Raw genomic sequence first — 115,343 nt, 5'->3', positions numbered from 1 at the left:
GAACGTCTGGCGACGACCGCGACAACGGTGCGGTTGGTTGGGCGATCACCAATAGTCCCCGCACACATTGACCCATTGCAGACCGTAAGCCGTCCATACCCTGCGGTAGCAGCCGTAGTCATAGCCGGCATAGAGATAGGGCGCACCGATGAACGCGAAGCGATGGAAGCGGTGATGGCGTAAGAAGCCGCCATGATGGAAGAAGCGCGAACCGCGGAATCCGGCGCCGGCAAAGCGCGGGCCGATTGCCGGTGCACCGACGAAGCGGGGACCACCAACGCGCCCGCCTGCGAAATGCCCGCCGCCCATGGCGGCGAACGCCGCGCCACCACCACGCATTCCGCCGCCGAAACCACCGCCATGCATGCCGCCGCCAAAGCCGCCACCGTGCATGCCACCACCCATGGCACCCATGGCGCCGCCGTGGCCGCCACCGAAGCCACCGCCGCCGCCGCCATGTCCGCCGCCACCACCGCCGCCTCTGGCGAGGGCAGCGGGTGCAAGCGCAACGCTGACAGCGAGCGTCGCTGCCGTGAGACACGTGAGAAGCCTGTTCTTCATGAAACCCTCCCTGATTGGGACCGCGGCGAATTCGTATCGCCGCACGCGAGCATGATCAGAAGACGCAAGCCGATGCCCGACTTCAACTGACAAATGCGCCAGATTCTGACACCCGATTTAAGAATCGACGTGCCGGCATGCCGAGCGGCGGATGCCTGGATCCGCCGCCACGATCGCGTTGGCCGGGATCGACGGACATTTGGCTGGAATCAGCGGATAGCGCTCGTTGAATCGACGGCCGCGGTTCTTAATCCTGCAGCTGGCGGAGAACAACGACGGCGTCGAGGGATCGCAGACCCGCTTCACAATTTGTCGATCACCGAACTCCCCCCTCCCCGCCGGCCGTCATCCACCCCGCGATGCAATCGCCTTTCGCCTGGCCTCCCTGCGGGCGCCGGGACGGCGAAGTGCTGACCTTCAGCAGGAGCTTTCGATGAGCGACGAGACCAAAAGACCGTTTCTGACCCACGCCTCCGGCGCCCCCGTTGCCGATAATGTGAACATCCTGACGGCGGGGCCGCGCGGACCCGCATTGCTGCAGGATGTCTGGCTGATCGAGAAGCTGGCGCATTTTCACCGCGAGGTGATCCCGGAGCGGCGGATGCATGCCAAGGGCGCCGGCGCGCACGGCACCTTCACCGTCACCCACGACATCACGCGCTACACCAAGGCCAGCATGTTCTCGGAGATCGGCAAGCAGACGCCGATGTTCGCGCGGTTCTCGACGGTCGCCGGCGAGCGCGGCGCGGCGGACGCCGAGCGCGACATTCGCGGCTTCGCGCTGAAATTCTACACCGATGAAGGCAATTGGGACGTGGTCGGCAACAACACGCCGGTGTTCTTCTTCCGCGACCCCTTGCGCTTCATCGACCTCAACCACGCCATCAAGCGGCATCCGCGCACGGGGGTGCGCGACCCCGACATGAACTGGGATTTCTGGACGCTGCTGCCGGAAGCGCTGCACCAGGTCACCATCGTCATGAGCGAGCGCGGCATCCCGAAAAGCTTCCGTCACCAGCACGGATTCGGCAGCCACACCTACAGCATGATCAATGCCGACAATGAGCGCGTCTGGGTGAAATTCCATTTCCGCACCCGACAGGGCGTCCAGAACCTGACCGATGCCGAGGCCGAGGCGCTGGTCGGCAAGGACCGAGAGAGCCACCAGCGCGACCTGTTCCAGAGCATCGAGCGCGGCGACTTCCCGCGCTGGACGCTGTTCATCCAGGTGATGACGGATGCACAGGCCAAGGCATTCCCGTTCAATCCGTTCGATCTGACCAAGGTGTGGCCCAAGGCGGATTATCCGCTGATCGAGGTCGGGCATTTCGAGCTCAACCGCAATCCGGAGAACTTCTTCGCCGAAGTCGAGCAGGCGGCGTTCACGCCGGCGAATGTCGTGCCAGGCATCGGCTATTCGCCGGACAAGATGCTGCAGGCCCGCCTGTTCTCCTATGGCGACGCGCAGCGCTACCGGCTCGGCGTCAACCACCACCAGATTCCGGTCAACGCGCCGAAATGCCCGTTCCACAGCTATCATCGCGATGGCGCGATGCGCACCGACGGCAATCTGGGCGCCACGCTGACCTACTGGCCGAACAGCCATGGTGAGTGGACCGACCAGCCGCAGTTGAACGAGCCGCCATTCGAATTGTCAGGCGCGGCTGCGCATTGGGATCATCGCGTGGATGACGACCACTGGCAGCAGCCGGGCGACCTGTTCCGCAAGATGAATGCCGCGCAAAAGCAGGCCCTGTTCGACAACACCGCCCGTCAGGTCGGCAATGCATCGAAGCACATCCAGGAACGGCACGTCGCGAATTGCAGCAAGGCCGACCCGGCCTACCGCAAGGGCGTCGCGGATGCGCTGGCGAGGTTTGCTGCCGGAGAGCTGTAGCCGGGACGGCCCCCTTCGGCCCCGTCATCCTGAGGTGCCCGCGGAGCGGGCCTCGAAGGATGAATCGGCCAGAGATGGCCGTGCATCCTTCGAGGCTCGCAAGAGCTCGCACCTCAGGATGACGGGGACAGCTTAGGCAACTCAGCCAGAAGCGTCAGGTGGCCGATTTCGAACAAGGCGGCGAACTCGGCTCGCCGCCCTCCTCCGCGGCTCAGGTCGGCTTGCCGCGTCCGTTCTTCTCGGCCGCGCGGCGCAGTGCGTCGGCGAGCGCGCCGCCGCCGGACTGCTCCTGCGGCCGGCGCGGAGCCGACGACGTCATCTTGCCGGAGCCGCGGGAGAAATCGCGCGACGGCGCCGCATTGTCCTTCTTCGGCCCGATCTCGTCGTCCAGCCGCAGCGTCAGCGCGATGCGCTTGCGCGCGACCTCGACGTCCAGCACCTTGACCTTGACGATGTCGCCGGGCTTCACCACCTCGCGCGGGTCCTTGATGAAATTCCGCGACATCGCCGAGATGTGCACCAGCCCATCCTGGTGCACGCCGATATCGACGAAGGCGCCGAATGCGGCGACGTTGGTCACGGTGCCCTCGAGGATCATGCCCTTCTTGAGGTCCTTGACCTCCTCGACGCCTTCCTTGAACACCGCCGCCTTGAACGCCGGACGCGGATCGCGGCCGGGCTTTTCCAGCTCGCGCAGAATGTCGGTGACGGTCGGCAATCCGAACGTATCGTCGACGAAGGATTGCGGCTTGAGACCCCGCACCACGTCGGCATTGCCGATCAGCGCCTTGATGTCGCTCTTGGTCGCCTCGAGGATGCGGCGCACTACCGGATAGGCTTCCGGATGCACGCCGGATGAATCGAGCGGATCCTCGCCATTGCTGATACGCAGGAAGCCGGCGCACTGCTCGAACGCCTTCGGGCCGAGCCGCGGCACCTCCTTCAGCGCCTTGCGCGACTTGAACGGGCCGTTGGCATCGCGGTGCTGCACGATACTTTGCGCCAGTCCCTGGCCGATGCCCGACACCCGCGCGAGCAGCGGCACCGAGGCGGTATTGGCATCGACGCCGACCGCGTTCACGCAGTCTTCCACCACGGCATCGAGCGAGCGGGCGAGCTTGGCCTCGCCGAGATCGTGCTGGTATTGGCCGACGCCGATCGCCTTCGGATCGATCTTGACCAACTCGGCCAAGGGATCCTGCAGGCGCCGCGCGATCGAGACCGCGCCGCGAATGGTGACGTCGAGGTCGGGCAATTCGTTCGAGGCGAAGGCCGAGGCCGAGTAGACCGATGCGCCGGCTTCGGAGACCACGATCTTGGTCATCTTGCGCTCGGGCAGCCGCTTCACGAGCTCGGCGGCGAGCTTGTCGGTCTCGCGCGAGGCGGTGCCGTTGCCGATCGCAATCAGCTCGACGCCATGCTCGATCGCGAGCTTGCCGAGAATGGCGAGCGCCTCATCCCAGCGCCGCTGCGGCTCGTGCGGGAAGATCGCCGTATGCGCCACCACCTTGCCGGTCGCATCGATCACCGCGACCTTGACGCCGGTGCGATAACCGGGATCGAGCCCCATGGTGGCGCGCGCGCCGGCCGGCGCCGCGAGCAAGAGGTCGCGCAGATTCGAGGCGAACACGCGCACCGCCTCGGTCTCGGCCGCGGTCCACAGCCGCAGCCGCAAATCGATGTTGAGATGGATCTGGATCTTGGTGCGCCAGGCCCAGCGCACCGTCTCGGTCAGCCATTTGTCGCCCTTGCGGCCCCGGTTGGAGATCGCAAAGCGGTTCATGATCTTGAGCTCGTACAGGCCGGGCTGGCCTACGACCGGCTCCTGCGCCTCCGGCCTGATGGCGAGGTCGAGGATCTCTTCCTTCTCGCCGCGGAACAGCGCCAGGATGCGATGCGACGGCAACTTCGGCAGCGGCTCGGAGAAATCGAAATAGTCCTTGAACTTCTCGCCTTCGGTCTTCTTGCCGGTGCGGACGGTCGAGGCCATGATGCCGTTCGACCACATCTCCTCGCGCAGCGCGCCGATCAGGTCGGCATCTTCGGCGAAGCGCTCGACCAGGATCGCGCGCGCGCCGTCGAGCGCTGCGGCGACGTCGGCGACCTGCTTCTCGGCATTGACGAAGGGCGTCGCGGTCTCGTTCGGATCGCTCTCGGGCTGCGTCAGGAGCTGATCGGCGAGCGGCTCGAGCCCGGCCTCCTTGGCAATCTCGGCCTTGGTGCGGCGCTTCGGCTTGTACGGCAGATAGATGTCCTCGAGCCGGCCCTTGCTGTCGGCGGCCATGACCTGGGCCTCGAGCGCGGCGTCAAGCTTGCCCTGCTCGCGGATCGAATTGAGCACGGCGGTACGGCGCTCCTCGAGCTCGCGCAAATACGTCAGTCGCTCTTCCAGCGTCCGCAGCTGAGCGTCATCAAGCGCGCCGGTGAGCTCCTTGCGGTATCGCGCGATGAACGGCACCGTGGCGCCGCCGTCGAGCAGCGTCACCGCCGCCTCGACCTGTTCGTCGCGAACCCCCAGCTCCTGCGCAATCTGATGATGAATCTTTGCCACGCCTGTCTCTCTGAAATTCCGTTGCGCCGCCGGATCACCGATGGCGCGGAGGCCGCTTATGAACCATCCCGGATTGATTTATCAAGGCACGCTGTGGATCAAATTGGGCGCGGGCTGCAATCTATTTCCGGGATGTTGGCCGTCCGCGGCTTGACAAATAGATGCGCGCGGCATTGCCGCCGAAAATCGCAGCTCTTGCTTCACTTGACAAATCAGCAAGTAGGCTCTCCGCGGCTGCGAACCAGTGCGCATAGCCGCCGGCGAGGTTGACGACGGGCCAGTCGCTGCCCCACAGCATCCGCTGCGGCCCGAAACATGCCAGTGCATGATCCACGGCCTCGCCGAGATCGGCAACCTGCCAGTTCGGTGCCGCCTCGGTCGCAAGGCCCGAGAGTTTGCAGACGACGTTGGATCGTGTGGCGAGGCTTGCGATGTCGTCCTTCCAGGCCGCGATGTCGCCGGTCGCAAGGTGCGGCTTGCCGAAATGGTCGAGCACGAATTGCAGGTCCGGATGGCGATCGACCACCTGAATGAGCCGCGGCAAATGGCGCGGCAGCACCAGCGCGTCGAAGACCAGGTCATGCCGCGCCATGGCCTCGAGCGGCGCCGCCAGTTCGGGGCGCAGCAGCCAGTTCGTCATCGGCGATGTCCTGCACCATCGGCCGCAGACCGACCAGGAGCTCGCGCCCGGCAAACGCGTCGATCCGCGCCGCGGCATCGGCGGCGTCGAAGTCGACCCAGCCGACCACGCCGCGCACCTGCTCGGTCCCTTTGGCGATATCGAGTAGGAATACGGTCTCCGCTTCAGTCGGTGCGGCCTGCACCAGGATGGTGCCTTCAATCCCAGCCGCGGCGAGATGCGGCGCGAGATCGGCCAGGCCGAAGTCGCGGTAGATCGGCCCGCGCTCGGGCGTCAGCCAGCCGTAATCCGCGCGCGCCAGGGTCCAGACATGGTGATGGGCGTCGATCCGCATCATGCCGGCACCGGCGCATGCTGGTCGAGCAGCCCCTCATTCTTCAGGTCGCGCCACAGCGCGGCAGGCACGGGCGACGACAACGCGGCGACGTTGCGCTCGACCTCCTGCGGCGTCTGCGCGCCGAGCACGAGGCTTGCCACCGCCGAATGGCCGAGCGCGAAATGCAGCGCCGCGGTCGGCAGCGCTACGTTGTGGGCGCGGCAGACGCGATCGATCGCCGCCACCTTCCGCATCACGTCCGGCGGCGCATCCTTGTAATTGTACTTGGCGCCGGCAACCGCGCCGGTCGCCAGGATGCCGGAGTTGAAGACGCCACCGAGCATCATGCCGATGCCCTTTGCTTGCGCCAGCGGCAGGAATTCGGCGAGTGCGGGTTGCTCGAGCAGCGAGTAGCGGCCGGCAAGCAGCATAGTGTCGAACGTTCCGGCCTTGGCGAAGCGCACGCACATCTCGGCCTCGTTGACGCCGATCCCGATGCCCTTGACCACGCGCTCGGAACGCAACTTGTCGAGCGCGACATACGCGCCCTCCATCGCCTCGCGAAACCGCGCCTCGATCGCGTCAGCTCCGTGGGTCCAGACGTCGACGTCGTGGATCAGCAGCAGGTCGATGCGATCGGTGCCGAGCCGCAGCAGCGACTGCTCCACCGAGCGCATGGTGCCGTCATAGGAATAGTCGAGCACCGCGCGATGCGGCGCGCCGCCGGCGAAATTGGAGCCGTCGCCGCGGCCGTGGAACGGGTCCATCCAGCGCCCGACCTTGGTGCAGACGACGACGTCGTCGCGCGCCACGCGGCGCAGCGCGGTGCCGCTGCGGTGTTCGGCGAGGCCATGGCCGTAGAGCGGCGAGGAATCCAGCAGGTTGACGCCCAGCGCAAACGCCCGCTCCGCTGCTGCGATCGCAGCAGTGTCGTCGAGCCGCGCGAACAGGTCGCCGAGCGGTGCTGTGCCGAAGCCGAGAATGGAGACATCGAGCCCGGTGCGGCCGAGCCTGCGACGTGGCAGTGCCGGGGAGCCTGGATCGGAGGATCGTTGTTGGGTCATTATGGCCTCCCGCCTGCGTTTCTTGTTAGCCCCTCATCAGACTAGCGTCGTTGACCAGGATCGTGAAGAGACCTTGGCGGCCGACGCCGCGGTGAGGTCTCTCATCGCGCGCGCACCACATCGCTAAAATGCAATGCACAGCTTCACGTTGCCTATCAGCGGGAAATAGGCTATGGGAGCGCTCCGCAACTTCAACGCAGGAGGCGACGATGTTCAGGTCTGTGCGCTTCCCGGGTTCGCCGCGAGATATTTGACGTGCGTCCCGGGATCGGATCCCGGGTAAAATCGCAACACCCACCCGCAATCGAATTCTGCCGCGGGCCTTGGGCTCCGCGCTTGCGGAACTTTTGTCATGACCTCGACGCTTCAGGTGACCTCTCGTCGCGAGCCACACGCTCCGTGCTGCTCGAACATCAGCTGCGGAGGTATCATCCACACGTTCAGGGAAGGGTCCGCGCGCTGGCCATGCGGCACACGCGTCTTGCGGACCTTGCCGCGAGCTTTCCTGCGCTGTTGTTCGCGCTGGCGGTCCCGCGAGCCGGGATCGCTTCGGCGCGCGCACGCGCATGCGTCATCGACGGCCGCTCGCTCGCGGACGCCGCGGCCGCGGCGGGCATTCCGCTGTGGCTGCGCAGATTGCCGCCGGAAGCATTCACCGCTCCGATCACGGGACTGCCCGATGACGAGCTGTTTCGCCGGCAGATCGCGAACCACCTGCCGCCGTCACCGAAGCTCGCGCCGATCTGGCTGAAATCCGTCGCGGCGGTTGCCGAGCTCGCACATGGGCCGGCGGCGGTCTGGATCGCGCGCGAGCTGGTCCCAGCGCCGCCGCGCACCCGTGTTGCGCATCCGCCACCGCCGCTTCGTTGCTAATCGTCGGCAACAATCTGCTGGGCAAGGTTGTCGACCACCACAGGACTCTCGAAATAGGTCACCGTCGGATCGGCGCCATATTTCTCGCGGGCGCGGGCGCGCCACGCATCGGTGTACAGCGCTTCCGCCTCCACTCTCGAGTTCCAGAAATAGATACCGCCGGCCGTCATCCCGTCCTCGGACAGCAAATAGGTCTTTCGGAACAGCCCCTGAATGCCGCGATAGATCGGCGCGGTGCTCAGGAAGATGCTGCGGGCTTCCTCGCGCGTGATCGGCTTCGGCAGCTTGAACGTCGTGACAGCGGTAATCATCCGGATCTCCTCGGGTTCATTCTTGACATCATTGTCAATATTGACGATTATGTCAACAATGACCCGATGGAGTGGATCGAATGGTGGGCGTGCGTCAGTTCGACGAGGACGAGATGATCGCAACCGCGCTGAGACGTGTTCTGGCGCAAGGGCCTGCACGATGCGACCATGCAGGACCTCGCGGCCGCGACCGGCGTCCAGCGCGGCAGCCTCTACAACGCCTATGGCGACAAGGAAGCGATCTTCCTGCGCGCCTTCGATCAGTATGCCGCGCAATTCCTGGACGCGGCCGGCAGCGCGCTGGCGCAGGGCGATACCTCGGCGAGACTGAGGGACTTCTTTGACATGATCATCGTCAACATGACGAACGGCACGCCGCAGCGGGGCTGCCTGACGACGCGCACCGCGCTGGACGCTGCCATTTCGAGCGCGGATGTGCGTCAGCGCGTGCTGGACGTGCTCACCCGGCTCGAGCAACTGGTCGGCAAAGCCATCAGCGCGGCGCCGAACAGGCGCAGCACCGCCGATGCAAACCGGCTGGCGCGCGTCATCGTGACGTTCACGCGCGGGCTCGCCGTGATGGAGCGCGCCGGATACAGCCGCAAGCAGTTGAGGGAGTTGGCCACCACATTCATCGATGCCATGATTGGCGACGCCTGAGGCGGCGTCCTTGTCGCGGCGACGGCGTCATCGAATGGGAGAAACCAGCATGCAGGAACGGAACGGCGGCTGCCTCTGCGGCGCGGTGCGTTACACGCTCAAGAGCGAACCGCGGAGCATCGCGATATGTCATTGCACACATTGCCAGCGGCAAAGCGGCAGCCTGTTTTCATTCAACCTCGTGATCCGCGAAGCCGACTACCAGCAGTCGGGCGAGACGGTGGTGTTCGTCGACAAGGGCGACAGCGGCCATCCGGTCCATCGTCATTTCTGCGGGCACTGCGGGTCCCCGCTGCTGGCGAAGACCGCATTGATGCCCGGCAAGGTCGTGGTGAAAGCCGGTACGCTCGACAGCATGGAGGGATTGCAGCCGCAAGCCGAGATCTATACCGATCGCGCCGTCGCATGGCTCGCGCCGATCCCCGGCGCTGCGCGCTTTCCCCGGAACGTGTGACCGGATGCGCCGACCACGGGCGCAGCGGGAAACGATTCAGCCTGGCCAGGGTTGCCTCCGTTCCGATTGCATCGGAACGGAGGCTCTCGATTTCGCTTTGACGCGTTTTCCTCACGCGAACCGGTCTCCGCTTCGCGCGAAAACGCTCTGGTGATCATTGACCGGCCGGCAGTTCGGCGTAGTTGCCGTCCTTGTCACGGCGGTACACGACGTAGTCGATCAGGGTGATGTCACCCTTCGGCGTGTAGCTGATCTTGCCGAGCACGGTATCCCAGCTTCCGGCCTTGATGGCCGCCGCGACCTTCTTGGCGTCGGTGGTCTGGGCACGGGCCGCGGCCTGGCTCCAGATCTGGAACGCGGCATAGCTGTAGAGCGTGTAGCCGTCGGGATCGATGCCCTTGTCCTTGAACTTCTTCAAGGTCGCAGCCGCGGTCGCCTTCTTGCGCGGGTCGGGCGAGAAGGTGAACAGCGAGCCTTCGGCAAGCGGACCTGCGATCGCGGCGAACTGCTTGTCGACCAGGGCGTCGCCGCCCATCAGCACAGCATTGACGCCCTGCTCGCGCATCTGGCGCAGGATCAACGCAGCCTCGGCATAATAGCCGCCGACATAGATGAAATCGATCAACTCCTTCTTGAAGCGGGATACCAGAGCGGCAAAATCCTTGTCGCCCTTGGTATAGGCCTCATAGAGCTTTTCCTTCACGCCCGCGGCGTTGATGGCGTTCTTCGTTTCGTCGGCAAGGCCTTTGCCGTAGGTCGTCTTGTCGTGGATGATCGCGACGTTCTTGGTCTTGTAGTTCTTGATAATGTAGGCGGCCGCAACCGTGCCCTGCTGGTCATCCCGGCCGCAGACACGGAACGTGTTCCACAACCCGCGCTCGGTGAATTGCGGATTGGTCGAGCCCGGCGTGATCTGCAGCACATTGCCCTCTGCATAGGCGTCCGACGCAGGGATCGAGGTCGATGAGCAGAAATGCCCAACGACGAACGGAATCCTCGCGCCTGCCATCTTCTCGGCAACCGACACCGCCTGCTTCGGATCGCAGGCATCGTCGCCGACCTCCAGCTTCAGCTTCTTGCCAAGCACGCCACCCGCCGCATTGATATCGGCAATCGCGAGATCAGCACCGTTCTTGAACTGCTGGCCGAAGCTCGCCTCGGAGCCGGTCATCGGCCCGACCACGGCAACACTGATATCCTGTGCCATGGCGGCGCCGGACAAGGCCAGGCTCGCGCCGAGCGCAAGAAAATATCCTCGAAGTGCAAACTTCATCACATTCTCCTCGATGGTCTCAAGTCGCCTCAATGCATCGCAGTCGACGAATCCGCCGATTGCAACGATCACCGGGGGCTGCCTTTTAAGCGCGAGACGATCGGCAGGCTCGGACTGAGGCGACGGGGGATTGGACATATGCGACATCGGGCAACAATGTGAAACACGTTGTCGTGCATTGGCGTCTGAAATCGCCCGCGGCGGACGTGATTGGGCGGCGATGTTGTGTGCGCGACAGCACACAGGCTGGCGGAGAGCGCTGTTTGCGACGTCGCCCGAGATCGACCAGATGCCGGACGACGGCGCCGCGCAGCTCGGGCGTCGCGAGCTGGTAGCTGTCGTCAAGCTCCCTGATGTAGAGCGCCAGCAGACGCATCGCCTCGGTGTTCGCGGGCAACGACCGGTTCAGCATGTCCTCGGGATCGCGGACCAGCAGTGCCAGCGCCTTGCGCGGGAGCCTGAGACCGACGAAACGGCTCGGCGAGACCGGGACCACCATGTTGCCGACCTCCGCGCTCGACTCCAGCACGGCCTGCCCCGGGCCCAGCTCGATGTCGCGGCCGCGCTGCGACGCGCGGGCGTTGCCGCTCGTGATGATCGTCAGCACAAGGTCGTCATTGCCGTCGAGCAGCTCGCGCGGCCGTGCGATCTTGAGGTTGCTGCACGCCCAGGATCCGATCCCGAGCCCAGGCAGCTCGCGCACATTGGCTTCGGCATGGAACGCGCCGACGCTCAGTGGCTCCGGATCGAGCTTCACGATCATCCGCCCGATCTGCTCGCGAAAGATCGGCAAGCGGTCGCGCTCGCCGAAATCCGCGGTCGAGAACCGAAACCCGGCGATATCCGGCGACTGCATCGTCATCGGCCAATCCTCATGGCGGCGGAAGGTCGCCGGTGATATGGGGCCGATTTGTGGCAGCATGACACCGCTCGAGTGCACGGGACCGTGCTTACGCGTCGGCACTTCTGCTGCAGACAGGCGATGCTCGCCGGATCATCCTGACGCTATTGCCGGATCTGAAATCGCAACCGAGACCGAAATCGTGCTCGCTCGATATTGCCCGGTGTCGTCATCCCAAGCCGTTACGCGGATTATAATTGACTGACCGGACGGTCAATAGTAATCCAAGCGCACGTCACGCAACCTTCGGCCACCAGAAGCCGCAAACGGGAGGTCATCATGGTCAGCGATCTGGTGTTGACCGATATCCGCGCCGGATATCGCGTCGTGACGCTCAACGCCTTTCTCGAAAAGCGCGCGACGCGCTTTGTCGGACGAGCCAAAGCTTGAACGTTCGGATTGAACGTTCCGCCGTCAAGGCGAGACGCATCATTGATCACAAGTCAGAAGGTCCAATTGCGATGACACAGCCTCAATCCAGTGGTGCACGGACGGCGGACAACGTCATGAAACTCGACAGCTTCGTGCGCGGAAAATGGTCCGGCCCGGGCGAGCCGGCAGCCGAGATTCACAGTGCCGTCACCGGCGATGTGGTGGCGGTCACGACCAGGAGCGATCTCGACATGCGCGAGATCCTCGCCTATGGCCGCGCGATCGGCGGCAAACATCTCAGAAAGCTGACGTTCCATCAGCGCGCGGGCCTACTGAAGGCGCTGGCCGACTATCTGACCCAGCACAAGGACCGGCTCTACAAACTGTCATTCCATGCAGGCGCAACCCGCACCGACGCAATGATCGACGTCGACGGCGGCATCGGCACGTTGTTCGCCTATGCCGGCAAGGGCCGCCGCGAGCTCCCGAACAGCAAATTCCTGCTCGATGGCAACGTCGAAGGGCTCTCCAAGGCTGGCGCATTCGCCGGTCAGCATATCGTGACGCCGCTGCACGGCGTCGCAGTCCACATCAACGCATTCAACTTCCCGTGCTGGGGCATGCTGGAGAAGCTGGCGCCGGCGCTGCTGGCCGGCGTGCCCGTCGTGACCAAGCCCGCGACGGTCACCTCCTATGTCGCCCACGAGCTGGTTCGGATCATCACCGAATCCGGCGCGCTGCCCGAAGGCGTGCTGCAATTCATCGTCGGATCGACCGGCGACTTGTTCGACCATCTGACCTGCCAAGACGTCGTGTCCTTCACAGGCTCGGCCGACACATCGCAAAAACTGCAGCGGCATCCGGTCATCGCGCGCGAGGCGGTCAGGTTCATCGCCGAACGGGATTCGCTGAACGCCGCAATCCTCGCTCCGGACGCCGTGCCGGGAAGTCCGGAGTTCGACCTCTTCGTCAAGGAAGTGGCGAAGGAGATGACGGTCAAGGCCGGCCAGAAATGCACCGCGATCCGTCGCGCGCTGGTGCCGTCGGCACAGCTCGATGCCGTGATCACGGCGCTGCGCGACCGTCTGGCCAAGGTCACGATCGGCAATCCCGAAAACGACAAGGTCAGGATGGGGCCGCTTGTCGGGCTCGGCCAGCGCAGCGATGTGCTTGCCCATGTCGCGAAGCTTCGCGCCGAAGCCGAACTGGTGGCCGGCGATCCCGGCAACTTCGCGCTGCTCGATGCCGATGCGAAGCGCGGCGCCTTCGTTCCGCCGCTGCTGCTGCATTGCGCCAAGCCGCTCGCCGCATCCGCAGTCCACGCGATCGAGGCGTTCGGCCCTGTCAGCACCGCGATGGGTTACGACGGTCTGGAGCAAGCGATCGCGCTGACCAATCGCGGCGGCGGCAGCCTCGTCGCATCCATCTACACGCACGACATCCCGGCTGCGACCGAACTGGCATTTGGCATCGGCAGTTTTCACGGCCGCGTCGCGATCATCGACCGCGACTGCGCGAGCGAGCACACCGGACACGGTTCGCCGATGCCGCAGATGGTTCACGGCGGCCCCGGCCGGGCCGGCGGCGGCGAGGAACTGGGCGGCGTCCGCAGCCTCCAGCACTACATGCAGCGCACCGCATTGCAGGGATCGCCGGCGATGCTGAGCGGCATCACCAGCCGCTGGTTCAAGGGCAGCCCGATGCTCGAAGGCGACCTGCATCCGTTCCGCTATCACTATGACGATCTCGAGATCGGCCGCACGCTGGTCTCGAAGTCGCGGCAGATCACGCTCGACGACATCGAGCACTTCGCGCATTTCACGGGCGACACCTTCTACGCCCATATGGACGAGGAAGCGACCAAGGGGCATCCGTTCTTCCCGGGCCGCGTCGCGCATGGCTATCTGCTGCTGTCGTTTGCGGCCGGCCTGTTCGTCGATCCCGACTACGGGCCGGTGCTGGCGAATTACGGCCTCGAACTCGCTGCGCTTCGTCAAACCCGTCCAGCCCGGCGAACAGATCCAGGTGCGGCTGACCGCGAAGGAGAAGATGCCGCGCAACAAGCAATATGGCGAGGTACGCTGGGACGTCGAGATCACGACCGGCACCGGCGAAACCGCGGCGACCTACGAGCTGCTGACCATGAACGCGATGCGGGGTTAAGAGGCGCGTCAGAGCAACTCGGCCTGTCGGCCGCGGCCGGCCGATTTCGCCCTGCCGCGCGGCCGGGTGGCGCCGGCCGCGGCATCGTCGGCGCCGGCCAGCACGAGCTGCGCGACGAAACCGGCATATTCGGCGCGGGTCATCGGCCCGCCCTCGCGAAACCACATGTAATGCCAGTTCAGCATGCCGAAGACGCTCATCGTCAGCGGCTTGAGCAGGCGCTTGTGCTTCGCCGCCGGCACGGCGGCGGCGAGTGCGTCCGACATGATCCCGACCAGGATCCGCTCGCTTGCGAGCAGCGGCTGCTGCTTGTCCTTCGGCAACAGCTTGAGACTTGAGATCTGGACCTGATGTTCGGCGTCGGCATGCCGGTAGAGCTCGAGCAGGGTCGCAACGATCGTCCTGAAGCGCGCGACCGGATCGCCGGCCTGTGCGCTCGCCTTGCGGACCGCCGCCACCAGCTTCGCGAGGTGCGACGACAGGATATCGAACAGGATCGCTTCCTTGTCGGGATAATAGTGATAGAGCAGCGCCTTCGAAACCCCGCAGGCATCGGCGATGGTGTTCATCGACGTGCCGACATATCCCGATGCGGCAAACAGCTCGGCCGAGCGATGCAGCATCGAGAGGCGCTTGTCGTCATAGTCCTTGGCGCGCGATCGGGCCATGTCTTGTCCGTTTCACCAGGCGGCCGTTCGGCCATCGTCCAGAGATGTCAGTCAATAGTCGCAAGGTTCCGGGACCACAGCCCCGCCTCCGAACCGCTATTTATTGACCATCCGGTCGGACAATTCCATAAGCCCGGCGATCGGGCAACATTGCCCGGAATGAATTTTCCTGGCGCCGCGTCGCGAGAGCATCTCTCTGCTGCAAATCGCCTCGCCATGCGCGTCTGATTGCAAAGTTCGCGGCGCCGCCGAGTTTCGCGCGCGTCCCGAACAGGAGCGTGTTATCGTTCATCGAACGGCTCGGAATGCGAAGGAGGCTCTGGGTGCGGACATCCTCTTGGCTCCACGTCCTTCGTCGCGCGGCCCGTCGGCTGAAGAGATGGCAGCGGCGGCTGGCCCGCGCCGCCAACCCCGACGGCAAGGACATGTACGAACTCTTTCTGTTTGGTCCTCACGGCTGATCGCTCGTTGGCGCGACGCATGCCCAGTCGAGACCGCAGCAGATGTGATCCATCGCCACGCCGACGTCAGTCTGCCCACGCCGCACATGTCGTGCGGCAGGATCACGCACAGAGCGATAGCATGACAGCGCCCGCTCTACCGGTTCGCGCCGACGAGGAACGGCGGCTCGCATCCTTCGCGCGCGTCTAGAGCCCCGTTCCGATGGAATCGGAACGGGGCTCTAGATTCTAGTTTTTGACGCGCTTTCCTGCCGCGAACCGGCGTCCACTTCGCTCGGGAAAGCTCTAGCTGCCGAAGCCGGCCGGAATGAACGCCGGCAGCTTCTCCTCGATGAAGTGCTTGACCTCGGGTGAATTGAAGACCTGGATGAAGGCCTTCAGGCGCGGATCGTCCTTCTTGTCCGGCCGCGCGGTAAAGCGCAGCACGAGACCGTCATCGACCGTGCGGTCGATCACCAGCGCCGATTTTGGATCACCGCCGGCCGGTATCAGATAGGTGATGTTGACGAGCGCAAGCGTGACGTCATCGAGCGACCGGTAGGTCTGCGCCGGATCGAGCTCGACGATCTTCAGGTTCTTGGGATTTTCGATGATATCAAACCGATTGACCGAAAAACCCTTGCCCGGCGCCAGCTTGATCAGTCCGGCGCGTTCGAGCAGGATCAAGCCACGCGCGCCGTTGAGCGGCTCGTTCGGGATCGCAACGCTGTCGCCGGACTTGATCTCCTCGAGCGACTTGATCTTCTTCGAGAACAGCCCGACGGGCGCGATCACGCCGACCTTGTCGACCTGGACCAGGTCGAAGCCGCGCTGCTTGTTCTGGATCGCGAGATAGGTGGCGTGCTGGAACAAGTTGGCGTCGACGTCGCCGCTGTTCACCACCTCGTTCAACGCGACCCAGTCCGACAGCTCGACGATCTTGACGTCCTGCCCCTTATCCTTGGCGAGCTTGGCGGCAAAGCCAGCCAGCTGACCGACCGGGCCGGCGCTGGTCGCGATCTTGAGAGGTTCGTCCGCAACGGCGGCCGCAGTCATGGCAAGCAGCACGCCAGCCGCCTGCGCCAGGCGCAACAATGTCTTCATGGTCTCGGTTTCAACTCCGTCTTCAGGGATCGATCAGGCCGCCTTGCGGCCGCTGCTTCCCGCCTCAGCCTCGGCCAATGCCTGGGTGAGGTCGGCGAGGATGTCGTCGGGATGTTCGATGCCGACCGAAAGCCTGATGTAGCCGGGCGTCACGCCTGCCGCGAGCTGTTCCGCGGCGCTCAGCTGCTGATGGGTGGTCGACGCCGGGTGGATCGCCAGCGAGCGCGCATCGCCGATATTGGCGACGTGATAGAACAGTTTCAGCGCATCGATGAAACGACGGCCGGTCTCGACGCCCCCCTTCAGCTCGAAGCCGACCAGCCCGCCATAGCCGCCCTTCAGATAGAGATCGGCGCGGCGCCGGTCCTCCCCGCTCTGCAGTCCGGGGAAGATCACGTCCGAAACGGCGGGATGTCGTGCCAGGAAATTCGCGACCTTGATCGCGTTCTCGTTGTGCTGACGCAGCCGCAGGGGCAAGGTCTCGAGTCCCTGGATGAACTGAAATGCGTTCTGGGGAGCGACCGCGGCACCGAGATCGCGCAGCAGCTTCACGCGTGCGCGCAGGATGTAGGCGATCGGACCCAGCGGCTTGGCTGCCTCGGTCCAGATCGCGCCGTGATAGGCATCGTCCGGCTGCGTCAGCAGCGGGAAGCGCTCGGCGTGCGCCGCCCAGTCGAAATTGCCGCCATCGATGATCGCTCCGCCAATCGACGTGCCGTGGCCGCCGATATACTTTGTCGCGGAATAGACGACGATCGCTGCGCCGTGCTCGAACGGGCGCGCAATGAGCGGGACGGCGGTGTTGTCGAGAATCAGCGGCACGCCGAGCGAACGGCCGATATCCGCGACTTCCCTGATCGGGAAGACGTTGAGCTTGGGGTTCGGCAGCGTCTCGGCGAAATAGGCCCGGGTCTTCGCATCGGTCGCCCGGCGGAAGTTTTCCGGATCGGCCGGATCGACGAAGCGAACCTCGATGCCGAACTGCTTCAGCGTCTGCGACAGCAGCGTCCAGGTGCCGCCGTACAGATCGGTCGATGAGACGATATTGTCGCCGGCTTGCGCGATGTTGAAGATCGCGTAGGCCGTCGCCGACTGGCCTGACGCCACGGCCAGCGCGCCAACGCCGCCTTCCAGCGCGGCCAGGCGCTCCTCGAACGCGTCAGCCGTCGGATTCTTGATCCTGGTGTAGATCTGTCCGATCGCCTCCAGGGCGAACAGCCGCGATGCGTGATCGGTATTCTCGAATTGAAAGGACGTCGTTTGGTAGATCGGAACGGCGACGGCGCCGGTCGCCGGGTCGTACCGGTACGATCCGCCATGCAAGGCGAGCGTCTCGACATTCTTGGTTTCGATCGGCATCTCGAAATTCTCCTGAAATCCGTGGACTCAGCATCAAAAGGCAAAGAATGATGCGCAGCAGCGTCCGCGACTGTCGAGACATCGGAGAAAATAGCGATGAGCGTGCTGGCGGCGCGTCTGATGGCGTCGCTAATTTTTCAGCCGCGGCGCCTGTCGCGTAACATTTGTTTCACTGCTCCGCCGGTTTGAACGGCTCAGTGGAGCTGATGAGTCATCTGCCGATCGCGCCTGCAAATCAGTACGCAATGTCGTGCATACCGTCATTTCGAACAGCACGACGACGTCGAACAAACGAATCTCTGCTGCGCCGGATCGAAGACAAAGCACGATTTTGATCCTGTCTTTCCATATAGAAAATAAAGCCGCGCAGCTGACGTGATAAATCACCTCTCAGTCCTCAATTAGCGAAATTGCGCAATGACCAGACCAAAGGAACTTCGCTTCAACGCGTTCAACATGATGGCGCCGAGCCACAACTGGGCCGGTCTCTGGTCGCATCCGCGCGACACTTCACTCAACTACAACTCGCTCGAATATTGGGTCGACTACGCCAGAACCGCCGAACGCGGCCTGCTCGACGGCATCTTCCTCGCCGACGTCTTTGGTATCTATGACGTCTACGGCAGCAGTCCTGACACTGCGCTGCGTCACGCCGTTCAATTGCCGAACGCCGAGCCGACCCTGCTCGTCTCCGCCATGGCTTACGCAACGAAGCATCTCGGCTTCGGCATCACATCCAACCTCACCTACGAGCATCCCTACCAGTTCGCCCGCCGCTTCTCGACGCTCGATCATCTCACTCGCGGGCGGATCGGCTGGAACATCGTCACCGGCTATCTCGACAGCGGCGCCCGCGGAATGGGCCTTGAGGCCAACCGCGCGCATGATGAACGCTACGAGGCGGCCGAGGAGTTTCTCATTGCGAGCTATAAGCTATGGGAAGGCAGCTGGGAGGACGGCGCGGTTCGCCGTGACCGGACAGCGCGCGTGTTCACGGATCCGGCAAGGATCCACAATGTGCGGCACCAGGGACTTCATTACCAGGTCGACGGCATCCACCTCGCCGAACCCTCGCCACAACGCACACCGTTGCTGTATCAGGCGGGAACCTCGAAGCGCGGCCGCGCCTTCGCGGCGAAACACGCGGAGGCGATCTTCCTCAACGGCCAGACCAGGCCCATTCTGGCCCGTGCCGTACGCGAGATCAGGGAAGCGGCTAAGGCGTTCGGACGAGATCTCTATGATATCCGCCTGTTCGCCGGCGCGACCGTGATCGTTGCCCCGACGCGCGCGGAGGCCAACGATCTGCTCGAGGAGTACGCAGGGTATGTCGATCAAGCCGGCCAGCTGGCTCTGCTCTCGGGCTGGACCGGCATCGACTTCTCGAACTATCGTCCCGATCAGGCGGTACAATATGTCGAGAGCAACGCGATCCAGTCGATGGTCGAGAATTTCACGTTGCGGAGCGAGCGGCCGGTCAAGGTCGGTGATCTCGCGACGCTGAGCCGGATCGGCGCACGCTCGCCATTCGTGGTCGGCTCACCCCAGGACGTGGCCGATGAGCTGATCGCCTGGGCCGACGAAACCGACGTCGACGGCTTCAACCTGTTCCGCCTCGTCGCGCCGGAATCACTGACGTCATTCGTCGACCTCGTCGTGCCGGAATTGCAGTCACGCGGAGTCTACAAGACAGCCTATCGCGAAGGCACGCTCCGCGAGAAGCTGTTCCCCGGACGCGGACCCTATCTTGACGCCACGCATCCCGGCGCCGGCTTCCGCCGCGCCTCGACGGCAGCGCGCACCGAAGCCGCCGAATAGATCGGCCTGGAAACCTCCTGGCGATGGGCGATCAACGCCCGTCACCAGGTTGCGATGTAGGTGCCCTTGAAGCGTTTCTCGAGGAATGCCTTGACCTCCTCGGAATGGTAGGCATCGACCAACTGCTTGACCCAGGGCTTGTCCTTGTCCGCCTCGCGCACGGCAACGATGTTGACCCACGGGCCATCGGCCGCCTCGCGGGCAATTGCATCGGTGGCGGGATCGAGCCCGGCCTGAACCGCATAATTGTTGTTGATCGAGACCAGATCGACATCTTGCAGGGAACGCGGCAACTGCGCGGCATCAAGCTCGACGAAGCGCAGATGCTTCGGATTGTCAGTGATGTCGGCAATGGTCGACGCGACGTTGTTGGGGTCCTTGAGCTTGATCACGCCGTGCAGCGCAAGGATCATCAGGCCGCGCGCGCCATTGGAAGGATCGTTGGCGATCGCCACCCGCCCGCCATCCGGAAGATCGGCCAGCTTCTTGTATTTCAACGAGTAGACGCCCTGCGGCGACGCAATCGTGTTGGCGACCTTGACGATCTTCCAGCCGGTCTTCGATATCTGGTTCTTCAAATAAGGTTCGTGCTGGAACGAATTGGCCTCGAGATCCCCGAGCGCGAGCGCCTGGTTCGGGATCACATAGTCGGTGAATTCGACCACCTTGATATCGATCCCGCGGCCGGCCGCCACCTTCTTGACGACTTCAAGGATCTCCGCGTGGGGTCCGGCGGTGACGCCGACCCGGATGGTCCCGGCCCTGGCGGTGCCGATCAAAAATGCTACGGCGGCAACCGCCGTCATCAAGATGCGCATGGCTCTTCCTCAACAGTCAGGTCGGCGACTACCAGCTCGGCAACACCGCGCCCTTGAACTTGGTGAGCACAAATTCCTTGATCTCAGGCGTGTGGTAACTATCGACCAGGATCTTGACCCACGGCTTGTCCTTGTCGGCGGAGCGAACCGCAATCAGATTGACATATGGCCCTTTCGGATCCTCGCGCAGGATCGGATCCTTGACCGGATCAAGACCGGCCTGTGTCGCATAGTTGGTGTTGATGACCGCCGCATCGACATCGTCGAGCGCCCGGGGCGCCTGGGCTGCGTCGACCTCGACGAATTTCAGGTTTTTGGGATTGTCGGCGATGTCGATAACGGTCGGCTTGAAGCCGACGTCGCTCTTCAGCTTGATTGCGCCCTTGTCGCGCAGCAGAAGCAGCGCCCGGCCGCCATTGGTCGGATCATTGGGAATTGAGACCTTGGCTCCGTCAGGAACGTCGGCCCAGTTCTTGTGCTTGCGCGAATAGACGCCGATCGGAAAATTGACCGTCAGTCCCACCTGCTCGATCTTGTAGCCGCGATCGGCTTTCTGGTTGTCCAGATAAGGCTGGTTCTGAAACGAGTTGGCCTGGATGTCGCCGGCGTCGAGCGCCGCGTTCGGAACGACATAGTCGGAGAACTCGATAAGCTGAAGCTCGAGCCCGCTCTTCGCCGCGATCGGTTTCACGGCCTCAAGGATTTGTGCATGCGGCCCGGGCGTCACGCCGATCTTGATCGTTTCTGCCGCGGCGGCGGTCGACCAGATCGCAACAGCGCCTGCAAGAGCGAAAATGGATCGAAGCAACATCTTGGTCTCCATGGAACTGAACTCGCTATCAAGCTCATCGCTCGCGCCGGGGACGAAATCAATGAAATGAGAATCCAAATTTTTCCCGATGACGAGTCGCCGCTGCTGTGGCCGCGATGAAAAGAGAATGGAGCCGGCCGGGCATCTTGGCGCAGCGAGCGACTTATCTGCCGATGCCGGCGGCAACGCGTAGGCCAAAAATACTTTTCTCGCTGACTTCGCTTGCAGAGAAAATTGCACGCGTTCGGACGGCTTCTCCGCGATTGCCTCCGGCGCACCGATTGCACACAAATGGCAACAGATCGAACCGGCTAAGGACAACTTGCCATGCCCATCTTTGCCCGCCCCATCCCGCAAGCGCAGGCCGCATCATCGGCGACTGCGATGTCGCGCCGTCTTGCTGTCGCCGCCATCGGGCTGCTTGCGATGACCTCGCTCGTTCGGCCTGCGGCCGCCGAGGAAATCCGGATCGGCTACCAGAAATCGTCGACGCTGACCGCTATCCTGAAGACCAACGGCGCGCTGGAGAAGGCGTTGGCGCCGCTCGGCATCACCGTGTCGTGGCACGAGTTCACCAGCGGCCTGCCGCTGCTCGAGGCCATCAATGTCGGCAGCATCGATTTCGGAGCCGACGTCGCCGACACCGTGCCGATCTTCGCCCAGGCCGCCGGCGCCAAGCTCGCTTACGTCGCCGAGGAAGCCGCTTCTCCATCGGCGCAGGCGATCCTGGTGCCCAAGGATTCCGCAATCAAAGCGCCGGCCGATCTCAAGGGCAAGAAGGTCGCGGTCACCAAGGGCGCGGGCAGCCACTTCCTGCTGCTGGCGGTACTTGCCAAGGCCGGACTGTCCTTCAAGGACATCACGCCGGCCTATCTGACGCCGGCCGATGGCCGCGCGGCATTCGTCAGCGGCAATGTCGACGCCTGGGTCGCCTGGGATCCGTTCCTCAGCAGCGCGCAACGCCAGTCCAGCGCGCGCATCCTGGCCGACGGCAGCGGCGGGCTCGCCAACTACAAGCGTTACTATCTTGCCTCGGCCGCGTTCGCCGAAAAGCGGGCCGATGCACTGAATGTCATCTTTGCCAGGTTGGTGGAAACCGGCACCTGGATCAAAGCCAATCCGAACGAGGCCGCGGCGCTGCTCGCCGGCCTGTGGGGCATCGACGCCGCCACGGTGGAGGAGGCCAACAGCCATCGCTCCTACAAGGTCGGCGTGGTCACCGCGGCCGGCCTTTCCGAGCAGCAGAAGATCGCCGATACCTTCACGGCGGAAGGTCTGTTGCCACGCAAGGTCGATACCGGCGACGTCATGATCTGGGCACCGAAGGGATCGTGACGCCACCGCACCTTTAGCGATGACGCAGGCGGCGGTTGACGCGGCGCGCCAGATAGTCGCCGGCGGTCTGCACGGTCTGAACCAGCGCGATCAAAACGACGACGACCGCCAGCATCATTTCGGGCATGAAGCGCTGATAGCCATAGCGAATGCCGAGGTCGCCGAGGCCGCCGCCTCCGACGGCCCCGACCATTGCGGAGTAGCCGAGCAGGCTGACCACCGCGAGTGTCAAGGCCAGCACCAGGCCCGGCAACGCCTCCGGGATCAAGACCTTGAACACGATCTGCAACGGGCTTGCACCGAACGAGGACGCCGTCTCGATCAGACCGGCATCGACCTCGCGGATCGCCGCCTCGACCAGACGGGCAATGAACGGCGTGGCCGCGATGGTGAGCGGCACGATTGCCGCGCCCGATCCGATCGAGGTGCCGGCAATCAGCCGCGTGAAAGGAATGATCGCAACCACCAGGATGATGAACGGCGTCGAGCGGGCCGCATTGACGATGACGCCGAGCACGCCATTGGCTGGCGGCGCGGCGAACAGCTCCCCTTTCCGGCTGGTCGCCAGGAAGACGCCAAGCGGAAGGCCCAGCGCGGTCGCAACCAGCGCAGCCACCGAGACCATGAAAAGGCTCTCGCCCGTGGCCTGAACGATCAGGTTGATGAGTTCACGCGACATAGCCGAGACGCTCCACCAGAATGTCATGCTGAGAAAGATAGGCCAGGGCCTGCCTGGCCGTGGCTTCACCGCCGGGAATGCCAAGGATTAGCGAGCCCACGTGCTGGCCGCCGATCTCATCGATTCGGGCCGATAGCAGCGCCACGTCATGGGACAGTTCGCGCGAAAGCCGCGCCACCACGGTGTCGCCGGCTTCAGTACCGCGCACCTGCACGCGAAGGACCGTCTGCCCGCCGGCAACCGGCTGTGGCGAAAGGCGGCTCGCCAGCGAGACCGGAACACTGTCCCCGATCACCTCGGAAAGGAACGCCTGCGTGACCGGATGCTGGGGATGCGTGAAGATTTCCGCGACATGGCCGCGTTCGACGACCTGGCCGCCGTCGATCACCGCGACTTCCTTGGCGAGTTGGCGGACCACCGACATCTCGTGGGTGATCAACACGATCGTGACCCCGAGTTCACGATTGATGTTGGCCAGCAGGTCCAGAATCGCGCGCGTGGTCTGCGGATCGAGCGCCGACGTCGCCTCGTCGGACAGCAGCACATTCGGCCGAGTCGCCAGCGCGCGGGCGATGCCGATGCGCTGCTTCTGGCCGCCGGACAATTCCGAGGGATAACGATCGTATTTGTCGGCAATGCCGACGAGCTCGAGCAGCTCGGCTACACGGACGGCGATGTCGGCCCTGGACCAGCCGGCGATCTCGAGCGGCAAGGCGATATTGTCCGCCGCCGTCCGCGACGACAGCAAGTTGAAGTGCTGGAAGATCATGCCGATCGAGCGCTGCGCCAGGCGCAGCTCGCGACCGGCAAGCGCCGAGATCTCGCTGTTATCGACGACGACGCGGCCGCTCGACGGCTTCTCAAGCCCGTTGATGAGGCGGACGAGGCTCGATTTGCCGGCGCCGGAGCGGCCGATCACGCCGGTGATCGAGCCGCGCGGGATCGCGAAGTCGATCGCCTGCAAGGCATGCACGCTCGGCTTGCCGCGATAGGCCGGATAGACCTTCGAGACCGCCTCGAAGCGGATCATGGCTTCGCTCGCGTTGGAAGCGAGCGGAATCGACGGCAGCGGCGCAACATGCTGCGCCGTCGTCAGGGATTGATGTACATTCATTCAGTCGGTCCAATTGGGAAATGGCTTCGGTCGCCGGGCACAGCCCGGGCTCAATGACCAAAGAGCAGATAGCTGCGGTCGATGCCGCGGAGATCGCGCGTCTCGTCGGTCCAGCCGACCGCGCGGCGGTAGCTGCCCAACGCGGCAGTCTGCCGCAACGCGACCACGTCGGTCGGGCGAGGCTCCTCCACATAAGGCGACACGTAAAGCGCGTCCTCGGGACAATACAGTTCGCAGAGGAAACAGGTCTGGCAATCGCCCTGACGGGCGATCACCGGAATCCCCTCCGTCTTGTCGAAGACATTGGTGGGGCAGACATTCACGCAGATGTCGCAGGACGTGCAGCGCTCGGCGTCGATCACCTCGATCATTCCGCGGCCTCTGCATAGCTGGCCTCGGCATGCGGCCGCACCGTGGTCCAGACCTCGTCCAAACCGCCGCTCGTCACGTAATGGCGTTGGCGGTCGTCTTGATCGGGATAGTCGTCGCGGCGATGCATGCCGCGGCTTTCGTTCCGCGCCAGCGCGCTGCGGTACATCCAGCGCGACGTCGCCAGCATGGCCGCGCTCTCGCGGGCGCGCAGCAGATCGTCCTTGCTCGCCGCATCGGCCGATGATGCATTGACCCACGCCGCATCCAGCCGCTCGAGGGCGCCTTCGAGACGCGAGGCATGCCGGAAGTAGTTCAGCTCAAACGGATAGACCTCGTCCTGGACCGCCTTTGTCAGCGTGGCGGGCTCAAACGCGCGACCCGCCTTGCTTCGGAACGCGACGGTACCGGCGGACGCCAGTCGTCGTTGACGTGCCGGGCCCAGCTGCCTTGCATAGCCGGCAGCGCCCCATCCGGCCCAGGTCCCCGATGACATCGCCCAGGCGGCATTGTGGCTGCCGCCGCCGGTGAAGCCGCCGCAGATCAATTCGCGCGTCGCTGCATCACCGGCGGCATAGAGTCCCGGCACGCTGGTGGCGCAGCTATCGTCGACAATGCGAAGGCCGCCGGTGCCGCGCACGGTGCCTTCGAGCCGCAAGGTGACGGGGAAACGCTCCCTGAAGGGATCGATGCCGGTGCGATCGAACGGCAGGAAGAAATTCGGCTGCGATGCGCGCATGTGACGCTGCACGTCGTCGTCGGCCTTGTCGAGGCGGGCATAGACCGGTCCCTGAAGCAGCGCGCGCGCAATCGCCGATCGCCCGCCCTTGGATGCCGCACCGGGAACGACGCTGCCGTCCTCGTAGCTGAAGGTCGCCCAGCCATAAAACAGCGTCTTGGTCACGGAGCCGAACGCCGGCGAGATCGCATAGGGATTCGAGAATTCCATGCTGCTGAATTCGGCCCCGACCTCCGCGGCCATCAGATAACCGTCTCCGGTCAGCACATTCGATCCCAGCGTCTTGCTCAGGAACGCGCAGCCCCCGGTCGCGATGACGACGGCCTTGGCGCGCACGATCCAGCGATCGTGCTTCTGGCGGCGCACCCCGCTGGCTCCCGCAACCGAGCCGTCGTCATCCACCAGCAGTTCGAGCGCCGGACTGTGATCGAGAATGGTGACGCCGGCCTGCTTGGTGCGCTTGCGCATCAGGCGCATGTATTCCGGCCCCTGCAGCGAGTTGCGCTGCGACGTGCCGCTGTCGTCGACCGGGTAAGGGTAACCCCAGGCGGCCAGACGATTGCTGTCCTCGTAGGTCTGGTCGAGCACGCGCGCCATCCAGCGGCGATCCTGCAGATGCCCGCCCATCTTTTCGCGATTGGCCATCGCGGCCTCGCGCAGCGCCGGCTTGGGATCAACATACCAAACGCCGGTGCCGGCAGCCGCGGTGGCACCCGACGTGCCGCAAAATCCCTTGTCGGCGAGCACGACGCGCGCGCCGCGCTCCGCGGCGCTCACCGCGGCCCACGTGCCCGCCGGTCCGCCGCCGATCACCAGCACGTCAACGTCGAATTCGACCGAGCCGCCTGGCGCGGTTCGCTGTTCGGCGCGTCGCTCGTGGACTGTCATGGTTCAGTTTCTCCGGGCGGCACCGATTGCTTGCAACGCGCCGCAACAGCATCGTTACGCGCGCAGTCTGCTCTGGCAATTTCAGATATTTGCGCAGATTTGGACGAAGCTTCCCCTGCCGCGGCACGTGGCAGAATATTCGTGCGGCGGCGGAGAGGACGTTCCGTTCATCGCAGAAGATCGACACCGGATTTATCCGCAGATCGCGCAGCGGAGACGGATATTTCTTTTTGCATGCACGCGCCGGCCGTTCGTTTTCATGCGGCCAGACAGGCGATACTCCGTGAGTCGTCTCACCTCAATGCGTGGCAGCCATGTCCGATCGTCAGCTTCACCTCAATGTCAACCTGCTGCACTCCGGCGTCTATGCGTCGGCGTGGCGGCTGCCCGAAAGCGATCCTCGCGCCTGCTTCGACGTCGGCCATTATGTGCGCGTGGCTGAGATCGCCGAGCGCGGCAAGCTCGATGCGATCTTCCTTGCCGACACACCGGCGATCACCGACCGCATCGACTACCGCTCCTTCATGTCGATGGAACCGACGATCGTGCTGGCGTCGGTGGCCACGGCGACCAGCCATATCGGGCTGATCGCGACCGCCTCGACCACCTACAACGAGCCGTACAACATCGCGCGCCGCTTCGCGACCCTGGATCTCGCGAGCGGCGGCCGCGCCGGCTGGAATGCGGTGACCACGGCCGACGCGTCGGCCAGCCGCAATTTCGGCCTCAGCAACGTGCTGGAGCACAAGGCCCGCTACGAGCGCGCCAAAGAGTTCGCCGAGGTCGTCCATGCGCTGTGGGACAGTTGGGAGGACGACGCCTTTGTCGGTGACAAGTCCTCGGCGCGATTTGTCGATACGTCGAAGGTTCATCCGGTCGCGCATCGTGGCGCCCATTACGCTGTGGCCGGTCCGCTCAACGTGCCGCGTTCGCCGCAGGGCCGCCCGGTCACCGTGCAGGCCGGCGGCTCGCACGACGGCCGTGATCTCGCTGCCGCGCAGGCCGAAGCCGTGTTCACGCTGGCGCAGACGATCGAGGAAGGCGTCGCCTATGCGCGCGATCTGCGCGCCCGCGCCGCGACCTACGGCCGCGCCGGCGACTCCATCGTCATCCTGCCGGGCCTTGCCACAGTGATCGGCAGCACCGAAGCCGAGGCGAGACGGCGGCAGGATGAGCTGTGGGAGCTGGTTCCGATCGAGTACAGCCTGGCGCGTCTCGCGGGCACATTGCAGGTCGATCCTGCGATCCTAGAGCTCGACAAGCCGCTGCCCGATCCACTGCCGCTGCCGGCCAACGCCAACCACACCATGTTCCAGGGCACGGTGAACCTTGCGCGCCGCGGCAACCTCACCGTCCGGCAATTGTTGCGGGCACTCGGCGGCGGGGTCGGACACCGGATCATCGTCGGCACGCCCGAGCAGATCGCCAACGACATCGAAACCTGGTTCAAGGCCGGCGCGGCCGACGGATTCGATCTGATGCCGGACGTGCTGCCGACCGGGCTCGAGGTCTTCGTCGACAACGTGGTGCCGATCCTGCAACGCCGCGGTCTGTTCCGAACTGATTACGCCGGCACCACGTTGCGTGAGCATTTTGGCCTGCCTCGGCCGATCAGCCGCTTTGCGCGTCAGACGGAAGCCGCCGCAACCGCGTGACGCAGTTACCGCGAGCTCGCCAGCAGTGGTGGGGTGTCATTCGCAGCAGATGACGCTGCGCGGACGCGCGGGATGATCTCCTTCGCAAAGCGCTCCATCTCGGCCTCGAAAGGCTGGAACTGCAGCATGAACAACTCGATGCCTGCGGCATGGAACGCCCCGACTCGGGCGGCCACGTCATCATAGCTGCCGACCAGCCCGGCAGCGGTGCCGCCGTTGCTGCCGATCCGCTCCGACTTCTGCATGGTCTGCATCATCACGACCTTCGGGTCGGTGTTCTGTCGCTGGATCACCTTTATCGAGGCGTCCTTCCGCGACAGCTCAAGCAGCCGCTCATAGGCGGCCTGGGCCTCGGCCTGCGTCTGGCGCGCGATGACGAAGGCGGACAGCCCGAAGCGAAGCGGCACCGACGTCCGCGGCCGCGCCGCCACGTCGGCAATGAGGCCCGCGACATCCTCGAGCGGCTGACCATTGATGAACCAGACGTCGCCGTGGTCGGCGACCAAAGCGCGCGCCGGCTCGGATTCGCCGCCGACATAGATCAATGGTCGCGGTCGGTAGAGGCTCGTCGGCCGCAACAGATAATCGCGGACGTCGAAATGCTCGCCCTTGTAGGTCAACCGCTCGCCCTGCATCAGGCGCGAGACGATCGTGATCCACTCGCGGCCATAGGCGTAACGGGCATCGTGCTCGGCAAAGCCGATGCCGGCCTTGTCGAGTTCGGGCCGGTTCCAGGCATTGACCAGGTTGATCGCGAAGCGTCCGCGGCTGATGTTCTCGATCCCGAGCGCGAGCTTGGCGAGAACCACCGGATGATAGAGGTAGGGCTTGATGGCCGCGATGATCTCGATCCGGCTGGTCAATGCCGCAACGGCCGCCGCCGCGCTCCAGGCCTCGAGCTGATCGAAATCCTCCCGATGCGGATTGATGGTGTGCTGCGCGATCAGCGTGGAATCGTAGCCCAGTGCCTCGGCGGCAAGCACGAGGTCGCGATTGCGCTCCCACGATGCGTCATACGGCTCCTCCGGATCCTGATAGGCCGCGCGCGAACCATGGACCAGCGCCCAGATGCCAAAGCGAAGCGGTCGTGTCGACATGCCGTCTCTCCGATTTCCCTGACGTTACGTCGGCGTGTTTTCAAAGAAGCACGGCGACAGATCAAGCAGCGGCGCATCAAAAGATTTTCCTTGCCGCGCCGCGCGCGCCGATAAACCAGAAAACTCCGGACGCAGCGACAATTGGAATACGGCTCTATTTCTGTTCGAGAAAATTCGTGGGACAGTTTGCGCGACATGAACAACGCCTTCTTTCGTGCGGCGACGCGCCGTTCATCGAGAGAACGGCGAACCATGCCGCGCGCGATCAATGATGCTCGCGCGCAATGTTAGACGAGGACAGAACAGACTTGAGCAACCTCGAACAGGCTGCGTCATCGATCGCGTTTGATTCAACGCCGCGCAGCGTTCAAACGGCATCGCCGTCCCGGAAGCCACGAGTAGAGATCGGCCGGCGCGGCATGCTGCTGCTGTCGTGGCTCGCCCCGGTCGTGCTTCTGATCGTCTGGGAATTGCTGGCGCAGGCCGGCTGGCTCTCGCCGCAGGTGCTGCCGGCACCGAGCAAGGTCGTCCGGACGGCATTCAAGCTGGCGACGTCCGGAAGCCTGCTGAACGATCTCGGCGTCAGCCTGCTGCGCGCAACGGCCGGTTTTACGATCGGCGGCAGCGTCGGATTCGCGCTCGGCATCCTCGTGGGCTTCTCGCGGATCGCGGAGGCTGCCATCGACCGCAGCATCCAGATGATCCGCGCGATCCCGTTTCTCGCCGCGCTGCCGCTGGTGATCGTCTGGCTCGGCGTCGGCGAAGCCCAGAAGATCTTCCTGGTCGCGCTCGGCGTCGCCTTCCCGATCTACATCAACACCACGCTGGGCATCCGGCAGGTCGACCCGAAGCTGCTCGAGCTCGGCCGCGTCCAGGGCCTCGGGACACTCGAGCTGATCCGGCGCGTCATCCTGCCCGGCGCCCTGCCATCGATCCTGACCGGTGTGCGCTATGCGCTAGCGACCGCGTGGCTGGCGCTGGTGGTCGCGGAGACCATCGGCGCCCAGTCCGGCATCGGCTTTCTCGCCATGGATGCGCGCGAGTTCCTGCGCACCGACGTGATCGTGCTGACGATCGTGATCTATGCACTGATCGGCGTCGCCGCCGACGGCATCGCGCGCGCCCTGGAGCGACGGCTATTGGCCTGGCATCCGAACTATGGAGGCACGCGATGACGCTGCACGCCGTGCCCTCACCAGCCGCGATTGCGCCGGCCGTCGTAGTGACGGGACTGCATCGCGCCTATGGCAGCCGCATGGTGATCGAGAACCTCAACCTGCGCATCGAGCGCGGCGAGTTCGTCGTCCTGCTCGGCGAAAGCGGCTGCGGCAAGACCACGCTGCTGCGGGCGCTGGCCGGCCTCGATGCGATCGACGGCGGGCGCATCACGGCACCACGGCGGCCGGCCGTCGTTTTCCAGGAGCACCGGCTGCTGCCGTGGGACAGTCTGTGGCGCAACGTCTCGCTCGGCCTCAATGCGAGCGACGCCCGCCAGCGCGCCGCCACCGCGCTCACCGAGGTCGGACTCGGCGGCCGTCTCGATGACTGGCCGCGCAACCTCTCGGGCGGACAGGCGCAGCGCGTGGCGCTAGCGCGCGCGCTGGTGCAGGAGCCCGAGCTGCTCTTGCTCGATGAGCCGTTCGCAGCGCTCGATGCGCTGACTCGCATTCGCATGCACGATCTGGTGCGCGAGCTGGTCGCCGTCCATCGACCCGGCGTCCTCCTGGTCACTCACGACGTCGACGAGGCGATCGCGCTCGCCAACCGCATCCTGGTGATGCGCGAGGGCCGGATCGCATTCGAGCATCGCATGAAACGTAACGGCGCAGCGCGGATCGCCCGCACCGACCTGCTGGCGGAGCTCGGCGTCGGCACCTCTCACCCCATTCCTGCCTGAGGACCACTCATGTCTATCCCCCGGTTCACCAACCCCACCCGTCGCCGCTTCCTTGGCGGCGCCGCCTTCGGCATCGGCGCGCTTGCCGGCTTTGACTTGTCCGAGCCGGCGCATGCGGCGACCGGCCGCGTCACCGACACGGTGCGTCTGACCTGGGGTTTGAGCGGCCTCAATCTGATCGCCAAGGAGCGCGGCGAGTTCGAGAAGCTGCTGGCCAGGGACGGCATCAAGGTCGAGTGGCTCGGGCCGTTCCCCAATCATGCACCGACGCTGCAGGCTGTGACCGGCGGCAGCGCCGATTTCAGCTTCGGCGGCAGCACGACGCCGGCACTCGCCGCGATCATCGCCGGCTCGCCGCTGGTGTTCACCCAATTCGTGGTCTACGAGCCGCGCACCACGGCGATCATCGCGCGGGATGACTCTGGCATAAACAAGGTCGAGGATCTCGTCGGCAAGTCGGTGGCGGTGAACCGTTCGGGTCTCGGCGAATTCCTGCTGGTTGCGGCGCTCGAGAAGCACAAGGTCGACCGCTCCAGGGTGACTTTCGTCTATCTCAACCCTCCGGACGCGGCGCCGGCGCTGGCCTCCGGGAAGGTCGACGCCTGGTCGATGTGGAGCCCGGGGGTCGATATCGCGCGGCTCGAATACAAGGCGCACGACATCTTCCTGGAAGGTCGCGATCTCGAGTTCCAGATCGATTACACGTCCTACCTGACCACCCGAAAATTCGCGACCGACAATCCTGCGCTGGTCCGGGCCGTCAACGATGCCTTCCGCGCCGAAGGCAAGTGGATCTCCGCGAACAGCAAGGATGCCGAATACATCGCGCAGAAGGCCGGCAAATACAGCAACCAGGTCCGCGACCAGTTCATCGCGTTGAACCGGCAGTATCGCTACTTCGCCGCCAACGACGAAAACTTCCTCGCCGAGCTGCAGAGGGCCGCCGACTGGCTGGTCGCGCGCAAGGTGCTTCCGGAGCCGATCAAGGTCACCGACTATTTGGCCCAAGTCTGATCGACAACCGTCCTACTAATCAACGCACTTCGAGTGACACCAATGAACAAGCCCTTATCTGCTACCTCGCTGGAGCCTTCCGACCGCCTCCGCAGCCACGCGCCCGATATCGACGCGCTGTTTGGCCGCATCGCGGAAGGCGCCGCCGACCGCGAACGCGAGCGCGTCCTGCCGTTCGCGCAAGTCGATCTTATTCGCAAGGCCCGCCTCGGCGCGTTGCGGCTTCCGATCGAAGCCGGCGGCGCCGGCCTGTCGATTCGCGCATTGTTCGAGATCGTCATCGGTCTCGGCGAGGCCGACGCCAATGTCGCGCATATCCTGCGCAACCATTTCAGCGTCGTCGAACGCCTGGTGCGCCGACCGAAGGACGATCAGCACAGGCAGTGGCAGAAGGCAGTTGCCGACGGCGCGATCATCGGGCTCGCGGCGACCGAGCTCGACACGCCGAAGGTCGGCAATGTCACGCCGAACACGACGCTCACTGCCGACGGCGACGACTACTTGCTCAACGGCACGAAATACTACAGCACCGGCACGCTGTATTCGGACTACGTCCTCGTTCGCACCGCCGACGCATCCGCCACCAATGCTGCCGTGCTGATTCCGGTCAACCGCGAGGGCATTGAGCTCATCGACGACTGGGACGGCCTCGGGCAGCGGCTGACGGCGACCGGCACCACCCACTTCCGCAACGTGCGTGTCAAGCGCCAGGAGGTCGTGTTCGATGCACCGGATACCGGCTACGGCATTCCCTACTCCAACACATTTGCCCAGCTGTTCCTGACTGCGATCAATGCCGGCATCGCGCGCGCCGTGCTGCGCGACGCCAGCGCCCTGGTGCGGACCCGCAAGCGGACGTTCTATTACGCGCCGAGTGAGGTGCCAGTGGACGACCCGCTGCTGCAACAGACCGTCGGCCAGATCGCCAGCGGCGCATTCGCCGCCGAGACCGTGGTGCTTGCGGCCGCGGAGGCGCTCGATATCGCCACCGATGCTTTCGATGCAGGCCACGAAAACGCCGTCGATGCCGCGCACAAGGCCGCGCTGCTGTCGGCCAAGGCCAAGATCGTTGCGGACGAATTCGCGATCCGGAGCGGCAGCCTGCTGTTCGACGTCGGCGGTGCATCGGCCACCAAGAAGGCGACCAATTTCGACCGCCACTGGCGCAACGCGCGCACGCTGGCCTCGCATAATCCAAACACCTTCAAGGCGCGTTCGATCGGACAATACGAGATCAGCGGCACGCCGCTACCCGCCAAGGGCTTCTTCTAGAGCTCCGTTCCGATCCAATCGGAACGGAGCTCTGGATTCTTGTTTTGATGCGTTTCTTCACGCGAACCGGTATCCACTTCGCTCGAAAACGCTCTGGCGAGGTTCCGATCCGGCGAGGCAATGCAGGGGAGAATCCCGATGAGCAGGCCGGATATTCATCTTGTGGACGCCGACCACGAGATCGAGCGTCAATTTCGCCTTGTCATGCGCCGCCTCCCGGGCGGCGTTTGCATCATCACCGCAGGACAGGGTGAGAACATCACCGGCATGACGGTGACATCGCTGACGTCGCTCAGCGCGAGCCCACCCCGGCTGCTGGTCAGCATCAACCGGCAGGCATCGTCCTTCGCACCGATCGCCCGCCATCGGCTATTCGGCGTCAATATCCTCGGCTCCGACCAGCAGGCCCTGGCCGAGCGCTTCAGCAATGGCCGGCTGAAAGGCAGGGAGCGCTTCGAGGGCACCGACTGGACCCATGGAGCCTCGGGCGTGCCGTTGCTGCAGCGGTCGCTTGCGATGATCGAATGCCAGGTCGAGGAGATCATCGAGCGGCATTCCCATGGCATCATCGTGGGCCGGCTCTCCAGCATGGAGTTGTCGCATCGGCTGTCCGGCCTTACCTACTGGAACGGACGGTATGTCCAGATCGATCATGAAGCCGATCTCGATCTGTTGGCCGAAGTCAGCATTCCTCTGGCGCATGTTCGTTAGGACAGGGAACGGGTGCAGCATGAAACGCGAATTGCCGCCAGCATCGCCTCCGTCAACGGCCGGCGCGGTCAGCAGACCACCAGGCCGCTGGCAGCTCGACCGGATCGTGGCCGAGTTGCGCACGTCGCGGGAGGAGACCCACAGCATCCGGCAAGACGGCGAGGCTCGCCGTGCCCCCTCGCGCGACGCGCTGGAGGCGATCCTCGACGGCCTCACCGAGGCGCTGTTCCCGCGTCACTACGGCCAATCGGACCTCGACGGCGAGAACATTGACTATTTCGTCGGCAATACGCTGAGCACAGCATTGGATTCGCTCAGCGCGCAGATCCATCGCGGCGCGCTGTTCGTTGGCGACGAGTTGGAGCCGGGCTTTGCGCACGAAGAGGCGATCGAGCTCACACGCGCATTCGCCACCCAACTGCCGCCGGTCCGCGGGCTTCTGATCAACGATCTGCGGGCGGCATTTGTTGGAGACCCGGCGGCGCGGAATTTTCCCGAGATCCTAATTGGCTATCCCGGGATGACCGCCATCATCCACCATCGCCTTGCGCATCTGCTCTACCAGATCGGCGCGCGGCTGGTGGCTCGCCTGATGTCGGAGATCGCCCACACCCGAACGGGTATCGATATTCATCCCGGCGCCCGGATCGGCTCCGGCTTCTTCATCGACCACGGAACCGGCGTCGTGATCGGCGAAACCGCCATCATCGGCAACAACGTCCGGATCTATCAGGCAGTCACGCTTGGCGCGCGGCATTTCCCGACCGACGACGAGGGGCATGTGATCAAGGGCGACGCCCGCCATCCGATCGTCGAGGATGACGTCGTGATCTACGCCGGCGCAACCATACTCGGCCGGATCACGATTGGCCGCGGCTCGACCATCGGCGGCAACGTCTGGCTGACCAAGGACGTGCCGCCGAACAGCATTGTGACGCAGGCCACCGCACGAAACAGTCCGAGCGGCGCCTGAACCACGATCTCACGCCGAGACCTGTGCCTTCCATCGCATCAAGCGCCGTTCCAACGCCTCCAAGACGGCATTGAATGCCAACCCGATCACGGTGATCCCGATTATGCCGAAATACATCTGCGGGATCAGGAAGCTGTACTGGCTGTTGATGATGAGATAGCCGAGACCGGCCTTGGCGCCGACCATCTCGGATGCGACCAGCACCAGCATGGCTGACGCACTGGCGAGGCGAATGCCGACAAAGATCGTCGGCAGCGCCGCCGGAAGAATCACCTTGCGGAACAGCTGCTGCGGGGTCGCGCCCATCGTCCGCGCCGACTTGATCAAGAGCAGATCGACCTGCTTCACCGCGGCGATGGTGTTGAGCAAAAGCGGCCAGGCGCAGCTATAGACCACCATCGTGACCTTCGAGAGCTCGCCGATACCAAGCAGCAGGATGAACACCGGCAACAGCGCGAGCGGCGCGGTATTGCGGCAAATCTCGATGAACTGGTTCAGCAGATCGCTGAGCCTTGTGTACCAGCCGACGGCCAGCCCGAGTGGGACGAACAGCACGACCGACACCAGAAACCCGCTCAGGGCGCGGAGCAGGCTCGCGGAGGCGTCGTCATAGAGCTCGCCGGTTTGCGCGAGCTGCCAGCCTGCGGCGATGACATCAGAAAAGGGCGGCAGGAACACCGCGTCGATCAAGCCGAGCCGGGGCGCGGCCTCCCAGATCGCGAGAAGGGCGATCAGCAGCAGGGAGCGGCGCCCGAAAGCTGCCAGACCACGGGTCGCGGCGCGGACCGCGCTCACTAGCGGTGACCGCGCCGCCGCCGCTTGCCCGTCTCGCCGTCCATGCGCGAGCTCCAGCAATGTCAGCATCTCCAGGCTAGACATGAGCGACTTCCTTTACTTCACGCTCGACACGGCCTGCGCTGACCCTGCCCGCCGATTGCCCCAGCTGCGCTTTCTGCACTTCCTCGCGGAGCAGGCTCCAGATCTCATGGCGCACGCGGCCGAATTCCGGCAACGAGCGCACATCCTCGGCTTCGCTGCGCAAGGCCGCGGGGATGTCGACAATCCCCTTGATCCGCCCCGGACGGGACGTCATGACCGCCACGCGCTGACCGAGCACGACCGCCTCGTCGATGCCGTGGGTGATGAAGATGATGGTCTTGCCGGTGGCCCGCCAGATCCGCAGCAGCTCGCCCTGCAACGTTTCGCGCGTCTGGGCATCGAGCGCAGCGAACGGCTCGTCCATCAGCAGCACTTCCGGATCGTAGGCCAGGCTCCGCGCGATGGCGACACGCTGCTTCATGCCGCCGGAGAGCTCGTGCGGATAACGGTCGGCAAAACCGGACAGCCCGACCAGGTCGAGAAAGTGTCGCGCAATCTCTCCGCGCTGCTTCCGCTTGAGGCCGGCAATGTCGAGCCCGAACTCGACATTCTGCGCGGCGGTGCGCCATGGAAACAGCGCATACTGCTGGAAGACGACGCCGCGGTCGCGTCCGGGCCCGACGATCGGCCGGCCATCGAGCAGGATGCGGCCGCTGGTCGGCGTCGCAAGCCCGCCGAGCAGATCGAGCAGGGTCGACTTGCCGCAACCGCTTGGACCGACCAGGGCCAGCGAATTCGCCGGCGCGGACGTCGAACGTGATGTCCTCGAGCGCCGTGAAACGGCTCGCCGGCCCGCCCCCCTCGCCTCGCGTGACGAACTCCTTGCGGACATTCTCAAAGCTGATCTTGACCGACGTCATCGCGCCTCCGCCGTATTTCCGGGACGGAAATAGTTGAACTCGTTGGTGTAGGTATCCGAAGCCTTGATCTGGCCCGGCTTGAGCAGGCCGTCCTTGACCAGCCAGTCGATCCAGACCTGCAGCTCGGCATCCGAGATCACGCCGCCCTTGGACGCGACGCCGGTGCTCTTCCAGTACTTGATCGACGAGGCATCCTCATTGCGCTTGCGCTCCGCGATGATCCGGTCGAAGCGACCCCGCACTTCATCGGGCGGCGTCGTCTGCGCCCACTGGATCGCACGCGAGATCCCCTCAACCAGCTTGCGGGCGGTGTTCGGATTGTCCTTGATGAACTTCTCCCGCAGCACATAGGCACCGCCGGTGAACTGTCCGAACAGATCGGTATCGTTGAAGAGCGAACGGATCCCGCCACGCTCCAGCGCCTTGTCGCGTAACACGCCGCTGAGCGCGCTCACCTCGACCTGCCCTTGCCGCAGCGCCTGCTCGCCGGTGACGGGTGGGACCGCCACCAATGTCACCTGCCTGGCCTCGCCGGCACTAAGGCCGTTCCGCAGCAGATACTCACGCAGCACGAACTCCAGATGGGCGCCAAGCGTATTGACCGCGACCTTCTTGCCGATCAGGTCGCGGGCCGTCTTGATCGGACTGTCGTCCTTCACATAGTAGCCGTAATAGGTGTTCGCGTCGGAACCGTAGTAGCCGACCACCGCCTTGATCGGCGCCTTAGCCGCGATCAGCTTGACAATCGCGCCATAGAAAGCGCCGCCGACGTCGATGTCGCCCGTGACGACGGTCTGAATGTCCTGCGGTCCGCTGATGGTGTTGCCGACCCATTTGAGCTTGAGAGGCGCGAGGTAGCCGAGGTCCTCGGCGAGCTCGGTGAACGTCACCTGCCCGGCCCAGCCTTGATAGCGGATCTCGGTCTTCTCGAGCGGTGACTCGGCGAAGGCCGGAGCAATCAGACCCAACGTAAAGGCGCCGGCCAGCAGCAATCGCGCCGCCCGGCGCGCGGCGGCTCGCCCCGCGCGCAGAATTCGAATGATGGCATTCATCGTGTTGCTCCAATAGGCGACATGCTCAGGCTGCCTTCGCCGCCTGCGGCTTCGGCGATTTGATCCGCGTCACGCTGTGACGGCCGTCGACGCTGACCGGAACCTCACCATCGATGGTGGCGCGGCGCACCACGCGATGCTGATCGCCGTAGTCATTGACGGCGTAATGCTGGGTCGCACGATTGTCCCAGATCGCGACGTCCCCCGCCCGCCAGCTCCAGCGCACGGTGTTCTCCGGAGCCGTGATGTGAGACTGGAACAGATCGAACAGCTTCTGGCCGTCATATTTCGGCAGGCCGACAAAGCGCTGGACGAAATTGCCAAGCACCAGGGTGTGCTCGCCCGTTTCGGGATGGACGCGCACGACCGGATGCTCGGTCTCATAGATCGTCCCGGTGAATACCTCGTCGAAATGCTTCCTGTCGGCGTCGGTGGCGCGAGACTTCACCGCGTAATCATAGGCATTGCTGTGAACCGCCCAGAGCTCGTCGGCGAGCTTGCGCAACGGCGCAGGCAGATCGAGATAGGCGGCCGCCGTGTTCGACCAGACGGTGTCCCCGCCATAGGGCGGGATCACGACCCCGCGCAGCACCGAGATTTTCGGATAGGCATCGACGAACGTGACGTCGGTATGCCATTGGTCCGCGCGGCCGCCACCACGCCCCGAATCCAGCTCGAGGATCGACGACGTGCCCTTGCTCGGGCCGATGGTCGGGTGCGGCACCAGTTTGCCGAGCCTGACCGCGAAGCGCTCCTGCTCGGCGTCGTCGAGGTGCCCTTGGTCGCGGAAGAAGATCACCTTGTGCTCGAGCAGCACCTGGTTGATAGCGCGGATGACCGCGTCGGGAAGGTCACCCGACAGCTTCACATTCTTGATTTCGGCACCAAGCCGGGCGGCACGCTTGACGATGTCGGCGCGCGGAATGACGTTGTCGATGGTGGTCGTGTTGCTCATGATGTTGGTCTCGTCGCCGCGATCTCCTGGACAAGGCTCCGCCATGCGCCGGTCGCGGAAACGACGGCGGAGATGAATGATGTGATCGTGATCCTCGCTATTCCGCCGCGACGGGCTGCGGCGGCCGCCAGACAGCCGGCGCATAGAGCTCGGCGGTGAAATCCTCCGCGATCTCTCCGTTGATGCGCGCTTCGTGAGATGCGAGGTCGGCCAGGAACAGATCGCGACTGATCCTGGCCGTGATCCCCGGAATGTCGCGCTTGAAGCTTGGAACGTCGCCGATCGGCAGGCCGAAGCTAACAAATGCTGCCGGGTTAAAGACGTGAACGTCCTTCAGATACGGCGCGCGACCCGGAACTTTCTCCAGATACTCGTGTCCGGACCCGAGATAAGGATAGGCTGCCAAGCCAACGTCCTTTTCGCCGTCAGGCGGTACGAAGCGATCTCGCCACAGCAGGATTTCGTCGGCGAAGTCGCCGAGCTCTGACTGCGCGCCAAGATCGACGGAATAGCCAGTCCCCGCAATCGCGAAATCGAACGCGAACTCGCCCTGCGGAGTGATGGCGACCGGCCTTACCCCCTTCAATTGCGCCGAAGTCCACGGCGAGCCCAGATGCAGATGAAAATTGGGAAAGGCGACCGCGCGCGAGATCGCATCCGGCGGCGGGGTCGACCCAGCCTGCCTGAACCGGATCGCCTGATGCCAGCGCACCGCATCGGGCAGGCTGCCATAATTGTCATAGGCTCCCGGGTAGCCGCGGATCCGAATGACCGGCAACGCGGCCAAAGTCTCCCGGCGTGCAAACAGACGAACGTCACGCGCTCCGGCCTCAAGGGCCGCGGCCGCCGCATCGAACGCCGACGCAGCACTCCCGACCACCGCAACGGAGAGACCACGCAGCGTCCTGAAATCGATCTTCTCCGATGTGTGCGCACGGAATCGCTTCGGCAGGGCCCGCAGCGCGTCAGGGACATAAGCGCCCCCGCTACCCGCAAAACCGGTTGCGAGCACCAGCTTGCGCGTGGTCTCGATAGTCGTGACCCCGCTCCGCTCCAGATGTAACCGCAAATGATCGGCTGCGGGCTCGATGCGGAGCAGCCGCGTACCGTAACGAATGCCGGCACCAGTCACGCGGCGATACCAGTCGAGATAGGCCGCCCAGTCGAGCCGCGGAATCCGATCGAGCGCGTCGAAGGCCGCCGCGCCATGGCGCGTTTCATACCATGCCTGGAAACCGAGACCGGGCAGACCGAGCTCCGGACCTGGAAGCGTCTTCGGAGTGCGAAGCTTATGCATTCGCGCGCCCGTCAGCCACACGCCGGCCTTGCTGGCGTCGGCGGCGGCATCGATCACCGAGACCTTGCCGATGCCGGCGCGCCGAAACGCAAACGCGAAGGCCGCGCCGGACTGGCCACCGCCGACCACGACGACGTTGTGATCGATTCCGTCGCGATCAGGCACCCAGTTCTGCGGGTCGGCCCCGATCAGCCGGAGGACCTCGCGGGCGACGCTGTCGGGATCGGATTGCGGCATGAATGACCACCTCGCTTTGACGTTGCAAATCGTAAAAGCGATCGACATTCAGTCAATGAAACGAAACCAGCTTTGTTTTTGATAGCAGGCAATGTTCGCGTCGTGGACAACGCGGGCATTGAAATATTTACGATGATCGCCGCCTGACCGATCACCTCATGTGCATTGCGACGTGCGGGATCGGCGCGAGCGATCGGGAAAACTTCCCAAATCATACGTCGCCGGGATCGGCGCGATCGCAGTCATCTCCGGTGAACGACGAACTCGTCACGTTCATGCTCGCTTGCCGTGCAACAACGCAAATTCATTTCACCGCCGCCGACATAGAGTTTGACGCAACGCACGCGCCTGACGTCGATGCGCGGCGAGCAACGATGGATCTCTCGAAATGCCGCGAACTGCTGGCGACATCAGTCTTGAACACGACACTCCGGAGCTCGCCCGCTCCTATCATGAAGCGGGACTCGTTCAATTTCGCCACGGCAAGTTCCTGATCGGGCCGCTCGCCATCAAGTCCGGCGAGCACATACTCGACATCGGGACGGGAACCGGCCGGCTTGCGGAATTCGTGGCCGGACTGGTCGGTCCGGACGGCCGCGTGATCGGTATCGACCCACTTGCCGGCCGCATCGAAATTGCGCGCCTTCGGCAGGGGGATAACCTCCAGTTCGCCACCGGGCGCGCCGAAGAACTGTCGCGCTTCGACGACTCGCAGTTCGACGCGGTCTATCTCAATAGCGTCTTCCATTGGATTTCCGACAAGGATCGCGCGCTGCGGGAGATCCGGCGCGTGCTCAAGCCCGGCGGCCGCCTCGGATTGAATGTGCAGGATCCGTCCAAGCCGCACCAGTCGCGGCTGCTGCTTCGTCGCGCCATCATCGAGGCGGGTCTTGCCGGCGATCGCCAGGACTCCAACCCGGTGCTCGGATCGACCGACGAGGAGCTCAAATCGCTGTTCGCGGCACATGGCTTCGCCGGCTACCGCAGCGAGCTGCGCGCGCTGATCGATATCCACGACGATGCGGCATCGCTGCTGCAGTGGTCGGAAGCGAGCGCATTCGGAAATTTCCTCGAAGCGTTCACCCCTCACGAGCGCGAACTGGTGCGCCGCACCTTCGCGCGCCTTGTCGAAGAAAAGCGCACGCCCGAAGGTTTGAAGCTGGAGCGCTACCTGCGCTTCGCGTTCGCGCACAAGGCGCCGTCCCACCAATAATAATCAGCAAAACTCACGAGATCCGAGATGAGCAAACGACAGCTTTCCCTTAACCTCTTTATTTATCCCGGCGGCCATCACGAGGCGGCGTGGCGCTACAAGGGGTCTGCGGCGGATCGCATCCTTGACGTCAGCTATTACCAGGAGCTGGCGCAGCGTGCCGAGGCGCAGAAATTCGACGCGATCTTCTTCGCCGACGGCCCCGTGCTCGCCGACAATGTTCGCTACGCACAACGCTTCCGGTTCGAGCCGATCACCTGGCTGGCCGCGATCGCCGTCGCCACGAAACGGATCGGCCTGATCGCGACCGCGTCGACGACCTATACCGAGCCCTACAATCTGGCGCGCCTGTTCGCGTCACTCGATCACCTCAGCGGCGGCCGGGCCGGCTGGAACATCGTCACGACCAGCACGGCACAGGCGGCGCAGAACTTTGGCTTGCCCGAGCATCCACCTCACCACGAACGCTACGAGCGGGCGCGGGAATATATCGATGTCATCACGCGGCTGTGGGACAGCTGGGAAGACGACGCCGTGGTGAACGATCCCGCATCCGGCATTTTCGCCGACACGGGAAAGATCCATCCGATCGATCACGTCGGAAAGCACTTCCGGGTGCGCGGCCCGCTCAACATCTCGCGGACGCCGCAGGGACGGCCGGTCTATGTCCAGGCGGGTTCGTCTGATGACGGACGCGCCTTTGCCGCGCGCTATGCCGAAGCGATCTTCACCGCGCATCAGACGCTGGCGAGCGCCCAGGAGTTTTATGCGGACATCAAGCGGCAGGCACGCGCGTTCGACCGCAGCCCCGATCAGGTCAGGATCCTGCCGGGCATCAGTCCGTTCATCGCTAGCACGCAGGCCGAAGCCGACCTGTTGCAGGACGAGTTCAACGAGCTGATCCAGCCGGAATACTCGTTGACCCAACTTCGCCAGATGATCGGGCTCGACCTCTCCGGCTTCGACCTCGACGGTCCCTTTCCGCGCCACCTGATCGACACCGGCAGCGCCCGCGGGGTCGCCAGCCGTTTCAAGCTCGTGGTCGACATCGTCGATCGCGAGCAGCCGACCATCCGCCAGCTCGTGCAGCGTCTCGCCGGGGCGCGCGGCCACTGGGTGATCGCGGGCCCGCCGGAGAAGATCGCCGACAACATCCAGACCTGGTTCGAGAATGGCGCGGCCGACGGCTTCAACGTGATGCCGCCCTGGCTACCCGGCGGATTCGACATCTTCGCCGAGCAGGTCGTGCCGATCCTGCGCAAGCGCGGCCTGTTCCGCGACGAGTACAGCGGCACGACGCTGCGCGACCATTACGGACTGAGCCGGCCGCAAAGCGTGTTTTCCGGATCGATCAAGGCGATCGCCTGACGTGATCGAAACCGCCGACCCCGCGTCGGCCGGATCGCTCTTTGCCCACAGTCTAAGGATTTGAGAATTCAATGACCACTGCGCGCGTCCTGTTGCTTTCGACCCTGCTCATTGTCGGTGCTCTTACCGGCGCCGCCCTGCACGCGGAGACATCAGCCAAATCCGATCTGAAAGTCGGCTTCGTGCCGGGCCCCTACATCGACGAATTCAAGGTTGGCGTCGCGCCGGAACTCGAGAAGAAGGGCTACCGTGTCCGCTATGTCGAGTTTTCGACCGGGCTGGAAGCCAACAACGCGGTGTTCAAGGGCGAGATCGACGCCAACGTCATGCAGCACACGATCTTCCTGAACTCGTACAACGAGCGGCAGCAAACCGACCTCGTCGGCATCGTCCACGTCCCGACGCCCCCGATGGGGCTTTACTCGAAGAAGCACCCGGTCGGCTCGCCGATCAAGCCCGGTTCGACCGTGGCCGTGCCCAACGATCCCGTCAATCTGCAGCGTGCGCTCTGGATCCTGCGCGATCTCGGCCTCGTCGAGATTCGCGACTCCAAGCCGGTCGATGTCAGCGAACTGGACGTGATCAAGAACCCCGGCGGCATCAAGATCGTGCCGCTGGAAGCGGCACAGGCGGCGCGCGCGCTCGATGACGTTGATTTCGCCGCCATCCAGGGCAACTTCGCGATCTACAGCGGCTTGAAGCTGACCAATGCATTCGCCCTGGAGAAGATGACAACGCCCTATATCAATGTGGTCGCGGTGAAGCAGGCCAATGCGGGCTCGCCGTGGGCGCAGGACATCGTCGCCGGCTACAAATCACAGACGTTCAAGACCACGATCCTGTCCGACCGCTTCTATGACGGGTTTACCTTGCCGGATTACCTGAAGCGCTAGACCCAGCCACCATCGACGATGTGGCTCTGGTTGGTGCAGGCACCGCTGTCATCGGCGGCGAAGAACAGCACGACGCGGGCGATATCATCAGGCACGAGCTTGCGCTTGAGGCATTGGCGCTGCATCAGTTCGGCCACGCCTTCAGACGTCAACCACAGATCCTGCTGCCGCTGGGTCATGATCCATCCGGGCAGGATGGAATTGACCCGTATGTTGTGCGGCCCGAGATCGCGGGCTAGCGCCCGGGTGAGGCCCTGAACGGCTGATTTGGCCGTTGTGTAGCAGGGCATGTTGCCCTGGCCGATCACCCAGCTCACCGAGCCGATGTTGACGATCGAACCGCCCCCTGCCTGCTTCATGTCCGGCGCGACCGCCTGGGCGCTGAAGAACTGGTGCTTCAGGTTGACGGCGATCCGCTCGTCCCAGAATTCCGGTGTGACGTCCTCGATCGCGTGACGATCATCGCGGGCCGCATTGTTGACCAGGATGGTGACCGGCCCGAGCGCCTCGCGGATGCCGGCGACCGCGCGCCGCAGCGCGCCGATGTCGCGCAGATCGGCATGTTCGAAGTGCACGCGGGCTTGTGCCCTGAGATCGGACAGTAGCTGCTCCGACGACGTCAGATCGATATCGATGAATCCGACCCGCGCGCCCTGGCCGATGAACCGGCGGACGATCGCCTCGCCGATGCCGGAACCGCCGCCGGTGACCAGTACGGTCCGGTCCTTGAGACTTGGATAGATGGCGCCCTGCATTGGCATCCTCTCGATATTGGCGCCTGAAGGGCGTCGGTTGCGTTGCTGCGGCTCAGGCAAAAGGGCCACAGATTCCGAGGTTCACTCGGTTGTCTCCATGAGGCTGCGGTCCACGACCCGCAGCGTCCGCCGCACCATGCCGTCGACGATGGTCGCCGACTCGCTTGGACGCACATATATTGCCGTGGACTTGAGCAGCCACGGCAGCACCGCCTGGTCGAGCCTCTCCTCATAGGCACTGCGCATCATGTCGAATGCCTGCAGGCCGGGACCTGCGAGGATGACATGATGCGGGCGCAGCACCGATATCGTCGTGGCGACCGCTTCGGCAAGCGCGTGACCCGCCTGCTGGAACAAGTGCTCGAGACGGGAATCGCCGCTCCGCGCCCGATCGCGCAACAGAGCCATCTGCGCCTCGGACGGTTGCTGCGACGCCGCCGGCGGCAGGTCGAGAAAGGTGCGGGCATCGCGGTAAAGCGCATAGTCGGCAAGATGGGCCTCGATGCAGCCGCGCTGACCGCAGCGGCATTGCGGGCCGTTCAGCGCCAATTTGACATGACCGATCTCACTGCCCGCGCCGGCACCCCAGCGCGCTTCACCGTCGACAATGATGCCCATGCCGACGCCGTGGCCCACCATGATCGTGGCCGTGAGGCCCTGCGCCAGTGCCGGTTCGGCGGCAGCGAGGGACAGCGCGACCGCGACCGCGTCGTTCGCCATCACGACTTCGACAGCGAACGCCTGGTGGATCGGCTTGGCAAGATCGACGTCGGTGATCGACAGCGCCGGGCTCCACAGATGCCGGCCGGTATCGCCGTCGACGATGCCCTGCAGCGCTATTCCGATTCCGAGCAAGCGATGTCGCGGCGTGGCGGTCGCCTCAAGCATGGCGTCGATCTGTGCGATCACGAACTCGCATAGTGCGCTTGCATCGAGCGCGCGCGTCGCGAGTTCAAGTCGCGATTGCGCCAGGGCGGAGCCGCTGAAATCGGCGATCAGTGTCTCGACCAGATTCATGCGCAGCGAGACCGCGATGATGCGGCCAAATTCGGGATTCAGGGTCAGCAGGACTGCCGGCCGGCCGCGGCGACGGCCACCATCCGCGTCCTCTTCGTCGGCGTCGTCGGGCCACAGCGTCGCCGCATCTGTCTCGGCTTCGCACAGCAGGTCCTCCGCCATCAGCTTCGACGTGATGGCCGAAATGGCGGGGAAGCTCAGGCCCGTGCTGCGTGCGAGCTCGACCCGCGGCAACGGCCCCTGGCGTCGCAGTACCTCGACGAGACGGCCGGGGTTCGATCCGCGGGCCAGGCTCGAAGCACGTCTCAACGGCTCGGGCTGTTCGTTCATATTGCGCTTTTTAATTCGCTTGATGAAATTATTCAACGCAGGCTACTCGTTTGTGGGTCAAAAAGCGCGGATAGCGACTGAAAAACATCACTCCCATACTATTATTGGCCGAAGGCGTGATCATGAACATCCTTGACTGGACATTTTGTCGCGCTAATTTATTAGTTACGTGAATAAAATAAGGCGTGAAAAGCGCCGGGCGTGAAATCCCCTCACCGGGGGTGTCGACAGGGAGGTGCATATGAATGTCTCAACCAGAAAATTGATCGTGCCGCTCATGGCGGGCGCTGCCGCGCTCGCCATGGCGACGGGGGTAGCACAGGCACAGCAGAAAAAGACCATCGCGCTGGTGACCAATGTCGCGGCCGACTTCTGGACCATCGCGGGCCGTGGGCTTGAGAAGGCGCAGAAGGAGCACCCGGACTACAATATCGAATTGATCGTCACCAATGAAGGGACGGCGGCCGGCCAGCGGCGCGAACTGGACGATCTGCTGGTGCGCGGCGTCGCCGGTATCTCGATCTCGGTCGACGATGCACCGCATGCAACCGAAGAACTCAACAAGGTTGCGGCCAAGACCGTGCTGATCACCACGGACAGCGACGCGCCGCAGAGCAATCGCCTCGCCTATATCGGCACCGACAACGTCGCGGCGGGGCGACAGGCCGGCGAGGAGATCAAGAAGGCGCTGCCGAACGGCGGCAAGATCGCACTGTTCGTCGGAACGATGGACGCCGACAACGCCCGCGAGCGGGTGCAGGGCATCAAGGAAGCGATCGCCGGCACCAAGGTCGAACTGGTCGACGTGTTCACCGACCAGGTGGACTTCGCCAAGGCCAAGGCGAACATGGAGAACGTGCTCGTCAAATATCCCGACATCGCGCTGCTGTCCGGCCTATGGAGCTACGAGACGCCGCTGATCTATGACGCGGTGAAGGCCGCAGGCAAGGCCGGCAAGGTCAAGATCGCCGGCTTCGACGAGGACCAGCGGACGCTGCGCGGCATTTCCGACGGCACGATCGAAGCCACGGTCGTGCAGCAGCCCTACGAGTTCGGCTATCTCTCCGCCACCAACATCATCAAGACGCTGAACGGCGACAAGTCCTGGATTCCGAAGGACAGCAAGCTGATCGTGCCGACCAAGGTGATCAGCAAGACCAACGTCGCGGAGTTCGCCGCACATCTGAAGGAACTGCTCAAGAAGTAACGTCAGTCGGCTTCAACGCCCGGCCGCCACAGGCCGCCGGGCGTTGTGCAGGAGGACATGCGAATGGCGGAAACGCTGCTGGAACTCAGCGGAATCAGCAAGACCTATCCCGGCGTCAGGGCGCTCGACGACGTCAATTTGCGCGTCAATCGCGGCGAGGTGCTGGGCCTGATCGGCGAGAACGGCGCCGGCAAATCGACGCTGATGCGCGTGCTGGCCGGCGTGATCGCGCCGAGCACCGGCGTGATCCGCATCGGCGGCACCGAGCACGCCCGGATGACGGTGACCGAGGCGACGCGATGTGGCATCGCCTTCGTGCACCAGGAACTGAACCTGTTCGACAATCTCGACGTCGCGGCCAATGTCTTCATCGGACGCGAGAAGCTGGCCGGCGGCCCGCTGAAGCTGGTGGACAATGTGCAGATGCACGCCCGCGTGATGCCGCTGCTGGAACGGCTGGGCGCCGATTTCACGCCGGGCACGCTGGTCGAGAATTTGTCGATCGCGGAGCGTCAGATGGTGGAGATAGCCAAGGCGCTCTCGATCGACGCCCGCGTCATCATCATGGACGAACCGACCTCCAGCCTGACGATTTCGGAGACGGAGCGGCTGCTTGAGGTGATTGCCGACCTGAAGACGCACGGCATCTCGGTGATCTACATCTCTCACCGGCTCGGCGAGATCATGAGCTGCGCCGATCGCGTCGTGGTGCTGCGCGACGGGCGCACGGTGGGGGAATTGGCGCGCGACGAGCTCAGCCACGCCGGCATGATCCGGCTGATGATCGGCCGCGACCTGAAGGCGCTGTATACACCGCCGTCCTGCACGCCGCAGCCCGGCGGCTGCGATATCGCCGGCGTCGTGACCACTGCCTTTCCCGACCGGCAGATCAATCTGTCCGTGCGGCGCGGCGAGATCCTCGGCCTCGCCGGGCTCGTCGGCGCCGGCCGCACCTCGCTTGCCCGCGCGGTGTTCGGCGTCGATCCGCTGCTGGGCGGCGAGATCCGGATCGACAACGCGCCGGTCGGCGTCGCCTCGCCGCGGGACGCGATCAGGCAAGGGATCTACCTGGTGCCGGAGGATCGCAAGAAATCCGGTCTGGTGCTGGAACTGCCGATCCGGGAGAACGTGACGCTCGCGAGCCTGCTGGATCATGCGCGGATGTGGCTGGTCAACGGGGCGGCCGAGCGCAGAATCGCCAAAGACCAGGCCAGGCGGCTGTCCATCAAGGCGCCGAGCATCGACATCGAAGCCGTGACGCTCTCCGGCGGCAACCAGCAGAAAGTAGTGCTGGGCAAGTGGCTCTCCATGCAGCCGCGCGTGATGTTCTTCGACGAGCCGACCCGCGGCATCGATGTCGGCGCCAAGAGCGAGATCTATGCGCTGATGCGCAGCCTCGCCGACCAGGGCGTCGCGATCGTGATGATCTCCTCGGACATGGAGGAAGTGATCGGCGTCTCCGACCGGGTGGCGGTGATGCATGAAGGCAGTGTCAGCGGCGTGATCGAGCGCGACCAGTTCAGCGAATACAACGTGTTGAGGCTGGCGGTCGGCCAGGCGCTCGAAACCATGGAGGCCGCTGCGCCATGATGAAGAAGGAACTCGGCCTGTTCTTGCTGCTGGCGGTGATCTCCGCCATCACCGGCGCGATCAATCCGGCCTTCCTGTCGTTCGTGAATCTGCTGAACATGGCCAATCTGATCGGCCTGTTCGGCGTGTTCGCGCTCGGTGAAGGCCTCGTCATCATCACCGGCGGAATCGATCTTTCGCTCGGCTCGATGTTCGCGCTACTCGGCGTCATCTTCGTCGACCTGCTGACGACCTATCAGGTGCCCTGGCCGTTCGCGCTGGTGCTGGTCCTGATGGGCGGGCTTGCGCTGGGCGGCATCCAGGGCTTCCTGATTACACGGCTGAAAATGCAGCCCTTCATCGTGACGCTGTGCGGGCTGCTGATCTATCGCGGCGCCGCGCGCTATTACACCAGCGATTCGACGCGCGGCTTTGGCTACGGCGACGAGGCGAGCACCCTGAGCAATATCGCCTCCGGCAATATTGCGGGCATCCCGAACACCTTCATCTTCCTGATCATCCTTGCGCTGATCCTCGGCGTGCTGTTGCACCGCTCGGTCTACGGGCGCTGGCTTTATGCCGTGGGCAAGAACGAGGAAGCGGCGCGCTTCTCCGGCATCAACACCAACCTCGTGATCGCCACCGCCTATGTCATCAGCGGCGGGCTCGCCGGCGTCTCGACCGTGATGTTCGTGTTCTACACCAACTCGGTTTCTCCGAGTTCCTTCGGCAACTTCTACGAACTCTATGCGATCGCGGCGGCCGTCCTCGGCGGCTGCAGCCTGCGCGGCGGCGAGGGCTCCATTCTGGGCATCGTGCTCGGGACGGCGTTGCTGCAGGTGCTGCAGAACCTCGTGAACATCCTCGGCATTCCCAATTCGCTGAACTTCGCGGTGATGGGGACCGTGATCCTGATCGGTGTGCTGGCGGATCAGCAATTGCAGGCCCGTCGACGGCGCAAGGCCGCGCTCGCAGGCCTCGCCCGCACTGCACCAAGATCGAAGGAAAGCACAATTCTGCAAGGCGCAGCTTCGCATAGCGCAGCTGCGTTGCCGACGACGACGGGCGATCAGGCATGACAACTCGAAAAGGAAGAACCCGGACCGGGAATATGGTCGCGGCGGCTTGAGTAGAGGAACGAGGGGAAGGAGTTCGAGGCGCAAGATCGATCAAGCTCGCGGCGCTCGTATCCAATTTGGCGCAGCAAGCCTGGCCCAGTGAGCCGCAGGCAGACCCTCGCGACCGTCTCGGAGGGCTTTGCGTGCGCGAATTCCATCTCTGATTGATAGAGCGATGAATTGAAACTATCGCGTTCCCCGCTGAAGGGCTTTGGGCGGGAACGTGGCACAAAAATAGACAAAGCCGGGGACGCTGGGAGTGCAGAAAATGTCACTTAGGTCTGTAAACACCGCGCGGGCGTGCGGCGTGGGGATGGCGTTGGCGTTGTTATCTCTGTTCAGCGGCGGCGGCGCGCATGCGGCCGATCTCATGACGAAGGCTCCGCCGGTGCCTTACACCGAGACCGATGACTTCTGGACAAGACCATATCTGTTCGGCGATCTCGGCAGGACGCAACTAAAGGAGCGAGGGATCTCGCTGGCCCTGACGCTGGGCGACGAAGCCGTCGGCAATTTGTCGGGCGGCAACAGGAACACTGCGACCCAAGCCGGACAGCTTTTCTTTCAGGCCAAGTTCGACATGGCAAAACTTGCCGGCATCCATGGCGGCACGGTTGGCCTCACGCTGGTCGACCGCTTCGGCCGCAACCTGAATGACGAGGCGGGAATTCCGGCGCTCCAACTAACCAACGAAGTGTTCGGCCGCGGCAGCATTCTTCGCCTGACCGAACTCTACTACTCGCAGAAGCTGCTCGATGATCGCCTTGAACTCAAGGGCGGCCGTCTCCCGGTCGGCTCCGACTTCTTCTTTGGTCTCTGCGAGTTCATCAACCTGACCTTCTGCGGCGGCCAGCCCGGCAACATCCAGGGTGGCTACATCTACAATTGGCCGGTGAGCCAATGGGCCGGTGTGGTGCACTACAACTTCGCCAAGGAATGGCAGCTCTCGGTCGGCGTCTACGACGCCAACCCGAACTACCTGACGACGTCGGACTCCGCGACTTACTTCCTGCCGGGTGTCCCCGGCTCTAGCCCCGCCTCGGGCGTGCTGGTGCCGGTTGAGGTGGTCTGGGCGCCGAGCGGTCCGTTGAACGGGACCTGGAGATTTGGCGGCTGGTATGACAGCGCATCGACAATTGATGGCGGCCTGCCGGGGATCATTGCGATCTCTCCGGGCACCGGCGGCGTCTCGGACCAGAATCTCGGGAGATTCGCGCGGTCGTTATGGCGTCTATGAATCGATCCTGCAGCGGCTGACGGTTGAAGGTCCCAAGGCACAGGGCTGGTACACCTTCCTCAATACGACCGTCGCCGACCACCGCACGTCGTACCAGGATTACCAGATCGCATTCGGCTTCAGGCACACCGGAACGTTCGCCTCGCGCCCGGAGGACGAAGTCGGCTTTGCGGTCGGTACGACCCATGTGAATACGGCTGCGCTCACGCCCAACGCCGGAGGAAACGAAGTTCCGATCGAAGCCTGGTACGGGTGGCAGGCGACGGGCTGGATGAACCTGAAGTTCGACGCCCAGTATGTGATGCATCCTGGCGGGCGCGGGTACAATGCCGCCGGCGTGAAGACCGACAACGCCTGGATTCTCGGTCTGCGCACGCTGGTGCACTTCTGAGCGGAGGTGGCCAGCATGCTTGAGCAAAGCCAGCCATGGTAACCCCTCACGACGCCGGGCAAGCAGTCCTGGAGTTGAAGGGCATCGGCAAGGAGTTCGGCGCCATTCGCGCGTTGCATGGCGTCGACCTCCGCGTGTCGCCCGGCGAGGTGGTCGGCCTGATGGGCGACAACGGCGCCGGCAAGTCGACGCTCGTCAAGATCATTGCCGGCAACTTTCCGCCAAGTCGCGGCGAGATCCGCTTTGACGGCAAGGCGGTTCATTTCGCCCGTCCGATCGATGCCCGTGCGGTCGGCATAGAAGTGGTCTACCAGGACCTCGCACTCGCCGACAATCTCACTGCGGCGGCCAATGTCTTCCTCGGCCGCGAGCTCAAGCGCAAGCTTCGGTCCATTCGCCTTGCTCGACCACAAGGCGATGGCAGCGCGCGCGCTGCAGCTGTTCGGCGAGCTGCGCTCGGAGACCCGCCCGCACGATCTCGTCAAGCAGATGTCGGGCGGCCAGCGCCAGGCGGTCGCGATCGCGCGGACGCGGCTCTCCAACGCCAGGCTGGTGATGATGGACGAGCCGACCGCCGCGATTTCGGTTCGCCAGGTCGAGCAGGTCCTCGGCCTGATCCATCGCCTGAAGGAACAGGGCGTCGCGGTCATGCTGATCTCGCACCGCATGCCCGACGTGTTCGCTGTCTGCGACCGCGTCGTCGTCATGCGGCGCGGCGAGAAGCGCGCCGACAAGGCGATCGGCGACACCAGCCCCGAGGAAGTCACCTCCCTCATCACGGGAGCGAAGGAGGCTGCGTGATGGCCACGCCCCTGGAATCTCCCTCACCTTCACCAATGTCGGCAAGGCCAGATGGTGGCGCAGCGGCCTGTTCGCCTCGCAGACCGGCTACGTCCTGCTGGCGCTGGCGGCGCTGTTCGTGCTGATGAACTTCGCCAGCCCCTATTTCCTGACCGCAGGCAACATACAGAATGTGGCGAAGAACTTTTCCTTCATCGCCATCGCCACGCTCGGCATGACCTTCGTCATCATCACGGGCGGCATCGATCTCTCGGTCGGCTCCGTGATGTGCTTTTCAGCGATGACCACCTCAATGGTGATGACGCACGTCTCGACACCGGGCATGCCCGGCGCGGAGTGGTTCGTGCATTTAGCCCCTGACGGCAAGACCGTGATTGCCAATATGCCCGGCTTGATTCTGCTCGTCTCGGTTCTGGCGGGGCTCGGCGTCGCGCTGATTGTCGGCCTCGTCAATGGCTTCTGCATCGCGGTGCTTGGACTGTCGCCGTTCGTCACCACGCTCGGCATGCTCTCGATCGTGCGCGGCCTGGGCTACGTCGTCTCCAACGGCCGCGGCAGTTTTCCCGGCGGCCCCGACGCCGAATATTTCTACACGCTGACATCCGGCGTTGTGTTCGGCATGCCGGCGCCGTTCATCTATCTCGTGGTTCTCGCGCTGGCGATGGCGGTCGTGCTGCATCACACTGGTTTCGGCCGCCACGTCTTTGCCGTCGGCGGCAACGAGAAGGCGGCCGCGCTGACCGGCATTTCGGTCGTCCGGGTGAAGATCGAGATCTGCGTGATCTGTGCGCTCGCGGCGGGTCTGCAGGGCATCATCGTCTCGGGCTGGCTGGGATCGGCGCCGGCGAACATGGCGACATCCTATGAGCTCAACGTGATTGCAGCAGCTGTCATCGGTGGCGCCAATCTCGCGGGCGGCGCCGGCGGCCCGCTCGGGGCCATTGTCGGCTGCGTGCTGCTCGAGGTGATCCGCAACGGCCTCGTGCTCGCGCAGGTCAACTCGTACTGGCAGCAGACCCTGGTGGGCGTGATCATCATCGCCGCGGTGCTGGTCGATCGTCTCCGGTCGCGCATGGCCTGAAGAGTTCGTCCTGGAGGATCATGGATGTCCGCCTATCCGCCTCCCGGAGCCGCAGATTTGAACGGATAGGCACGATAAGAAATGTGGAGGGAAACAATGAGAAAGGCACTTCTGGCCGCTGCGGTCCTCGCCATGATGGCAACGCCTGGCCTGGCCCAGAGCTACAGATTCGTGATCGTGCCCAAGGCCATGAACAACCCGTTCTTCGATTTCGCGCGCGACGGCTGCCAGAAACGCGCCAAGGAGCTCGGCAACATCGAATGCATCTACAAGGGTCCTGTCGAGCACGAGCCGGCGACGCAAGCGCAGATCATCCAGGATTTCGTCACTCAAAAGGTGGATGGCCTGGCCATCTCGGTTGCCGACGTTGCCGCGATGACCAAGTCGATCGAGGCGGCAAGTGCAGCCGGCATTCCCGTCATCACCTTCGACTCGGACGCGCCGGGCTCGAAGCGGATTGCCTATATCGGCACCGACAACAAGGAGTTCGGCCTCGCGCTCGGCAAGCAATTGCTGAAGCTGCGGCCTGATGGCGGCAGATACGCGATGATCTCCGGCGGGCCGGGTGCGGAGAACCTGGCCGAGCGGGTCGACGGCGTGCGCGAGGCACTCAAGGGCTCGAAGTGGACCGAGGTCGGGGGCTCGCCCACCTTCTGCAACGACGATCCCGCGCTCGGCGTTCAGCAGATGACCGATCTGCGCACCGCTGCTCCCGACCTTGCAGCCATCATCCCGGTCGGTGGCTGGCCGATGTTCGCGCCCGAAGGCTTCAAGGCGTTCGCCAGCAAGAGCAAGAAGGACATGGACGCCGGCGAGTTCACGCTCGTCGTGGCCGACACCCTCAAGATGCAGCTTGAGCTTTTGAATGAGGGTTACGCCAATGCGCTGATCGGCCAGCGCCCGTTCGAAATGGGCGAGAAAGCGATGGACACGCTGCTTGCCATCAAGAAAGGCCAGAAGGCGCCGCCGATCATCCACACCGGTCTCGACGTTGTGACGAAGGACAACGTCGCGGCGATGCTGAAATAGGCGCGCAGGCAGCCCGAGCGGGGCGGCATGGATCCGGACCTGTGCTCGCGGCCGACCGACATCGGTATCCCGCCGGGCAGATCCCGGCGGCCATCATCAATGGCGGCGCCATCGCATCTGACGAGCGCTAGGGAACGATGTGGGTGCCGGTCTCGCCGGTCAGCGCGGCCATTGCGCAATTGAGGTGGCTGATGATCGCGCGCTTGCCACCACCTTCGAGAAAGCGGATGGCGGCATCGACCTTGGGCCCCATGCTTCCCGGCGGAAAATGGCCCTCGCGATGATAGGCCTTAATCTGCGCCAGGCTGACCTGATCCAGCTCCCTCTTGTCGGGCTTGCCAAAATTGATCGCGACGCGGGGCACCGCGGTCAGGATCAGCAGTTCTTCGATACCAAGCACGTTGGCGATATGGGCCGAGGTCAGATCCTTGTCGATCACTGCCGGCACGCCGGTGCGCACGCCCCGTTCGTCGCGGATCACGGGCATACCGCCGCCGCCGCCTGCGATGACGATGGTGCCGCGCTTGACCAGCGCGTCGACCAGCGAAATGTCGCAGACATGTTTGGGTTTCGGAGACGGCACGACATGGCGCCAGCCACGCCCGGAGTCCTCGCGCATTTTCCAGTTCAACTCGGCGCTGATGCGCTGGGCTTCCTGCTCGGTGAAAAACGGTCCGACGAACTTGGTCGGATTGGCGAAGGCGGGATCGTTGGCGTCGACCTCGACCTGGGTCAGCAGGCTGGCGACGTGCCGGCCGTTGCCATGCGCGCGCAAGACGTTCTCAATCGCCTGCATCAGAAGATAGCCGATGCCACCCTGGCTGTGCGCGACGCAGATGTCCATCGACATCGGCGGGATCCGGCTCATCGTCAGCATCTGGCGCATCATGATCTTGCCCACCACCGGCCCGTTGCCGTGGGTGATCACCAGTTCGTTGTCGAGTTCGGCGAGCGGCAGCAGCGCCTCGGCCGTATGCTGGGCGACGGCTTTCTGCTCGTCCGAGGTGCCGCTGATGTCTTCGGGGTGGACGGCATTGCCGCCGATCGCGATCACGAGACGGCGCGGGACCTCATTGAGTGTTCGCATAGCGCGGCATCCTGACGTCGTTGACGGAAAAAGCGAGAGCAAGGTCGCAGGCCTGGGCATTCGACGGCGCCACCACGATGCCGGCGTCCTCGAGCAGCCTGATCTGCGCCGAACGCAACTGGCGATCGAGCTCGGTCCCCGTCACCGACGCAACCAGGACCGGCACGTCATCCGCGCGGCCCGCCACGACAGCCGCAAGATGCGCTGCCGGATTGTCATGTGCGCCGTATCCGATCACGAGATCGAGCAGGATGACGGCGACCGCGGGATCGACCAGCGCCGCCCGCAAGGCATCGTCGCGCACCGAGGGATCGATCATCGGATGCGGCCGGCCCTGGGTATATTCGTCGGCCCCGAGGTCGACGATGCGGTCCCTCCCCTGCGCTTCCGGGTCGCTGAAATGCGGGACGCCGGGAATGGCGGCATTCGATGCCACCTTGCGACCGCCCGCGGCAAGGATCACCTGAGCCTCGGCACAGAGGGTGCCGCCAGCGAACAGCCCTTCGATCCGCTGCGCCGCCTTGCGTCGCGGCGGCAAACGCGCAGCCACGGCGGCAGCGTCGAACTTGCCGCCAATGCTCCGGCCGTTGCCGAGGGTTTTCTCGGCCGCTTCCCTCAACGTACCGGCAAAGCGTGCATTCGACGGCAGATCCGCCGAGGCGGCGCCGATGAAGCACACCGTGTAGGGCTTCGAGCTGTTTCCGATCCGGCCGAGCACAGCCCGGGCGACGTCCGGATGCGGCGGCTTGGAGATGAGCACGACGCGATCGGTCTCGGGATCGGCATCAAGGGCGTCGATCGCCATCAATGTCGTGATGCCGCCGATCTCCTTCTTCAAATCCCGTCCGCCGACGCCGATAGCGTGGGAAATGCCTTCGCCCGCCTCGGACAGCAGGCACGACACCTCCTGCGTCCCGGTCCCGGATGCGCCGATGATCCCGATCCTGCCGCGCTTCAGTCGGTTGGCGAAGGCGAGCGGCGCGCCGCCGATGACCGCCGTGCCGCAGTCCGGCCCCATCATCAAGAGGCCCGCTTCGCGCGCCTGCTGTTTCAGCGACAATTCATCCGCAATCGAGACATTGTCGCTGAACATCAGGACATGAAGTCCGCGGTTCAGCGCCTTGCGCGCTTCCGCCGCGGCGAACTCGCCGGGAACGGAGATCAGGGCGAGGTTGGCGGCGGGTGCGGCCTTGACGGCCGCGGCAATGCTGCGCGGCCGCCACGCTGCTTCGCCGGTGCTGCTCGTCTTTGGACGGTCGAGCGCCTTTTGCGCTTCGGCAAGCGCGGCACGTGCCGCCGCATCGCTTTCGGCTTTGATTGCTAGGATCAGATCATTGCCCTGCGCGATCACCTCGCCGTCGAGCAATCCGGCGTTGCGCAGGATCGCCTGGTTGGACGGCGTGCCCATCATCAGCGCGGCTTCGACGACGCCCGCCGCCGACGCGACCTCCCGCGACAACCGCATCAACGCCACCGAGTTCGAGATAGAAGCCCTTGCGAATTTCGTTCAGGACAAACGCGCTCATGACACCCCCAGATCTTCCGCAATGGCGAGGACGGCCTGCCGGAAGCAGGCCATCGGCGCCCGCACCACGCCGGCGCCGACCTGGCCGATGCCGGGCTCGCGATGCGCGATGCCGGTGTTGATGACCGGTGCAAGGCCGGTATCCACCACCAGGCGAACGTCGATACCGGTCGGCACGCCGGCAAAGTCGAGCGCGGGGATCGTCCATTCCGGATTCTGCCCGACGGTGATTTCACTCATTGCCCGCGTGAAATTGCCCGCCGACGACGGCGCCCCGGCGCCGATGAATCCGGCAACTGCCGGAGCTGCTGCCATCGCGAAGCCACCAAGCCCGACCGTCTCGACGATCGCGGAGTCGCCCATGTCAGGATTGGCATCCTTGCGCGAATAGCCCGGGAAATAGAGTCCTTCCGGCATTTCCACCGGCGCCGTGAACCAGCGATCGCCCAATCCGCTGACACGGACCCCGAAGTCGGTTCCGTTGCGGCACATCGCGGTCACCACCGTCGAACCGCGAATCCCGCTGGCGGGATCGGTCAGCGCTTTGCCCATCGCCATCGCGATGTTGAGAAAGAACTGATCGTTCTGCGCGATGAAGCCAATGCAGCTTGCGAGAACCTCGTTGTCCGTCGAGGTGCGCGCCAGCGCCGACCCGATCTCGCGCAGGAACACGCTGGAGCAGGCCAGGTTGCGCTGGTGCATTTCATCGCCCATCGAGAGTCCGCGCGCGATGATCGCCTTCAGGTCGATCCCGCCATGCGCGCGGATCGCCCTGGCCAGCACCGGCCCGAATACATCACGCAGCCAGCCGAGGCGGGCCAGCACGCTATCGTCATTGCCGCCGAAGCGCATAACCTTGCCAAGGCCCTCGTTGATGGCGCAGTAGGCGCGGTTGCCATATTTGATGTTCTCGACGACGAACACCGGCATGGAGACCGTGGTCATGCCGGTCATCGGACCGACCGCGCCGAAATGATGATTGGGGTGGAAGGCGACGCCGCCGCCGGCCGCGAGTTCGAAGGCGGCTTCAAGATCCGGAGCCCAGCCTTCGAATACGATGGCGCCTGCCACCGCGCCACGCATCGGACCGCACATTCGGTCCCAGGTGATCGGCGGCCCGGCATGAAGGATCATGCGTTCCTTCAACCCTTCCAGCACGTCGCGTGCCGGAACGATATCGATCAGCCTGGGCTCACCCTCGAGGATGCGGGCCAGCGCCTGCTTGTTGGCGTCTTCGATCAGCTTCATGGCCGCGCTCTCACGTACCGAGCTTGGCGAGCAGTGCCGCCGTTTTGGGATCGCCATCGGCAGGAGGCGTCCAGTCGACCTGTACGACCTCGACATCGCAGTCCCGCAAGTCCTTCACAAAGCCTGCCAGCCCGACGTTCACCACGCTCGGCTTGCTCATCAACAAACGCCCGCTCGGCGTCCCTTCCTGCTTGGTCACCACTTGCGGCCTCCCGAGATCCGATGCATCGATCTTAGTAAGAAAGTTTTTACTTTGTCAAACACGCAACCTGTCGTCCGAATTCCCGTTGTGTCGCATGATCGTTTAGGCCCCTGCGATTGATCGCGTCGGCGGGCCGTTGCCGGTGAGGCCGGCATGATGCAGCGCGCTGTCGTTGAGCAGCCGGCACTCGATCGCGCGCAACACCATCAGCGCACCTGCAAACGCATCCAGTCCGGAGCTTTGCCCGATCCGCGACAGCGCCGCGACCGCGGACTTGATACGATCGACCCGTCCGCCAATCGTCGCGTCGATGGCTTCATGGAGCGCCGCCGCCGCGAAGCCGAGCACGGCACTGTTCAGGTGGGCGGCACTGATCTGATTGGTGCGGCCGAGATGCGCGCGACAGGTCTTCCACAGCGCGTCGCGCGTGGCGAGACGGCCGAGGCCGGCGAGCGCGACCAGCGCGCCGCCGATCAGGTCGTCCCCGGATGGCGTGAGCCCGGAACCAAGTCCGATCAATTCGACGATCTCCGGGTAGTCACGCGGTACGCATCGCTCTCCGCGAAGCCCGGCCTCGATCAATCGTTTGAGCGCGGCGAGCCCCGGCGCCGCGGCAGCGAGCACCCGCGACGGCCTTGTGGGCGGCTCCGCGCCACCCGAGGTGGCCAGCCCCTGCTCGACCGGCAAGCGACGCCAGACCTGATCGACCATCGCAAGCCCTGCCCGCAAACTGTCGAGCGTCCATTCCGGCGAAGGCGGCGGCGCCCATACGGAGGCCGTCTCGAAGCCGGCAAACCGCATACCGTCCACGAGCAGCATCGTGTCGACGATCGCAACCTCTTGTCCGGGAACGAGCAGCCGCGGCTCAATCCCGGTGCACCGAAGATGCAGCGGGCCGGAGCCGAGGTCTTTGACACCGATGCAGATCCAGCAATCGTCGAGTACCGCATAAAGGCTGCGCTCGAACACCGCCGCAATGCGGCCGCGCCGTCCGCTGCGCAGCGCGCGACGCGCCAGCACGCCGACCTCGATCACGGCACCGCCGTCGAATCGTTCTGACACGGGCGCGCCTGGCAGGTCGCGAAACGTATTGCCTGGCCGCATCACACCGATCTCCCGCTGCGCAACCATGGTGTCAGGACGCGAGCACTGCGGTTCGCGGCATGCTACTCCCGTGGGCCTCTCCGCCGAGATAGGCGGCTTCAAGCGAGGGATCCTCCGCGATGATTTCGGCCGCACCGCTCTTCAGGATGGTGCCGGTCTCAAGCAGATAGGCCCTGTCGGCAAGCGCAAGGGCTTGCCCGGCCATCTGGTCGACCACGATCAGGGTCATCCCCTCGACGCGAAGCTGCTCGAACGAGGCGAACAACTCGTCGACGACAAGCGGCGCCAGTCCAAGCGACGGCTCGTCAAGCATGAAGACCTTGGGCGCGGTCAGGAGCCCACGCGCGACTGCGAGCATCTGCTGCTCGCCGCCCGACAAAAGGCCCGCGCGATGGTTGATGCGCTCCTTCAGGCGCGGAAAGCGGGCAAACATCGCGTCGATCTCCGCGTCGAGTTCGAGACCCTTGCGTGCGAAAGCGCCGAGCTGCAAGTTCTGCCGCACCGTCAGTTCCGGAAACACCTGACGTCCTTCAGGCACCAGCACGATGCCGGCCCTGGCGCGGATATGCGCCGGCATCTTGTCGACGCGGGCGCCGGACAGCCGGATCTCGCCGACCGACCGCGGTGGTTCGAGACCGGCAATCGAGCGCATCAGGGTGGTTTTGCCCGCTCCGTTGGCGCCGAGTACGGCGATGGCCTCGCCGGGCGCGACGGCAAGGTCGATCCCACCGAGCGCCCGCGACAGGCCATAGAAGGCATCGAGCGCGCGGACTTCGAGCGCCGTGCCTTGTTTCGCCAGGCGCGGCGCGCGGCGCCGCTCACCCGACGGCGCATCGCCGAGATAGGCCTTGCGGACCAGCGGATCGTTGCGGATCGCCGCCGCATCGCCGATCGCGATGCGCTTGCCCCCATCGAGAACGACGATGAGGTCGCTCAGCGACATGATCATCGGCATGTCGTGCTCGACGATGATGACCGCGATCCCGGTCTCCGCGATGCGACGGAGCAGAACCGTCAGCCGCTGCTTGTCGCCCTTCGAAAGACCCGCGGCCGGCTCGTCGAGCAACAGGACCTTCGGACGCAAGGCGAGCGCCCTCGCGATCTCGACCAGTCGCTTCTCGCCATGGGGCAGCGCGTCCGCGCGTCTGCTCAAATCGCCGTCGACACCCGCAAAGCGCAACAGCGACCGCGCAAGGCGCTCCTGCGCGTCATTGTGCAGCGCGGACACGATGTTACCGAGCTTGCCGGCCGTCGCCGCCAGCAGGACATTCTCGATGATCGAGAGCGAGCCGAAGAGCTGCGTCGTCTGGAACGTTCGCGCCACTCCGACACGCGCAAGCTGGTGCGACGGCAAGCCGGTGACGTCGCGGTCGCCAAGCTTCACGGTGCCGGATTTCGGGCGGTAGAAGCCGCAAAGCAGATTCAGCGCGCTGGTTTTCCCCGCACCATTGGGGCCGATGACGCTGGTTACCGTGCCGGGTTCCGCGGTAAACGAGACGTCCTGCACGGCGCGGACACCGCCGAACGAGATCGAGAGGTTTGCGACGTCAAGACGCGACGCGCTGCTGGTTCCGATGCTGAGGTCGGCGACCGGCTCGACGGCCCCCGCGCCCGTATCGGCCTTCGATCCCGCCGGCAGGAACCTTGCCGCGAATTGCTCGATCAGCCCCATGATGCCCGAGGGCGCGACCCGCAGCACGGCGAAGAGCAACACGCCAAAGGCAAGCAGACGATACTCCGCGAGATCGGACAGCATTTCCGGCAGCAGCACGACGAGCGCCGCCCCGATCACCGGCCCCAGCGCCGAGCCGGCGCCGCCGACCATGACGCCGAACAGCAGCAGGATCGATTGCAGAAAGGGGAACGAACTTGGACTGATATAGCCCTGGAGGGGCGCAAATAGCGCCCCCGCCAGTGCCATCGCTGCGGCCGAGATGATGAACGCCACGGTGCGGACCCGCACGAGATCAATGCCGATCGAGCGCGTCGCAACCTCGGTGTCGCGGGCGGCACGCATGGCGTAGCCCCAGCCGCTGCGCTTCAAGCGCTGGAACAGGATGAGGCCGGCGAACACCAGCACGATGCCCGCGATCGCCAAATGCCGCTCCGACAGCGGAAAGCCGAACACCTGCGGCGGCGCGGTCAGGATCAGGCCGTTGCCGCCGCCCGTGAGGTCGCGCCACTCGATCGTGCCGTGCTCGATGATGAAGCCGAAGGCGATTGTCACCATCGCGAGATATGGACCTCGCACACGCAAGGCCGGCATCGCGAGCAGACTACCGACGACGCTGACAAGAGCAATCGCTGCAGCCGTCGCCGCAAGATAGGGCCACCCTGCCTTCTCCATCAGGAGCACGGTCGTATAGGCCCCGATCGCCATGAAGCCGATGTGGCCGAGCGAGATCTGCCCGGCGAGACCGAGCAGCACGTTGAGGCCGATACAAGCGATCGCCGTCAGCGCGATGGTCGCGACCAGGAATACGCCGTAGCTGTCGGCAGCAGCGGCATAGAGGATGGCGGCCGCGAGTGCCGCGACGGCGGCGAGAACGGAGACGCGAGAGGTCATACCTTTTTCACTCCGGCTCGGCCGAGCAGCCCGTGGGGGAGGACGACAAGAATTGCGATCACCGAGGCGAATGTGATGATCTGGGTGTAGACCGACCCCAGATAGTTGGTCGCGAACACCTCGATCAGGCCGAGGCAGAGCCCGGCCAGCATCACGCCCCAGGCGCTGCCGAGACCGCCGATGATCGCCGCCGCGAAGGCCTTGATGCCGAACAGCGTGCCCATTTCCGAGGACACGTTGAACAGGGGCGCGATCAGCAGCGCCGCAACCCCGGCCAGCATCGCCGAGACCGCGTAGCTTGCCGCGATGGCGCCGCTGACGTTGATGCCCATCAGCCGCGCGGCGTTCGGGTTCTGGACCACCGCGAGCATGGCGACGCCGTGACGCGTCCTGCGACTGAGCAGATGAAGTGCCAGCGCCAGCAGCAATCCGACCACGGGAATCAGGAGTTGCAACGGATAGACCCCCGCGCCCTCGACGATCTGGATCGGCTTGGCCGCCAGGACGGACGGAAAGCTGCGCGGCTCCTTGCCGAAGACGAACATCATCACATTGTCGACGATGATGCCGACCGCAACGGTCGCCATCAGCCAGTTGTCGGAGCCACGCTGCACGAACGGCCGAACGGCAAAGCACTCAATCAGCAGGCCGTAGACCGCGCAGACGAGCAGAACGGCGGGAATGCCGGCCGCGGCCGGCCAGCCCCACAGCACGAGGAAGAAGTAGCCGGCAACGGCTCCCAGGGTCATCGAGCTGCCCTGGGAGAAATTGACCGTGCCGGAGACGGCGTAGGTGACGTGAAAGCCAAGCGCAAGCAGCCCGTACATGCTCCCGAGCGCCAGTCCTGTTATCACCGCGGGAAGAAATGACATCGATGACTACCCTGCTTGTTTGTCGGACGATCTCGCGCGGTCAGTTCCGTGCGAACGGCATGATGTGGTTGTCCTCGAACCGCGCCCAGATGTAGTCGCCCGCCGTCAGCGCATCGTGCTTGTCCTGCGCGAACGGCTTCTCATAGGTCTTGATCAAGCCGTCCACGCGGTCGATGGCGTAGAAGCCGTCACGGACGGCGGTCGGTTCGGTGCCACCGGCCTTTTCGATTGCTCGCGCAATGACCAGGATGGAATCGTAGGCGTTGGCGACGCCAACCGCCGGCGTCACGTCCGCAGGCCCCTTGATGTCCGAATACTTCGCCTGCAGGGCCGACATCACTCGCTTGCCGACCGGCGATAGGTTCCCGAAGAAGCTGTAGGTCTGGACGAAGATCACGTTCTCCGCGCTCGGCCCGGCGAGCTCGGTGAAGCGGCCGCCGGCCGGCCCCCAATGCGAGACGATCGGCGGCGCCCAGCCCATGCGGTCGAGCGATTTCACAACTTGGGAGGACGGTCCGACATTGCCGACCAGGTAGAGCGTATCGGCGCCGGCCTGCTTCAGCCGCGACAGCTGGGAAACGACATCGACGTCGTTGCCTTCGAACTTCTCGACGCCGGCAGGCTCGATTGCTGCGGCCTTCAATGCCGCCTTCAGCCCATGCTCGTTCGACTCGCCCCAGGGATTGTTGACCAGGATGAGCCCGGGCTTCTTCGCATTGTAGGTCTTGCGCGAGAACTGGACGATCGCCTTGTCGACCTCATCGTCCATGGCCGAGACGCGGAACACGTAGTTGGACGGGGCACCGTTCCGCGTGATGTTGGTCCCGGCGGCCCACGGCACGACGAACGGCACCTTGACGTTGTTGACGAACGGCACGATGGCGAGCTCGACCGGCGTGTCGAGGCCGCCGACCAGGACGGCGACCTTCTCGCGCTGAATCAGCTCGCGCGCGGCGATCAGCCCTTTGGCCGGATTGCTCTCGTCGTCGCGGCGGACGAGCTCGAGCGGACGTCCGAGCACGCCGCCCTTCGCATTGATTTCCTCGATGGCGATCGTCGCTCCGCGGGTCAGCGCCTCGCCGGCGCGCGCCGACTGCCCCGACAGGGCGGTCACCAGGCCGATCTTGATCGGTTCGGCCGCGCGAGCGCCGGACGTGAACGGCAACGCGGCCAGCAGGATCGTCGCTGCGGCGTGCCAAACCGGCCAACGACGCGCAGGTCCGGACGAAACTATGCTCCTGAAGTTCATCTTCGGTGTTCCTCCGCTGATGGCGGCCTCGGCATCGAAGCCGCCAGTTCCTCCGCTGCCGCTTATGCGCGGACTTGACGGAAGTAAAAACTTTCTTCAAAAATATTCCGATGTCAAGCGAGCGATCAACCGCGCGGGGAAAATTCCGATGGACCCAAGGATTGTCGAGGCCCGCGATGTGTTGATCTCGATCGCGGAAGATGGCGACCGCCTGTCGCGCGGGGAAGCCGTGCTGCGCTCGGATTCTGTCGGACCGGTCCTCGCCGCTCACGGACGCTATCGCTACAGCGCGATCGGGCAACGCCCGGATTTCAATTGGCCGCAAGGACGGCGGCTTGCCGTATATGTCGGTCTCAACCTCGAGCGTTTCGCGTTCGGCGACGGGCTCGGTGCCGAACTCTGCCCCGGCGGTCCGCATCCGGACGTCCTCAACTACGCCTGGCGCGACTATGGCAACCGCGTCGGCGTGTGGCGCCTGATCGAGCTGTTCGATGAGTTGGAACTGCCGCTGTCGGTGCTCGCAAACAGCAACATCTATCACTACTGCCCTGAAGTCATGGAGGCATTTCGCGCCCGCGGCGACGAAATTGTCGGTCACGGCCGTACCAATTCCGAGCGCCAGGGTGTGCTTGCGCCCGACCAGGAGCGGCAATTGATCGCGGAAGCGACCGATGTCATCGCGCGAGTCGAAGGGCGGCCGCCGCGCGGCTGGCTGGGGCCCTGGATTTCGCAATCACAGGTCACACCCGATCTGCTGGCCGAAGCAGGCTACGAGTACCTTCTCGACTGGTGCATGGACGATCAGCCAGTGTGGTTCTCGACGCGGAACGGCGGCCGCATCCTTTCAGTGCCCTATCCGCAGGAGTTGAACGATATCCCCTCGATCGTCGGTCGCAAGGACTTCGGCGAGCAGTTCGCCACCATGATCACCGACACGTTCGAGGAGATGCTGGCACAGTCGAAAAGGCAATCGCTCGTCATGGGAATTGCGCTGCACCCCTATCTGGCCGGCCAGCCGCACCGCCTGCGTCCGCTGCGGCGCGCCCTGCAGACAATCCTGGCGCGGCGTGACGAGATCTGGATCACCACTGCTGGAAGCATAGCCGCGTTCTCGCGCGCGCTGCCCGATGGCATCGTCCCAACATGATGGAAACAAATCGGGCCCCGATCGCCTCGCCGTTGCAACGAACCGGAGACGACCAGTGAGCACTGCCGACACGCTGTTTCGAAACGCCCGATTGGTCGATGGGCGCACCGTCGATATCGCCGTGCGCGACAGCCGCATCACCTCGATCGCGTCGCACTCGCCGGTCGCGGCCGGCGAAACCCTTGATCTGACCGGACGCCTGGTGTTGCCGGGGCTGGTCGATGGTCATATCCACCTCGACAAGGGCTTCGTCGGCGACGATTGGAAGTCCCACCGCCCCTGCACCGCTGGTTTCAGCGTGCGCGAGCGCGTCAAGTTCGAGAAGGAGGCGCTTGCCGGCGCGAGGCCGATTGCGGTGCGGGCGGCGGCGCTGATCGACCTCTGCGTCGCGCACGGCACGACCCGGATGCGCAGCCACGTCGATATCGACCTTCAGGTCGGGTTGCGCAATCTCGAGCAGGTCATGGCGGCGCGTGACGCGCACCGCGACAAGGTGTCGGTCCAGATCGTCGCGTTTCCGCAAAGCGGCATCGTGACGTCGCCGGGCGTGGCCGGACTGCTCGACGAGGCGGTTCGCGCCGGCGCGGACCTGGTCGGCGGTCTCGATCCGGCGGGTTACGATGCCGACATCGACGGGCATCTCGACGTCGTCTTCGGCATTGCCGACCGGCGCGGAGTCGGCATCGACATTCACCTGCATGACGGCGGCTTACTCGGTATCTTCGAGATCGAGAACATTGCACGCCGGACCAAGGCCCTCGGGCTCGGCGGCAAGGTCACGATCAGCCATGCCTATGCTCTCGGCGAGGTGCCGCGAGACGTGGTTCAGCGCACCGCGCAGCTACTCGCCGAGGCCGGGGTCGCGATTTTGACCAACGCGCCCGGAGCGCATGCGTTTCCGCCGGTGTTGCTGCTGCGCGATGCCGGCGTCAATGTATTCGCCGGCAATGACAACATCCGCGATTCCTGGTGGCCCTACGGCGACGGCGACCTCCTGGAGCGCGCCATGATCGTCGGCTACCGCTCCGGCTTCAGCACCGATGCCGACCTGGCGGCGGCCTTCAACATGGTGACCACCATCGCCGCGCAGGCACTCGGCCTCCCGGACTATGGGGTGGCCGAGGGCGCGGCGGCGGACTTCGTCGTGATCGACGCCCAGCACGTGCAAGAGGCCGTGGTGGCCCGGCCCAGGCCGCGCGATGTCTACAAGAATGGGCGCCTCGTCGCGCATGGCGGCACGGTCGTGACGGCGGCGCGTTGATGTGGATGTGGAGACCGAAACATCGGGAAGGTTACCCCTTGACGAGCCACCGCAATAGCGATCTCGATCCCGCGAGCCTGCACGGCAGGGCCCCGCATCCCGTTGAACATGATGGGCGGGGACATATTGTCCGCGCTGGGCTCGTACAACCTGAGAAAAGCTTGTCCCGTGACTGAAACGACAGCATCGACCAACCCGGCCCGCAGCGCCACACGCGGCAGACGGGCACGCGATTCCGCATTGACCAAGGAAGCGATCCTGCACGCGGCGACGTTCGAATTCTGCCGCAACGGCATTGGCGGAGCTCGGGTTGAAGCCATCGCGAAGCGCGCCAAAGCCAACATGCGGTTGCTGTATGCCTATTTCGGCGACAAGAACGGCCTTTATCTCGCCGTGCTCGAGCACGTCTACACCGAGATCCGCGCGGCCGAACAGCAACTCAAGCTCGACGACCTCGATCCGGTCGCGGCCATGCGCGAGCTGATCAACTTCACGTTCACCTTTTTCGGAGCGCACCAGAACTATATTGCCCTGATCAACAATGAGAACCTGCAGCGCGGGCGCAACCTGCGCAAATCGCGCAAGATCGCCGACCTCACGCTGCCCTTGGTCGCGAGCATCGAAAACATCCTTCGCCGGGGCGTCGCGGTCGGGCTGTTCCGCAGCGACGTCGATCCGGTTCAGCTCTACGTCACGATCACGGCCATGAGCTATTTTCATGTCTCCAACCGCTACACGCTGTCGGCGATGTTCGACAAGGATCTGGGAGAGCCGGACTGGCTCGAGAAACGTCGCCACCACGCGCTGGACGTGATCATAACCTGGTTGACGGCGACGGCGGCCGCAAGCGAGGGAAAACGGAAACCGTCCGCAGCCAGAACACCGGCCGGCGCCGCACGCTAGCTCGCGCGCGGCAAATTCCGAACAGCCTGCGGGTGAGCGCTAAGGGTGCTCGCTTCACCGAGCAGCGACTACGCCGTCGCTGCGGGGATCGCTGGCGCCCTCGAGCAGTCCATCCGGGTGCCAGACGATTGCGCCGGCGTGGCCCATGAATTCCTCGAACGCCCCGACCATCTGGATGTCGTGGCCGAGCGCCCGCAGCGCGTTCGATGACGGCAGGATCGAAACGCGATTCGATCTTGAGATTGTTGTTCTCCTCGCCCCATGTGCGACCGAGCAGCCAACGCGGCGCGGTCACTGTCGACTGAAGGTCCTGACCGTGCAACGCGTAGCGTGTGAAGATCGCCGCCTGGGTTTGCGGCTGCCCTTCGCCGCCCATCGTGCCGTAGGACAACAGCCGGCCATCGCTGAGTTCAGCCATTGCGGGCTGAATGGTGTGGAACGGCAGCCGCCCAGGTTCCAGGCGGTTGATGTCGGTCTCGGCGAGACCGAAGCTCGTCCCACGGTTCTGCCAGGTGACCCCGCTTTGGGGCAGGATGACGCCCGAGCCAAACTCCCAATAGATGCTCTGAATGAAGCTGACGCTGAGGCCGTTCCGGTCGGTCGCAGCGAGCCAGACCGTATCGCCCTGGGCCGGCGCGTCAGGCCAGCGCGCTGCATGATCGACGGCGACGGTCTTTTCGAGCGCCGCAATGGACTCGTCGGTGAGAAACTCGGCCGCCGACCGCGCCATGTGGTCGGGATCGGTCACGTAACGATTGCGGATGCGGAACGACGCCTTCGTGCTCTCGACCAGCCGGTGCAGATGATCGACCCCGTCCGCCTCCTTCGCCATGCGCCGGGCATAGAGCGCAAGAATCAACAGCGAGGCCAGGCCCTGCGTCGGCGGCGGCATATTGAACACCTTGTGCCCGGCCACATCGACCGACAGCGGTGTCACCAGTGCGGCTTGATGCTGCTCCAGATCGGATAGGCGGAGCGGGCTGCCGAGCCGTTCGAGATCAGCGGCCATCGAACGCGCCAGGTCGCCGCGATAGAAATCGGAAAGGCCGGCTTGCGCCAGCTGCCGCAACGTGTCCGCGACGCGCGGCTGACGCAACCGCGCGCCGACCGCAAGCGGAACGCCCTGCGGCAGATAGACTTCGGCAAAGCCCGGCACATCCTGCAGTTCAGCGCGCTTCTTCGAGGTGTTGTCGTGCAGGGTCTGGGTCACGGCGACGCCATCGGCGGCATATCCGATCGCAGGTTCGAGCAGCCGCGACAGCGGCATGCGCCCCCCATGGCGATCGCGGCTGAGCTCATAGGCCTTCTGCCAGCCATCGACGGTCCCGGCGGCGGTGAGTGCCGCGAGCGGTCCGCGGCTTGGGACGGTGCTGCAGCCATGCTCGCGATACCAGGCGCGGCTGGCGGCCTTCGCCGACCGTCCGCACGCCTGGATTCCGACCGGTGCGGAGCCCGCCCGGCCGACCAGCCAGAAGCTGTCGCCGCCAAGGCCGTTCATATGGGGATAGACCACCGCGATCGTGGCGGCGGACGCAATCATCGCCTCGACCGCATTGCCGCCTTCGGAGAGGACGGCGAGCCCGGCCTGCGCCGCAAGATGATGCGGCGCGGTCACCATTCCGCTATAGCTTCGCTTGGTCTGCAGCATGAACGCGTTCTCCGAAAGCAGCAGTGTGTAATAATATTCTTACTTACATTGTCAAGCGGCCGTCGCTCGCCGCGGCGGCGCGAACGGCTGGCGGAGGTGCCGCACGAGGTTGGATCGAGGCGAAAGCGGAAATCGGCCGCGCAAAGCTGCGCGTCAGCGGCAGCGGGGCGGGTCGCCGGATTCCCGGAGGTCCTGAATCTGTTCCGAAAAAGATGCAAAAAATGTAGTCTCCCGAACCATGGCGACGATCCACGAATTCGGCCCCTACCGCCTCGACGCGGAAGCCGTGATTTTGTTTCGAGAGTCCGAACCGGTCGCGCTCGGGCGGCGCGCGGTGACGCTGCTTCGCCTGCTTGTCGAGCAGGCCGGAACGCCGGTTTCCAAGGACGCATTGATGCAGGCGGCGTGGCCGGGGCTTGCGATCGAGGAGAGCAACCTGACGGTGCAGATCGCCGCTCTGCGGCGGGTATTTGCCGACGTAGAGGGCGGCGCGACCTGGATCGAGACCCTGCCGCGCCGGGGCTACCGCTATGTCGGGCCACTGGTCGCTGCCGAATCCGGCGCCGGCCTGCCCACCTCGCCGGCACCGACGGTGCCGGATGGGCCGTCGCTTGCGGTGCTGCCGTTCTCGAATCTTAGCGGCGATGCCGCGCAGGAATATTTTTCCGACGGAATCACGGAAGACATCATCGCCGAACTTTCGCGCTTCCGCTCGCTGTTCGTTGTCGCCCGCCACTCCAGCTTCGCCTACAAGGGCAAGACGCCCGAGATCAAGCGGGTCGGCCGCGAGCTCGGCGTCAGGTACGTGGCCGAAGGAAGCGTGCGCAAGATCGGCAGCCGGATGCGGGTGACCGTCCAGCTTCTCGATGGCGCGAGCGGTTACAATCTCTGGACCGAGCGCTACGACCGCGAACTCGAGGACGTCTTCGCCCTGCAGGACGAGATCGTCCGCGCAATCGTCGCAGCCCTTCCGGGCCGGCTCGAGGACGCCGGCCGCGAGATCGCCAGACGCAAGCCGACCCCGAGCATCACCGCCTATGACCTGGTTCTGCTGGGCAACGAGCGGTGGCGTCAATTGACGGTGAAGGGCATGGCGGAAGCCAGGCAGTTTTTCCGGGACGCCGTCGCGCTCGATCCGCAATATGCCCGCGCTCACGTCAACATTGCCTGGACTATCGTCTGCGACGTGTTTCTCGAATCGCCCGGCACGGCGAAGCTCGACGACGCGTTGAGCGAGATCGAGACCGCGCTCGACATCGACGGCGGCGACGCCTGGGCCCATGGCGTCTTCGCGCAATTGCTGTTCCTGCGTCGCGAGGACGCCAAGGCCGAAATCCATTTCAGCCGGGCTCTCGCGCTCAATCCAAACGACGCCGACGTCGCCGCCGTTTTCGCGAACATTCTGGTCTACTGGGGACGGTGGCGAGAGGCCCTCACATGGATCGGTGCGGCCAAACGACTGAATCCCTTCCCGCCCAATCTGTACCACTGGTACCACGCGCTCGCGCTCTATTCGGGGCGCCAGTACGATGAAGCAGTCAAGACGCTGATGGAGGCGCGATCCCCAGACCGCTGGTCGCACAGTCTGCTTGCCGCCTGTTATGCGCAGATGGGTCGGCACAGCGAAGCGCGATCCGAAGTCGAAGCGTTCGTCACGGAACGTTGTCGAGAAATGAGCGCGAACGGCGCGACGCCGCCAGCGAACACCCTCGATCTCGTTCGAGCACGGGCCGAAAGGTACAGAATTTCTGCCGAACGCGAGCACTTCCTCGACGGCTTGCGCAAGGCCGGCCTATCCGGCTGAGCCGTAGCGAGGGTCACAACAGGCTGTTCGAAATTGACCGACAGCGGTGCTCCGCCTCGGCTTGCTTCAACCTCAAATTTCTGAGCCGCCGCTGCTGTCCGGATTGTGCAATGGTGGACGATCGACGCTTGGCGTGGCGAAATTCGTAGCCGTGGTAGCGGGGGAGCGCTGCCGCCATTCCCAACACTCAGAAAAACGCCTCCAATGCGCGCTGTGCGGAAGCAGCTCTTCATAGAGGTCGAGGACGAAGGGGAGCGTCTCCGCGGAAAACCGCAGCCCCCGATCTTTGAATCTTTTGGATCTGGCCTGGGATCAGCTCAATCTGAGGAGATCGAGCATTGGAAAACTCCATGAAGGCGTCTGAGGTTTCGAATATTTGATTCACGAGCCCGCGATGCTCTGGTTCAATGATGGAGTAAATGTCGGGTTTGTCGCACCTCCACCATCCTGACCATAGTTCCGCTTTCTTCTCATTGGGATCAAAAATAAGGATGAGCGCCCCTCCGTCCTCATAGATGAGCTCGGCGGGCGCGCAGCCGTGTTTGATCAGCGTTTGCAGAACGTGGCAAAACTCATACCCGAATACGTACACATCGGGCTTTAGCTTAACGACGATGGGTTGGTCTGCGTTATCGTACCCGAAGGAATTGGTGCTGCTTGGCGGTTTAATCACTTTGATGCTTCCCGCGCTTGCGCCATGAAGCTAATCGCTGAGCTGCCTGCTTGGATCAGTGATCCTGGTTGGTCAGCCGATACATCAGGCGCTCACCTCGATACCCTTGAGAGCATTAGCCGTCCGTGCCCGACGCTCTGAGATACGTCGCTCTATGCCGCGCCGGCGATCGGGCATCGGAAGCTGCGAATCCCGCACGTTGCTCCTTCGCCTGACAAGAATTCGCCGATCAGCTACCCTGCGTTCCGTACCCACTTTTCGGTCGTCTCTCCGCACCACGCTTGCCGATCCGGCGATCGCTCTTCCCGGACGGGCGGCGTAAGCCCTGCGCGCCACCACTTCGCGAAGCGCCAGCCAGATGAACTCGCTGTTGGTGGAAAGATATCGCCGCCATAACTTGCGCGGCTCCATCATCAGGCGCCAGAACCACTCGAGACCGAGCGATTGGAATAGCCGAGGAGCGCGCCTGATAAAGCCGGCCAAGACGTCGAAGCTGCCGCCGACCCCCAGAATGACGGGAACTTGCAGCCGATCCCGATAGTGTTCACTCCATACCTCCTTGAACGGGGACGGCAAGCCGATAAAGAGAATGTGAGCGCCGCTGGCTCGTATCTCATCGACGATAATTTCGTGCTCGTCCGGACCGAAGTAGCCGTTCCGAAAACCAGCGATCTTCAGCTGCGGAAAGCGCGCCTCGCAGACCCGCACGAGTTCTTCGACGACTTGCTGGTGCGCCCCTAGAAAATAGACACAAAGTCCGTTGGACGCGGCCCCCCTTAAAAGTCCTTCCATCAGATCGATGCCGGCCACGCGTTCCGGCATGTGTTGACCTGACGCTCGTATTGCCCAAACCACCGGCATACCGTCCGCCACCGTCATATCGGCCGCGGAACATGCGTGCGCCAACTCCACGTCTCGCCGCATCATGCAGAGGTGCGACGCATTGATCGTCATCACGACGTGAGAACTGTTCGAGCGGAGACAGATATCGACACAGCGCTGCGCCGCCTGATCGAGCGTAACCGCATCAAATTCGACGCCCAATAGGCTCGCGTGTTGCTTCATCTGCTCAACTCCCCTGCGGCGATTGCCGGCTGGCTTGCCACCGAGCCACTTGCTCGGCGTCCAGGCGAGCCGTGGCAGCTCGTTTACCCAGTCTCAGGCACGCGTGCTGATACGTACGAAGAAAACGTCTGAACTCGGGGTCATTATAGCGCGGCAACCCCTTTGCCCAGCTGCTGAAGTACCCCCAAAGCATCGCGATGCTTCCGATGAACATTGGGTGCGCGCGAAGACGGGAAGCCGCCACCGCCAGATAGTAAAACGGCGAAGTGCCCATGAAATACTGACCGAAGCCAGCACGAATTCTGCCTGCCCAGATGCTCTTCTGGCTGGCCCCTTGCGGACGAAGGTGGACGAATCGAATTGGCTCTGAATCGACGCTCTCCGCGATCCAGCCCAGCATTCTGGCGCGGTGGCAATCGATGCCATCCCACATGACTTGTCGCACGAATCCCCCGATCTGCTCGAAGCACTCAACCCGATAGAATTTCGTCATTCCAACCGACATTTCGTCGCCGCAGACCTCGGGCACGAGATCGCCAGTTTGGGGATGGACGAACCAAGGTTTGCCTGAGGTCGTCCCGATACGTGGATTATCCTCCATTCGCTGCATCAGCAGTTCGAAGTAGCGAGGCGGCAGGTCGAGATCCATATCAAGCTTGCACAAATAGCCGAAGTCGCCGAGCGACACTTGATCGAGACCATCATAAAACGCCTCAATCACGCCGGGCCCTACCCGCCGGTGGCCGCGGTCCTGACGGCGCACGACGCGCAGATTGGGCAATCGCGCCGCATACTCTTCCAGGATCCGTGGCGTCTCGTCGGTGGATCCGTCGTCAACGACGATCCACAGCGCAGGCGGGACCGACTGTGCAGCCACGCTGTCCAGCGTGTGGCGGAGATAGGGCCCCTCATCGCGGCAGGGCGAAATCAGCACATACCTGCGCGGCGCTGCGCTGTGCGGAACACTTGAAGCGCGACTGTCAAGCTCGTCCACAGGTCTACTCCCGGTAGTATCCTTCGGACCTGACGCCATTTCTTGCCTCGATGGTTCTGAGCTCGACGGGATCGATCTGGTTGAGCACAATGGTCGACACGCGCTCACGGATGAGCTGCGTTACCGACAAGGCTTCGAGCACGCTCGTGCGCTTGGTCTGACCGCATTCCACAACGAAGACGAACTCATCGATGAAGCGCTCGATCAGCCTTGCATCGACGACCGACATGATCGGCGCCACCTCCACCACAATGTAGTCATAGGACTTCCGTGCCACGGCGAGCAGGTTTTCCATTTCCCGCGAGCCTAGGAGTTCAGCAGCGTTGGGAATCCGAAGCGCGCAGGCATTCGGCAGGACATCCAGCCCCGAATGCGGTCGCTTGCAAATAAACTCGCCAAGACGGGAAGGATCTTCCAGCGCTTCGAAAAGCCCTACCTTCGCATCGGGGGACAGTGCAGTCGTGAGGTTCCGGAGATGAAGGTCGGCATCGATCAACAGCGTGCGCGATCCAGAGGACGACAATATGAGCGCGGCAAGATTGGCGGCAACGACAGTCTTTCCCTCTTTCGAAACCGCCGACACGACGCCGATCACTTTGCCCCCGGTCGAGGCGGACGAACGATCGAGCATCGCCTTCACATTGCGAAGACCTTCCGCGAAGCGCGAGAAGGGGGCAGCAAGGACATGCTCCTCGATTGGCAATTGACCAGCATAGACGAAGGGCAGTCCGATGCACCGCATCTCGGTCACCTGTACGACGGCCTTGGGCGTACGGAACACATCCGCCATCCATTCACGTCCGAAGGCAGAGCCTATGCCGAGAAACAGACCGAGAAAAATGCTGCCTGCCGCCACGACGAGGGTTTTCTTGGAACTCTTTGTCAGCGGCGGAACCGCTCTCGTGATGATCTGCGCACTTTGGGCCGGAAGCGTCTCCGCCTGCGCCGCCTCGATCTCCTTATGCTTTTGCAGGAATCCGCTATAGAGATTGCGCAGCGCCTCGGCAGCGCTCTCTAGTTCGCGCAGCTGGCTTCCGGTTTCCGCGGAAAGCTTCGCGGCGGTGTCTTCGAGTTCAGTCTGTCGTGCCCTAGCGACTTCGTATTCGCTGGCGTAGGAATCGGTAATGCGCCCCTCGTCGGACCGAATGGCGGCGTCAACGCTGTTGAGCTGCGCACGAAGCTTGACGACAGCCGCATGCTTGCGACCGACACGAGCTTCCATCTCCGCAAGCCGAGACGCAAGGTCGCGCTTTTGCGTGCGGAGACGTGCAAGTTCGCTGTTGTTGAGCGCGAAGTTGATGACTGCCGCTCGCTTGTCGTTGAATAGCGCGTCCGTCGACACGGCCGACGGAATCCCGTTTGCCTCTGTCCGCTTGATCCGGTCGAGGCGCTCCTTTGCTTCGACTGCCGCGAACTTGGCATTCATCAGCTGGGTATTCAGACTTGCCAGGAGCTCGGTATCCTGAGCGCCAGTGCTGCTGAGGTTGTTAGCCGTCTTGAAGTCCTGCAGCGCCTTGTCAGCGTCGGCCACCTGCTTCTTCAGCTCGATCAGCCGCTCCTGCAGCCACTTACTCACCTTCTGCGTTGATTTCAGCTTTGCGTCCTGCAGGGACGCGAGATAGCTATCCACGATTCCGTTCGCGATCTTCGCGGCCTTCTCCGCGCTCTGCGACTCGACCGTTACGTTGATAACGTTCGCGACATCCTCACGTGCAACAGTCACCCGCTTCAGCAGAGATTCGAGCGCCGCTCGTTCAGCGGCTGCAGTGGCTTCCGCCGTGCTGGAGTTCCCGTCTGTGGCGCTGCCAAGTGCAGATCGCCCGGCAAACTCGCCATCACTGGCCAGACCCAGCGAGCGAATAACCGGAAGCAGGACCCTGTCTGATGACAGTACGTAGAGCTGACTGCCGACCTCCACTTCATCCATCGTCGGTTGATCTACGATCTTGTTGGTCTGCAGATAACGATTGAGACTTCGATCGATGAGGATGCGTGCACTGCTCTTGTAGGGCGCCTTCATGACCACAACGGAAGCCACGGCAACCGCCAGCCCAATCAACAGCCCGATAACGGGCAACCGCCATTCACGGCGCAGAATGTCGACAATGTCCCACAAGCCGAAAGCGGGACGGCCCGCCGCAGGCGGACCATAGTCTTCCGCAAGCGGCTGGCCGTATTCCTGAATAACCAATTGATTGGTTCTGGTGTCCATGGCTTCGTTTGATCAGTGGGCCGGTTGGGGAATCGGCGACGGCGGTTTCGTATGCATCTCGGCATTCGACAAAAGATTGACGCTCGCTATGCCATCAGCTGGATGTTTCGGCCGACGGACATTCAGAAGATCATGCACGATCAGTTTGCTGGCGCGCCCGTCACCGAACGGATTGGCACCGAGAGACATGGCTTCGTGCTCCGCTGGCACATCGAGCAGGCGCTCGACGCCTGCAACAATGCGAGCCGGGTCGGTGGTGACCAGGCGAGCGACGCCGGCGTCAACGGCCTCCATGCGCTCGCTGGTATCTCGCATGACAAGCACGGGCTTCCGAAGCGCCGGCGCCTCCTCCTGAATTCCACCGGAATCCGTGAGGATGAGATACGAACGCGTCATGAGGTAGACGAACTCGGGATAGTTAAGGGGTTCAATCAGGAAGATATTCGACGCATTGCGCAGATGGTCGAACACCGGCCCGCGCACGTTCGGATTCAAATGGACGGGATACACGATCTGAATATCGTCCCGCCGACTGATCGTCTTCAATGCCTCGCAGATTTGCCGGAACCCGGATCCAAAGCTCTCGCGCCGATGTCCGGTCACGAGGATGAGCCGCTTCGAGGTATCGAGCCATGAGTATTTCGCTTCAAGCGACCGGCGAAGCTCGCCTGGTTGAGAGATATTTGAAGCCATACGGAGCAGCCCGTTCGATCACGGTATTGCCGGTGACAATGACGGCGTCTGGCGGATACCCCTCCTTCAGCAGGGCAGAACGCGCACGCAACGTCGGTGCATAATGCCTCGTCGTAACGACGGCAGTGACCCGCCGATTGGCCTCCTCCGGCCATGGACTCATGAGATTGCCGGTTCGCAATCCCGCCTCGACATGCCCGACACTGACCGACCGGAAGAACGCGGCAAGTGCTGCCGCCGTACTGGTTGCAGTATCGCCCTGTACGAGAACGTAGTCCGGATTGTAGTCGGCGATGACCGGATCGATTCCGGTCATGACCGCGCTGAACACTTCACTCAACGACTGGTTCGGTCGCATGATGTTCAGGTCGTAGTCAGCCTTCAACGAGAAGGCCGACATCACATCATCGAGCATCTGACGATGCTGGCCCGTCACGCAGACGCGCGTATCAATTCCTTCTGCTTCGCCCAGCGCAAGCACAAGCGGTGCCATTTTGATCGCCTCTGGACGAGTACCAAATACGCTAAGAATACGCATGAACCCCGACGCCGCCTGTGTTCAATGATTTGCCGTGTTGAATATTTTTGTCGTTTCGAAATGATGCGGCACGCTACCGGATTTTCCCGACGCGTTCATCGCCAACGTTGGCTCGGCACATGTTAAATGAAATTTATAGCTAATGCTCGGAGTTGCCGCAGAGCGCGTTGCGCATCATCGAAGCCGGCTGTTGTCAAGGCGGTTCCAGATTTAACCTTTTCGGGTTAACGCGCACTCAGTCATTGTCCGCTGACGTTCTTCGCTACTGCCAGCGAGTTCCAGATTTAACTTCTCCAGGTTAACGCGGATTCGCTGTACCGTTCGCAAATCTTCGCCGATGCATCCTCGTGCTTGCATTCGCAACGGCACGGCGGGAATGCCAATGCGCGTGCAATGAACTCCACAGGCTCGCATTATCCAATTTCGGGAAAACTTGTACAAAACAAGATTAAATAGCGTATCTGGACTAGCGTTGATTGGCGCCATTGCGCGCATCGTGACGACGATCAACGCGCAACTCGCTCCTGGTCGAGAGATTCCGGAAGTCGTGTGGCCGGCACTTTCCGGCATTTGATAGGTCGGAGGCAGCGCCTCGTGGAAGGCAAGGTTTTACTCCTCTCGCAGCGTCGGATTTCCGATCTTGTTGCATTTTGCCTCAGCTATGAGTTCGAGGACAATGTGGCGGCGATGACGCGCGCCGATCGGTTCGATGTTCAAAATCGCGCTGCGCTGGAGTTCTCGCGACGGGTCTACAAGTGGACGCGCCTTGCATCAGGATCGACCAAACTGGCAGGTGTGCTGGCACCCTCCCCGCCGCAACTGCGGCTGCAACGTGATTACGAACTGGTCTTCCCGATCTTCAGCAATGCGTATCAACTTCACTCGCTCGCCGCGATTCCCGACTGGCGCAAACGGTGTCGCAAGGCCGCATGCTTCATCACTGAAGTCTGGGCAGACGACATCCCGGAGTATCTGGTCGAGCTCCTATCCGGATTTGATCATATATTCGTCGGCCTGCATCACTGCGCACCGCAGATTGCGCGAATAGCAGGTCGACCGTGCAGCTATCTGCCGCTGGCGGTCGACGTGGAGCGGTTCGCGCCGAGGCCCGAGCAGCTGCGATCGATCGCCGTGTGCAACATCGGGCGTCGTTCGGCGACGACCCACGCCGCGTTGCTGGCCGGCGCCGAGAGAGAGCGCTTCTTCTACTACTACGACACTGTGGCGGCGAGCGGTTCGAACCGAAAAGAAAGGACGTTCCGGGTCGACAATCCGGAAGAACACCGCATCATGATTGCGAATATCCTGCAGCGCAGCCGCTATTTCATTGCCAATCGCAGTCACGTCAACAACCCGGAATTCACGGCCGGCCGTGATGAGATTTCCGCTCGCTACTATGAAGGCGCTGCAGCCGGGGCGGTGATGGTTGGAGAAGCGCCGCGCACCGAAGAGTTTGCACGGCAGTTCGACTGGCCCGACGCCGTCATTCATGTACCCTTCGATTTGCCCGACATTTGCCAGATCCTCGAAGCGTTGGACGCAGACCCGGCGCGACTGCGAGCGGTTCAGAACGCAAACGTCCGGGAAGCCGCGCTGAGGCACGATTGGCTCTACCGCATACAGACGGTATTCGACATCCTCGGTATTGCTCATACCGATCAGATGCGCGCACGAGCCAACCGTCTGCGCCAGATCGCCGGATCCTTTGAGCTGCCAGCGGCCGCCTGAAATCGTCGCCCTCGCGTGGTGCGGAGCAATGCGGCGTTTCCGCCGGTTTATGGTTAACGGCCTGTTAAGCGGCGGCTGCTACATCCCAGCAGGTAGGCGATCCTTTTCATATGATCGCCAGGGTGTCGCGAACGTCCGCAACGGCGGACAAACGTTAAGCTGCGTATCCAGGCATGAAACGCTCCAGTCAGCTCCCCTCGGCTCAGGCGGCCATCCTCAATGCGCCGCCCTTGCCACGTCAGGCAGACAGGCTTGCTGCACCTCTGCGACGGCGTGGCGCCTGGACGCAATTCGTCGAAGCCCGCCTGCGCGAGCCCGTAAATCCGGAACGAAATCCCGCCGAGCCGCCGCCAGACAGTCCGACCGACAAGCAACCGACGATCCTCGGCGACAATCCGAGCTTGCCAGGCGGTGGGCCGACGAATGAAGCCCACCCGGTCCCCGACTTGGAACACCTGCAGCCGATCGTGCTCCCGCAGGATGAGGTCAGTCTGCGCCTGAATGAGGCCGCGGAGAACATCGGCCGCTGGACAAATGTGGCTCCGCCTGATGCCGGACCAGACGACGGGTCCGTCTCCTCTGCGGCCGATCCAAACGATGCTTCAGCGGAGGAATCCGACAACGACACGCAGCCAGCGCCACCGGACTCGCATGCTGGCTCAGCCGTTGCCTCGTACACGCCTGAAGCAGATGAAGGAGAGGGATTCAGTCCGGCCGCGGACCCAGGTCCGAACTCGGTGCCGCCGGCATCAATCCGTCCAGCAGTGCAACCGCCCGTGCACACCAGCACTGCCGAGGCGAGCGTCGCGGTGCAGGAACCGCAGATCATACTGATCGACAAGCTGATCGCGGAAGAACTTCAGAGCTCGCCGCGAGACCGACGTTCCATCACCAGCGAATGGAAAGTGCGCAACTTTGTGTGGTTCCTTGCTCCGACAGCGGTTCTGCTGGCGATTGGCACCGGAATGCTCATGCGGGGCAATGTTGCATCCGTGTTCAATACAACACCCCAGGTTGTCAGCCATTCGAACGCGACGCCCGTTCAGTCGCCACCGCAAACCAGACGCAAGCTGAAACCGGCAATTGCCACGTTCGTACATCGTGCTCCGATCGAAGCAGCCGCGCCCGCACCACCCGCACGTTCACTGCCGACGACATATGGGATTTTTGCGTCAAGCATCGGGCGGATGATCCGGCTCGAGCCGATGAACATCCGCCTTCCCGACAGCCGGATCGCCGTGTCGGTATTGACCACGAAGCCGGGCACGGTTGTGGTGCCGCACGGCCCGCTTTCGTTTGTCGCGTATCAGCGCGAGCTTATGACAAGCGCGCCCGACAACGCACAATTGCGCATTCTCGCCCAGGTGGCACGAACACCGTCGTCACCGGCAATCGCTATGGCCAACGATGCCTGGGCGATCCGGTCCGTTTCCGTCGACCTGACCGTAGCGCCGGTCCCCGAAAGCCGCGAGATGGTCGAGCTGCAGCCAGTGAACCCCGATCTCGTCCTCTCACCCGGCCGTTACGTGCTGGTCTTCAAAAACCAGGCCTACGACTTTGTCGTAGCCGGCAAGGTTACCGATAAGGCTCATTGCCTCGAGAGGGCGGAAACGCCGGACGGCGACAGGTTCACCGAGTGCCGCAAGCTCCCATAATGTAGGGCGGCCCGGTCCTAGGGCGGCGTCGACGCGACCGCGGCCGGCGGCAACTTCGTCGCTTTCGCAGTGGCGGCACCGACGCCGAGCTGGCCGGTCCTACGCCAAAGCAGCAGCCCTGCTCCGCCACCGATCGTACAGATCGCAAGCAGCACGATTTCCCCGCGCCCCATTCCACCAGAGATCAGTGCGTAGGGCGGCATGCCCAGGCCCATCCAGAACAGCTTTTGCCACTGGTAGGAGTTCGTACCTCTTGCCAAGGTTGCGACGCTTGAACCACAGATCTTTCGCTTCGCGCGAAAACGGAAGAACACGTCGGCACACGGCCGGCACAAGGCGAAGCGCGAGCAGCAGGGCAAGAAACATCGTCAACGCGACGACGATACGATCGTCGCCGCCGGACAGCAGTCGGAACACCGGCAGAATGCAAAGGCCGAGGCCGATCCTCAGGAATGCCCCGGCGGGCCAGGTGTCCAAGTTTATCAGGAAGCGCTCAAAGGAGGTCATGGGCGTAATCCAGGATCAGGAGTTGACTTGCAGTCGTACAATGCCGAAGTCGCGTAGCAACGACCACGCGAGTTGCAGTGGCCGCGTGATCCTGAAGACCCCGATCACGACGGTCAGGTAGGCCGTCACACAGATCACGCTCGCGACGGGAATTCGCAGCAACCGCGGCAATTCCTGCAGGAATGCGTCCTGTATCGAGAAGGCGACCGCGACGGCGACCAGCGCAGCAATGGTCTGCGGCGCTGTCGCGCGCAGGACGTCCCCGATTGTGATCCCGACAGGCCTGCCGGCGTAGACCAGCGCTGGAACGAACAGCACGAACATGGTGACCGTGTAGGCGATCGTCACTCCGATCACGCCGAACGGCAGTCCAGCTGCAAGCGCAACCAATTGGCAGATTGCACTGAAGATGCCCCATCGCATCCACCGATCTGGACGCCCGACCGCGACATGGACCCAACCGAGAGTTCGCTCGATGCAGTCTGCAATGCCGCGAATGGCGAGGATACAGAGCAGGGGGCCCGCGGGAGACCATTTTTCTCCGAGAAGCACGACCACGATGTCATGAGCGCTCACGGCCAGGGCCGCGAAGGCAGGTCCCGAAAAGTAGCAAAGCAATGAAAGCGCGCCTTCCCAGGAACGCTTCAATTCGGCCGCACTGTGCTGGAGCTTGCTCAGTCCCGAAACCGCGATGTTATGCAGCGGCTCACTGAGAATCGACAGCAGGTTGTTGTAGATCGTGAAGGCGTTCTGAAAATAGCCAAGCGGCCCTGCCCCGAGGAAATACCCCATCGCGATTCTGTCCGCCGAACGAGCGAAGTAATCCGTCATGGTGAAGCCGGTCACTCCCAGCCCGAACCGCAGCAGTTCCTTGACCATTGGCGTAAGTCCGGGCCTGCCTGGGATCCATCGACAGGCGGTCCAGGCTCCCACGACGGTCAAGGCCGATGTTATGATCGGCTTGGCGATCAGCGCCCAGTAGCTCCAGCCCGAAAGCGCCAGTCCGACGCTTGCAGCGCTTCCGATGATGTTCGCCGATATGTCGATCATCGCGATGCGGCGAAACTGCATTGCCCGACGCATCAGCGCATAGTGTTGCGTCGACAAGGCCATCATCAGGAAGGTCACCGACAATGCCAACGCCATGCCCGCGAGCGATGGCTCGCCGAAGGCACGCGCTATCCACCGACCGGACGCAGCCAGCACGACAGCCAGCACGACGCCGATCAGAACGTTCAGCCAGAACAACGTGCTGACCTCGGCTCGTGAGATGCTGCGCCGCTGGGCGGAGGCCTCGCTCATCCCGAGATCGACGAAAAGGGGCGCGAAGCCGATCAGGGCCAGCATCATGGCCACCAACCCGAAATCGTGCGGTCCGAGCAGTCGCGCCAGCACGATCGTCGAGGCCAATTGAACGAAGATATTCAGTCCACGCGCAGCAATGAACGCTACGCCGCTGTGCAGCGACCTGCGGCCAAGGCCAGAATATGGCTTGTTGTCCGCAAAATACTGATCGGTACGTTCGTTCCGATGCACGCGCCGTTCCCGTTCAATTCGCTGGATTCTGGCCTTGAGGTACCCGCTCAAGCCAGATTTCTCGCCAATAGGGATAGATGGCGCGCGGGCAGAAGCGGCGGCAGATCGCATAGCGCGCCTCACACACGACATCCTTCAGGATGATCGCGTCCGTCTTGAAACGGACCATCTTGCATGAGCCTTCGTCGATGATTTGCCTTTGACGCCTCTCGACCTCGTACTCGCGCTCGGTGAACGGCACCATCTCCGGATCGAAATACAGGCCGCGATTGCGGTAATTGCAGTCCAGTGTCTCGAGGATGTCCTTGTACGGCTTGACGCGCACGACGTCGCCCACCTGCAGATCAAGCCGGGACTGCGGGACCTTGCTACCCTCCGGCACACCGAAGGGCCTGATCGGATAAGGCACGCCACCTCTCATGCGCTGGAATGTGTCGTAGATCCAGCGCATCGCGGTGCCAATGCCGAGCCCTGCTTCGGTGACCGTGCGCCAGACCGAGAAAGTCAATCCGGCGACGAGGTCCTGCAACCGAACGTTACCCGAAGTGTAGTCCTCGACATACTGACGCGGATCCCACCACTTCAGGGGTTGCGTGGCGAATTTGACCTGTGTGTTCTGGCAAACGTAGGTCGGCTCGGTTTCGCCGACCTTCGGCGGATGCTTGATCGTGCTCCACAGCGTATCCTCGCTGCAGCCGCCTGACCTGAACGGCTTGCCAGCGCCATCTGGCGACGGCGTTTTCTCGCCCGCCGGCTTCAACCAGGCGTCCTTCCAGAATATCAGACAGGCCGCCTCACAGCCGTCATGAGCCGCGCCGTTGCAGCGAATGTTCTCGAGATGGACCGTGTTCCGCATCTTGCGCCCGCCGATACCGAGCGCGGGATCGCAGGTCTTGTGAGCTCGCTTGCCGACGCGAAGCCTCTTGCCGCAATACTTCAGCATCTCGGGCATGAAGGGCATTTCGTCCAGGCGACCGTTGGCATCCAGCGTCGCGAGGATCTCCTCCTTGCTTCTGACCTCCACCAGGTCACCAGCGCGAAAGATGCTTGAAAATAGCGTGCTCATATCGTGCGCCTTGAGATAAATCCTGCAATCAGAAATTCACCGGCTGCGTGACATCCGCGCAACCATCGTCAGATCAGTGTCAACTTTCGCCCGAAAAATGCCTCGGCGAAGCGTTCCGTAGCCCTGCACTCCATGCCCCGAATCCGTGCGAGGCCGCGAAAGGTGTCTGCATCGAACCACTGCTTGGATCGCTGCGTTCCGAAATGCTTGAGCAGGAGTTCAATCTTACGATCGAGCGCCGCCGCCGACACCGGCATGTAAACGTTGGGTTGACCGAAGTCGCCATCCCACTTCGGGATCTCATATTCCAGAATCTGATGATCACGAAACGTGTTCCAGGTCAGGCGGCAGACCTGACGATGGTCCTGATGAGCATCATCCCTGCGATGCGTCAGAATGACGTCGGGCTCGACCCGCCGCTTCAGCGATTCAAACCATTCCTTGATGGCTTCTCCCCTTTCCGGGAAAAATCCGTCGGGAAACGACAGCACCTCGACATTCGCGGATGCCGCCTCGCACAAGAAGTCAGCCGCCGACGCTCTCGCCTCAGCCTCCCGTATGGCGCCACCGCTTAGAACGCACCAATGCACGTCCAGCTTGATACCGCGCTCGATCAGATCCAGCAGCGTCGCTCCCGCGCCGATTTCGATATCATCCGAATGGGCGCCAAGGCACAGGATCGACAGACGGTCTCCGGGCTTGGCAAGCTGCAAGGCTCTCATTCCGGTTATGCCGCGCTGGCTACCGACGAGTGATTCAGCCGCCACGGCGTGTCGCCGCGCTCCACCATGTCCTCCAACACTTGTCTATCGCGCAGGGTATCCATGGCGCGCCAAAAACCCTCATAGCGATAGGCCATGAGATGACCGCCCTCGATCAAACGGTTGAACGGTTCCTGGACGAGTTCTTCTCCCTCCTTGATGTAGTCGAAGATTTCGTTGCGGAAGATGAAGTAGCCGCCGTTGATCCAGATCTCGGACTCCTGGCTGGAGCGAATCCGCTGCACCGACCCCTCGGCGTCAAACTCGGCAAGGTGGAAGCTGATCGGTGGATGGATCGCCACGAAGCAGCCGATCTTTCCGCTTTCCTTGAACTTCTGGATCATGTCCGGCAGCGGCGCATCGGTCAGCCCGTCGCTGTAGTTCGCAAGGAACATCTCCTCGTCCTGGACGAGATGGCGGACGGCCAGCAAGCGCTGCCCGATGTTGCGCCATGTCCCCGTATCCACCAGCGAAACCCGCCAGTCCGGCTGATGTTCGCCGATCAACTCGACCTTCTTGCCATACTCCGAAATCACGCAGTCGCTGTTCGCAGTCGCGCGATAATTGAGGAAGTAATCCTTGATGACGTTCGCCTTGTAGCCAAGGCACAATATGAAATCATTGTGATTGTACTGGCTGTAGTACTGCATCACATGCCAGAGGATCGGCTGATGGCCGATCGGGACCATCGGCTTCGGTATGCTCTCCGAATACTCGCGGATCCGCGTACCGAGACCGCCGCAAAAAAGGACAACCTTCATGTCGCAACCTCACGCGGATCAATGATTTCGACGTTAGGAATCGGAACGATGAACTTGCAGCCCCAGTCCGCGACATGCCGCATTTGCGCGACGATTTCCCTCTTCAAATTCCAGGGCAGGATGAACAGGTAGTCGGGACGAGCCTCGTCGATGGCTTCGACTGGGAGGATCGGAATGTGCATTCCCGGTGTATAGCGGCCGTGCTTGTAGGGGTTGCGGTCCACGGTGAAGTCGAGGAAGTCCGTACCGATGCCGCAGTAGTTCAGCAGCGTGTTGCCCTTGCCGGGAGCGCCATAGCCGCAGATCCGCGCGCCCTTGTTCTTGCTCGCGATCAAGAACGACAGCAGTTCGCGCTTGGTGCGATGAACCCGCGATGTAAACTGCTCGTACTGACCTATGTCTTCCAGGCCGATCCGACGCTCATGGGCCAGCAGTGCGGTCACCGCGGCGGAGACGGCGTGAGTCGCATCGGCGCGGCAGAGATAGACGCGAAGCGAGCCGCCATGCGTTGAGATCTGCTCGACGTCGAAAACCTTCAGATCATGCCGCCGCGCCAGACGATCGATCGTGACCAGCGAGAAATAGGAGAAATGCTCGTGATAAATGGTATCGAACTGATTTTCGTCGATGAGCCGCTCAAGATGCGGGAATTCGAGCGTAATCACGCCTTGCGGCGTGAGCAGGCACGCCATTCCGGCGGTGAAATCGTTTAGATCCGGAACCTGTGCCAGCACGTTGTTGCCGATAATCAGATCGGCGCGCTTGCCATCTGACACCAGCTTCCGCGCCAGCTCCAGGCCGAAGAACTCGACCATTGTCGGGACGTTCTTCTGCCTAGCAACTTCGGCCACGTTGGCCGCCGGCTCGATTCCCGTGACCGGCACCCCGAGCGGCAGGAAGTGCTGCAACAGGTAGCCGTCGTTGCTCGCGATCTCGTAGACGCGGCTCTCGGCACCAAGGCTCAGCCTGGCCTTGATCATCTCACAGTAGCGCCGCGCATGTTCCACCCACGACGTCGAGTAAGACGAGAAGTAGGCATACTCGGTGAAGATATGCTCCGGTTTGACGTATTCCTGGAGTTGCACCAGGAAGCAGACCCCGCAAACCACGGTGTGCAGCGGATAGTACGGCTCCATGGCGTCGGTCTGGTCGGCTGTGAGAAAGCTTTCGCAGAGGGGCGACATTCCCAGGTCGACAAACGTCGATTTCAACGTCGCGCCGCACAGACGGCAGTTACCGTGAGAGGATTTCGACCGAATCGATTTGAATCTCGAGTGAGCGTTCATTGGGCCGTACCATGAATATAGGATTGCCGAATATGAGATTGCCGGCGCTTAAATCGGGCTCGTTAGATTGAATTTTATCGTATGAAAGCGAACAATATGAAGCGATATCGAACAACAAGGTAAACCACGCAGTTGCTGAAAATTTTAGTAAAATTGTATAGAACTGGTTGTCGACAATTGGCCTCTCGGTCGGGAGTGGATACGTCCCATGCGCTTTGAAGCAACAGGACTTGACGGAGCGTGGCTCGTCAAAATCGAGCCTGCACACGATGAGCGCGGCTTTTTTGCGCGCACGTTCTGCGAAGACGAGTTTCGCGCATACGGGCTCGTGACCAGATTTCCCCAGCACAGCATCTCGAGCTCCTCGCGCAAGGCGACATTGCGCGGAATGCACTTTCAGAATGAGCCGCACGCCGAGGTTAAGCTCGTGCGCTGCTTGAACGGATCGATTTGGGACGTCATCATCGATCTGCGTGCGAACTCGCCTACCTTTCGTCAATGGCGCGGCTTCGAGCTTTCAGCGGAGAACGGTTCGCAGCTCTACATCCCCAAGGGGTTCGCGCACGGCTTTCAAACCTTGAGCGACAACGTTCAGGTCAATTACCTGATTTCGGAGTTCTACGAGCCTTCGGCTGCTAACGGCCTCCGATACGACGACCCGATGTTCGGCATCAGCTGGCCTCTGGCCGTAAGCACGATCTCCGATAAGGACCTGAACTGGCCGCTTCGGGGTGCGTGAGCGCCTACCGAACAGGCGCGAGGAGCCCGTGGCGCTCGAGCACCTTTGCTGTCTTCAGAATGACCGGGAACGGCAGGTCGGCACGCCTGGCGATATCAAGCAGAGAATGATGTCCGTCGGACAGATTTAGAATCCACAGCATCGCCATGTTGGCTGCAGCGGCGTCCTTGTCGCCGCCGATCGCACCATAGAGTCCGCGTCTGCCCAGCTGCGGTTCGCCTTTCGGCGACGTGTTGTAGTAGCTGCGGTTGCCTTCGAGCAGGTCGATGACTTCGGAAATGATGCGGAAGGATTCCCCGAGGTGCTCCGGCCGAATGAAGCTCAGGTCGTCGGCCGAGGTATGATACTGAGGGATGGCACCGAAACGGCTGCGCTGAAACAATCCCACCGGCAGGTTGAACCCGGGCGAGCAGTATTGCCGCTCATCATAGCCGTAGGGCGAAAACGCCAATATCGTCGGCGCCAGCTTGGAATGCTGCAGAGTGTGTATCATTGCACGGTCGATTTCGGCATCGCCCTGCCTGCTCTTCTTGTATGTCGGACCGGCGCCGTCTCCGACCATTGATACCACGAGGCCGTGCTTGATATGAGACACACGATGCTCATTGCGGGCGAGCCAGGTGATCGCGCCAATCGTTCCCGGCGCAAAGAGAAACCGATAGCTGTATCGCGTTCGCATCTGGGAGATGCGGCTTGCGAGCTCCGCAAGCAGGGCCAGACCGGAACAATTGTCATTGGCAAGCGAGGGATGGCAAACATGCGCCGACAGAAGCACCTCGTCGTCTGACTCTCCCCGGTGAAAATACTCACCATAGGTCAAATGCCCGTCGGCGAGGGTCGAGTCGATCACGACCTCGTAGCTATCGTCCCGCAGTTGCTCCAGCTGTCGGTGGGCCATGCAGAAAGCCCAGTTTTCCTGGTAGTAAGACGTTCGGTAGGGACCAGGTCCGGCTGATCGGGCAATGTGAAGATGTGGGACTTAAGCTCGTCCAGCGACATGGTGCGGCGCACCGGCACGCTGTAGCTCATGACGTGCAGGTTCGATTCGTTGAAATCTACGACCTTCCGGCCCCGCGGGTCCTTGATGTACGCGTCCCGGATGTTCCACTCACGTGGCACGACCCAGTCGAGAACGGGTGTACCGGTCGGCACCTCGTGGACATCAAGGGAGATGTGCGCACCGATCTCCCGAAGGGTCTGCCGCACACCCTTACCGGTAATGCTGCGGCAGATCGGGTAGATCTTTTGGGCAAGCGCAAAGATCTTTGCGCCTGAACTTGTGACATCGTCTGCCGCCGACACGCCGTCCTCCTGGTGTGTCAATCGATCGGCGCGTGTATTAGTTCGCGACGCGAGCGGATTGCCCGGCACTCTGCCTCGACTTTACATGGCGGAGATCCGCATCGAGCACGCCGTCCGCCAGCAACTTGTTGACGTGGCTGATGCGCTGATACCGGGGACCCTCGAACTCTTCGAGCGTGATGCCCGAGGCCCGGTAGGCCTTATGAGTTGCTCCGCGCCCATCTTCGCATCCCATTGCGGCTTGAACTCCGGCAACCGGGTTCGGATCTTTTCGAAGCTCACGCGATAGGACCGCGTGTCGGGACCGGCGCCATCGGCGAATTCGATCTGACAGCCAGGGACAACATCGGCGACGATCTTCGCGAGATCGCGGATCTGGTAGTTGTGCGCCGTCTGGCCGACGTTGAAGGCTTCATTGAACACCGCCGCCTCGGGAGCCTCCATCGCCGCGATAAAGGCGCGGGAGATGTCCTCGATGTGAACGATGGGCCGCCAGGGCGTGCCGTCCGACTTCAAGAGGATCTTCCGCGTTGTCACCGCCCAGGCAACGAGATTGTTGAGCACGACATCGAATCGGAGCCGGGGAGACACGCCGTAAGCCGTTGCGGGTCGCAGGTAGACCGGGCAAAATCCGTCACCGGCGAGGCCGGCAATATCGCGCTCCGACTGCACCTTGGATTCGCCATAGGCAGTCACCGGGTTGAGCGCTCCGGTTTCGTCGATCATCCCGTCGCCCGCCTTGCCGTAGTTGCTGCAGGAGGACGCAAACACGAACCGTCGCACACCGGCTTGCTTGGCCAGCTGCGCGAGGCGCACGCTGGCTACATGATTGATCTGGTCGGTAAGGCCGGGTCTCAGATTGCCGAGCGGATCGTTCGACAGCGCGGCAAGATGCAGGACCGCGTCAAAAGCCTGCAGGTCCGCAAGTTCGATGTCTCGCGTGTCCTTGCTGATGGCCGGCACATCCATGATCGACCCGCCCTCTGCAAATGTGCAACGAGAGTACAGATCGCTGTCGAGGCCCACGACTTCGTGTCCGGCGCGCCGTAGCATCGGAGTGAGCACTGTTCCGATGTAGCCGAGATGTCCGCTCACGAGAACGCGCATCTAAACGCCTCCAAATTTATTCTGTTTCTATCTCGCCTACTTATTTCAAAATCGCCCGCTGATGCACGTGTTTGTAAAACCTTAGTTAATGGCGCGCCCGAAATTGCGGGAACGATCCGCTCAGGACGACGGAAAATGGTTAAGCCGTACCCCATGATCGTTGACGTCGCCGGTAGCGGCGCCAGGCGAAAGACGCCGCAGCAGCGCCTGGGGAACTCTGCGTAGTTGCCGGTGAAGCCGGTAACGTGTGGTGGAGCGGCTGACGTCGAAGCGATTGGCCAGTTCTCCGCCGAACGCCACAACGAATTTGTATCGCGCCTCGTTTTCGATTCCGCCATCGAAATCGAAATGAAGGCCCCGCTCGTGCGCCAGCTCGATGCCACTCCAGAGGAGCAGACTTACTGCGCCTGGATGCGCAATGCTCCTGTCCCGCGATGACAGGAAATAGTGCACGAACTTGTGGTCCCAGACGAAGAAGACCTGGGCGTGGACGTTGTTGTTCGAGTCCACCGCCGCGAGGATCTTGCATTGCTGTCGCTCGTTCGCGGCGACATAGACAGCTTCCAATCGCGAGAGGTCGAAATACGACTTCGCGCCCTCCAGGTTGGTCTGGTAATACTTCACGAAGTATTTTGGGGACGTGACTTCGCGAATGGCGAGCCGTTCCCGCGCGCGTCGTATCACGTTCTTCGTCTTGTCGCGCAATCCCGACCAGAGCTCGTCTCGGGGATCGTGCATTTCAGCATGAAAGTCGGATGCGCGCGCACCTCGTAGCCGCACGCGAGGAACGCGGCCACATCGCTGAACCCGGTATCGAGCGTCATCTCGACGTGATCGAAATCCGCGACCTGCTTGAGCAGGTCAGTGATGACCGCATGCGCCAACCGCATGCGCGCTTCCGTCTTGCCGGACTGCAGCGTGACCGTCGGCCCGAGAAAGCGCGTGATCTGAGGCATCTCACATATGTTCATCCCGCCTTCAGTACGCGTGACGAACCGGAGAGAACCCACGACGCGCCCGCCACGCGAACAAGTGACTTCGCGCCAGCCACCGGGAGCCAGCGCATCCAGCCACCAATCCTCGTGAAAGACCGATTTGCGCATCAAATTCCTCTTCCGGAGACTAACCGGATAGCGAATTGGCAATCTGATTAAACCAAAACGTGCAGAAATGCCCAAGGTCCGCGCGGATCAGAAGGCCTTAGCTTCTATTGTAGTTAACGACGTCTGCAGCATTTAAATCGGGGCGCTCGCCTAGTTAGCCTCCGAGCTCGGCGTCGGTCAGGTGACGCATTGACGCAATACCGCGCCTGTTCAAAACATATTTAATCATTGCCCACGAGGCGTGTGCTCACTGCGAACTTTTGCGTGCCGATCCATCCAAATTTGGCTGCACGAACGGCGTGCCGGCGTCATAGCGCGCTTTGGCCGGAAGCACATGAAGCTTCGTCTCTCCGACCGGGTCCACCCAAGGCCACTCGTATCCGCGCCCGGCGTCGAAGAACGGGGGGCGGCTTGTGAGGTACATGGAAGCAGGCAAGGCCTGATCCTCGCTTCCGGAATCCCAGTGCGTTTTGTTGGTGAGGTAATCAAAATTGCCATATCGAATCGTGGACGTCGCAACCTTTGCGTCCGTCGGATATGGCTTCACGGCGTCCCAGCCGAGCATCCAGACGCCGGGCTTTGCGTCGGTAAAACGGGTTTCATACGACCAGCCGTCCATCTGACCGGGAACCCCGAGCACGTTTCCTATGAAAGACATCCAGTAGGAATACGCCATCAGACCGGCGGCGCGACGCGGCCCATTGCGGGGCTGCGACACATCATCGATCGTCCCGCCAGCCTGATTGTCGAACGCTGCCCGGACGCCGCGCAGATAGTTGCGGAAAAACGTGTGATAGATGCTGTTGCCGTGAGTGTCGTCGCTGTCGGCGTTCTGAGCATAGTTGCCCTCGAACAAGACGTGATGGGCGCCCACCATGTGGCTGGCGTTGAGCCCGGTCTCGATCCAGGCTCCATTCGTATTGATGTAGCCCATGTCCATGTAGTTGTAACCGACCACCGAACCGGCCCCGGCGGAACGCGCCACCACCAGCTTGTTGGCCCTCACGGCAATTCCATTCTCGATCAGAGCTTCCGACGATCCGGCGGAAAGGCTAATGGCATATCCGCCTCCGCCGGGTTGAGCCCAGGCCGCGTCGTGCACGTAGAACTCGCGCAGTTCGACCCGGAAGGAGCTGTGAATTGCAAAGCCTTCGCCGTGCCAAACCGAATTGTCGACGTTCTTCGCCCACGAAGAAGCAGCCCAATTGAAGCGAAGATTGCCCGCGTCGCCCCCCTTGAGCGCCAGATCTTCGACGCCCGCGTGCTTCACATGCGGCTGCGCGAACCGTGACAGTTGAGCTGCGTTTGCCTTCCGATAGCTGATGTGAATTGGGGTCGTGAAGGTGATCCTGGAACCGGAGACGGCGCTGATCTCCTTGATCTCGGCAACAGGCCGATCAGGTCTCCCGAACCACGATCCAGCGCTCTGTGACGTCGACGGAAACGCATCGGGTGCAAAGTCGTCGACAAACTGAATTGCAGGTTTGTGCTTTTGCCAGACAACCCTGAAATCTTCCGACGCCCAGATCTGCCCTCGCCCCTGCGGGTCGACACGCCAATCAGCGGCCGACGCCTCGTCGAGCAGCACGATCTGTCCAGGCACGAAGCCCGCAGCGTCGTCGACCTCGACCGTTCTTTCGCCCTTTATTGCATCATTCCGAAGGTTCGCCGACCGCACGGCATTGACCGTATCGCTCGTGCTGGAGAAAAGCGACGGTCCCACCACGACCAGCGGAGACGGCTTGGCACCGACCGCGTCATTGAAAGGTTTCGCGCCATCCTGCTTTTCGAGCATCGTCCGGCCCGGACCGGAGCCGCGCAGGGTAATTGCCTTGTTGAGCAGCAGGAAATTGCCGCCATTGATCAGAAACCGTCCCGCGGACAGTTGCACGACCTGCCCTACCGGACATGCGTTGATTGCGCCCTGGATTACCGCAGCGTCATCGAGTGTGCCGCCACGAGGCGACAGCGTCGCGCAGATGGTTTTTCGAGAGGGTATACCACCCTCGGCCATCAGGCCGGGTTGCCAGGTGGTCGCGCGATCTGAAGGCAGTATTTCCATCGAATCGAGAGCAAATGCGGACGAATGGCTTGAGCATGCAACGAAGATCATCGTTGCAGCCAAGCGCTGCCAAGGCCGTCGCAGGGCCGTTCGCAGCGTCCGGTGACCAGGGTTGCGCCGCGTCGCGATGACCTTCCGGTTGAACATGCATCCTCTGACTTGCAGCGCCGAACCGACCGGCTTCGCGCCTGCTAGCGTGACCTCACGACGTTGACGGGAGTGGACGGCGGCCTGAACCGCGATCCGTGGGTGCGCCGCATTGCTGGACGCCTGGCTATCCGCAAGCTGGCCGCGGGACGCGCCTGCCCCCAATATCTGGCAGCTTCAACCGCGGCTATAACGAACACGACCCACAGCATTTCGAAGCCGCGCATCCACGTGCTCTCGAGACCGTTGGTAATAGCAACGTAGAGAACAATCGACAGCAGGATCCATGCCCGCGAAAGATCAAAACGCGCCAGGCGACCAATGCCGTGTATCGTCGCAAGGATGAACGCGACAAGCAGGAAAAATCCCGCATAGCCAAGTTCGAGCAACGTGTCTTCATACCCATTGTGGGCGTTGGGCATCTCCTTGACCCAGCCCGGCGCTTCCACGATGCTCGGCGCGTCGGGTCCAACCAGCCAGAACGACTGATAACCCCAGCCCAGCAGCGGCTTCTTTGCGATTTGCATGTTTGCAAAATCCCAAATGATGGTACGGCCTGTGAAAGTCGAATCGCCGTACAGCATGTACGACACGCGATTCATGCTGAAGCCGGTGACGAACGAAAAAGCCATCCAGCAAATCGGTATCGATACGACAATCACCCACACCGGAACGCGGATAGCCCTGGAAAGCTTGAGCAAGGCCCAGGCGAACGCAGGGACAAGCGCCGCAAGAGCAAGCGCCGTCTTTGAATTGCTCAGCAGCAGCAGCGCAACAGACATCAGCGCGGTAACGATGCCGAGAATCCGTCGCCGTCCGGGATGAAGCAGTTCATGGAGCGCAAGCAGGAATGCAACGGCAGCGCATTCGCCTAGATAGTTCTTGCCCGAGAAATAGCCGGGGTAGCCCCACGTGGCGAACTTCACGTCGATCGGCGGCCTGCCCATGACGAACAGCATGTTGAGCACGGCAGCGATAAAGAAGCACCAGAACAAGCCGCGCAGCAGGTCGGTCGATCGAGTTGCAACGATCGCCGGGAGCGCGATCGAGGCAATGATCATGGCCTGCTGCGCAAACCTGATCCCCGAAGCCTCCGGCTTGAATGCCCAGGCAACGCTCGCCCCCGCCAGTGCAAGATAGGCAAACAGTATGATCAGGATCGGCGGAAAGCGGAGTCGCGACCGATTGCGCAGCGCAACGACGAGCGCGGCTGCGGACAGGATCGGCCAAAAGATTTTGCTCTCTGGTCGAGCTTCCAAAAGACAAGCCGAGTCCGTCGGACTACAGGTCACGAGGATCAGGGGAAAAGCAATCGTGGCGTAGACACAAGCCAGCAGCGGGATGATTGCGTATCTATCGATTACCCGACCGGACGGGGCCGCCAAGCCTGGTCGCTGAGAACGCAATACGGCTTCGTGCATGCTCGGTGCCCGTCAACTCCAGTCGCCAAGGCAGCACGCTGATCGTTAATCGCCTGCCTTGCCCGATCGTGGGGCCGCGCAGCGATACGATCAGCCTCTCAATGGCGCTGGCGCCAACACGTACTCAGACACGGCTCCGAACACCAACGATAAGTCAATCTTTCCTGAATTTTTATAGTGAACGCTTCGTTAACGCTTGTCCCCTAGCGTGGCGCACAGGGCGGGCTGTTTCGCTTGGTCGATTGATATTCCGGGAAATTGTGGATGCCGCGTAAGTACATGTTTACTCGCGCAAATTTCTTCCGAGCCTCTGTCCGGCAATACGGCGGTCGATGCCGGACGGCGACGACCGCAAGCGGCGCGCAAACAAGCGCGAAGAAGAGACCGGCGTTTACCAAGACTCCGTTCGTTAATCTTCGTTAACCAGGGTCCAATGTCGTGCCGAGAAGTGCAGGCAAGAGTAGTCAACAAACGCCGTGCCTGACCACTCGCGAAGTGGCGCCGGCGCATTCGGCTGGCAATTCCTCGCGTCTCAGTGGTAGCCGCCTATTGGGCGCCCTGGCCATCACAGCGACAATCGCGCTCGCTGGCTGCTCGACCATGCCGACCTCGGGACCGGCAAGCTCCTATGTCCGCGCGGGGCAGACCGACCCTGAAAGCGTGCACTATGCTCTGGTGCGCCTGACGGCTGACACCGAGAGGGTCCTGGTGCGCAACTCCAGGCGGATCGACCGTGTTGTCACGGATCGCCGCGGCCCTCCCGAGATTCGTTTTGGCATCGGCGACACGGTCAGCGTCACGCTGTTTGAATCGATGGCCGGTGGCCTGTTTACTCCGACCGAAGCCGGCACGCGTCAGGGAAACTATGTCACGTTGCCCAATCAGGCCGTGAATTACAAAGGCAACATCACGGTTCCGTATGGTGGCTCGATCCGCGCTGCGGGCCGGACCCCGGAGGAAGTCCAGAATGCGATCGTGAAGTCCCTGCAGGACCGTGCGATCGAACCACAGGCAGTGGTTGCGCTGGTGGATCAGAAGGCAACGTCCATCAGCGTATTGGGCGAGGTCGGAACGCCTGCACGCTTGCCCGCAAGCGCCAGCGGCGAGCGGCTGCTCGACATCATCACACGCGCGGGCGGCCCCAGAGAATCCCGGCTTCGATACCTGGGTGACCCTCGAACGCGACGGCCGGCAGGGTACCGCACCGTTCGGATCGCTGCTCAGCCAACCGGCAAACAACATCTTCGTTCGCCCCCAAGATACGGTCTACGTATTCACGCAGCCGCAAACCTTCCTCGCGATGGGCGCTTCCGGGCAACAGGGGCAGTTCTCGTTTGGAGCCTGGCGCCTGACACTGGCCGAGGCCATGGCGAAAGCGGGCGGCCTCAAGGATGATCACGCCGACCCTGGGTCCGTGTTTATTTACCGCGGGGAGCCCCGCGAAGTTGCCAAGCAGCTCGGCGTCGACTGCACTCGCTATAGCGGACCCCTTGTCCCCGTTATCTATATTCTCGATTTGAGAGATCCCGGCGGCTACTTCATCGCGACAGAATTCGAGATGCGGAATAAAGATGTCATCTTCGCGTCCAACGCAAATTCTGTCGAAGCGACAAAGTTCATGACTTACCTGCGGATGATCATCGGCACAGTGAGCGATCCAATCGTCGCCGGGATCGATGCCTACACGCTGAAGGGACTCGCCAACGGCAGCATCTCTGGCGCGACAACCATCGTTACGTCGTCCCGATGACGACAATTGGCCTGGCGGAATCGGCTCGCGCGGCAGGTATGCTGCCGGCAACCGAATCCGCCGAGGCAACAGTCCGCGACCGGTGGCCCCGCCTTCACGGACACATTCCTGCGCTCGACGGCGTGCGGGGACTTGCCATCGTCATGGTGATGCTGCTGCACTTCGTCGGCAATACGTTGCCCACCAACGCTGTCGAGAAGATCGTCGTCGGAATCACCAACTACGGCTCCTACGGCGTCGAGTTGTTCTTCGTCCTGTCCGGCTTTCTCATCACGGGCATCCTCTATGATTCAAGGGAGGAGCCGAACTTCTTTCGCAATTTCTATATACGGCGCGTGCTGCGCATTTTTCCGCTCTATTATGGCGTGCTTGCGCTTGTCTTCTTCGTCGCTCCGCTTTTGAGCCCGCTGCGTGGTCCGACCCTCGACTATCTGATAGATCGTCAGACCTGGGCCTGGCTGTACGGAGTCAACGTCTACATCGCATGGAACGGTGACTGGTCATTCTCGTATCTGGAGCATCTCTGGTCGCTTTGCATCGAGGAGCATTTCTATTTCTTCTGGCCGCTCGTCGTATATCTGGTCGCGGAGCAACCGAGAAAGTTGATTGCGGTCAGCCTCGGCCTATCCGTTGTTGCAATGCTGGCTCGCTTGGGCGGCTCCTTGGCCGGACTTAGCTGGTGGACAACGTATGTGTTGACACCGTTTCGCCTGGACGGTCTGGCCCTTGGCGCCTTTCTCGCCGTGGTGGTCCGACAACCGGGCGGACTTCAGCGACTTGTAGGCGCCCTTCCATACGTTGCGTCCACTGCATTTGGCTTGCTGTCCCTGACTTTCATCTGGACGCGCCTGGTGACCGACCAAGGTAACGCTTTCGTCCTTCCGGTTCGGTCTTCCATCATCACCGTGCTGTTGGCTTGTCTCCTCATCTGGGTGCTCGTTGCGCCAAAGCGTTCCTTGGTATCGCGCCTTTTCTGCAGCCGACCGCTGATGTTTCTCGGGACCTATAGCTACGGCCTGTACGTCTACCATCACTTTATATCGTACTATCTCGTGACTCACCGAACCGAACTGGCACTCGGCGAATGGCTCGGCTCTCACAGCGCAGCCGTGGCAATACAGGCGACAGCGGGAGCACTCGTCTCGCTGCTGATCGCTTATCTGAGCTATGAATTCGTCGAAAAGCGTTTCCTGGACCTGAAGCGGTTCTTCAACGCTCGGCGCGCCGTTGCTGCTGGCGAAGCGTTGGCGCCTTCCCATCCGTACCGCAACTGATGGCAAGCCTCGTACGGTAAAAGCCCTCGAGAGCGCGAGCTGCTGAACTCCAGGCATACTTGCTTTCGGCCAAATGCCTCGCGGAACGTCCGAGATCCGCAGCGCGATCGGCATAGCCCAGTAAGCCGCTGACACGGGCGGCAAAGCTCTCGACATCGTCCGCGATCATGATGTCACGATCCGGCACGGCCTCGATCCCCTCGGCGCCCAGGGTCGTCGAGACGATTGCCTTGCCCATCGCCATAGCCTCGACAATCTTGAGCCGTGTCCCGCCTCCCAATCGCAGAGGGACGGCGACGACCGCCGCCTCGGCAAGATGCGGCCTCAGATCCGGCACGAAGCCGGTGAACTCGATTCGCGGACCCGCCAGCGCCAACAGGGCGGAGGGCGGCGACCCGCCAATGATCTTGCAACGCGCATCCGGATGGCTGGCCGCGATGCGCGGCCATATATCATTGATGAAGTGGATGACACCGTCGACATTCGGTGCATATGACAAAAGGCCAAAGAACACGACAGTGCGCCCGTCGGGCTTCGGATCGTCGGCACGCGGGCGATAGAACTCGATATCCGCGGCATTGGGAATGACAGTAGTCCTGGCTTCCGGCACTTCTTCAAGCAGCCGTCGTTCGTCAGCAGCGCTGCACAGATAGACGCCATCCGCGTCACGATAGGTCCCGAGCTCCTCCTTCCGAAGCTTGCGCCAATTGACTTCGGAATAAAGGCGACGAAACAGGCTGTCGCCGCTTTGGGCGTACTGGCGGGCAAGGTCGTAGTCGATATTGTGAGAATCCACGACCAATACCGGAAGCTTCTCTCCTGCCGGCGCCTTGCGCAGTTCGTAGTGACCAAGGAACGTGAACTCGAGATTAACCACGTCGAAGCGCGTCGACCCAAGCAAGTCATCCAGCGTCTGACGCACGACGTCTGCCGTGATTCGCAAACGCTCGAAGCTGAGGGGCGATACCAGGGAGCGGAGTTGAAGCAGGCGCTTCGGCATCCCATCGCGACCGAACGGGTTACGCACGAGCACCACCTTGCGGCAGTAGGCCTGCATGGCAGTTCGGCATTCCTCGATGTCGTGCTCGTCATCCACGAGCATGACTGCCGTCAGGTCATGGCGCTGAGCCAATTCCGTCATCAAACCGTGCATACGTGCCTGCGCGCCGATCCGCGGCGGGCTCGCAGGCATTTGTGACACGAAGAGAATATTTAGGCGGTCTGAGTGCATCGATCCAAACCTGCCTGCCGACGTCGACAGGTACTGAGATGCTCGCTGGGGCCCACATTCACATAGCTCGGCTTACTCAATGCTTAAGCCGAAGCCTTGCGTTAATAGTTGCCTCGTTCCTCTTAACGAAACAATGATAGAAAGGCGGCGTGTCCATTTATCCGCTTGGATTTTCGACGTAAAAGCATTGCCGAAGCAGTCTTGGTAGGTTCTCCGCAACGTTACCTCGTGCGGGCCAGCTCAAGCTCAAGCCGCGAAGGCGACGATTGAATGTGCGGTATCTCGGGTATCATCGGCCGGCTTGACGAAAACAACCGGGCCGCGCTCGCTCGGATGAGCAAGGCCATGATCCATCGCGGGCCGGACGGCCATGGCTCGTGGGCTTCGACGCCGGATGCCCGCGGCTGGGGTGTCATGCTTGATCACCGCCGCCTCTCGATCCTTGATCTGTCGTCCGCCGGCGCTCAACCGATGGTGGACGATACAACTGGGCACGTGATTTCGTTCAACGGCGAAATCTACAACTATGTCGCCCTGCGCAAACGCCTCGAGAGCGAAGGGCAGTCTTTTCGGTCCAGCGGCGACACCGCCGTCATGCTGCGGGCGCTCGGGCTGCATGGCCTGGAGGCAGTTGGATGGCTGCGCGGCATGTTCGCATTCGCAAGCTGGGATCCGCAACAGCGACGACTTCTGCTTGCGCGCGACCAGCTCGGCATCAAGCCGCTCTATATCGCGCAGTCCAGCAATCCGAACACGACGTGGTCGCTGATATTTGCATCCGAATTGCGTGCATTGCTGGCCTCAGGCTTGCTAGGAACGCCGCGTCTTGATCCGCAGGCGGTTGCGAGCAACGTATGGAACGGGTTTGTTGTCGGCCCCTGCACCGCCGTTCAGGGCGTTGAACTTCTTGCGCCGGGTCACTACGCCGAGTTTGACGGGACAGGCCGTAGAATAAGCGAGCGCGATTTCTGGCGCATTCCCGGAGAAGTCGCCAAAACCGACAATGGACGAAGCGACGCTTGCCTCGATCCTCGACGCAGGGATGAAGCTTCACCTCGCCAGCGATGTGCCGCTCGCCGTTTTCCTGTCGGGCGGCATCGATTCCTCCGCGATGGCAAATCTCGCGCAACGGACCGCTGACGCCCCGGTTCATACTTTCACGCTCGCGTTCGAGGACCAGCAGTTCAACGAAGCGCCGTTCGCAAGGCAGACCGCTGCGGCAATCGGCACTCAGCATCATGAGGTGGTGTTGTCCGAGCAGCGGTTCGTCGACAGTCTGGACGACGCCCTCGATAGTCTCGACCAGCCAACCTTCGATGGACTGAACGCCTATTTCATCTCCCGGGCCATTCGCGAAGCAGGCTTTACCGTCGCACTGTCGGGAACCGGGGGCGACGAGCTGTTCGGCGGGTATCCGACGTACCGCGATCTTCCGATCTTGCAGCAGTGGTGTCATCGGGGCCGCACATTGCCCAGAAAATGGCAAGCCAGGGCTGCAGCTTTGTTGACTTGGCCCCTGCGACGATCCTCGCATCCCGTGCCGCCTCAAACGCGCTGGGCGAAGCTTCCGGATATGGTCGATCGTAGCGAGGATCTGCTGGCGTTATACCAGATGGCCTACGCGCTCTTCCTGCCTGGATTTCAGGGTGAATTGCTTGCACCGGATTTCGCGGGCGCGCTCGTGGAAGGCCTTCCCGACGCGATGCGCCGGCGGCTGACGGCCGAAACGGCAGGCCGTACCCCAGTTTCCGCTATTAGCGTGATGGAACAACGTCTCTTTTTGGGTGAACGCCTCCTGCGCGACAATGATGCAGCAAGCATGGCCAGTTCGCTCGAGCAGCGCGTTCCGCTGGTCGACCACGTGTTGTTTGAAAGCGTCGACGCCCTGTCGGACCAAGCGCGATATCAGCCCTTGGGGCGCAAAGATATGCTTCGGCGGATCGGATTGCGCGGTCTCGATCCTGCGCTCTTCGAGCGCCCAAAGACCGGCTTCGTCATGCCCTTTGACCGATGGATTCGCCGCGGATTGAGGGACGCCATGGATCGAACCATGCGCGATCCGCAGGCGATCGCGCCTACCGGCCTGAATCCCGACGCGGTTGAGCGACTTTGGCGAGCCTTTCTCGACGGAGCGCCCGGCATGTACTGGTCGCGGGTCTGGTCCATCTACACGTTTGTCCGTTGGTGCCATCGCAACGGCGTTTACGCATGAACAGCGAGTGCCTTCACCGGCTCTCTCGCCGCTCACTCTGACCATTCGTCCAATCGATAACGTCGAACTCGAGCCCTCGCTTCAACATCTCCGCCTCAAGATCGCGGGCATGCCGCTTCCATTCGGCCGTCGACCGGACTCGGAATTTGGGATCTTTGCCGCTTGCCTCGAATTCATCGTCGGCCTCGAGCGCGCCGCGGATAGCTTCGTATATCATCCTCAGACTGGGATCGGTGATGGCACTGCAGGCCATTGGTTTCAGTGTCTCGATCTCGTCGAAGTTTTTGCTCATGACTATGGTCGATCCTCATCTACGCGCGCTAGCGCGCCTTCGATGACCTCGATCTCCTCGCGGAGGATATCGCTCACGATCGACGGCTTGAACCCTGGAATGGTGTGCATCTGAACATCATCCAGCAGTTGCTGACGATGGTGCCTCAGCTTTTCCAGGGCTTGGCGATCTTTCAACGAAACGTAGCCGGCAACAATCTGCTCGATGGCTTTCATCGGAAATGCGCTCTACAATAAGAATAACGTACTGCAATCTCTCGATTAAATTGGCCAAATCGCGTCCTGACAAGACCCCCGCCTTGGTGCTCGTGCGATAGCGTTAACGCTCAGTCCGTAAAAATCCGGACCTCCACGACATGATTCCGCCGCTTGTCGGGATCCGGCTGAAAGCGAAGAAGTCGGTTCGATCGTCTTTGTCGAGTTACTTCCACGCAACACGATGGGGAGGGTGCAGAAGAAGCCTGTTGCGCGACCGCTTCGCCGATATCTACTCGACGCAAGTTCAGCAGCGAACCTGAAAACGCGCTGCGCGGACCCGCGACGTGATACCCGTCGCGCGGTACCGCGGATCTTCAAAGATAGCAGCGATGCCGCGGACGGCGTTCCGTTCACCGGCTGCGAGCGATGTGTGTGTGACGCCGGTCAGGAGTGACGCGTAACGACGCCCGTTGGCGTGGCAAAGCCCTGGAGAGTCTTGATCCGCTTCTCGAGCCACCAGCCGAACTCGGGCGACCAATCTTCGAAACGGCTGTTGATGCCGAGATCGTGCGCCCAGTGGTGGGCGATGTTGGGATTGAACTGTGACTGCCGCCCGACGGCAATGAGGTCGGCCTGGCCCTTTTGAAGGATGGCCTCGGCCTGCTGCGCCTCGAGAATGATGCCTACGGCCATGGTGGTGACATCCGCCTCCTTGCGCACGCGCTCGGCGAAAGGAACCTGGAAGCCGAGGCTGCGCGGCACTTGCGCTGCCGTAGCCGCGCCGGAGATTCCGCCGGAGGAACAGTCGACGACGTCGACGCCGCGCGCCTTCAGCTCGCGCGCGAAGGCGACCGTATCATCCATGTTCCAGCCCTCGACGGTGCCGTCGACGGACGAGACGCGCACGAACAGCGGCATGTCCGCCGGCATTTCGCGGCGCACCGCCTCGACGATCTCGAGCGGCAGACGCATGCGCCCGGCGCGGTCGCCGCCATACTCGTCATTACGTGTGTTGGAGACCGGCGACAGGAACGAGGCCAGCAGATAGCCGTGCGCGGTGTGGATCTCGATGGTGTCGAACCCGGCGGCAACCGCCCGCCTTGCAGCGGCTGCCCAAGTGTCGACCATGGCCTTGCACTCGGCGGTGGTCAATTGCCGTGGCGTTAGCCAGCCCTTGGCGACCGGTTCGGCGGTCGGGCCGACCGGTTGCCAGATCCTGGCGCCGGCTTTCAGATTCTCTTCGGTCAGCGGCCCCATGCCTTGCATGGCGGACTGTGCCGACGACTTGCGGCCGCCATGGCCGATCTGAATGCCGATCGCCGTCCCCTGACGCTTCATGAAGGCGACCAGCGGCTTGAAGCTCTCGGCCTGCTCGTCATTCCAGATGCCGAGATCGTTTTCGTTGGTGAGTCCGACTTCCTCCACCGCCGTCACTTCGACGAAGACGAGCCCAAATCCACCGAGCGCATAGCGACCAAGGTGTACGAGATGAAACGCTCCGCAGGTATTTCCTGGTTCGCAGCTGTAATGGACCATCGGCGGCACGACGAGGCGGTTCTTCAGCGTAAGGCCTCGAATCGTGAGTGGCTGGAACAGCATCGGCCGCTCGTCTTCATTGCCGTTGATCATTTCGCCACTCATGGAACTATCTCCTTGCATGCTATGGCCGTCCGGTCGTGCCATGGACGGCAAGTCTTCAGGTACGTCTTGGGGGCCCCAGCGAGGCGCGCGGGATGAACTCGTTGGGCACGAGCACGCGCCGCGGCTCGTGCGGACCGTCGTTTCGGATGCGATCGAGCAGCATGCCAGCCGCAATCCGGCCGACCTCCGCCTGATCCCAGCCGATGATGGCGACGGCCGGCGAGACGAGCTCGGCGAGCTCGGAATGGCCTGACGCGATCAGCGACACGTCCTCCGGTATCCGCAGGCCTCGCCCGCGCACCGCGCGCAGCACGCCCGACAACATGTCGATGCCGCCGGAAATGATCGCGGTCGGAGGGTTGCGCTGGCCGAGCAATGCCGAGGTGATACGAAATCCAGCGCCGGGCAGGAAGCTCCCGGCGTGAACGAGCGAGGGATCGGGCTCGAGATTTCGCGCGGCAAAAGCCTCCTGATAGCCGCGAACGCGTTCGCGCGCCGGATAGAGCCCGGCGTCGCCGGTGATCAGCGCCACCCGCCGATGACCAAGATCGAGCAAATGACTGACCGCGACACGCATCCCTTCGGCGTGATCGGCCATAACGGCATCAGTCCAATCCGGCTGATCACGATCGATCAGCACGATCGGAATATCGAGATCGCGCAGGAAGGCCTCGAACTCACCGGCGACCGGCGTGTACGGCCCCATCATCACGCCGTCGGCCTGCCGCCGCGACAGCCGGCTGAGCAGCTCCCGCTCACGCTCCTTGCGGCCTTCCGAGTTGGAGATGAGCAGCGAGAAGCCGACCTCGTCCAGCACGTCGTGCGCGGCTTTGACGAAGCCGGCGAGTTGCGGAATGTTGATCTCACGCAAGATGCAGCCGATCGTGTGGGTCGACCGGATGCGCATGCTCTGCGCCACCGCGTTCGGCGTATAGCCCAGATCATCGATTGCGCGCTGGACCTTCCGGCGGATGTCGGGATGGACGGTGGCATTGGCATTGAGCACCCGCGACACCGTGCCGGTCGATACGCCCGCTGCGGTCGCCACGTCGCGGATCGTCAATTTGCTTCCGCGACCTGCCGTTTGCTGTTCTGCCATCACCATCACCGGGGCTGAGATCTCAATCCCCTGCACAATACGCGGAAGCCAATTCGGCCGCAGGTGCTATCAGCCGGCCGAAGGCAAATGATTTGTGCATTTCTCCACCGTGATCCAAACGGCCTGGCCTCCCGTCCTTGTTCCGGAAACGATCAGATGGCGTCGGCTTCGATGATATCGCGGCTCATACTTCGAACGCCCACTGCTCTGCCACCAGGCTGTACCGGCCTGCCTCACGCCGCATATGTCCGAACCCGGGGAAATGCAGATGCATACCGCCGACCAGCATGTCGTCAGTGACCACCATGTCGAACATCATCTGACGAGCGGCTGCGGCAGCCTCGGGGTCGGTATCGAATTCCATCGTCACTTCCGGACGTGCAACCTGGATCTCCGGCACATGGACCGTGTCACCCCAAACCACCATTGATTCGCCGCCGCACGATACGACATAGGCGGCGTGGCCGGGGGTATGACCGTGGATCGGGATCGCCGTGACGCCCGGGAGCACCTCGCCCTTCCGGAATGTCTTGACGCGATCGGCAGCCATATAGGGCTTCAGCTGGGTGCGGCCGGCCTCGAAATAGCGGCGCCGGGGCCGCTCGGCCGCCTTGGCCATCGCCTCGTCGTTGAACCAGTGATTGATCTCGTTCTCATGGACGATGACTTCCGCATTGGGAAACAGCCGCGTTCCGGTTGCGGCATCTGTCAGCCCGTTGGAATGGTCGGGATGGACATGGGTCAGCAGCACCGCGTCGACCGAGGCCGGATCGATGCCGGCGGCAGCGAGATTTGCCGGCAGGCGACCGCAGGTCGGCCCCATCAGATCCGCTGATCCGCAGTCGATCAGGTAGGTCCGGTTGTCCATGCGCACGGCAAAGGCGTTGACCGAGATGCGCGGCGGCGAGGTGCGATGATCGCGCGCCAGAATGGCCTTGGTTTCCTCCTCGGGGATATTGCGAAAGATCGTGTATCCCATGTCGACGTAACCGTCGCTGAGGCCGGTGACCAGCGCGTCGCCAAGCCTGCGGTGATAGACTCCTGCGACTTGCGTTGAGGGTGAAGTGCTCATTGTGCGTCCCCTTGCCAAAATCTTGCAACGATCGCTGCATCGTCGCGCCTGTGGTGCCAGCTCCGGCCCACGCCAAGTTGCGCCTTCGACCAGAGCCTGATCTGCATCAGCGCGTAGGCCCAGGTAACGGCAAACACGTCCATCACAGGAGCACCGGCGATGCGGTAGACGCCGTGACGAACCAAGAGTTCCGCCAGCACGCCTTCCGCCGGAATGATGACGTCAGCGCCGCGCGCCACCAGGCGCTCGGCCGCGGCGGTGAAATTTGCGATGACCGGAGCCGGGTCGGCGTAAGCACGCGCCAGCTGCGGCTCGTCGAGCGGCGGATCCATCGCCGCGACCTCCAGCACACGCGCGGCGAGCTTGTGCTTGTCGACCGCCACCTTCGTCATCCACTGCACCGCCGGCGCATTGGAGATCAATGCCACATAGCTGCCGAGCGAGCAGCCGACCAGAAGACCACTCTCGGTCAGCGAAGCGACGGGAATATCCACCGCGGAGCGGATCTCGCGCAGAAACGGCTCGCTGAACGAGCCGATCACGAAGGCATCATAACCCTGCCGCTCGGCCGCGATCGCATTGTCGATCACCCGGCTGAGAATGCGGTGATAGGCGAATGCATTGCCGAGCACCGCAGTGGCCGAAGCGCCGGCGTATGATCCGGACGGAAGCCCGTGGACGACGACCTCGGCGTCGTCGCCAAGGATTTCCGCCGCATGGGCCTCGAGCGCGCGCTTGTAGACTTCGAGATGATCGAGCTCGTTGACCGACTGGTGCCAGATCCGCGGCGTCGATCTCTTCCCAGGCATTGCCGCGCTCATGCGTCGCCCCGATCGTTGGTCAGGCGCAGCGAACGGATCGACCCGAGGTCCTCGATATTCCAGAGCTGCTCGAACAGTGCTGCGGCCTGGCCTTGCTTGAACACCCGGGTCGCGCAGTCCATGAACTTATCCTGCAGTTCGTCGCGCAAAAGCGGGCGCTGCCAGCTACCCTTGGCATGAACCACCGGCGCGTGCTCAAGCACTTCGCCCGACGTCAACACGACGCTGACGCGGTCGGCCGGCGCGAACGGCTGGTCGCCCGGCATGATCTCGTCCGTCGTCGTGCAGCGGACCTTGGCGAAGGTAGCGCCGACGTCGGGCCGCGAGACGAACTCATCGGTGAGCTCGGACAGCCCGACACGGCCGGCGATCAGCGCGGCGGTCATCGCGAATTCCATGCTGAACTTGGCCTCGAGACCGGTCTGCGGATTGGTGTTGCGCAACATCAGCCTTTGGGTGACGCCGGTGTGGACCCGAATTTCCTTCACGTCGTCGGGTTTGAGCTTGTGCGCATTCACCAGGCCAATCATCGCGTCGATCGAACGATGGGTCGCATAGCAGGTCGGATAGCGCTTCACATTGATGCCGAGATCGGCCAGCCGCCAGTTGCGGCCTATATCGATCGTCCCGTTTTCGATATCCGGCGTGCCCGATGGCGAATGGGCGCGCAGGAAGCCGGTTTGGTGCTCGAGCACGTCCAGCGATGCGGTAAATCCCTGATCGGCGAGGCGCGCGGCAAGCACGCCGGATTGAGCGGTGCGGCCGGCATGCAGCGATTTGGTCATGGTGCCGAAATTGGCGACCAGTCCGGAGGCGAGCGAGGCGGCGATCGCGATGGCATGCGCGGTCTTCGTGGAGTCGAGATTGCGCAGCCGCGCACAGGCGGCCGCGGTGGCGAGCGCGCCCATCACGGCCGTCGGGTGAAAGCCGCGCTCATGGAGGTGACCGGGCTCCAGCGCAATGACCTGCGCCCAGACTTCGTAGCCCGCGGCATAGGCGGCGAGCGCGTCGGCGCCGCTGGAGTTGAGCGACCAGCCTTCGGCCAGGATGGCCGGCACCAGCACCGTGCTCGGATGTCCGGCCAGCGCCACGTCGTCATAGTCGAGCACATGCGCCGCGACGCCGTTGACGAGCGCAGCATCCGGCGCCGCGAGATTGCGGCCCGACGGAACCTCGGGCGCGCCGTCGTTCTGGGTGGACGCGGCCACCATCGCCGACACGATCCGCACCGGCTGCTCGGCGGCACCAGCGATCATGACGCCGACGCAGTCGATGATGCCGGTCCGCGCCGCCTCGCGGCAGCGGCCGGACAGATCGGACAGCTTGAGGCCGGCTACAAAATTGGCCGTCTGACGCGTGATATCCAGCATGGGTCGTCTCCTCAGTAGGAACGCGGAAGACCGAGCACGTGCTGCGCCACAAAGGCCAGCACCATGTTGGTCGAGATCGGGGCTGTCTGGTAAAGACGGACCTCACGCCACTTGCGCTCGACGTCGTATTCCTGCGCAAAGGCGAAGCCGCCATGGGTCTGGAATGTCGTATCGGCAGCCTTCCAGGTGGCCTCCGACGCCAGCAGCTTGGCGATGTTGGCGTCTGCTCCGCAGGGCTGCCCGGCCTGGAACAGCGCGGCGGCGCGGCGGCACATCATGTCGGCGGCTTCGAGTTCGGCGTAGGCGCGCGCCAGCGGAAACTGGATGCCTTGATTCTGGCCGATCGATCGTCCGAAGACGCGCCGCTCATTGGCATAGGCGACGCCCTTGCCGAGAAGCCAGCGTCCGTCGCCCACACATTCGGAGGCGACGCAGATTCGTTCGGCGTTCATGCCGTCGAGGATGTAGCGGAAGCCCTTGCCTTCCTCCCCGATGAGATTGGCGACCGGCACTTTCAGGTTCTCGATGAACACCTCTGTCGTATTGTGATTGACCATCGCCTTGATCGGGCGGATTTCGACGCCGTTGCCCTTGGCCTCACGCAAGTCGACGAGGAACACCGAAAGTCCGTCGGTGCGCCGCTTCACCTGATCGACCGGACTGGTGCGCGCCAGCAGCAGCATCAGGTCGGAGTGCAGCGCCCGCGACGTCCAGACCTTCTGGCCGTTGACGACATAGACGTCCCCCTGACGCTCGGCGCGGGTCTTGAGCTGGGTGGTATCGGAGCCGGTATTGGGCTCGGTTACGCCAAAGGCCTGCAGCCGCAGCCGTCCCGCCGCGATTTCCGGCAGGTAGGTCCGCTTCTGGGTCTCGTTGCCGTGACGGAGCAACGTACCCATGATGTACATCTGGGCATGCGCGGGACTGGCGCTGCAGCCGTTCGCATTGATCTCTTCGAGGATCACTGCCGCCGCACGCAGCGGCAGGCCCGAACCGCCATATTCCTCCGGGATCAGCGCGCCGAGGAATCCCGCCTCCGTCAACGCCGCGACGAATTCGGTCGGATAGGCGCTTTGATCGTCGAGCTTGCGCCAGTATTCGCCCGGAAAGCCCTTGCAGATCTGCCGCACCGTGTTGCGCAGGTCGGAGAAATCCTCGCCCAACGTGACGGTGACCTCCATGTCGGCGGTTTGGGCGGCGTCGTGATAGTTCATGTCATATCCTTTCAGGCGGCGGCGCTGGCCGACACGCGGAACGTTTTGGGCAGGCCGGCGCGGGCGATCGCGCCGGAGAACCGTTCGCCGGGCAGCCAGCTCTCGACCTCGCGTCGCAAGGCAACCAGCCGCTCGACATCGGCGCCGGTATCGAAACCGAGTTGCTCGAGCAGGAAGACGGTATCCTCGGTGTCGATGTTGCCGGTGGCGCCGGGTGCGAACGGACAGCCGCCGAGTCCGGCGAGGGATGCGTCGAAGGCGCGTACACCCGCATCCAGTGCCGCCGTCACATTGGCGAGACCGAGACCGCGCGTGTCGTGGAAGTGGCAGGCGACCGGCAGTGGACGCACCGCTGCGATCACCGCGCCCATCAGGCGGCGGACCTGACCCGGATCGCCATAGCCGACCGTATCGGCGACGATGATCTCGTCGGCGCCCATCCCGGCGAGTCGCACCGCGATCTCGACCACTCGTGCCTCCGATACCGTCCCCGAGATGGTGCAGCCGAATGCGGTCGCGATGCCCGCACCAAGTCCGATTCGTGCCCCGGGGCGCTGATCGCGCGCCGCGGCGATGCGCGCGAAGTCCTGCAGCGACTCCTCGGTGCTGCGGCGAACATTGGCCTGGTTGTGCTCCTCGCTCGCCGACAGCACGTAGTTGACGATTGGCACACCGAGCGCGAAGGCACGCTCGGCCCCCTTCAGATTCGGAACCAGAACCGAGGGCCGCAAGCCCGGCATTGTCAGCGCGCCGCGGGCCACCTCCTCCGCATCGGCAAATTGCGGGATCACCTTGGCCGGCACGAACGAGGTCACTTCGATCTCGCGGATTCCGGCCTCCACCGCGCCGCGGCACCAGGCCAGCTTGCGCGCGCTCGGCAAGATCGTTTTGACCATCTGAATGCCATCGCGGGGTCCGACCTCGCGAACATGAGCTTTCTCACGCATTTCGCGCCTCCTTCTACTTGCCTTGAAAGTTGGGTTTGCGGCGCTCGTTGAACGCCAGCACGCCTTCGCGCCGGTCCGCCGTCGGGACCAGACGGTTGTAGGCCTCGATCTCGAAGGCGAGGCCATCGGCGAGCGACATCTGCAAACCGCGATGGATCGCCTGCTTGGCCTGGCGCACCGAGATCGGGCCATTGGCAGCGATGCGATGGGCGATGGCGAAGGTCGCCTCCAGCAATTCCCCTGGCGGCAGCACCCGATTGACCAGCCCCCACTGCTCGGCCTCGGCAGCCGAGAACGGCTGCCCGGACAGGATCAATTCCTTGGCGCGGCGCTCGCCGACGGCGCGCGGCAGATTCTGCGTGCCGCCGCCACCCGGCATGATGCCGAGCGTCACTTCGGTCAGCGCGAAGCGTGCATTGGTCGAGGCGTAGACGAAGTCGAGCGCCGCGGCGATCTCGCAGCCGCCGCCATAGGCCGCACCGTTGATCGCGCCGATCACGGGAATCGGACAGCCCAGCAGAGCGCGCAGCATGCGCTCGAAGACCAGATGCTGTGCCTGCCAGGCCTCGTCCGTCATGCCGTTGCGCTGCTTCAGATCGCCCCCGGCGCAGAACGCCTTGTCGCCGTGTCCGGTCAGGATCACAGCGCGCAACCCCTCGATGTCGGTCGAGAAGCCCTCGAACAGTTCCACCAGATCGAGGCCCATCTGGGTGTTCATCGCATTCGACGCTTCCGGCCGGTGCAACGTCACCAGCAGGATATCGCCATCACGCCGTTCGACCTTGATGGTCTGGAAATCAGTTCGCATTGATGGCTCCCTTGCTCGCAGGCTTTCGAAGAATGGCATTGTGCTGGCCGAGCGCCGGCGCAGCGGTGCGTGCGCGCGGTCGCGTACCGTCGAAGGCAAGCGGAACGCCGACAAGATCGATATCGTCGCCAGCACATCGCACCATCATGTCGAGGGCGCGGGTTTGCGGATGCTCCGCAACCTGATCGGTGGTCAGCAGCGGTGCATTGGGAACCCCGGCTCCGTCGAGAATGCCGCCAAGCGCATCGACCGTATACTTACGCACCGCGGCCGCGATTTGCGGGATCAGTCGTTCGCGGTTGACGACCCTTGCCGCGTTGGTCGCGAAGTCAGGATCATGCGCAAGCGCCTCGAGACTCAACGCCACGCACAGCTTGCGGAACAGATTGTCGTTGCCGGCGGCAATCATCAGCCATCCGTTGGACGCCTCAAATGCCTGATAGGGCGCGATTTCCGCGGTGCCCGATCCATAGGGCTTGCGCACCTCACCTGACGCCGCATAGCCGGCCAGCGGAACGGTCATCCACGCGAGCCCGGTCTCGTAAAGCGAGGTCGCAACGCTGCGGCCCTGACCGCCCTTGTTGCGCGCCACCAACGCGGCGAGCATGCCGATCACTGCCCACATGCCGGAGCCCATGTCGACCAGCGAGACGCCGACACGCACCGGCGGCCGGCCGCCCTCGCCGGTGACGCTCATGATGCCGGTGCTGGCCTGGGCGAGCGGATCGTAGCCGGGCTTGCTGGCGAGCGGCCCCTTGGCGCCGAACGCGCCGATGTCGCACCAGATCAGCGATGGCTTCGCGGCGCTGAGCGCATCCGCGGTGAGACCAAACTTGTCCAGGATGCCGGGCCGCAGATTCTGGATGACGGCATCGGCCTCGTTCAGGATCAGCGACTTCAGCCTCTCGCAATCCTCCGCTGCGCCGAAATCGACGGTGATGCCTTCCTTGCCGCGATTGAGACTATGGAACACACTTGCCGTTCCGTTCCAGAACGGCGGCCCCCAGCCACGCGCATAATCGCCGCTCTTGGGATTTTCGACCTTGATCACACGGGCGCCGAGATCGGCCAGAATCAGTCCGGCATAGGGGGCGGCCACGCTGTGTCCGAGTTCAACCACGGTGATACCAGCGAGCGGCTTGTCAACGTCCATCAAATCCTCCCGGCTGCCGCAAGGGCCGCCGCCGTTCCTGTTGTCATCAATCGATTCATCATGTCGAGCGGCGTCGCTTTCACGACTTGTCCTGTGCATTGTCGGCAACCAGCACCGCGCCGTTGACGAAGCTCGCGCGGTCGGACAGCGCGAAGACAATCAAATTGGCGAGTTCCTCCGGCGTGCCCCAGCGCGTGTTGCGCATCGAATTGTTTTCCGACCAGCGCTTGCGTTCGGCTTCCGCCTCCTCTTCGCCCAGATTGCGCTTGGCGAGTTCGCGCTCCCATTTTGCAAAACGTTCCGGAGTATTGACGAAACCGGGAACGACGCAGTTGACGCGAATGTTGTGCGGCCCGAATTCGTTGGCGAGAATCTTGGAGAAGCGGATTTCGGCCGACTTGGCCGGACCGGTGCATGACGACAGGAACGGCGGCATCGTCACCATGATCCCGGTTTCGCCCGACACGTTGACGATGCTGCCGCCGTTCTGCTCGATCATGATCGGGATGATGCGCTGACAGATACGGAACTGAGCGAAGAAATTGATCGCCATGCCGTACTGCAATTCCTCGTCGGTGACTTCGAGGAACGGCTTGTAGGTGCCGGTGCCGGCATTGTTGACCAGGATGTCGATGCGGCCGAGACGGTCGCGGGCGACCGCCGGCAGCCGCTCGATCTGCTTCAGATCGGTCACATCAAGCGACAGCGTTTCGACCTTGACGCCGGTGCTCCGCTCGACGTCAGAACGACATTCGGCCAGCGCGTCCTCGCGGCGCGCGCAGACCAGAACCTTGACACCCTCCTCCGCCAGCAGGCGTACGGTCTCGAGACCAATGCCCTTGCTGCCGCCGGTGACGATCGCAGTCTTGCCTTCAAGTCCAAGTTTCATTTGATCGCATCCCTTTGAGATCGGGTCAGGCGGTCGAGCAGCCTGCGCACAGGCATCGATCCGCCGCTACGTGCCGAGGCGAAAACCTCGGCCGCAAGGCTGGCGCCTTCGCCGGCCGGAATTCCGGTGCCGGCCAGGCGGCTATCGAAAACCTCGATGGCGCGGGCTTCGTCCTGGAACACCAGAACCTTGGGCGCCTCGCGCGCGGTCCGGCGAAGACGCCCACCATTTTCCATCTCCAACTCGACGGTCGCGTCGAGATGGGTACCGATCGCGTCCGGCTCGACGATCGTCTTTTCGACGAGTGTCATGATCTCCCGGTCCTGGCGATGCTCGACGCCCATCTCGTAGTCGAGGCGGCCGTAGCGCAGCATGGCGGCGACCGCAAAGGCGGTGCTGGCCTGGGTCTGCACCGTCCGCGTGAACGGTCCCTTGAATGACGTTCCCGGATATTGCGTATAGGGCTCCCAGATCGTCACGGTGATCCGCTTCACCTGCGACAGATCGATGCCGTCGCGGTGAAGCATATGCGCCGCCAGCACCGCCGACATGTTGTCGCCCAGGGTTGCGAACGGTTTTGCCATGATGCCGATCATCGTCGCGACATCGGGGCCTCGCTGCCATTGTTCTGGCGTGCGATCGAGGCCGGCAAGCGAGCGCAACAATCCCTTCGGTCCTTCCAGCGCATCAGGCGCCCCCTGGACGCCGCGCGCCGCAAGCTCCGCGGCCACCAGCCCGCCCTGGGCGGCGCGCCCGTTCTGTACGCGCCATTCGTCGGAGCCGCAGCGCACCGGCTCCAGCGTGCCGCCGGTCGTGCAGGCCGCGATTGCAACCGCGCTGGTGGACCTCGGTGGATCGAGTGCAAGTGCGGCGGCGGCCGCCGCAGCGGAGCCGATCGTGCCGAAGGTCGGGCTGGTCCGCACGCCCCGGCCGATCAGGCCGCGGGCAACGACTTCACCCGCACCAAGCCATTTGAGCGCGGAATAGCCGACCGTGAGAGCGGTCAATACGGTGCGCAGCGGCGCATCCAGCGTTTCGCCAAGCGACACCGCGACCGGCGCAATCAGGGATCCCGGGTGCGTCCATGAATCGTGGTCGGTGTCGTCCTGAAAATGGGCGTGAACGGCAATGCCGTTGGCGAGAACCGCCTCGGACAGCGCGGCATGTTTGCCGCTCGCCCAGATGCGCGCGGTGCGCGGTCCAGGCAGCACCTCCGCGGACATCGCGCGCGCGGCCGCGGCCGTCGGCTCGTGTCGCGCCGCGAGCGCGAGCCCCAGCGAGTCGAGCAGGCAAATGGCTGCCTTCGTGGCGACATCCGGGGACAGTTCGCTCGCCGACGTCGTTGCGGCGAAGGTCCCGAGCAGCGCAGTGGCGTTCAAAGTAGCGGACATCACAAATACTCCTCGGCAAGCGCAACGTCGCGAATTTCGGCGACGGTGCCGCTCCGCCTGACCTCGCCACCGCGCATCACGTAGCCGCGTGTGGCAAGCTTGAGCGCCGGACGCGCCATCTGCTCGGTCATGAGAATGGTCGTGCCGCGCTGTTGCATATGACGGATCGCCTCGCTGATCTGCGCGATCCACACCGGCGCGAGCCCGAGGAAGGGTTCATCCAGCAGCAGCAGCTTGGGAAACGAACTCATGGCGCGCGCCAAGGCGACGATCTGCTGTTGTCCCCCCGACAATTGTCCGGCCGGCTGGCTGGCGCGCTCCTTCAGGATCGGAAAGATGCCACAGAGCCAGGCCCAGGCTTGGCGCTGGCTCGCCCCGCCGTGCCAGCAGGCGCCGCTCAGGACGTTGTCGGCGACCGACATGGTCGGGAATACGCGGCGGCCTTCGGGCGAATACCCAATTCCGGCCCGCGCGCGCCCATCGCAGGATACGGCACTGAAATCACGGCCCGCGAAGCGCACGCTGCCATGCGAGGCCTGGACCAGACCGATGATGGCGTTGATCAGGCTCGACTTGCCGGCGCCATTGGCGCCGATCAGCAGGACCGTCTCGCCCTCGGCGACGTCGATCGAGACGCCGCTGATTGCCGTGATGCCGCCGTAGCGGACTTCGAGGTCTTTCACCGCCAGCATCAGGCCGCCTCCTCGTCCACCGTCCCGAGATAGGCGTCGATGACATCCTTGCGTGCCAGGACGTCGGCCGGAGCGCCTTCGGCCAGGACACGGCCGGAATCGAGCACCAGTATTCTCGGACAGAGGCGGCGCACGAGATCCATGTCATGCTCGACGATCAGGACGCCGCAACCGAGCTCCGTCCTCACGTGGCGCACGAAAGCATCGACCCGCAGGCGCTCCCGCCGCTCGAGACCGGCCGCCGGCTCGTCGAGCAGCAGGACTTTCGGCCGGGCGGCGCAAGCCAGAATGAGGCCCAGCATCTTCTGGAGCCCGTACGGCAGCTTGTCGCTCTGCTCGTCGAGCTGCGGTTCGAGCTCGAACTCGTCGATCAGCGGCGCAACGCTGTCCCATCGGGGCCCGCTGCCGCTGAAGCGAAGGGCCCGTGAAATGTTCTCGCGGACCGATGCCGTACGGAAGGTGTTGGTCTGTTGAAAGCTGCGGATAATTCCCATGCGACTGACGGCATGCAGCGGCTTGCCGGTCATATCCTTGCCGTCGAGCCGCACCCGGCCGATGGTCGGCGGCAGCATGCCGCAAATGACGTTGATGAGCGTGGTCTTGCCGGCGCCATTCGGCCCGATGACGCCAAGGACGTCGCCTGGCGGGATGGCGAAGCTGACATTGTCGAAGACATGCAGCCCGCCGAAACGCTTGGAGATGGCTGCGACCTCGAGCAGCGCGCCGCCGTCGGTCCGTCCGGTGCGTTCAGCGGTCATTGCAGGGGCTCCATCGCATTGGGCACGCTCAGCGTCGGCGACGAGGCGACGGTGGAGGACCGCGACGACGACGGCGGCGGCGAAAACACGCGGACGCCGAGGCGATGGATCGTCCCGACGACGCCCTCGCGCGCGACCAGCACCACCACCACGATCAGGAAGCCGAACAGGAACTGGGAATACTCCCCGCGCAATGCGAAGACGTCTCCCGCCCAGATCAGCAGGGCGCCACCGACAACCGGGCCAAGCATGCTGCTCTTCCCACCGATGATCGCATAGGCAATGTAGTTGACCGATGACAGCGCGCTGAACGAGGTCGGATGTGCGGTGAGCAGCATGTTGACGAGGGCGAAGCCAGCGAGCCCGGATACACCCGCCGCGATGGCAAAGCCGAACGCCTTGTAGTGCCAGACGACGAGGCCGAGACTCTGGGCGAGCAGTTCGTTCTCTTCGATCGCCGCGAAATGCTGGCGC

The 115,343-nt window shown here is 63.2% G+C and carries 98 protein-coding genes and 9 pseudogenes (1 of these 107 only partly in view); 37 read left to right on the top strand and 70 right to left on the bottom strand.

All coding sequences use genetic code 11. The features are described from left to right. Positions 1-45: 45 nt before the first annotated feature. The gene (locus tag ACSKB9_RS32855) at positions 46-561 is read right to left on the bottom strand and encodes a hypothetical protein (RefSeq protein WP_438078360.1); all 516 of its coding nucleotides are present in this window, start codon (positions 559-561) and stop codon (positions 46-48) included. A gap of 433 nt (positions 562-994) precedes the next feature. Here ACSKB9_RS32855 and ACSKB9_RS32850 point away from each other — a divergent pair, with 433 nt between their 5' ends. Next, a complete protein-coding gene (locus ACSKB9_RS32850) occupies positions 995-2,458 on the top strand; it encodes a catalase (protein ID WP_438078358.1) in 1,464 nt (487 codons plus the stop codon). 211 nt (positions 2,459-2,669) lie between these two features. Here the strand turns inward: ACSKB9_RS32850 and ACSKB9_RS32845 are convergent, their stop codons facing one another. The 4 genes from ACSKB9_RS32845 to ACSKB9_RS32830 form a co-directional block, all read right to left on the bottom strand. Then, entirely contained in the window at positions 2,670-5,009 is a 2,340-nt protein-coding gene (locus ACSKB9_RS32845) for a Tex family protein (protein WP_438078356.1), read from the bottom strand. 121 nt (positions 5,010-5,130) lie between these two features. After that, on the bottom strand, positions 5,131-5,649 hold the full coding sequence (locus tag ACSKB9_RS32840; protein ID WP_438078354.1) for an amidohydrolase family protein: 519 nt from the start codon (positions 5,647-5,649) through the stop codon (positions 5,131-5,133). Then, on the bottom strand, positions 5,588-5,986 hold the full coding sequence (locus tag ACSKB9_RS32835) for an amidohydrolase family protein (protein WP_438078352.1): 399 nt from the start codon (positions 5,984-5,986) through the stop codon (positions 5,588-5,590). The genes ACSKB9_RS32840 and ACSKB9_RS32835 overlap by 62 nt, the downstream gene beginning before the upstream one ends. Further along, complete coding sequence (locus ACSKB9_RS32830; RefSeq protein WP_438078350.1) at positions 5,983-7,029, bottom strand: aldo/keto reductase; 1,047 nt, start codon at positions 7,027-7,029, stop codon at positions 5,983-5,985. The genes ACSKB9_RS32835 and ACSKB9_RS32830 overlap by 4 nt, the downstream gene beginning before the upstream one ends. Positions 7,030-7,494: 465 nt before the next feature. Here ACSKB9_RS32830 and ACSKB9_RS32825 point away from each other — a divergent pair, with 465 nt between their 5' ends. Beyond that, positions 7,495-7,902: a hypothetical protein gene (locus tag ACSKB9_RS32825; protein WP_438078348.1), complete on the top strand. Its 408-nt coding sequence runs from the start codon at positions 7,495-7,497 to the stop codon at positions 7,900-7,902. Here ACSKB9_RS32825 and ACSKB9_RS32820 read toward each other — a convergent pair. Further along, entirely contained in the window at positions 7,899-8,213 is a 315-nt protein-coding gene (locus ACSKB9_RS32820; RefSeq protein ID WP_438078346.1) for a monooxygenase, read from the bottom strand. The genes ACSKB9_RS32825 and ACSKB9_RS32820 overlap by 4 nt on opposite strands. Positions 8,214-8,348: 135 nt before the next feature. Here ACSKB9_RS32820 and ACSKB9_RS32815 point away from each other — a divergent pair, with 135 nt between their 5' ends. Together ACSKB9_RS32815 and ACSKB9_RS32810 are read left to right on the top strand one after the other, a co-directional pair. Beyond that, positions 8,349-8,873 (top strand): TetR/AcrR family transcriptional regulator, encoded by a 525-nt coding sequence (locus ACSKB9_RS32815; RefSeq protein ID WP_438078344.1) that lies wholly within the window; start codon positions 8,349-8,351, stop codon positions 8,871-8,873. A gap of 49 nt (positions 8,874-8,922) precedes the next feature. Beyond that, positions 8,923-9,327, top strand: coding sequence for a GFA family protein (locus ACSKB9_RS32810; RefSeq protein WP_438078342.1), 405 nt, complete (start codon positions 8,923-8,925; stop codon positions 9,325-9,327). Between the two features lie 154 nt (positions 9,328-9,481). Here ACSKB9_RS32810 and ACSKB9_RS32805 read toward each other — a convergent pair whose 3' ends face one another. Both ACSKB9_RS32805 and ACSKB9_RS32800 read right to left on the bottom strand, forming a co-directional pair. Then, on the bottom strand, positions 9,482-10,600 hold the full coding sequence (locus ACSKB9_RS32805) for a branched-chain amino acid ABC transporter substrate-binding protein (RefSeq protein ID WP_438078340.1): 1,119 nt from the start codon (positions 10,598-10,600) through the stop codon (positions 9,482-9,484). Positions 10,601-10,685: 85 nt separating this feature from the next. After that, entirely contained in the window at positions 10,686-11,522 is an 837-nt protein-coding gene (locus ACSKB9_RS32800; protein ID WP_438078338.1) for a cupin domain-containing protein, read from the bottom strand. Between the two features lie 485 nt (positions 11,523-12,007). Here ACSKB9_RS32800 and paaZ point away from each other — a divergent pair. Then, positions 12,008-14,036, top strand: a pseudogene (paaZ, locus tag ACSKB9_RS32795) (phenylacetic acid degradation bifunctional protein PaaZ). Positions 14,037-14,044: 8 nt separating this feature from the next. On the opposite strand, the gene ACSKB9_RS32790 reads toward paaZ, so the two are convergent. The 4 genes from ACSKB9_RS32790 to ACSKB9_RS32775 all read right to left on the bottom strand — a co-directional run bounded on the left by ACSKB9_RS32790 (position 14,045) and on the right by ACSKB9_RS32775 (position 17,994). Beyond that, the gene (locus ACSKB9_RS32790) at positions 14,045-14,605 is read right to left on the bottom strand and encodes a TetR family transcriptional regulator (protein WP_438080503.1); all 561 of its coding nucleotides are present in this window, start codon (positions 14,603-14,605) and stop codon (positions 14,045-14,047) included. 845 nt (positions 14,606-15,450) lie between these two features. Continuing rightward, positions 15,451-16,248: a MetQ/NlpA family ABC transporter substrate-binding protein gene (locus ACSKB9_RS32785; RefSeq protein WP_253589216.1), complete on the bottom strand. Its 798-nt coding sequence runs from the start codon at positions 16,246-16,248 to the stop codon at positions 15,451-15,453. 33 nt (positions 16,249-16,281) lie between these two features. Further along, entirely contained in the window at positions 16,282-17,607 is a 1,326-nt protein-coding gene (locus ACSKB9_RS32780) for an O-acetylhomoserine aminocarboxypropyltransferase/cysteine synthase family protein (protein ID WP_438078336.1), read from the bottom strand. 129 nt (positions 17,608-17,736) lie between these two features. Beyond that, positions 17,737-17,994: a hypothetical protein gene (locus ACSKB9_RS32775; RefSeq protein ID WP_438078334.1), complete on the bottom strand. Its 258-nt coding sequence runs from the start codon at positions 17,992-17,994 to the stop codon at positions 17,737-17,739. Between the two features lie 30 nt (positions 17,995-18,024). On the opposite strand from ACSKB9_RS32775, the gene ACSKB9_RS32770 reads away from it, so the two are divergent. Further along, positions 18,025-19,425, top strand: coding sequence for an LLM class flavin-dependent oxidoreductase (locus ACSKB9_RS32770; RefSeq protein WP_438078332.1), 1,401 nt, complete (start codon positions 18,025-18,027; stop codon positions 19,423-19,425). Between the two features lie 41 nt (positions 19,426-19,466). Here the strand turns inward: ACSKB9_RS32770 and ACSKB9_RS32765 are convergent, their stop codons facing one another. After that, entirely contained in the window at positions 19,467-20,243 is a 777-nt protein-coding gene (locus tag ACSKB9_RS32765; protein WP_438078330.1) for a MetQ/NlpA family ABC transporter substrate-binding protein, read from the bottom strand. A 28-nt stretch (positions 20,244-20,271) separates the two neighbouring features. Next, positions 20,272-21,066, bottom strand: coding sequence for a MetQ/NlpA family ABC transporter substrate-binding protein (locus ACSKB9_RS32760; RefSeq protein WP_438078328.1), 795 nt, complete (start codon positions 21,064-21,066; stop codon positions 20,272-20,274). 315 nt (positions 21,067-21,381) lie between these two features. Between ACSKB9_RS32760 and ACSKB9_RS32755 the strand changes: the two genes are divergently transcribed. Further along, complete coding sequence (locus tag ACSKB9_RS32755) at positions 21,382-22,389, top strand: aliphatic sulfonate ABC transporter substrate-binding protein (protein ID WP_438078326.1); 1,008 nt, start codon at positions 21,382-21,384, stop codon at positions 22,387-22,389. Positions 22,390-22,402: 13 nt separating this feature from the next. On the opposite strand, the gene ACSKB9_RS32750 is transcribed toward ACSKB9_RS32755, so the two are convergent. From ACSKB9_RS32750 to ACSKB9_RS32735, 4 genes are read right to left on the bottom strand one after another with little or no spacing between them, the layout of a single operon-like run. Further along, the gene (locus tag ACSKB9_RS32750; RefSeq protein WP_141340380.1) at positions 22,403-23,068 is read right to left on the bottom strand and encodes a methionine ABC transporter permease; all 666 of its coding nucleotides are present in this window, start codon (positions 23,066-23,068) and stop codon (positions 22,403-22,405) included. Further along, positions 23,058-24,182 carry a methionine ABC transporter ATP-binding protein gene (locus ACSKB9_RS32745; protein ID WP_076826954.1) on the bottom strand — a complete coding sequence of 375 codons (1,125 nt, stop codon included), beginning with the start codon at positions 24,180-24,182 and terminating at the stop codon, positions 23,058-23,060. The genes ACSKB9_RS32750 and ACSKB9_RS32745 overlap by 11 nt, the downstream gene beginning before the upstream one ends. A 50-nt stretch (positions 24,183-24,232) precedes the next feature. After that, positions 24,233-24,553 carry a 4Fe-4S binding protein gene (locus ACSKB9_RS32740; RefSeq protein WP_438078324.1) on the bottom strand — a complete coding sequence of 107 codons (321 nt, stop codon included), beginning with the start codon at positions 24,551-24,553 and terminating at the stop codon, positions 24,233-24,235. Continuing rightward, positions 24,550-26,178: an FAD-dependent oxidoreductase gene (locus tag ACSKB9_RS32735; protein ID WP_438078322.1), complete on the bottom strand. Its 1,629-nt coding sequence runs from the start codon at positions 26,176-26,178 to the stop codon at positions 24,550-24,552. The genes ACSKB9_RS32740 and ACSKB9_RS32735 overlap by 4 nt, the downstream gene beginning before the upstream one ends. A 314-nt stretch (positions 26,179-26,492) precedes the next feature. On the opposite strand from ACSKB9_RS32735, the gene ACSKB9_RS32730 reads away from it, so the two are divergent. Beyond that, positions 26,493-27,833, top strand: a complete 1,341-nt coding sequence (locus ACSKB9_RS32730) for an LLM class flavin-dependent oxidoreductase (protein WP_438078320.1) — start codon at positions 26,493-26,495, stop codon at positions 27,831-27,833. 5 nt (positions 27,834-27,838) lie between these two features. Here ACSKB9_RS32730 and ACSKB9_RS32725 read toward each other — a convergent pair whose 3' ends face one another. After that, positions 27,839-28,930: an LLM class flavin-dependent oxidoreductase gene (locus ACSKB9_RS32725; protein WP_253638788.1), complete on the bottom strand. Its 1,092-nt coding sequence runs from the start codon at positions 28,928-28,930 to the stop codon at positions 27,839-27,841. Positions 28,931-29,349: 419 nt separating this feature from the next. On the opposite strand from ACSKB9_RS32725, the gene ACSKB9_RS32720 reads away from it, so the two are divergent. From ACSKB9_RS32720 to epsC, 6 genes are all read left to right on the top strand, one after another. After that, positions 29,350-30,105 carry an ABC transporter permease subunit gene (locus ACSKB9_RS32720; RefSeq protein WP_438080502.1) on the top strand — a complete coding sequence of 252 codons (756 nt, stop codon included), beginning with the start codon at positions 29,350-29,352 and terminating at the stop codon, positions 30,103-30,105. Continuing rightward, positions 30,102-30,827 carry an ABC transporter ATP-binding protein gene (locus ACSKB9_RS32715; RefSeq protein WP_438078317.1) on the top strand — a complete coding sequence of 242 codons (726 nt, stop codon included), beginning with the start codon at positions 30,102-30,104 and terminating at the stop codon, positions 30,825-30,827. Before ACSKB9_RS32720 ends, ACSKB9_RS32715 begins: the two co-directional genes overlap by 4 nt. Positions 30,828-30,836: 9 nt before the next feature. Next, complete coding sequence (locus tag ACSKB9_RS32710; RefSeq protein WP_438078315.1) at positions 30,837-31,841, top strand: NrtA/SsuA/CpmA family ABC transporter substrate-binding protein; 1,005 nt, start codon at positions 30,837-30,839, stop codon at positions 31,839-31,841. A gap of 42 nt (positions 31,842-31,883) precedes the next feature. Then, a complete protein-coding gene (locus ACSKB9_RS32705) occupies positions 31,884-33,113 on the top strand; it encodes an acyl-CoA dehydrogenase family protein (protein WP_438078313.1) in 1,230 nt (409 codons plus the stop codon). Positions 33,114-33,251: 138 nt separating this feature from the next. Then, the gene (locus tag ACSKB9_RS32700) at positions 33,252-33,824 is read left to right on the top strand and encodes a flavin reductase family protein (RefSeq protein ID WP_438078311.1); all 573 of its coding nucleotides are present in this window, start codon (positions 33,252-33,254) and stop codon (positions 33,822-33,824) included. A 19-nt stretch (positions 33,825-33,843) separates the two neighbouring features. Next, complete coding sequence (epsC, locus tag ACSKB9_RS32695; protein ID WP_438078309.1) at positions 33,844-34,797, top strand: serine O-acetyltransferase EpsC; 954 nt, start codon at positions 33,844-33,846, stop codon at positions 34,795-34,797. A 9-nt stretch (positions 34,798-34,806) separates the two neighbouring features. Here epsC and ACSKB9_RS32690 read toward each other — a convergent pair whose 3' ends face one another. From ACSKB9_RS32690 to ACSKB9_RS32670, 5 genes and pseudogenes are all read right to left on the bottom strand, one after another. Then, on the bottom strand, positions 34,807-35,676 hold the full coding sequence (locus ACSKB9_RS32690; RefSeq protein ID WP_438078307.1) for an ABC transporter permease: 870 nt from the start codon (positions 35,674-35,676) through the stop codon (positions 34,807-34,809). Then, a pseudogene (locus tag ACSKB9_RS32685) lies at positions 35,669-36,536 on the bottom strand (ABC transporter ATP-binding protein). The gene ACSKB9_RS32690 and the pseudogene ACSKB9_RS32685 overlap by 8 nt, the downstream one beginning before the upstream one ends. After that, positions 36,533-37,588 carry an ABC transporter substrate-binding protein gene (locus tag ACSKB9_RS32680; RefSeq protein WP_438078305.1) on the bottom strand — a complete coding sequence of 352 codons (1,056 nt, stop codon included), beginning with the start codon at positions 37,586-37,588 and terminating at the stop codon, positions 36,533-36,535. Before ACSKB9_RS32680 ends, ACSKB9_RS32685 begins: the two are co-directional and overlap by 4 nt. Before the next feature lie 25 nt (positions 37,589-37,613). After that, positions 37,614-38,543, bottom strand: coding sequence for a TauD/TfdA dioxygenase family protein (locus ACSKB9_RS32675; protein ID WP_438078303.1), 930 nt, complete (start codon positions 38,541-38,543; stop codon positions 37,614-37,616). Positions 38,544-38,640: 97 nt separating this feature from the next. Then, positions 38,641-40,077, bottom strand: coding sequence for an FAD-dependent oxidoreductase (locus ACSKB9_RS32670; RefSeq protein WP_438078301.1), 1,437 nt, complete (start codon positions 40,075-40,077; stop codon positions 38,641-38,643). 251 nt (positions 40,078-40,328) lie between these two features. Between ACSKB9_RS32670 and ACSKB9_RS32665 the strand changes: the two genes are divergently transcribed. The 4 genes from ACSKB9_RS32665 (at position 40,329) to ACSKB9_RS32650 (ending at position 43,551) form a co-directional block, all read left to right on the top strand. Next, on the top strand, positions 40,329-40,571 hold the full coding sequence (locus tag ACSKB9_RS32665) for a hypothetical protein (RefSeq protein WP_438080662.1): 243 nt from the start codon (positions 40,329-40,331) through the stop codon (positions 40,569-40,571). Next, positions 40,466-41,290 (top strand): class I SAM-dependent methyltransferase, encoded by an 825-nt coding sequence (locus ACSKB9_RS32660; RefSeq protein WP_438078299.1) that lies wholly within the window; start codon positions 40,466-40,468, stop codon positions 41,288-41,290. Before ACSKB9_RS32665 ends, ACSKB9_RS32660 begins: the two co-directional genes overlap by 106 nt. Before the next feature lie 27 nt (positions 41,291-41,317). Beyond that, complete coding sequence (locus ACSKB9_RS32655) at positions 41,318-42,658, top strand: LLM class flavin-dependent oxidoreductase (protein WP_438078297.1); 1,341 nt, start codon at positions 41,318-41,320, stop codon at positions 42,656-42,658. 71 nt (positions 42,659-42,729) lie between these two features. Then, on the top strand, positions 42,730-43,551 hold the full coding sequence (locus ACSKB9_RS32650; protein ID WP_438078295.1) for a MetQ/NlpA family ABC transporter substrate-binding protein: 822 nt from the start codon (positions 42,730-42,732) through the stop codon (positions 43,549-43,551). Here ACSKB9_RS32650 and ACSKB9_RS32645 read toward each other — a convergent pair. Continuing rightward, positions 43,548-44,306, bottom strand: coding sequence for an SDR family NAD(P)-dependent oxidoreductase (locus tag ACSKB9_RS32645; RefSeq protein WP_438078293.1), 759 nt, complete (start codon positions 44,304-44,306; stop codon positions 43,548-43,550). The two genes, ACSKB9_RS32650 and ACSKB9_RS32645, sit on opposite strands and share 4 nt — an antisense overlap. Before the next feature lie 81 nt (positions 44,307-44,387). Beyond that, positions 44,388-45,653 carry an ROK family protein gene (locus tag ACSKB9_RS32640; RefSeq protein WP_438078291.1) on the bottom strand — a complete coding sequence of 422 codons (1,266 nt, stop codon included), beginning with the start codon at positions 45,651-45,653 and terminating at the stop codon, positions 44,388-44,390. A gap of 241 nt (positions 45,654-45,894) precedes the next feature. Here ACSKB9_RS32640 and ACSKB9_RS32635 point away from each other — a divergent pair, with 241 nt between their 5' ends. The 7 genes and pseudogenes from ACSKB9_RS32635 to ACSKB9_RS32605 all read left to right on the top strand — a co-directional run bounded on the left by ACSKB9_RS32635 (position 45,895) and on the right by ACSKB9_RS32605 (position 54,086). Continuing rightward, complete coding sequence (locus ACSKB9_RS32635) at positions 45,895-46,860, top strand: sugar-binding protein (protein WP_438078289.1); 966 nt, start codon at positions 45,895-45,897, stop codon at positions 46,858-46,860. A gap of 63 nt (positions 46,861-46,923) precedes the next feature. Then, the gene (locus ACSKB9_RS32630) at positions 46,924-48,450 is read left to right on the top strand and encodes a sugar ABC transporter ATP-binding protein (protein WP_438078287.1); all 1,527 of its coding nucleotides are present in this window, start codon (positions 46,924-46,926) and stop codon (positions 48,448-48,450) included. Beyond that, complete coding sequence (locus ACSKB9_RS32625) at positions 48,447-49,508, top strand: ABC transporter permease (RefSeq protein ID WP_438078285.1); 1,062 nt, start codon at positions 48,447-48,449, stop codon at positions 49,506-49,508. The genes ACSKB9_RS32630 and ACSKB9_RS32625 overlap by 4 nt, the downstream gene beginning before the upstream one ends. A gap of 307 nt (positions 49,509-49,815) precedes the next feature. Next, positions 49,816-51,175: pseudogene (locus ACSKB9_RS32620) on the top strand (carbohydrate porin). A gap of 161 nt (positions 51,176-51,336) precedes the next feature. Beyond that, positions 51,337-51,976 (top strand): annotated as a pseudogene (locus ACSKB9_RS32615) (ATP-binding cassette domain-containing protein). After that, positions 51,976-53,057, top strand: a pseudogene (locus ACSKB9_RS32610) (ABC transporter permease). Before ACSKB9_RS32615 ends, ACSKB9_RS32610 begins: the two co-directional pseudogenes overlap by 1 nt. A gap of 96 nt (positions 53,058-53,153) precedes the next feature. Continuing rightward, on the top strand, positions 53,154-54,086 hold the full coding sequence (locus ACSKB9_RS32605; RefSeq protein WP_253606987.1) for a sugar-binding protein: 933 nt from the start codon (positions 53,154-53,156) through the stop codon (positions 54,084-54,086). Positions 54,087-54,213: 127 nt separating this feature from the next. Here the strand turns inward: ACSKB9_RS32605 and arcC are convergent, their stop codons facing one another. The 8 genes from arcC to ACSKB9_RS32565 all read right to left on the bottom strand — a co-directional run bounded on the left by arcC (position 54,214) and on the right by ACSKB9_RS32565 (position 63,855). After that, positions 54,214-55,173, bottom strand: a complete 960-nt coding sequence (arcC, locus tag ACSKB9_RS32600; protein ID WP_253606986.1) for a carbamate kinase — start codon at positions 55,171-55,173, stop codon at positions 54,214-54,216. After that, positions 55,157-56,638, bottom strand: a complete 1,482-nt coding sequence (gene fdrA / locus ACSKB9_RS32595; RefSeq protein ID WP_438078282.1) for an acyl-CoA synthetase FdrA — start codon at positions 56,636-56,638, stop codon at positions 55,157-55,159. The genes arcC and fdrA overlap by 17 nt, the downstream gene beginning before the upstream one ends. A 57-nt stretch (positions 56,639-56,695) precedes the next feature. Next, entirely contained in the window at positions 56,696-57,946 is a 1,251-nt protein-coding gene (locus ACSKB9_RS32590) for a DUF1116 domain-containing protein (RefSeq protein WP_438078280.1), read from the bottom strand. A gap of 10 nt (positions 57,947-57,956) precedes the next feature. Continuing rightward, positions 57,957-58,148, bottom strand: a complete 192-nt coding sequence (locus tag ACSKB9_RS32585; RefSeq protein WP_438078279.1) for a hypothetical protein — start codon at positions 58,146-58,148, stop codon at positions 57,957-57,959. A 102-nt stretch (positions 58,149-58,250) separates the two neighbouring features. Beyond that, on the bottom strand, positions 58,251-59,210 hold the full coding sequence (locus tag ACSKB9_RS32580) for a DUF2877 domain-containing protein (protein WP_438078277.1): 960 nt from the start codon (positions 59,208-59,210) through the stop codon (positions 58,251-58,253). A 73-nt stretch (positions 59,211-59,283) separates the two neighbouring features. Beyond that, positions 59,284-61,818, bottom strand: a complete 2,535-nt coding sequence (locus tag ACSKB9_RS32575; protein WP_438078275.1) for a branched-chain amino acid ABC transporter ATP-binding protein/permease — start codon at positions 61,816-61,818, stop codon at positions 59,284-59,286. After that, entirely contained in the window at positions 61,815-62,690 is an 876-nt protein-coding gene (locus tag ACSKB9_RS32570) for a branched-chain amino acid ABC transporter permease (RefSeq protein ID WP_438078273.1), read from the bottom strand. Before ACSKB9_RS32570 ends, ACSKB9_RS32575 begins: the two co-directional genes overlap by 4 nt. Positions 62,691-62,730: 40 nt before the next feature. Further along, the gene (locus ACSKB9_RS32565; RefSeq protein WP_438080500.1) at positions 62,731-63,855 is read right to left on the bottom strand and encodes an ABC transporter substrate-binding protein; all 1,125 of its coding nucleotides are present in this window, start codon (positions 63,853-63,855) and stop codon (positions 62,731-62,733) included. A 232-nt stretch (positions 63,856-64,087) separates the two neighbouring features. Here ACSKB9_RS32565 and ACSKB9_RS32560 point away from each other — a divergent pair, with 232 nt between their 5' ends. From ACSKB9_RS32560 to ACSKB9_RS32550, 3 genes are all read left to right on the top strand, one after another. After that, the gene (locus tag ACSKB9_RS32560) at positions 64,088-65,086 is read left to right on the top strand and encodes a polysaccharide deacetylase family protein (RefSeq protein ID WP_438078271.1); all 999 of its coding nucleotides are present in this window, start codon (positions 64,088-64,090) and stop codon (positions 65,084-65,086) included. 55 nt (positions 65,087-65,141) lie between these two features. Then, complete coding sequence (locus tag ACSKB9_RS32555) at positions 65,142-66,347, top strand: amidohydrolase family protein (protein WP_438078269.1); 1,206 nt, start codon at positions 65,142-65,144, stop codon at positions 66,345-66,347. A gap of 126 nt (positions 66,348-66,473) precedes the next feature. Continuing rightward, positions 66,474-67,250: a TetR family transcriptional regulator gene (locus tag ACSKB9_RS32550; protein ID WP_438078267.1), complete on the top strand. Its 777-nt coding sequence runs from the start codon at positions 66,474-66,476 to the stop codon at positions 67,248-67,250. A gap of 54 nt (positions 67,251-67,304) precedes the next feature. On the opposite strand, the pseudogene ACSKB9_RS32545 reads toward ACSKB9_RS32550, so the two are convergent. Beyond that, a pseudogene (locus ACSKB9_RS32545) lies at positions 67,305-68,898 on the bottom strand (gamma-glutamyltransferase family protein). A gap of 238 nt (positions 68,899-69,136) precedes the next feature. On the opposite strand from ACSKB9_RS32545, the gene ACSKB9_RS32540 reads away from it, so the two are divergent. Continuing rightward, on the top strand, positions 69,137-70,702 hold the full coding sequence (locus tag ACSKB9_RS32540; RefSeq protein ID WP_438078265.1) for a winged helix-turn-helix domain-containing tetratricopeptide repeat protein: 1,566 nt from the start codon (positions 69,137-69,139) through the stop codon (positions 70,700-70,702). Positions 70,703-70,931: 229 nt separating this feature from the next. Here the strand turns inward: ACSKB9_RS32540 and ACSKB9_RS32535 are convergent, their stop codons facing one another. The 6 genes from ACSKB9_RS32535 to wecB all read right to left on the bottom strand — a co-directional run bounded on the left by ACSKB9_RS32535 (position 70,932) and on the right by wecB (position 76,877). Continuing rightward, positions 70,932-71,375, bottom strand: a complete 444-nt coding sequence (locus ACSKB9_RS32535; RefSeq protein ID WP_438078263.1) for a hypothetical protein — start codon at positions 71,373-71,375, stop codon at positions 70,932-70,934. Between the two features lie 84 nt (positions 71,376-71,459). Continuing rightward, complete coding sequence (locus ACSKB9_RS32530; protein ID WP_438078261.1) at positions 71,460-72,440, bottom strand: WecB/TagA/CpsF family glycosyltransferase; 981 nt, start codon at positions 72,438-72,440, stop codon at positions 71,460-71,462. A 4-nt stretch (positions 72,441-72,444) separates the two neighbouring features. Further along, entirely contained in the window at positions 72,445-73,434 is a 990-nt protein-coding gene (locus ACSKB9_RS32525) for a glycosyltransferase (RefSeq protein ID WP_438078259.1), read from the bottom strand. A gap of 4 nt (positions 73,435-73,438) precedes the next feature. Beyond that, positions 73,439-75,646, bottom strand: coding sequence for a GumC family protein (locus ACSKB9_RS32520; RefSeq protein WP_438078257.1), 2,208 nt, complete (start codon positions 75,644-75,646; stop codon positions 73,439-73,441). Positions 75,647-75,658: 12 nt separating this feature from the next. Then, positions 75,659-76,339 (bottom strand): UDP-N-acetyl glucosamine 2-epimerase, encoded by a 681-nt coding sequence (locus ACSKB9_RS32515; protein ID WP_438078255.1) that lies wholly within the window; start codon positions 76,337-76,339, stop codon positions 75,659-75,661. After that, positions 76,293-76,877 carry a non-hydrolyzing UDP-N-acetylglucosamine 2-epimerase gene (gene wecB / locus ACSKB9_RS32510; RefSeq protein ID WP_438078254.1) on the bottom strand — a complete coding sequence of 195 codons (585 nt, stop codon included), beginning with the start codon at positions 76,875-76,877 and terminating at the stop codon, positions 76,293-76,295. The genes ACSKB9_RS32515 and wecB overlap by 47 nt, the downstream gene beginning before the upstream one ends. Before the next feature lie 594 nt (positions 76,878-77,471). Here wecB and ACSKB9_RS32505 point away from each other — a divergent pair. Together ACSKB9_RS32505 and ACSKB9_RS32500 are read left to right on the top strand one after the other, a co-directional pair. After that, positions 77,472-78,605: a glycosyltransferase family protein gene (locus ACSKB9_RS32505; RefSeq protein WP_438078252.1), complete on the top strand. Its 1,134-nt coding sequence runs from the start codon at positions 77,472-77,474 to the stop codon at positions 78,603-78,605. Between the two features lie 173 nt (positions 78,606-78,778). Next, complete coding sequence (locus ACSKB9_RS32500) at positions 78,779-80,260, top strand: hypothetical protein (protein ID WP_438078250.1); 1,482 nt, start codon at positions 78,779-78,781, stop codon at positions 80,258-80,260. A 99-nt stretch (positions 80,261-80,359) separates the two neighbouring features. Here the strand turns inward: ACSKB9_RS32500 and ACSKB9_RS32495 are convergent, their stop codons facing one another. The 6 genes from ACSKB9_RS32495 to ACSKB9_RS32470 all read right to left on the bottom strand — a co-directional run bounded on the left by ACSKB9_RS32495 (position 80,360) and on the right by ACSKB9_RS32470 (position 86,177). After that, the gene (locus ACSKB9_RS32495) at positions 80,360-80,767 is read right to left on the bottom strand and encodes a hypothetical protein (protein ID WP_438078248.1); all 408 of its coding nucleotides are present in this window, start codon (positions 80,765-80,767) and stop codon (positions 80,360-80,362) included. Between the two features lie 15 nt (positions 80,768-80,782). Then, complete coding sequence (locus ACSKB9_RS32490) at positions 80,783-82,354, bottom strand: lipopolysaccharide biosynthesis protein (RefSeq protein ID WP_438078246.1); 1,572 nt, start codon at positions 82,352-82,354, stop codon at positions 80,783-80,785. Further along, on the bottom strand, positions 82,317-83,369 hold the full coding sequence (locus ACSKB9_RS32485) for a hypothetical protein (protein WP_438078244.1): 1,053 nt from the start codon (positions 83,367-83,369) through the stop codon (positions 82,317-82,319). Before ACSKB9_RS32485 ends, ACSKB9_RS32490 begins: the two co-directional genes overlap by 38 nt. A gap of 68 nt (positions 83,370-83,437) precedes the next feature. Beyond that, a complete protein-coding gene (locus ACSKB9_RS32480; RefSeq protein WP_168855327.1) occupies positions 83,438-84,091 on the bottom strand; it encodes a PIG-L deacetylase family protein in 654 nt (217 codons plus the stop codon). A gap of 5 nt (positions 84,092-84,096) precedes the next feature. Continuing rightward, on the bottom strand, positions 84,097-84,891 hold the full coding sequence (locus ACSKB9_RS32475; RefSeq protein WP_028338408.1) for a glucose-1-phosphate cytidylyltransferase: 795 nt from the start codon (positions 84,889-84,891) through the stop codon (positions 84,097-84,099). Continuing rightward, entirely contained in the window at positions 84,888-86,177 is a 1,290-nt protein-coding gene (locus tag ACSKB9_RS32470) for a methyltransferase domain-containing protein (RefSeq protein WP_438078242.1), read from the bottom strand. Before ACSKB9_RS32470 ends, ACSKB9_RS32475 begins: the two co-directional genes overlap by 4 nt. A gap of 208 nt (positions 86,178-86,385) precedes the next feature. Between ACSKB9_RS32470 and rfbC the strand changes: the two genes are divergently transcribed. Beyond that, positions 86,386-86,916, top strand: coding sequence for a dTDP-4-dehydrorhamnose 3,5-epimerase (gene rfbC / locus ACSKB9_RS32465; RefSeq protein ID WP_076826907.1), 531 nt, complete (start codon positions 86,386-86,388; stop codon positions 86,914-86,916). 4 nt (positions 86,917-86,920) lie between these two features. On the opposite strand, the pseudogene ACSKB9_RS32460 reads toward rfbC, so the two are convergent. From ACSKB9_RS32460 to ACSKB9_RS32435, 6 genes and pseudogenes are all read right to left on the bottom strand, one after another. Next, positions 86,921-88,239: pseudogene (locus tag ACSKB9_RS32460) on the bottom strand (DUF4910 domain-containing protein). A gap of 16 nt (positions 88,240-88,255) precedes the next feature. Continuing rightward, a pseudogene (locus tag ACSKB9_RS32455) lies at positions 88,256-89,325 on the bottom strand (NAD-dependent epimerase/dehydratase family protein). Positions 89,326-89,445: 120 nt separating this feature from the next. Then, entirely contained in the window at positions 89,446-90,030 is a 585-nt protein-coding gene (locus ACSKB9_RS32450; RefSeq protein WP_438078240.1) for a GNAT family N-acetyltransferase, read from the bottom strand. After that, positions 90,006-90,428 (bottom strand): hypothetical protein, encoded by a 423-nt coding sequence (locus ACSKB9_RS32445; RefSeq protein ID WP_438078238.1) that lies wholly within the window; start codon positions 90,426-90,428, stop codon positions 90,006-90,008. Before ACSKB9_RS32445 ends, ACSKB9_RS32450 begins: the two co-directional genes overlap by 25 nt. A gap of 247 nt (positions 90,429-90,675) precedes the next feature. Continuing rightward, positions 90,676-92,637, bottom strand: coding sequence for a hypothetical protein (locus ACSKB9_RS32440; protein WP_438078236.1), 1,962 nt, complete (start codon positions 92,635-92,637; stop codon positions 90,676-90,678). Positions 92,638-92,681: 44 nt separating this feature from the next. Further along, on the bottom strand, positions 92,682-94,058 hold the full coding sequence (locus tag ACSKB9_RS32435) for an O-antigen ligase family protein (RefSeq protein ID WP_438078234.1): 1,377 nt from the start codon (positions 94,056-94,058) through the stop codon (positions 92,682-92,684). A 600-nt stretch (positions 94,059-94,658) separates the two neighbouring features. Between ACSKB9_RS32435 and ACSKB9_RS32430 the strand changes: the two are divergent. The 3 genes and pseudogenes from ACSKB9_RS32430 to ACSKB9_RS32420 form a co-directional block, all read left to right on the top strand. Beyond that, a pseudogene (locus tag ACSKB9_RS32430) lies at positions 94,659-95,024 on the top strand (polysaccharide biosynthesis/export family protein); the annotation flags it as partial. A gap of 202 nt (positions 95,025-95,226) precedes the next feature. Then, entirely contained in the window at positions 95,227-95,808 is a 582-nt protein-coding gene (locus ACSKB9_RS32425; protein ID WP_438078232.1) for a polysaccharide export protein, read from the top strand. Next, positions 95,805-97,082 (top strand): acyltransferase family protein, encoded by a 1,278-nt coding sequence (locus ACSKB9_RS32420; protein WP_438078230.1) that lies wholly within the window; start codon positions 95,805-95,807, stop codon positions 97,080-97,082. The genes ACSKB9_RS32425 and ACSKB9_RS32420 overlap by 4 nt, the downstream gene beginning before the upstream one ends. Here the strand turns inward: ACSKB9_RS32420 and ACSKB9_RS32415 are convergent. Continuing rightward, positions 97,018-98,313 (bottom strand): glycosyltransferase family 4 protein, encoded by a 1,296-nt coding sequence (locus ACSKB9_RS32415; RefSeq protein ID WP_438078228.1) that lies wholly within the window; start codon positions 98,311-98,313, stop codon positions 97,018-97,020. The two genes, ACSKB9_RS32420 and ACSKB9_RS32415, sit on opposite strands and share 65 nt — an antisense overlap. Before the next feature lie 270 nt (positions 98,314-98,583). On the opposite strand from ACSKB9_RS32415, the gene ACSKB9_RS32410 reads away from it, so the two are divergent. Both ACSKB9_RS32410 and ACSKB9_RS32405 read left to right on the top strand, forming a co-directional pair. Then, a complete protein-coding gene (locus ACSKB9_RS32410; protein ID WP_438078226.1) occupies positions 98,584-99,453 on the top strand; it encodes an asparagine synthetase B family protein in 870 nt (289 codons plus the stop codon). Continuing rightward, positions 99,356-100,525 (top strand): asparagine synthetase B family protein, encoded by a 1,170-nt coding sequence (locus ACSKB9_RS32405; protein ID WP_438080498.1) that lies wholly within the window; start codon positions 99,356-99,358, stop codon positions 100,523-100,525. Before ACSKB9_RS32410 ends, ACSKB9_RS32405 begins: the two co-directional genes overlap by 98 nt. A 13-nt stretch (positions 100,526-100,538) precedes the next feature. On the opposite strand, the gene ACSKB9_RS32400 is transcribed toward ACSKB9_RS32405, so the two are convergent. The 16 genes from ACSKB9_RS32400 to ACSKB9_RS32325 form a co-directional block, all read right to left on the bottom strand. Further along, positions 100,539-100,817 (bottom strand): hypothetical protein, encoded by a 279-nt coding sequence (locus ACSKB9_RS32400; protein ID WP_253606956.1) that lies wholly within the window; start codon positions 100,815-100,817, stop codon positions 100,539-100,541. A 2-nt stretch (positions 100,818-100,819) separates the two neighbouring features. Beyond that, the gene (locus ACSKB9_RS32395; protein WP_028333410.1) at positions 100,820-101,032 is read right to left on the bottom strand and encodes a hypothetical protein; all 213 of its coding nucleotides are present in this window, start codon (positions 101,030-101,032) and stop codon (positions 100,820-100,822) included. A gap of 426 nt (positions 101,033-101,458) precedes the next feature. Continuing rightward, positions 101,459-102,655 (bottom strand): NADH:flavin oxidoreductase/NADH oxidase, encoded by a 1,197-nt coding sequence (locus ACSKB9_RS32390; protein ID WP_438078223.1) that lies wholly within the window; start codon positions 102,653-102,655, stop codon positions 101,459-101,461. Between the two features lie 55 nt (positions 102,656-102,710). Continuing rightward, a complete protein-coding gene (locus ACSKB9_RS32385; RefSeq protein ID WP_225158765.1) occupies positions 102,711-103,718 on the bottom strand; it encodes a LacI family DNA-binding transcriptional regulator in 1,008 nt (335 codons plus the stop codon). Positions 103,719-103,938: 220 nt separating this feature from the next. After that, entirely contained in the window at positions 103,939-104,826 is an 888-nt protein-coding gene (locus ACSKB9_RS32380) for an MBL fold metallo-hydrolase (protein ID WP_438078221.1), read from the bottom strand. Continuing rightward, positions 104,823-105,635, bottom strand: a complete 813-nt coding sequence (locus tag ACSKB9_RS32375) for an aspartate/glutamate racemase family protein (RefSeq protein ID WP_438078219.1) — start codon at positions 105,633-105,635, stop codon at positions 104,823-104,825. Before ACSKB9_RS32375 ends, ACSKB9_RS32380 begins: the two co-directional genes overlap by 4 nt. 8 nt (positions 105,636-105,643) lie before the next feature. Beyond that, positions 105,644-107,017 (bottom strand): MmgE/PrpD family protein, encoded by a 1,374-nt coding sequence (locus tag ACSKB9_RS32370; protein WP_438078217.1) that lies wholly within the window; start codon positions 107,015-107,017, stop codon positions 105,644-105,646. Between the two features lie 11 nt (positions 107,018-107,028). After that, positions 107,029-108,231, bottom strand: coding sequence for an acyl-CoA dehydrogenase family protein (locus ACSKB9_RS32365; protein WP_438078215.1), 1,203 nt, complete (start codon positions 108,229-108,231; stop codon positions 107,029-107,031). A gap of 11 nt (positions 108,232-108,242) precedes the next feature. Beyond that, entirely contained in the window at positions 108,243-109,178 is a 936-nt protein-coding gene (locus ACSKB9_RS32360) for a hydroxymethylglutaryl-CoA lyase (RefSeq protein WP_438078213.1), read from the bottom strand. A gap of 13 nt (positions 109,179-109,191) precedes the next feature. Further along, entirely contained in the window at positions 109,192-109,986 is a 795-nt protein-coding gene (locus tag ACSKB9_RS32355; protein WP_057017381.1) for an enoyl-CoA hydratase/isomerase family protein, read from the bottom strand. Next, complete coding sequence (locus tag ACSKB9_RS32350; RefSeq protein WP_438078211.1) at positions 109,976-111,139, bottom strand: CaiB/BaiF CoA transferase family protein; 1,164 nt, start codon at positions 111,137-111,139, stop codon at positions 109,976-109,978. Before ACSKB9_RS32350 ends, ACSKB9_RS32355 begins: the two co-directional genes overlap by 11 nt. A 79-nt stretch (positions 111,140-111,218) precedes the next feature. Continuing rightward, a complete protein-coding gene (locus ACSKB9_RS32345) occupies positions 111,219-112,028 on the bottom strand; it encodes an SDR family NAD(P)-dependent oxidoreductase (protein WP_050387517.1) in 810 nt (269 codons plus the stop codon). Beyond that, positions 112,025-113,419, bottom strand: coding sequence for an MmgE/PrpD family protein (locus tag ACSKB9_RS32340; protein WP_438078209.1), 1,395 nt, complete (start codon positions 113,417-113,419; stop codon positions 112,025-112,027). Before ACSKB9_RS32340 ends, ACSKB9_RS32345 begins: the two co-directional genes overlap by 4 nt. Further along, the gene (locus ACSKB9_RS32335; RefSeq protein ID WP_438078207.1) at positions 113,419-114,111 is read right to left on the bottom strand and encodes an ABC transporter ATP-binding protein; all 693 of its coding nucleotides are present in this window, start codon (positions 114,109-114,111) and stop codon (positions 113,419-113,421) included. The genes ACSKB9_RS32340 and ACSKB9_RS32335 overlap by 1 nt, the downstream gene beginning before the upstream one ends. Beyond that, the gene (locus ACSKB9_RS32330) at positions 114,111-114,869 is read right to left on the bottom strand and encodes an ABC transporter ATP-binding protein (RefSeq protein WP_438078205.1); all 759 of its coding nucleotides are present in this window, start codon (positions 114,867-114,869) and stop codon (positions 114,111-114,113) included. The genes ACSKB9_RS32335 and ACSKB9_RS32330 overlap by 1 nt, the downstream gene beginning before the upstream one ends. Beyond that, positions 114,866-115,343 carry the final stretch of a branched-chain amino acid ABC transporter permease gene (locus ACSKB9_RS32325; protein WP_168855312.1) on the bottom strand. Its footprint extends 563 nt past the window's final position, so the window shows 478 of its 1,041 coding nt (coding positions 564-1,041); the start codon falls outside the window, past its right edge; the stop codon is at positions 114,866-114,868. Before ACSKB9_RS32325 ends, ACSKB9_RS32330 begins: the two co-directional genes overlap by 4 nt.

The organism is Bradyrhizobium sp. BR 1433 (assembly GCF_051547665.1).
Lineage (GTDB): Bacteria > Pseudomonadota > Alphaproteobacteria > Rhizobiales > Xanthobacteraceae > Bradyrhizobium > Bradyrhizobium australafricanum.
This window is presented reverse-complemented; position numbering and strand designations above follow the sequence as displayed.

Bases quoted from the DNA above. Each gene is read 5' to 3' on its own strand.
- ACSKB9_RS32855 (WP_438078360.1), bottom strand. From the start codon at position 561: ATGAAGAACAGGCTTCTCACGTGTCTCACGGCAGCGACGCTCGCTGTC.
- ACSKB9_RS32850 (WP_438078358.1), top strand. From the start codon at position 995: ATGAGCGACGAGACCAAAAGACCGTTTCTGACCCACGCCTCCGGCGCC.
- ACSKB9_RS32840 (WP_438078354.1), bottom strand. From the start codon at position 5,649: ATGACGAACTGGCTGCTGCGCCCCGAACTGGCGGCGCCGCTCGAGGCC.
- ACSKB9_RS32835 (WP_438078352.1), bottom strand. From the start codon at position 5,986: ATGATGCGGATCGACGCCCATCACCATGTCTGGACCCTGGCGCGCGCG.
- ACSKB9_RS32830 (WP_438078350.1), bottom strand. From the start codon at position 7,029: ATGACCCAACAACGATCCTCCGATCCAGGCTCCCCGGCACTGCCACGT.
- ACSKB9_RS32825 (WP_438078348.1), top strand. From the start codon at position 7,495: ATGCGGCACACGCGTCTTGCGGACCTTGCCGCGAGCTTTCCTGCGCTG.
- ACSKB9_RS32820 (WP_438078346.1), bottom strand. From the start codon at position 8,213: ATGATTACCGCTGTCACGACGTTCAAGCTGCCGAAGCCGATCACGCGC.
- ACSKB9_RS32810 (WP_438078342.1), top strand. From the start codon at position 8,923: ATGCAGGAACGGAACGGCGGCTGCCTCTGCGGCGCGGTGCGTTACACG.
- ACSKB9_RS32805 (WP_438078340.1), bottom strand. From the start codon at position 10,600: ATGAAGTTTGCACTTCGAGGATATTTTCTTGCGCTCGGCGCGAGCCTG.
- ACSKB9_RS32800 (WP_438078338.1), bottom strand. From the start codon at position 11,522: ATGCTGCCACAAATCGGCCCCATATCACCGGCGACCTTCCGCCGCCAT.
- ACSKB9_RS32790 (WP_438080503.1), bottom strand. From the start codon at position 14,605: ATGAACACCATCGCCGATGCCTGCGGGGTTTCGAAGGCGCTGCTCTAT.
- ACSKB9_RS32785 (WP_253589216.1), bottom strand. From the start codon at position 16,248: ATGAAGACATTGTTGCGCCTGGCGCAGGCGGCTGGCGTGCTGCTTGCC.
- ACSKB9_RS32780 (WP_438078336.1), bottom strand. From the start codon at position 17,607: ATGCCGATCGAAACCAAGAATGTCGAGACGCTCGCCTTGCATGGCGGA.
- ACSKB9_RS32770 (WP_438078332.1), top strand. From the start codon at position 18,025: ATGACCAGACCAAAGGAACTTCGCTTCAACGCGTTCAACATGATGGCG.
- ACSKB9_RS32765 (WP_438078330.1), bottom strand. From the start codon at position 20,243: ATGCGCATCTTGATGACGGCGGTTGCCGCCGTAGCATTTTTGATCGGC.
- ACSKB9_RS32760 (WP_438078328.1), bottom strand. From the start codon at position 21,066: ATGGAGACCAAGATGTTGCTTCGATCCATTTTCGCTCTTGCAGGCGCT.
- ACSKB9_RS32755 (WP_438078326.1), top strand. From the start codon at position 21,382: ATGCCCATCTTTGCCCGCCCCATCCCGCAAGCGCAGGCCGCATCATCG.
- ACSKB9_RS32750 (WP_141340380.1), bottom strand. From the start codon at position 23,068: ATGTCGCGTGAACTCATCAACCTGATCGTTCAGGCCACGGGCGAGAGC.
- ACSKB9_RS32745 (WP_076826954.1), bottom strand. From the start codon at position 24,182: ATGAATGTACATCAATCCCTGACGACGGCGCAGCATGTTGCGCCGCTG.
- ACSKB9_RS32740 (WP_438078324.1), bottom strand. From the start codon at position 24,553: ATGATCGAGGTGATCGACGCCGAGCGCTGCACGTCCTGCGACATCTGC.
- ACSKB9_RS32735 (WP_438078322.1), bottom strand. From the start codon at position 26,178: ATGACAGTCCACGAGCGACGCGCCGAACAGCGAACCGCGCCAGGCGGC.
- ACSKB9_RS32730 (WP_438078320.1), top strand. From the start codon at position 26,493: ATGTCCGATCGTCAGCTTCACCTCAATGTCAACCTGCTGCACTCCGGC.
- ACSKB9_RS32725 (WP_253638788.1), bottom strand. From the start codon at position 28,930: ATGTCGACACGACCGCTTCGCTTTGGCATCTGGGCGCTGGTCCATGGT.
- ACSKB9_RS32720 (WP_438080502.1), top strand. From the start codon at position 29,350: ATGCTGCTGCTGTCGTGGCTCGCCCCGGTCGTGCTTCTGATCGTCTGG.
- ACSKB9_RS32715 (WP_438078317.1), top strand. From the start codon at position 30,102: ATGACGCTGCACGCCGTGCCCTCACCAGCCGCGATTGCGCCGGCCGTC.
- ACSKB9_RS32710 (WP_438078315.1), top strand. From the start codon at position 30,837: ATGTCTATCCCCCGGTTCACCAACCCCACCCGTCGCCGCTTCCTTGGC.
- ACSKB9_RS32705 (WP_438078313.1), top strand. From the start codon at position 31,884: ATGAACAAGCCCTTATCTGCTACCTCGCTGGAGCCTTCCGACCGCCTC.
- ACSKB9_RS32700 (WP_438078311.1), top strand. From the start codon at position 33,252: ATGAGCAGGCCGGATATTCATCTTGTGGACGCCGACCACGAGATCGAG.
- epsC (WP_438078309.1), top strand. From the start codon at position 33,844: ATGAAACGCGAATTGCCGCCAGCATCGCCTCCGTCAACGGCCGGCGCG.
- ACSKB9_RS32690 (WP_438078307.1), bottom strand. From the start codon at position 35,676: ATGTCTAGCCTGGAGATGCTGACATTGCTGGAGCTCGCGCATGGACGG.
- ACSKB9_RS32680 (WP_438078305.1), bottom strand. From the start codon at position 37,588: ATGAATGCCATCATTCGAATTCTGCGCGCGGGGCGAGCCGCCGCGCGC.
- ACSKB9_RS32675 (WP_438078303.1), bottom strand. From the start codon at position 38,543: ATGAGCAACACGACCACCATCGACAACGTCATTCCGCGCGCCGACATC.
- ACSKB9_RS32670 (WP_438078301.1), bottom strand. From the start codon at position 40,077: ATGCCGCAATCCGATCCCGACAGCGTCGCCCGCGAGGTCCTCCGGCTG.
- ACSKB9_RS32660 (WP_438078299.1), top strand. From the start codon at position 40,466: ATGCCGCGAACTGCTGGCGACATCAGTCTTGAACACGACACTCCGGAG.
- ACSKB9_RS32655 (WP_438078297.1), top strand. From the start codon at position 41,318: ATGAGCAAACGACAGCTTTCCCTTAACCTCTTTATTTATCCCGGCGGC.
- ACSKB9_RS32650 (WP_438078295.1), top strand. From the start codon at position 42,730: ATGACCACTGCGCGCGTCCTGTTGCTTTCGACCCTGCTCATTGTCGGT.
- ACSKB9_RS32645 (WP_438078293.1), bottom strand. From the start codon at position 44,306: ATGCAGGGCGCCATCTATCCAAGTCTCAAGGACCGGACCGTACTGGTC.
- ACSKB9_RS32640 (WP_438078291.1), bottom strand. From the start codon at position 45,653: ATGAACGAACAGCCCGAGCCGTTGAGACGTGCTTCGAGCCTGGCCCGC.
- ACSKB9_RS32635 (WP_438078289.1), top strand. From the start codon at position 45,895: ATGAATGTCTCAACCAGAAAATTGATCGTGCCGCTCATGGCGGGCGCT.
- ACSKB9_RS32630 (WP_438078287.1), top strand. From the start codon at position 46,924: ATGGCGGAAACGCTGCTGGAACTCAGCGGAATCAGCAAGACCTATCCC.
- ACSKB9_RS32625 (WP_438078285.1), top strand. From the start codon at position 48,447: ATGATGAAGAAGGAACTCGGCCTGTTCTTGCTGCTGGCGGTGATCTCC.
- ACSKB9_RS32605 (WP_253606987.1), top strand. From the start codon at position 53,154: ATGAGAAAGGCACTTCTGGCCGCTGCGGTCCTCGCCATGATGGCAACG.
- arcC (WP_253606986.1), bottom strand. From the start codon at position 55,173: ATGCGAACACTCAATGAGGTCCCGCGCCGTCTCGTGATCGCGATCGGC.
- fdrA (WP_438078282.1), bottom strand. From the start codon at position 56,638: ATGCGGTTGTCGCGGGAGGTCGCGTCGGCGGCGGGCGTCGTCGAAGCC.
- ACSKB9_RS32590 (WP_438078280.1), bottom strand. From the start codon at position 57,946: ATGAAGCTGATCGAAGACGCCAACAAGCAGGCGCTGGCCCGCATCCTC.
- ACSKB9_RS32575 (WP_438078275.1), bottom strand. From the start codon at position 61,818: ATGACCTCTCGCGTCTCCGTTCTCGCCGCCGTCGCGGCACTCGCGGCC.
- ACSKB9_RS32570 (WP_438078273.1), bottom strand. From the start codon at position 62,690: ATGTCATTTCTTCCCGCGGTGATAACAGGACTGGCGCTCGGGAGCATG.
- ACSKB9_RS32560 (WP_438078271.1), top strand. From the start codon at position 64,088: ATGGACCCAAGGATTGTCGAGGCCCGCGATGTGTTGATCTCGATCGCG.
- ACSKB9_RS32540 (WP_438078265.1), top strand. From the start codon at position 69,137: ATGGCGACGATCCACGAATTCGGCCCCTACCGCCTCGACGCGGAAGCC.
- ACSKB9_RS32530 (WP_438078261.1), bottom strand. From the start codon at position 72,440: ATGAAGCAACACGCGAGCCTATTGGGCGTCGAATTTGATGCGGTTACG.
- ACSKB9_RS32520 (WP_438078257.1), bottom strand. From the start codon at position 75,646: ATGGACACCAGAACCAATCAATTGGTTATTCAGGAATACGGCCAGCCG.
- ACSKB9_RS32515 (WP_438078255.1), bottom strand. From the start codon at position 76,339: ATGGCTTCAAATATCTCTCAACCAGGCGAGCTTCGCCGGTCGCTTGAA.
- wecB (WP_438078254.1), bottom strand. From the start codon at position 76,877: ATGCGTATTCTTAGCGTATTTGGTACTCGTCCAGAGGCGATCAAAATG.
- ACSKB9_RS32500 (WP_438078250.1), top strand. From the start codon at position 78,779: ATGAAACGCTCCAGTCAGCTCCCCTCGGCTCAGGCGGCCATCCTCAAT.
- ACSKB9_RS32495 (WP_438078248.1), bottom strand. From the start codon at position 80,767: ATGACCTCCTTTGAGCGCTTCCTGATAAACTTGGACACCTGGCCCGCC.
- ACSKB9_RS32485 (WP_438078244.1), bottom strand. From the start codon at position 83,369: ATGAGCACGCTATTTTCAAGCATCTTTCGCGCTGGTGACCTGGTGGAG.
- ACSKB9_RS32480 (WP_168855327.1), bottom strand. From the start codon at position 84,091: ATGAGAGCCTTGCAGCTTGCCAAGCCCGGAGACCGTCTGTCGATCCTG.
- ACSKB9_RS32475 (WP_028338408.1), bottom strand. From the start codon at position 84,891: ATGAAGGTTGTCCTTTTTTGCGGCGGTCTCGGTACGCGGATCCGCGAG.
- ACSKB9_RS32470 (WP_438078242.1), bottom strand. From the start codon at position 86,177: ATGAACGCTCACTCGAGATTCAAATCGATTCGGTCGAAATCCTCTCAC.
- rfbC (WP_076826907.1), top strand. From the start codon at position 86,386: ATGCGCTTTGAAGCAACAGGACTTGACGGAGCGTGGCTCGTCAAAATC.
- ACSKB9_RS32445 (WP_438078238.1), bottom strand. From the start codon at position 90,428: ATGCGCAAATCGGTCTTTCACGAGGATTGGTGGCTGGATGCGCTGGCT.
- ACSKB9_RS32440 (WP_438078236.1), bottom strand. From the start codon at position 92,637: ATGTTCAACCGGAAGGTCATCGCGACGCGGCGCAACCCTGGTCACCGG.
- ACSKB9_RS32435 (WP_438078234.1), bottom strand. From the start codon at position 94,058: ATGCACGAAGCCGTATTGCGTTCTCAGCGACCAGGCTTGGCGGCCCCG.
- ACSKB9_RS32420 (WP_438078230.1), top strand. From the start codon at position 95,805: ATGACGACAATTGGCCTGGCGGAATCGGCTCGCGCGGCAGGTATGCTG.
- ACSKB9_RS32415 (WP_438078228.1), bottom strand. From the start codon at position 98,313: ATGCACTCAGACCGCCTAAATATTCTCTTCGTGTCACAAATGCCTGCG.
- ACSKB9_RS32410 (WP_438078226.1), top strand. From the start codon at position 98,584: ATGTGCGGTATCTCGGGTATCATCGGCCGGCTTGACGAAAACAACCGG.
- ACSKB9_RS32405 (WP_438080498.1), top strand. From the start codon at position 99,356: ATGAAGCTTCACCTCGCCAGCGATGTGCCGCTCGCCGTTTTCCTGTCG.
- ACSKB9_RS32400 (WP_253606956.1), bottom strand. From the start codon at position 100,817: ATGAGCAAAAACTTCGACGAGATCGAGACACTGAAACCAATGGCCTGC.
- ACSKB9_RS32395 (WP_028333410.1), bottom strand. From the start codon at position 101,032: ATGAAAGCCATCGAGCAGATTGTTGCCGGCTACGTTTCGTTGAAAGAT.
- ACSKB9_RS32390 (WP_438078223.1), bottom strand. From the start codon at position 102,655: ATGAGTGGCGAAATGATCAACGGCAATGAAGACGAGCGGCCGATGCTG.
- ACSKB9_RS32380 (WP_438078221.1), bottom strand. From the start codon at position 104,826: ATGAGCACTTCACCCTCAACGCAAGTCGCAGGAGTCTATCACCGCAGG.
- ACSKB9_RS32375 (WP_438078219.1), bottom strand. From the start codon at position 105,635: ATGCCTGGGAAGAGATCGACGCCGCGGATCTGGCACCAGTCGGTCAAC.
- ACSKB9_RS32370 (WP_438078217.1), bottom strand. From the start codon at position 107,017: ATGCTGGATATCACGCGTCAGACGGCCAATTTTGTAGCCGGCCTCAAG.
- ACSKB9_RS32365 (WP_438078215.1), bottom strand. From the start codon at position 108,231: ATGAACTATCACGACGCCGCCCAAACCGCCGACATGGAGGTCACCGTC.
- ACSKB9_RS32360 (WP_438078213.1), bottom strand. From the start codon at position 109,178: ATGCGTGAGAAAGCTCATGTTCGCGAGGTCGGACCCCGCGATGGCATT.
- ACSKB9_RS32355 (WP_057017381.1), bottom strand. From the start codon at position 109,986: ATGCGAACTGATTTCCAGACCATCAAGGTCGAACGGCGTGATGGCGAT.
- ACSKB9_RS32350 (WP_438078211.1), bottom strand. From the start codon at position 111,139: ATGGACGTTGACAAGCCGCTCGCTGGTATCACCGTGGTTGAACTCGGA.
- ACSKB9_RS32345 (WP_050387517.1), bottom strand. From the start codon at position 112,028: ATGAAACTTGGACTTGAAGGCAAGACTGCGATCGTCACCGGCGGCAGC.
- ACSKB9_RS32340 (WP_438078209.1), bottom strand. From the start codon at position 113,419: ATGTCCGCTACTTTGAACGCCACTGCGCTGCTCGGGACCTTCGCCGCA.
- ACSKB9_RS32335 (WP_438078207.1), bottom strand. From the start codon at position 114,111: ATGCTGGCGGTGAAAGACCTCGAAGTCCGCTACGGCGGCATCACGGCA.
- ACSKB9_RS32330 (WP_438078205.1), bottom strand. From the start codon at position 114,869: ATGACCGCTGAACGCACCGGACGGACCGACGGCGGCGCGCTGCTCGAG.